The 115343-nt window shown below is 72.9% G+C and carries 102 protein-coding genes and 1 tRNA gene (2 of these 103 only partly in view); 60 read left to right on the forward strand and 43 right to left on the reverse strand.

Going from position 1 to position 115343, the window contains the following annotated elements; genetic code table 11:
* Window positions 1–190, forward strand: partial view of an SGNH/GDSL hydrolase family protein gene (locus tag ABT345_RS26110; RefSeq protein WP_345093265.1) — the final stretch only. 620 nt of this gene lie to the left of the window's left edge; 190 of the gene's 810 nt are visible here — the last part of the coding sequence; its start codon lies off the left edge, out of view; its stop codon occupies window positions 188–190.
* Window positions 191–442: 252 nt separating this feature from the next.
* The gene (locus ABT345_RS26115; protein ID WP_345093262.1) at window positions 443–706 is read left to right on the forward strand and encodes a hypothetical protein; all 264 of its coding nucleotides are present in this window, start codon (window positions 443–445) and stop codon (window positions 704–706) included.
* 154 nt (window positions 707–860) lie between these two features.
* On the opposite strand, the gene ABT345_RS26120 is transcribed toward ABT345_RS26115, so the two are convergent.
* The 3 genes from ABT345_RS26120 to hmgA form a co-directional block, all read right to left on the reverse strand.
* On the reverse strand, window positions 861–2099 hold the full coding sequence (locus ABT345_RS26120) for a type ISP restriction/modification enzyme (RefSeq protein ID WP_345093259.1): 1239 nt from the start codon (window positions 2097–2099) through the stop codon (window positions 861–863).
* Between the two features lie 303 nt (window positions 2100–2402).
* The gene (locus tag ABT345_RS26125; RefSeq protein WP_345093256.1) at window positions 2403–3152 is read right to left on the reverse strand and encodes a GntR family transcriptional regulator; all 750 of its coding nucleotides are present in this window, start codon (window positions 3150–3152) and stop codon (window positions 2403–2405) included.
* 16 nt (window positions 3153–3168) lie between these two features.
* Window positions 3169–4509 (reverse strand): homogentisate 1,2-dioxygenase, encoded by a 1341-nt coding sequence (gene hmgA, locus ABT345_RS26130; RefSeq protein ID WP_345093253.1) that lies wholly within the window; start codon window positions 4507–4509, stop codon window positions 3169–3171.
* A 201-nt stretch (window positions 4510–4710) separates the two neighbouring features.
* Between hmgA and ABT345_RS26135 the strand changes: the two genes are divergently transcribed.
* Together ABT345_RS26135 and ABT345_RS26140 are read left to right on the forward strand one after the other, a co-directional pair.
* Entirely contained in the window at window positions 4711–5322 is a 612-nt protein-coding gene (locus tag ABT345_RS26135; RefSeq protein ID WP_345093250.1) for a TetR/AcrR family transcriptional regulator, read from the forward strand.
* 208 nt (window positions 5323–5530) lie between these two features.
* Window positions 5531–6955, forward strand: a complete 1425-nt coding sequence (locus tag ABT345_RS26140; protein WP_345093247.1) for a CitMHS family transporter — start codon at window positions 5531–5533, stop codon at window positions 6953–6955.
* A gap of 160 nt (window positions 6956–7115) precedes the next feature.
* Here ABT345_RS26140 and ABT345_RS26145 read toward each other — a convergent pair whose 3' ends face one another.
* Window positions 7116–8159, reverse strand: a complete 1044-nt coding sequence (locus tag ABT345_RS26145; protein ID WP_345093244.1) for an urea transporter — start codon at window positions 8157–8159, stop codon at window positions 7116–7118.
* A gap of 105 nt (window positions 8160–8264) precedes the next feature.
* Window positions 8265–8906, reverse strand: a complete 642-nt coding sequence (locus ABT345_RS26150; protein ID WP_345093241.1) for a TetR/AcrR family transcriptional regulator — start codon at window positions 8904–8906, stop codon at window positions 8265–8267.
* A gap of 167 nt (window positions 8907–9073) precedes the next feature.
* On the opposite strand from ABT345_RS26150, the gene ABT345_RS26155 reads away from it, so the two are divergent.
* The gene (locus ABT345_RS26155; RefSeq protein ID WP_345093238.1) at window positions 9074–9703 is read left to right on the forward strand and encodes a TetR/AcrR family transcriptional regulator; all 630 of its coding nucleotides are present in this window, start codon (window positions 9074–9076) and stop codon (window positions 9701–9703) included.
* Between the two features lie 227 nt (window positions 9704–9930).
* On the opposite strand, the gene ABT345_RS26160 is transcribed toward ABT345_RS26155, so the two are convergent.
* Window positions 9931–10392, reverse strand: a complete 462-nt coding sequence (locus ABT345_RS26160) for a MaoC family dehydratase (protein WP_345093235.1) — start codon at window positions 10390–10392, stop codon at window positions 9931–9933.
* A gap of 386 nt (window positions 10393–10778) precedes the next feature.
* Between ABT345_RS26160 and soxR the strand changes: the two genes are divergently transcribed.
* Window positions 10779–11333 (forward strand): redox-sensitive transcriptional activator SoxR, encoded by a 555-nt coding sequence (gene soxR, locus ABT345_RS26165; RefSeq protein WP_345093232.1) that lies wholly within the window; start codon window positions 10779–10781, stop codon window positions 11331–11333.
* Window positions 11334–12021: 688 nt separating this feature from the next.
* Here soxR and ABT345_RS26170 read toward each other — a convergent pair.
* A complete protein-coding gene (locus ABT345_RS26170; protein ID WP_345093229.1) occupies window positions 12022–12849 on the reverse strand; it encodes a 3-keto-5-aminohexanoate cleavage protein in 828 nt (275 codons plus the stop codon).
* A gap of 70 nt (window positions 12850–12919) precedes the next feature.
* Window positions 12920–13588 carry a hypothetical protein gene (locus ABT345_RS26175; RefSeq protein ID WP_345093226.1) on the reverse strand — a complete coding sequence of 223 codons (669 nt, stop codon included), beginning with the start codon at window positions 13586–13588 and terminating at the stop codon, window positions 12920–12922.
* 226 nt (window positions 13589–13814) lie between these two features.
* On the opposite strand from ABT345_RS26175, the gene ABT345_RS26180 reads away from it, so the two are divergent.
* Complete coding sequence (locus ABT345_RS26180; RefSeq protein WP_345093223.1) at window positions 13815–16631, forward strand: penicillin acylase family protein; 2817 nt, start codon at window positions 13815–13817, stop codon at window positions 16629–16631.
* 65 nt (window positions 16632–16696) lie between these two features.
* Here ABT345_RS26180 and ABT345_RS26185 read toward each other — a convergent pair whose 3' ends face one another.
* Both ABT345_RS26185 and ABT345_RS26190 read right to left on the reverse strand, forming a co-directional pair.
* Window positions 16697–18040, reverse strand: coding sequence for an MFS transporter (locus ABT345_RS26185; RefSeq protein ID WP_386461246.1), 1344 nt, complete (start codon window positions 18038–18040; stop codon window positions 16697–16699).
* A gap of 87 nt (window positions 18041–18127) precedes the next feature.
* Complete coding sequence (locus tag ABT345_RS26190) at window positions 18128–19408, reverse strand: exo-beta-N-acetylmuramidase NamZ family protein (RefSeq protein WP_345093220.1); 1281 nt, start codon at window positions 19406–19408, stop codon at window positions 18128–18130.
* 169 nt (window positions 19409–19577) lie between these two features.
* Between ABT345_RS26190 and ABT345_RS26195 the strand changes: the two genes are divergently transcribed.
* The 3 genes from ABT345_RS26195 to ABT345_RS26205 all read left to right on the forward strand — a co-directional run bounded on the left by ABT345_RS26195 (window position 19578) and on the right by ABT345_RS26205 (window position 22861).
* Window positions 19578–20345 (forward strand): SDR family oxidoreductase, encoded by a 768-nt coding sequence (locus tag ABT345_RS26195; RefSeq protein WP_345093217.1) that lies wholly within the window; start codon window positions 19578–19580, stop codon window positions 20343–20345.
* Window positions 20346–20539: 194 nt separating this feature from the next.
* Window positions 20540–22210, forward strand: a complete 1671-nt coding sequence (locus tag ABT345_RS26200; RefSeq protein ID WP_345093213.1) for a class I adenylate-forming enzyme family protein — start codon at window positions 20540–20542, stop codon at window positions 22208–22210.
* 54 nt (window positions 22211–22264) lie between these two features.
* The gene (locus tag ABT345_RS26205; RefSeq protein WP_345093211.1) at window positions 22265–22861 is read left to right on the forward strand and encodes a TetR/AcrR family transcriptional regulator; all 597 of its coding nucleotides are present in this window, start codon (window positions 22265–22267) and stop codon (window positions 22859–22861) included.
* 180 nt (window positions 22862–23041) lie between these two features.
* Here the strand turns inward: ABT345_RS26205 and ABT345_RS26210 are convergent, their stop codons facing one another.
* From ABT345_RS26210 to ABT345_RS26240, 7 genes are all read right to left on the reverse strand, one after another.
* Window positions 23042–24265 carry an acyl-CoA dehydrogenase family protein gene (locus ABT345_RS26210; protein ID WP_345093209.1) on the reverse strand — a complete coding sequence of 408 codons (1224 nt, stop codon included), beginning with the start codon at window positions 24263–24265 and terminating at the stop codon, window positions 23042–23044.
* Between the two features lie 7 nt (window positions 24266–24272).
* On the reverse strand, window positions 24273–25325 hold the full coding sequence (locus tag ABT345_RS26215) for a phosphotransferase family protein (protein WP_345093206.1): 1053 nt from the start codon (window positions 25323–25325) through the stop codon (window positions 24273–24275).
* Window positions 25326–25566: 241 nt separating this feature from the next.
* Window positions 25567–26508 carry an MBL fold metallo-hydrolase gene (locus ABT345_RS26220; protein WP_345093203.1) on the reverse strand — a complete coding sequence of 314 codons (942 nt, stop codon included), beginning with the start codon at window positions 26506–26508 and terminating at the stop codon, window positions 25567–25569.
* A gap of 444 nt (window positions 26509–26952) precedes the next feature.
* Entirely contained in the window at window positions 26953–27249 is a 297-nt protein-coding gene (locus ABT345_RS26225; RefSeq protein ID WP_345093201.1) for a DUF202 domain-containing protein, read from the reverse strand.
* Between the two features lie 44 nt (window positions 27250–27293).
* Window positions 27294–27686 carry a YidH family protein gene (locus ABT345_RS26230; RefSeq protein ID WP_345093556.1) on the reverse strand — a complete coding sequence of 131 codons (393 nt, stop codon included), beginning with the start codon at window positions 27684–27686 and terminating at the stop codon, window positions 27294–27296.
* A 40-nt stretch (window positions 27687–27726) separates the two neighbouring features.
* Window positions 27727–28260, reverse strand: a complete 534-nt coding sequence (locus ABT345_RS26235; RefSeq protein ID WP_345093198.1) for an NUDIX hydrolase — start codon at window positions 28258–28260, stop codon at window positions 27727–27729.
* Window positions 28261–28319: 59 nt separating this feature from the next.
* On the reverse strand, window positions 28320–29213 hold the full coding sequence (locus ABT345_RS26240; protein WP_345093195.1) for a DMT family transporter: 894 nt from the start codon (window positions 29211–29213) through the stop codon (window positions 28320–28322).
* 240 nt (window positions 29214–29453) lie between these two features.
* On the opposite strand from ABT345_RS26240, the gene ABT345_RS26245 reads away from it, so the two are divergent.
* Entirely contained in the window at window positions 29454–31109 is a 1656-nt protein-coding gene (locus ABT345_RS26245; RefSeq protein ID WP_345093192.1) for an FAD-binding dehydrogenase, read from the forward strand.
* A 212-nt stretch (window positions 31110–31321) separates the two neighbouring features.
* Here ABT345_RS26245 and ABT345_RS26250 read toward each other — a convergent pair whose 3' ends face one another.
* The 3 genes from ABT345_RS26250 to ABT345_RS26260 form a co-directional block, all read right to left on the reverse strand.
* On the reverse strand, window positions 31322–31723 hold the full coding sequence (locus ABT345_RS26250) for a (2Fe-2S) ferredoxin domain-containing protein (RefSeq protein WP_345093191.1): 402 nt from the start codon (window positions 31721–31723) through the stop codon (window positions 31322–31324).
* Between the two features lie 156 nt (window positions 31724–31879).
* Window positions 31880–32554 (reverse strand): HAD family hydrolase, encoded by a 675-nt coding sequence (locus ABT345_RS26255; RefSeq protein ID WP_345093188.1) that lies wholly within the window; start codon window positions 32552–32554, stop codon window positions 31880–31882.
* Window positions 32555–32693: 139 nt separating this feature from the next.
* Window positions 32694–32781 (reverse strand) — tRNA-Leu (locus ABT345_RS26260).
* 228 nt (window positions 32782–33009) lie between these two features.
* On the opposite strand from ABT345_RS26260, the gene ABT345_RS26265 reads away from it, so the two are divergent.
* From ABT345_RS26265 to ABT345_RS26275, 3 genes are all read left to right on the forward strand, one after another.
* Window positions 33010–34335: a M20/M25/M40 family metallo-hydrolase gene (locus ABT345_RS26265; protein WP_345093186.1), complete on the forward strand. Its 1326-nt coding sequence runs from the start codon at window positions 33010–33012 to the stop codon at window positions 34333–34335.
* A 154-nt stretch (window positions 34336–34489) separates the two neighbouring features.
* Complete coding sequence (locus ABT345_RS26270) at window positions 34490–34723, forward strand: chaplin (RefSeq protein ID WP_345093183.1); 234 nt, start codon at window positions 34490–34492, stop codon at window positions 34721–34723.
* Between the two features lie 137 nt (window positions 34724–34860).
* Window positions 34861–35628 carry a chaplin gene (locus ABT345_RS26275; RefSeq protein ID WP_345093180.1) on the forward strand — a complete coding sequence of 256 codons (768 nt, stop codon included), beginning with the start codon at window positions 34861–34863 and terminating at the stop codon, window positions 35626–35628.
* Window positions 35629–35855: 227 nt separating this feature from the next.
* Here the strand turns inward: ABT345_RS26275 and ABT345_RS26280 are convergent, their stop codons facing one another.
* A complete protein-coding gene (locus ABT345_RS26280; RefSeq protein WP_018537156.1) occupies window positions 35856–36044 on the reverse strand; it encodes a DUF5703 family protein in 189 nt (62 codons plus the stop codon).
* A 47-nt stretch (window positions 36045–36091) separates the two neighbouring features.
* Here ABT345_RS26280 and ABT345_RS26285 point away from each other — a divergent pair, with 47 nt between their 5' ends.
* Window positions 36092–36772, forward strand: coding sequence for a hypothetical protein (locus tag ABT345_RS26285; protein WP_345093177.1), 681 nt, complete (start codon window positions 36092–36094; stop codon window positions 36770–36772).
* A 229-nt stretch (window positions 36773–37001) separates the two neighbouring features.
* Here ABT345_RS26285 and ABT345_RS26290 read toward each other — a convergent pair whose 3' ends face one another.
* Together ABT345_RS26290 and ABT345_RS26295 are read right to left on the reverse strand one after the other, a co-directional pair.
* Entirely contained in the window at window positions 37002–39686 is a 2685-nt protein-coding gene (locus ABT345_RS26290) for a helix-hairpin-helix domain-containing protein (RefSeq protein WP_345093174.1), read from the reverse strand.
* Entirely contained in the window at window positions 39683–40666 is a 984-nt protein-coding gene (locus ABT345_RS26295; RefSeq protein ID WP_345093171.1) for an aldo/keto reductase, read from the reverse strand. Before ABT345_RS26295 ends, ABT345_RS26290 begins: the two co-directional genes overlap by 4 nt.
* Before the next feature lie 125 nt (window positions 40667–40791).
* Between ABT345_RS26295 and ABT345_RS26300 the strand changes: the two genes are divergently transcribed.
* Entirely contained in the window at window positions 40792–41841 is a 1050-nt protein-coding gene (locus ABT345_RS26300; protein WP_345093168.1) for an LLM class F420-dependent oxidoreductase, read from the forward strand.
* Between the two features lie 226 nt (window positions 41842–42067).
* The gene (locus ABT345_RS26305; RefSeq protein ID WP_345093553.1) at window positions 42068–42847 is read left to right on the forward strand and encodes a ferritin-like domain-containing protein; all 780 of its coding nucleotides are present in this window, start codon (window positions 42068–42070) and stop codon (window positions 42845–42847) included.
* 22 nt (window positions 42848–42869) lie between these two features.
* Here ABT345_RS26305 and ABT345_RS26310 read toward each other — a convergent pair whose 3' ends face one another.
* Window positions 42870–43865 (reverse strand): magnesium and cobalt transport protein CorA, encoded by a 996-nt coding sequence (locus tag ABT345_RS26310; protein WP_345093165.1) that lies wholly within the window; start codon window positions 43863–43865, stop codon window positions 42870–42872.
* A gap of 84 nt (window positions 43866–43949) precedes the next feature.
* Between ABT345_RS26310 and ABT345_RS26315 the strand changes: the two genes are divergently transcribed.
* The 4 genes from ABT345_RS26315 (at window position 43950) to mshC (ending at window position 47742) form a co-directional block, all read left to right on the forward strand.
* The gene (locus ABT345_RS26315; RefSeq protein WP_345093162.1) at window positions 43950–44648 is read left to right on the forward strand and encodes a histidine phosphatase family protein; all 699 of its coding nucleotides are present in this window, start codon (window positions 43950–43952) and stop codon (window positions 44646–44648) included.
* Window positions 44649–44786: 138 nt separating this feature from the next.
* The gene (locus ABT345_RS26320; RefSeq protein WP_078654012.1) at window positions 44787–45377 is read left to right on the forward strand and encodes a DUF3090 domain-containing protein; all 591 of its coding nucleotides are present in this window, start codon (window positions 44787–44789) and stop codon (window positions 45375–45377) included.
* Between the two features lie 5 nt (window positions 45378–45382).
* Window positions 45383–46351: an SCO1664 family protein gene (locus tag ABT345_RS26325; protein ID WP_345093157.1), complete on the forward strand. Its 969-nt coding sequence runs from the start codon at window positions 45383–45385 to the stop codon at window positions 46349–46351.
* A 161-nt stretch (window positions 46352–46512) separates the two neighbouring features.
* Window positions 46513–47742, forward strand: a complete 1230-nt coding sequence (mshC, locus tag ABT345_RS26330; protein WP_345093155.1) for a cysteine--1-D-myo-inosityl 2-amino-2-deoxy-alpha-D-glucopyranoside ligase — start codon at window positions 46513–46515, stop codon at window positions 47740–47742.
* A 143-nt stretch (window positions 47743–47885) separates the two neighbouring features.
* Here the strand turns inward: mshC and ABT345_RS26335 are convergent, their stop codons facing one another.
* The 6 genes from ABT345_RS26335 to ABT345_RS26360 all read right to left on the reverse strand — a co-directional run bounded on the left by ABT345_RS26335 (window position 47886) and on the right by ABT345_RS26360 (window position 54848).
* Window positions 47886–48845 carry a PAC2 family protein gene (locus ABT345_RS26335; RefSeq protein ID WP_345093153.1) on the reverse strand — a complete coding sequence of 320 codons (960 nt, stop codon included), beginning with the start codon at window positions 48843–48845 and terminating at the stop codon, window positions 47886–47888.
* A 175-nt stretch (window positions 48846–49020) separates the two neighbouring features.
* A complete protein-coding gene (locus ABT345_RS26340) occupies window positions 49021–49686 on the reverse strand; it encodes a FadR/GntR family transcriptional regulator (RefSeq protein WP_345093150.1) in 666 nt (221 codons plus the stop codon).
* A 173-nt stretch (window positions 49687–49859) separates the two neighbouring features.
* Complete coding sequence (locus ABT345_RS26345; protein ID WP_345093147.1) at window positions 49860–51464, reverse strand: glycerol-3-phosphate dehydrogenase/oxidase; 1605 nt, start codon at window positions 51462–51464, stop codon at window positions 49860–49862.
* Window positions 51465–51467: 3 nt separating this feature from the next.
* A complete protein-coding gene (gene glpK, locus ABT345_RS26350; RefSeq protein ID WP_345093144.1) occupies window positions 51468–53018 on the reverse strand; it encodes a glycerol kinase GlpK in 1551 nt (516 codons plus the stop codon).
* A 49-nt stretch (window positions 53019–53067) separates the two neighbouring features.
* A complete protein-coding gene (locus tag ABT345_RS26355) occupies window positions 53068–53856 on the reverse strand; it encodes an MIP/aquaporin family protein (protein WP_345093141.1) in 789 nt (262 codons plus the stop codon).
* A gap of 227 nt (window positions 53857–54083) precedes the next feature.
* Window positions 54084–54848 carry an IclR family transcriptional regulator gene (locus tag ABT345_RS26360; protein ID WP_345093138.1) on the reverse strand — a complete coding sequence of 255 codons (765 nt, stop codon included), beginning with the start codon at window positions 54846–54848 and terminating at the stop codon, window positions 54084–54086.
* 236 nt (window positions 54849–55084) lie between these two features.
* On the opposite strand from ABT345_RS26360, the gene metH reads away from it, so the two are divergent.
* From metH to ABT345_RS26375, 3 genes are all read left to right on the forward strand, one after another.
* A complete protein-coding gene (metH, locus tag ABT345_RS26365) occupies window positions 55085–58603 on the forward strand; it encodes a methionine synthase (RefSeq protein ID WP_345093135.1) in 3519 nt (1172 codons plus the stop codon).
* 172 nt (window positions 58604–58775) lie between these two features.
* Window positions 58776–59477, forward strand: a complete 702-nt coding sequence (locus tag ABT345_RS26370; protein WP_345093132.1) for an HAD family hydrolase — start codon at window positions 58776–58778, stop codon at window positions 59475–59477.
* A 374-nt stretch (window positions 59478–59851) separates the two neighbouring features.
* On the forward strand, window positions 59852–61459 hold the full coding sequence (locus ABT345_RS26375; RefSeq protein WP_345093129.1) for an ABC transporter substrate-binding protein: 1608 nt from the start codon (window positions 59852–59854) through the stop codon (window positions 61457–61459).
* A 97-nt stretch (window positions 61460–61556) separates the two neighbouring features.
* On the opposite strand, the gene ABT345_RS26380 is transcribed toward ABT345_RS26375, so the two are convergent.
* Window positions 61557–62228 (reverse strand): response regulator, encoded by a 672-nt coding sequence (locus ABT345_RS26380; RefSeq protein ID WP_030284178.1) that lies wholly within the window; start codon window positions 62226–62228, stop codon window positions 61557–61559.
* Between the two features lie 43 nt (window positions 62229–62271).
* Window positions 62272–63345 (reverse strand): RecB family exonuclease, encoded by a 1074-nt coding sequence (locus tag ABT345_RS26385; protein WP_345093125.1) that lies wholly within the window; start codon window positions 63343–63345, stop codon window positions 62272–62274.
* Window positions 63346–63536: 191 nt separating this feature from the next.
* On the opposite strand from ABT345_RS26385, the gene ABT345_RS26390 reads away from it, so the two are divergent.
* The 3 genes from ABT345_RS26390 (at window position 63537) to ABT345_RS26400 (ending at window position 66628) form a co-directional block, all read left to right on the forward strand.
* Window positions 63537–64835 carry a site-2 protease family protein gene (locus tag ABT345_RS26390; RefSeq protein ID WP_345093122.1) on the forward strand — a complete coding sequence of 433 codons (1299 nt, stop codon included), beginning with the start codon at window positions 63537–63539 and terminating at the stop codon, window positions 64833–64835.
* An 87-nt stretch (window positions 64836–64922) separates the two neighbouring features.
* A complete protein-coding gene (locus ABT345_RS26395; protein WP_345093119.1) occupies window positions 64923–65858 on the forward strand; it encodes a tRNA (adenine-N1)-methyltransferase in 936 nt (311 codons plus the stop codon).
* Between the two features lie 191 nt (window positions 65859–66049).
* Window positions 66050–66628: a hypothetical protein gene (locus ABT345_RS26400; protein ID WP_345093116.1), complete on the forward strand. Its 579-nt coding sequence runs from the start codon at window positions 66050–66052 to the stop codon at window positions 66626–66628.
* Window positions 66629–66736: 108 nt separating this feature from the next.
* On the opposite strand, the gene ABT345_RS26405 is transcribed toward ABT345_RS26400, so the two are convergent.
* Entirely contained in the window at window positions 66737–67033 is a 297-nt protein-coding gene (locus tag ABT345_RS26405; RefSeq protein ID WP_345093114.1) for a ferredoxin, read from the reverse strand.
* Between the two features lie 252 nt (window positions 67034–67285).
* On the opposite strand from ABT345_RS26405, the gene arc reads away from it, so the two are divergent.
* From arc to prcA, 5 genes are all read left to right on the forward strand, one after another.
* Window positions 67286–69052 carry a proteasome ATPase gene (gene arc, locus ABT345_RS26410; protein ID WP_345093111.1) on the forward strand — a complete coding sequence of 589 codons (1767 nt, stop codon included), beginning with the start codon at window positions 67286–67288 and terminating at the stop codon, window positions 69050–69052.
* Between the two features lie 265 nt (window positions 69053–69317).
* The gene (gene dop / locus ABT345_RS26415; protein ID WP_345093107.1) at window positions 69318–70862 is read left to right on the forward strand and encodes a depupylase/deamidase Dop; all 1545 of its coding nucleotides are present in this window, start codon (window positions 69318–69320) and stop codon (window positions 70860–70862) included.
* A 135-nt stretch (window positions 70863–70997) separates the two neighbouring features.
* Window positions 70998–71216, forward strand: a complete 219-nt coding sequence (locus ABT345_RS26420; protein WP_345093104.1) for a ubiquitin-like protein Pup — start codon at window positions 70998–71000, stop codon at window positions 71214–71216.
* A gap of 294 nt (window positions 71217–71510) precedes the next feature.
* Complete coding sequence (prcB, locus tag ABT345_RS26425) at window positions 71511–72356, forward strand: proteasome subunit beta (RefSeq protein WP_345093101.1); 846 nt, start codon at window positions 71511–71513, stop codon at window positions 72354–72356.
* A gap of 66 nt (window positions 72357–72422) precedes the next feature.
* Window positions 72423–73235 carry a proteasome subunit alpha gene (prcA, locus tag ABT345_RS26430; protein ID WP_345093098.1) on the forward strand — a complete coding sequence of 271 codons (813 nt, stop codon included), beginning with the start codon at window positions 72423–72425 and terminating at the stop codon, window positions 73233–73235.
* A gap of 273 nt (window positions 73236–73508) precedes the next feature.
* Here prcA and ABT345_RS26435 read toward each other — a convergent pair whose 3' ends face one another.
* Window positions 73509–74564, reverse strand: coding sequence for a LacI family DNA-binding transcriptional regulator (locus ABT345_RS26435; protein WP_345093095.1), 1056 nt, complete (start codon window positions 74562–74564; stop codon window positions 73509–73511).
* A 122-nt stretch (window positions 74565–74686) separates the two neighbouring features.
* Between ABT345_RS26435 and ABT345_RS26440 the strand changes: the two genes are divergently transcribed.
* The 11 genes from ABT345_RS26440 to ABT345_RS26490 all read left to right on the forward strand — a co-directional run bounded on the left by ABT345_RS26440 (window position 74687) and on the right by ABT345_RS26490 (window position 86076).
* The gene (locus ABT345_RS26440) at window positions 74687–75946 is read left to right on the forward strand and encodes an MFS transporter (RefSeq protein ID WP_345093092.1); all 1260 of its coding nucleotides are present in this window, start codon (window positions 74687–74689) and stop codon (window positions 75944–75946) included.
* Window positions 75947–75955: 9 nt separating this feature from the next.
* Complete coding sequence (gene pafA / locus ABT345_RS26445) at window positions 75956–77317, forward strand: Pup--protein ligase (protein ID WP_345093089.1); 1362 nt, start codon at window positions 75956–75958, stop codon at window positions 77315–77317.
* A gap of 132 nt (window positions 77318–77449) precedes the next feature.
* On the forward strand, window positions 77450–78469 hold the full coding sequence (locus ABT345_RS26450) for an FKBP-type peptidyl-prolyl cis-trans isomerase (protein ID WP_345093086.1): 1020 nt from the start codon (window positions 77450–77452) through the stop codon (window positions 78467–78469).
* A gap of 57 nt (window positions 78470–78526) precedes the next feature.
* Window positions 78527–78901, forward strand: a complete 375-nt coding sequence (locus tag ABT345_RS26455) for an FKBP-type peptidyl-prolyl cis-trans isomerase (RefSeq protein WP_345093084.1) — start codon at window positions 78527–78529, stop codon at window positions 78899–78901.
* A gap of 114 nt (window positions 78902–79015) precedes the next feature.
* Complete coding sequence (locus ABT345_RS26460) at window positions 79016–79999, forward strand: helix-turn-helix transcriptional regulator (RefSeq protein ID WP_345093081.1); 984 nt, start codon at window positions 79016–79018, stop codon at window positions 79997–79999.
* A gap of 15 nt (window positions 80000–80014) precedes the next feature.
* Window positions 80015–80965, forward strand: coding sequence for a helix-turn-helix transcriptional regulator (locus ABT345_RS26465; protein ID WP_345093078.1), 951 nt, complete (start codon window positions 80015–80017; stop codon window positions 80963–80965).
* 36 nt (window positions 80966–81001) lie between these two features.
* Complete coding sequence (locus tag ABT345_RS26470) at window positions 81002–81259, forward strand: hypothetical protein (RefSeq protein ID WP_345093075.1); 258 nt, start codon at window positions 81002–81004, stop codon at window positions 81257–81259.
* A gap of 50 nt (window positions 81260–81309) precedes the next feature.
* On the forward strand, window positions 81310–81540 hold the full coding sequence (locus tag ABT345_RS26475) for a hypothetical protein (RefSeq protein WP_345093073.1): 231 nt from the start codon (window positions 81310–81312) through the stop codon (window positions 81538–81540).
* A 206-nt stretch (window positions 81541–81746) separates the two neighbouring features.
* Window positions 81747–82028 carry a Sec-independent protein translocase subunit TatA gene (gene tatA, locus ABT345_RS26480; protein ID WP_345093550.1) on the forward strand — a complete coding sequence of 94 codons (282 nt, stop codon included), beginning with the start codon at window positions 81747–81749 and terminating at the stop codon, window positions 82026–82028.
* Window positions 82029–82148: 120 nt separating this feature from the next.
* Window positions 82149–83063, forward strand: coding sequence for a twin-arginine translocase subunit TatC (tatC, locus tag ABT345_RS26485; RefSeq protein WP_345093547.1), 915 nt, complete (start codon window positions 82149–82151; stop codon window positions 83061–83063).
* A 196-nt stretch (window positions 83064–83259) separates the two neighbouring features.
* Window positions 83260–86076, forward strand: a complete 2817-nt coding sequence (locus ABT345_RS26490; RefSeq protein WP_345093544.1) for a DEAD/DEAH box helicase — start codon at window positions 83260–83262, stop codon at window positions 86074–86076.
* A 165-nt stretch (window positions 86077–86241) separates the two neighbouring features.
* Here the strand turns inward: ABT345_RS26490 and ABT345_RS26495 are convergent, their stop codons facing one another.
* The 3 genes from ABT345_RS26495 to ABT345_RS26505 all read right to left on the reverse strand — a co-directional run bounded on the left by ABT345_RS26495 (window position 86242) and on the right by ABT345_RS26505 (window position 88375).
* Window positions 86242–86391, reverse strand: coding sequence for a hypothetical protein (locus tag ABT345_RS26495; RefSeq protein WP_351323497.1), 150 nt, complete (start codon window positions 86389–86391; stop codon window positions 86242–86244).
* A 167-nt stretch (window positions 86392–86558) separates the two neighbouring features.
* The gene (locus ABT345_RS26500; protein WP_345093070.1) at window positions 86559–87410 is read right to left on the reverse strand and encodes a siderophore-interacting protein; all 852 of its coding nucleotides are present in this window, start codon (window positions 87408–87410) and stop codon (window positions 86559–86561) included.
* A 50-nt stretch (window positions 87411–87460) separates the two neighbouring features.
* Window positions 87461–88375 carry a 5'-3' exonuclease gene (locus tag ABT345_RS26505; RefSeq protein WP_345093542.1) on the reverse strand — a complete coding sequence of 305 codons (915 nt, stop codon included), beginning with the start codon at window positions 88373–88375 and terminating at the stop codon, window positions 87461–87463.
* Window positions 88376–88624: 249 nt separating this feature from the next.
* Here ABT345_RS26505 and ABT345_RS26510 point away from each other — a divergent pair, with 249 nt between their 5' ends.
* Together ABT345_RS26510 and ABT345_RS26515 are read left to right on the forward strand one after the other, a co-directional pair.
* Complete coding sequence (locus ABT345_RS26510) at window positions 88625–89833, forward strand: quaternary amine ABC transporter ATP-binding protein (RefSeq protein WP_345093067.1); 1209 nt, start codon at window positions 88625–88627, stop codon at window positions 89831–89833.
* Window positions 89826–92435, forward strand: coding sequence for an ABC transporter permease/substrate binding protein (locus tag ABT345_RS26515; RefSeq protein WP_345093064.1), 2610 nt, complete (start codon window positions 89826–89828; stop codon window positions 92433–92435). The genes ABT345_RS26510 and ABT345_RS26515 overlap by 8 nt, the downstream gene beginning before the upstream one ends.
* 108 nt (window positions 92436–92543) lie before the next feature.
* Here the strand turns inward: ABT345_RS26515 and ABT345_RS26520 are convergent, their stop codons facing one another.
* The 3 genes from ABT345_RS26520 to ABT345_RS26530 form a co-directional block, all read right to left on the reverse strand.
* Window positions 92544–93239, reverse strand: coding sequence for a gamma-glutamyl-gamma-aminobutyrate hydrolase family protein (locus tag ABT345_RS26520; protein ID WP_345093061.1), 696 nt, complete (start codon window positions 93237–93239; stop codon window positions 92544–92546).
* Window positions 93240–93286: 47 nt separating this feature from the next.
* The gene (gene eat, locus ABT345_RS26525; protein WP_345093058.1) at window positions 93287–94756 is read right to left on the reverse strand and encodes an ethanolamine permease; all 1470 of its coding nucleotides are present in this window, start codon (window positions 94754–94756) and stop codon (window positions 93287–93289) included.
* A 275-nt stretch (window positions 94757–95031) separates the two neighbouring features.
* A complete protein-coding gene (locus ABT345_RS26530; RefSeq protein WP_345093055.1) occupies window positions 95032–95769 on the reverse strand; it encodes a FadR/GntR family transcriptional regulator in 738 nt (245 codons plus the stop codon).
* 94 nt (window positions 95770–95863) lie between these two features.
* On the opposite strand from ABT345_RS26530, the gene ABT345_RS26535 reads away from it, so the two are divergent.
* The 4 genes from ABT345_RS26535 (at window position 95864) to ABT345_RS26550 (ending at window position 100792) form a co-directional block, all read left to right on the forward strand.
* Entirely contained in the window at window positions 95864–97231 is a 1368-nt protein-coding gene (locus tag ABT345_RS26535) for a glutamine synthetase family protein (RefSeq protein WP_345093052.1), read from the forward strand.
* Window positions 97232–97240: 9 nt separating this feature from the next.
* The gene (locus tag ABT345_RS26540; RefSeq protein WP_345093049.1) at window positions 97241–98605 is read left to right on the forward strand and encodes an aldehyde dehydrogenase family protein; all 1365 of its coding nucleotides are present in this window, start codon (window positions 97241–97243) and stop codon (window positions 98603–98605) included.
* A gap of 2 nt (window positions 98606–98607) precedes the next feature.
* Window positions 98608–99408 carry a 3-oxoacyl-ACP reductase gene (locus ABT345_RS26545; RefSeq protein WP_345093046.1) on the forward strand — a complete coding sequence of 267 codons (801 nt, stop codon included), beginning with the start codon at window positions 98608–98610 and terminating at the stop codon, window positions 99406–99408.
* 94 nt (window positions 99409–99502) lie between these two features.
* Window positions 99503–100792, forward strand: a complete 1290-nt coding sequence (locus tag ABT345_RS26550; protein ID WP_345093043.1) for an HAD family hydrolase — start codon at window positions 99503–99505, stop codon at window positions 100790–100792.
* Between the two features lie 144 nt (window positions 100793–100936).
* On the opposite strand, the gene ABT345_RS26555 is transcribed toward ABT345_RS26550, so the two are convergent.
* Window positions 100937–102154 carry an amino acid deaminase/aldolase gene (locus ABT345_RS26555; RefSeq protein WP_345093040.1) on the reverse strand — a complete coding sequence of 406 codons (1218 nt, stop codon included), beginning with the start codon at window positions 102152–102154 and terminating at the stop codon, window positions 100937–100939.
* A 202-nt stretch (window positions 102155–102356) separates the two neighbouring features.
* Between ABT345_RS26555 and ABT345_RS26560 the strand changes: the two genes are divergently transcribed.
* On the forward strand, window positions 102357–104936 hold the full coding sequence (locus tag ABT345_RS26560) for a hypothetical protein (RefSeq protein ID WP_345093037.1): 2580 nt from the start codon (window positions 102357–102359) through the stop codon (window positions 104934–104936).
* A complete protein-coding gene (mycP, locus tag ABT345_RS26565) occupies window positions 104933–106120 on the forward strand; it encodes a type VII secretion-associated serine protease mycosin (RefSeq protein WP_345093035.1) in 1188 nt (395 codons plus the stop codon). The genes ABT345_RS26560 and mycP overlap by 4 nt, the downstream gene beginning before the upstream one ends.
* 83 nt (window positions 106121–106203) lie before the next feature.
* Here the strand turns inward: mycP and ABT345_RS26570 are convergent, their stop codons facing one another.
* Window positions 106204–106644, reverse strand: coding sequence for a PPOX class F420-dependent oxidoreductase (locus ABT345_RS26570; RefSeq protein WP_345093033.1), 441 nt, complete (start codon window positions 106642–106644; stop codon window positions 106204–106206).
* 137 nt (window positions 106645–106781) lie between these two features.
* Here ABT345_RS26570 and ABT345_RS26575 point away from each other — a divergent pair, with 137 nt between their 5' ends.
* Together ABT345_RS26575 and ABT345_RS26580 are read left to right on the forward strand one after the other, a co-directional pair.
* Window positions 106782–107516: an SseB family protein gene (locus ABT345_RS26575; protein ID WP_345093029.1), complete on the forward strand. Its 735-nt coding sequence runs from the start codon at window positions 106782–106784 to the stop codon at window positions 107514–107516.
* A gap of 113 nt (window positions 107517–107629) precedes the next feature.
* Complete coding sequence (locus ABT345_RS26580; protein WP_345093026.1) at window positions 107630–108367, forward strand: MIP family channel protein; 738 nt, start codon at window positions 107630–107632, stop codon at window positions 108365–108367.
* Between the two features lie 74 nt (window positions 108368–108441).
* Here ABT345_RS26580 and ABT345_RS26585 read toward each other — a convergent pair whose 3' ends face one another.
* On the reverse strand, window positions 108442–108822 hold the full coding sequence (locus ABT345_RS26585) for a DUF1844 domain-containing protein (protein ID WP_345093022.1): 381 nt from the start codon (window positions 108820–108822) through the stop codon (window positions 108442–108444).
* Window positions 108823–109189: 367 nt separating this feature from the next.
* Here ABT345_RS26585 and infC point away from each other — a divergent pair, with 367 nt between their 5' ends.
* The 7 genes from infC to pheT form a co-directional block, all read left to right on the forward strand.
* Window positions 109190–109885: a translation initiation factor IF-3 gene (gene infC / locus ABT345_RS26590; protein WP_345093019.1), complete on the forward strand. Its 696-nt coding sequence runs from the start codon at window positions 109190–109192 to the stop codon at window positions 109883–109885.
* Between the two features lie 119 nt (window positions 109886–110004).
* The gene (gene rpmI, locus ABT345_RS26595) at window positions 110005–110199 is read left to right on the forward strand and encodes a 50S ribosomal protein L35 (RefSeq protein WP_030278317.1); all 195 of its coding nucleotides are present in this window, start codon (window positions 110005–110007) and stop codon (window positions 110197–110199) included.
* A 101-nt stretch (window positions 110200–110300) separates the two neighbouring features.
* The gene (rplT, locus tag ABT345_RS26600; protein ID WP_030278319.1) at window positions 110301–110684 is read left to right on the forward strand and encodes a 50S ribosomal protein L20; all 384 of its coding nucleotides are present in this window, start codon (window positions 110301–110303) and stop codon (window positions 110682–110684) included.
* Between the two features lie 117 nt (window positions 110685–110801).
* Window positions 110802–111656 (forward strand): TrmH family RNA methyltransferase, encoded by an 855-nt coding sequence (locus ABT345_RS26605; RefSeq protein WP_345093014.1) that lies wholly within the window; start codon window positions 110802–110804, stop codon window positions 111654–111656.
* Between the two features lie 86 nt (window positions 111657–111742).
* The gene (locus ABT345_RS26610; protein WP_345093010.1) at window positions 111743–112858 is read left to right on the forward strand and encodes a sensor histidine kinase; all 1116 of its coding nucleotides are present in this window, start codon (window positions 111743–111745) and stop codon (window positions 112856–112858) included.
* Between the two features lie 180 nt (window positions 112859–113038).
* Window positions 113039–114163 (forward strand): phenylalanine--tRNA ligase subunit alpha, encoded by a 1125-nt coding sequence (pheS, locus tag ABT345_RS26615; RefSeq protein ID WP_345093007.1) that lies wholly within the window; start codon window positions 113039–113041, stop codon window positions 114161–114163.
* A gap of 1 nt (window position 114164) precedes the next feature.
* Window positions 114165–115343 carry the start of a phenylalanine--tRNA ligase subunit beta gene (pheT, locus tag ABT345_RS26620; RefSeq protein ID WP_345093004.1) on the forward strand. Its footprint extends 1347 nt past the window's final position, so 1179 of the gene's 2526 nt are visible here — the first part of the coding sequence; the start codon lies at window positions 114165–114167; the stop codon falls past the right edge of the window.

The raw sequence follows: 115343 nt of genomic DNA on the forward strand, positions 1-115343 counted from the left end.
CGTCACCGCCAAGCGCGCCGCCAACCACGGCTTCGCCTTCGCCGACGTCAACACCACCTTCAGCGGCCACGAGCTCTGCTCCGGCAGTGCCTGGCTGCACAGCGTCACCGTGCCGGTCGACGAGTCGTACCACCCCACGGCCACCGGCCAGTCGAGCGGCTACCTGCCGGTCTTCCGCTCCGCCGCCTGATCGAAGGCCCACTCAGGTGTACGGGAGGGTTCCCCGATCGGGGGCCCTCCCGCGCCGCGCCGCCCGCCGGGACCCACGCCGCCGGGGGTTCAACTCGCCGTCCGCGCACCCCCGTACGTGATCTTCCGTAGGGTGGCGGACAACACCACGGCGAGGCAGGTGAAACCGATGGCCGGTCTGCACGTGTGTCCTCGGGGAGAGATAGGGTTACCCTGCCCGGGGCCGGGTGCCCTCGTACGGGTGGGGAGAGTCATGGAACAGATAACAGTGCGCAGCAGGGCGCGAGTCCCTGCCATCACCTGCAAAAGCGGCGCGTCCAGTGCGCGCCTCGACCGTCACCTCGCGGTGCTGGGCGGCCCTGCCATCCCGCAGCGTGAGGCGCAGGGCGCGACGTCACTGATGCAGGAACTGACGGCTCGTGATCACATGCGGACGCGGCGCAGCCGCGGCGCACGGGTGTCGTTGTTCGCGCCGCTGAGCAGGCTGCGGCGTTCGCTGTTCGGCGGCCACGGCTGACCCGCAGCTGACCTCGGCACCCCGGCGGCCACGCCGTCCCGGTGCGGCGCGGCGGCCCCCCGCCCGCCCGGTCCGGGACGGCGCCCCGTCACCTACCACCCGTTGCCCGTGACGGGTGGTTTTTGCGTATCCGCGCCCCGATGTCCCGGTGGGGTCACAGCAGGGCGAACTGCCCGCCCGGCCCCTCCTCCTGATGGCCGAGCACGGACGCCGGACGCCGGGCCCGCGCCGGAACCGGCAGCACCCCGGCCGCCCGCAGCTCCGCCGCCCCGATCCCCGGCGCCTGTGCCGCCTCCTCGCGCAGCGCGGCGCGCTCCGGCTCCGCCTCGGCCAGCAGCGCCAGCACGGTGATCAGCTCCAGCAGCTCCGTCGTCCACTCCGGCGGCCAGCCCTCCGGCCCGAGCGCCGCCAGCGGCTCCCCGTCGTCCGCCGCGGCCACCGCCGAGCGCGCCGCGCACCATGCCTCCAGCACCCGCACCCCGTCCGCGTGATGGGCCCAGGCACCCGCGGGTACGGGGGCGATCCGCCCGGCGCCGAGCAGCAGCGCCTCCTCGTCCGGGTCGTACGCGCAGCTCGCGGGCAGCCCGCGGGGCGGCAGCGGGGCGCGGACGTAGGGGCGGCGGCCGCCCGGCATCCGGGGGCGGGTACCCGCCGGGCCGCCGCGCTCGTGCGCCCCGCGGGTCTGCAGCCACACGAGCCGGTCGCCGAGCGCCACCCCGCGCTCCCACAGCCCGGCGTCCGCGGGCAGCGGGACCGCGCAGCCACCGGCGGCGGGCCGCGCCGCCGCCATCGCCCAGGCCAGGACGTCGGCGGGCGCCACCGGGCGGCCCAGCCGCTCCGCGAGCAGCGCGGTCAGGCCCGGCGCGAGGTTCGGTTCGCGGCCGCCGGGCCGTTTGTGGAGCGGGCGGATCCGTCCGCCGCGGCCGCCCGGTGACCGTCCGTCGGGCAGCACCGCGGTGCACAGCAGCGGCGGGTCGCTGGCGCGCGGCTGCGCGGTCCACTCCACGACGAAGAGCTGCCGGTCGTCGGCGACCCGCCACAGCTCCGGCCGGGCCACGTCGAGCAGCCGGTGGTCGGGCAGCAGCCACCGCAGGTCGTGCCCGCCGTGGGCGTACCGCACCGGCTCGGGGCAGCGGCCCGCCGCGCCCGCCAGCGAACCGGTCGCGGTGGCCTGGCCCGGCAGCTGGGCGACGGCGGTGTGCGGCGTACGGGCGCGCGACGGGCGGAACAGCCGGGCGCGTTCGGCCGCGTCGCCGGCGGCGGCCAGCGCGTCCCAGCGGCGGCGCAGCGCCGCCGGATCGGGGCCGGTGACCCATGCGCGGCCGGGCCGCAGCGGCGGCACCGACCAGGGCAGCAGATCGGACAGCAGTGGCGCGTCCTGCTTCGCCGTCACTCCACGTCCCTCCCGGACCGTTCGGCCGACCCCGGCATCGTAGGGCGTGGCGGCGGTCTCCCGCCCGCGCGGAGCACTCCGGGCAGAGTGCGGGGCGCCGCGGGCCGGGTGCCGACCGTTCCGCGGCCGGGGCGGGACCGGGCAGGTGACCGCGGGTTCCGCCCGCCGGGCGTCCTCGCCGAGCCGGTACCGGCGGGCGGGTTCACCGGCTCGGCGGCGCCGAGGGGGCTGTGCCGTCCGGACGCGGCCCCGCGGAGCGCCGGCCGCAGCCCGGAGCGCAGCTGGCGCGGCCCTGCGCCCGGCTCAGTCCGCGTCCAGCGTGACGGTGAAGGAGAACCGGTCGCCGCGGTAGTGGATGTGCGTGACGTCGACCGCCCGGCCGGTCTCGTCGTAGGTGATGCCGGTGTAGTGCAGGATCGGGCTGAGCAGCGGTACCCGCAGCAGCCGGGCGGTCTCCGGGTCGGCGAGGCGCGCCTCGACGGTGTCGGTGATCCGGCTGATGCGCACGCCGATGGTGTCCCGCAGCACCTTCGTCATCGGCCGGTGCGCCAGATCGGCCGGGTCGATCCGGGTGGCGACCTCGGGGTGGACGTAGTTGCGGGCGTGGTTGGTCGGCTCGCCGCTCTCCTCGTCGCTGCGCAGCCGGACGTACCCGGCGACCTCCCGCAACCCGGGGAAGAACTCCGTCAGTTCCGGCGGCACCGGAACCGGACCGTGCTCCAGCAGCCGGGAGGTCATCCCGGACTGCTGGGCCACGATCGCGTCCACCGAACCGAGCAGCCGCACCGGGGCGCCGCGCCGGGCGCTCGGCTCGATGAAGGTGCCGCGCCGCCGGTGCCGGCTGATCAGCCCCTCCGTCTCCAGCTCCTTCAGCGCCTGGCGCATGGTCAGCACGCTGACGCCGTAGTGCGCGGCGAGCGCGTCCTCGGTCGGCAGCCGCAGCGGCGCCTCGGGCGAGCGGCCCAGTATGGAGGCGCGCAGCGACTGCGAAACCTGATACCACAGGGGCAGTTTGCGGTTCAGCGCGAGGGAATCGGGTGCGAAGGTCGTCACAGGGCGTTCCCCGGTGTCACGGGCGGAAGTGGCGCTGGAGACCTTGCCATACGTCGTCGTAGCCGCGCTGCAGGTGGTCGGCGTCCTTGGCCTGATCGGTCAGCGTCAGCGGCCAGCGGGTCTCGAACATGAAGGCAAGACCGTCGTCGATCTTCTGCGGCGCCAGCTCCGCGGCGCTGGCCCGCTCGAACGTCTCCCGGTCCGGTCCGTGCGCCGACATCATGTTGTGCAGCGAGCCGCCACCGGGCACGAACCCGCCGCGCCCGCCGGTCTTCGCGTCGTACGCGCCCTCGATCAGGCCCATGTACTCCGTCATCACGTTGCGGTGGAAGTACGGCGGCCGGAAGGTGTCCTCGCCGACCAGCCAGCGCGGTGCGAAGACCACGAAGTCCACCCCGGCCAGCCCCGGGGTGTCGGACGGCGAGGTGAGGACGGTGAAGATCGACGGGTCCGGGTGGTCGTAGCTGATCGACCCGATGACGTTGAAGCGGCGCAGGTCGTAGACGTACGGGACGTGGTTGCCGTGCCAGGCGACGACATCGAGCGGCGAGTGGTCGTAGGTGGCGCTCCAGAGGTTGCCGCAGAACTTGTTGATCACCTCGACGGGCCGCTCGGTGTCCTCGTACGCGGCGACCGGGGCGCGGAAGTCCCGGGCGCCTGCCAGGCCGTTGGCGCCGATCGGGCCGAGGTCGGGGAGCTGGAAGGGGCGGCCGTAGTTCTCGCAGACGTAGCCGCGGGCGTGCGGGCCGGTCAGCACGGCGCGGAAGCGGACGCCGCGCGGGATCAGCGCCACCTCGCCCGGCGCGGCGCGCAGCACGCCGAACTCCGTGTGCAGCAGCAGCGCGCCGCTCTCCGGCACGATCAGCAGCTCGCCGTCGGCGTCGCCGAACACCCGGTCCGTCATGGAGGAGTTGGCGTGATACAGATGCACCGCCATACCGGTGCGCTGGGTGGCGTCGCCGTTGCCGCCGAGCGTCCACAGGCCGTCCACGAAGTCGGTCGGCTCCTGCGGCTCGGGCAGCGGGTCCCAGCGCAGCCGGTTGGGGTCCGGCACGGAGTCGGTGAACGGCGCGGAGCGCACCTGGCGCCGGGCGATCCGGGTGTACGGCGGATGGGCGGCCGAGGGGCGGATGCGGTAGAGCCACGAGCGGTGGTTGTGGTCGCGCGGCTCGGTGAACGCGGAGCCGCTGAGCTGCTCGGCGTAGAGGCCGAGCGGGGCGCGCTGGGGGGAGTTGCGGCCCTCGGGCAGTGCGCCGGGCACCGCCTCGGAGCTGTGTTCGTTCCCGAATCCGGTGAGGTACGCGAGGTCCGGCTCCCCGGCCGCCGCGCCCGTCCGCTCCGTGTCCGTACCTGTCATCGCGCGCTCCCGCCGCTCAGGAAAACCTGGAATCCTATGGAGAACCCTAGGATTGGCGGGGAGGGGCGTCAACGGACACTCCCGGCCGGGGTGGCCGGATCCGGTCCTCCCGCCGCATGCGGTGGCCCTCCGGTGCGCCGCCGCGTGCGGCCATCCGGGTGACTTCCGGTCACCTCGCGGATCCCCGGGCAGGATGGAGGGGTGCAGCAGCCCACCCCGCTCCGCCGCGTCCCCGTCCAGCGCCGCAGCGCCCAGCGCCTGGCCCGCATCCTCGACGCCTGCGCCGAGGAGTTGGAGGAGGGCGGTTACGAGAGCCTGAGCACCCGCGCCGTCGCCGGGCGCGCCGGGGTGCCGATCGGCTCCGTCTACCGCTTCTTCCCGCACAAGCGCGCCATGGCCGAGGCGCTCGCCGGACGCAACCTCGACGCCTACGCCGGCCGCATCACGGCCCGGCTCGCCGCCCCCGACGCCCCCGCCGGCTGGCGCGGTGCGATGGACGTGGTCGTCGACGAATACCTCGCCATGAAGCGGACGGTGCCGGGCTTCGCGCTCGTCGAGTTCACCGTCCCGGCGCCGCGCGACTCCCGCCAGGCCAACCACGCGGTCGCCGACCGCCTCCTGGGACTGCTCGCCGAACCCCTCGCGCTGGACGCCGCCGACGCACGGCTGCGCACCGCCTTCCTCGTCGGCGTCGAGGCGGCCGACTCCCTCCTCCAGCTCGCCTTCCGCGTCGCCCCCGAGGGCGATCCGGGCATCGTCACCGAGACGAAGGAGCTGCTGCGCAGCTATCTGGCCCGGTATCTGGACGGCTGAGCCGGGGCCGGTGCGGGTGCCGCGGGGGCGGGCCGGGGTCCGGCCGCGGTGGCCCACTCCGGCCCATATATCCGTTTCCCCTTCGTGACCTGGTGTTTTGCTCGTATTGCTCACACGTCAAGACCTTGTTAACGCGAGTTTCGGCCACCTAACGTCACCTCGACCGCCGTCCGGCGGGTGTTCAAGGGCGAACGTGAGGTATTCCCCCGTGCTGACAATCCTCGGATTTGTCATGATCGCGACCTTCCTGGTGCTGATCATGATGAAGAAGGTGTCGCCGATGGCGGCGCTCGTACTCATCCCCGCGCTGTTCTGCGTCCTCGTCGGGAAGGGCGCGCACCTGGGCGATTACGTGATCAAGGGCATCGGCGACCTGGCCCCCACGGCCGCGATGCTGATGTTCGCCATCGTCTTCTTCGGCGTGATGATCGACGTCGGGCTCTTCGACCCGATCGTCCGGGGCATCCTGCGCTTCTGCAAGGCCGATCCGCTGCGCATCGTCGTCGGGACGGCGGTGCTCGCCTCGATCGTCTCGCTGGACGGCGACGGCTCCACCACGTTCATGATCACGGTCTCCGCGATGTACCCGCTCTACCGGCGGCTCAAGATGAGCATGGTCGTCCTGACCGGCGTCGCCGCCACCGCCAACGGCGTGATGAACACCCTTCCCTGGGGCGGCCCGACCGCCCGCGCCGCCACCGCCCTCAAGCTGGACGCCGGCGACATCTTCGTCCCCATGATCCCGGCCCTCGCCTGCGGCCTCGCCGCCGTCCTCGTCCTCGCCTACGTCCTCGGGCGCCGCGAGCGCAAGCGGCTCGGCGGGCTCTCCTTCGAGGGCACGGACCGGACGGCCGAGGCCGTGGCGGCCGAGGAGTCCGAGCAGGTCCTTACCGGCGCCCGCGCCGGCGCCGGAACCGGCGGCGCCGCGGCGGCCTCCACGGCACCGGCCGCCGGCATGGCGGACGCCACCGCCGCCACCGCGGACGACGGCTTCCAGGGTCTGGACCCGCACCGCGCCACCCTGCGGCCCAAGCTCTACTGGTTCAACGCCGCGCTCACCGTCGCGCTGCTCACCCTGCTCATCCTGCAGACCCTGCCGATCCCGGTGCTCTTCCTGATCGGCGCGGCGCTCGCCCTCACCGTCAACTTCCCGCAGATGAACCTGCAGAAGGAGCGCATCGCGGCGCACGCCGAGAACGTCCTGAACGTCTCCGGCATGGTCTTCGCCGCCGCCGTCTTCACCGGCGTCCTGACCGGCACCGGCATGGTCGAGCACATGGCCCGCTGGCTGGTCGGCATCGTCCCGGACGCGATGGGCCCCCACATGGGCCTGGTCACCGGCGTGCTGAGCATCCCGCTGACGTATCTGATGTCCAACGACGGCTTCTACTTCGGCATCGTCCCGATCCTCGCCGAGGCGGGCGCCGCCCACGGCATCGACCCCGTCGAGATCGCCCGCGCCTCCCTCGTCGGACAGCCGCTGCACATGTCCAGCCCGCTGGTCCCCGCGGTCTTCGTCCTCATCGGCATGGCCCGCGTCGAATTCGGCGACCACACCCGCTTCACCATGAAGTGGGCCGCACTGACCTCCCTCGTGGTGCTGTGCGCGGGACTGCTGATCGGCATCATCTGAGGGCTGTCCCGCAGGGATGACGGGACAGCCCTTGGCCGGCGTCCCGCGGGTCCGGTACGCGCGTACCGGACCCGCCCCGTAACTCGCCCGTGCGCCCCGCCCGCGAACCGCCGGTGCCCCGGCGCCCGAACGCCGGGGCCGAGCGCGCGGGCCGCCGCCGTCAGGCCGCCGCGGCGACCGGCGTCTTCGCGGCGTCCGCGGCCTTCGCGGGCGCCGCCGCGTCCGGGCGGCGCAGCCGCGGGAAGGTGGGGGCGGCGACCAGGAAGACCAGCGAGACGAGGACGAACGGCCAGGTGAAGGTGTGGCCGCCGGACGGGGCGAAGAGCGCCGCCATCGCCGAGCTGAGGCAGGTCGCCGTGGCCGCCGCGACCACCGCGTACCCCAGGCTCCAGGCGTCCGCGACGAGGAACACCCCGCACAGCGCCATCGTCACCAGCACCGCGTTGTACCCCATGGTGCCCTCGGCGACGTCCGCGGCCGGTGCGCCCAGCGCCCAGGCGGTGAAGATGCCCACCACGCTGCCGACGCAGGCCATCAGACCGGCCCGGCGGCTGGCCACGAAGATGCCGACGAGGAAGATCAGGCCCACGTACCACTGCGGCATGAAGAAGATCTGCGCGAAGTCGGCGAAGAAGGCGTGCCACAGATCGGTCCAGCTGAGCGTGGTGGGGCCGCCCGCCGGGTGGGTGAGCGCGGCGAGCCCCTCGCCGTTGTGCCAGATCCGCTCGAAGCCGGGCGCCGCGATCGTCATGGAGCTGGCCATCAGGCAGTACGGCAGCGTGAACGTCGGCAGGTCCCAGGTGGAAAGGACGCGCGAGGCGGCGCCGGTGACGACGGTGACCACCGCGCTCCCGGCGAGCGCGAGCAGTGCGGTGGAGAGGTGCTCGGCGCCGAGGAAGACGGCGAAGCCGACCGCGACCAGGCAGGCGTTGAAGCCCTCCAGACCGGCGGTGATCCGGTCCCGGGCGACGCCCAGCAGCCGCGCGGTCGCGGTGCCCACCGCCGTACCGAGCAGACCGTAGACGCCGTACTGCCAGCCCGAGGCGAACAGCGCGACGGCGAAGATCGCACCGGTCAGGGCGTTGGGCAGGAAGTCGACCTGTGCCTGACCGCGCAGCACCGCCAGCACGAAGTTCCCCAGCTTGCCCAGGGGTGCCGCTTCCGGTTGCGGTGCGGCCCCCTCCTTCGTGTCCTGCTGGCCCACGATGCCCTCCATATGCCCGAAATGCCCCTGCCGGTCAGAGGCTGGTGCACTCTACATCTAAGAAATATGAGGACCGGGCCGAGGGTCACGTCCGGTGCGCAGGCGCTACCGGACGTCCCGGCCGACCTGCGGATGGTGCAGCGCCAGCCCGTCGACCAGCGCCAGCAGCCCGGCCTCAAATGCGCCCTCGTCCACCCGGCGTTGATGCTCCGCCAGCAGATGCGCCTGGCCGAGGTGCGGATAGGCGTCCGGGTCGTACGCGCCGGGGTCGTCGACGAAGCCGCGGGCGAACGAGCCGAGCGCGGAGCCCGCCACGAAATAGCGGACCATGGCGCAGACCCGGGTCGCCTGGGCCGGCGGCCACCCCGCGTCGACCAGCCCGCCGAACGCCGCGTCCGCCATCTTCAGCCCCGCCGGACGGCGGCCGGGCCCCTGCGCGAGGAACGGCACGATGTGCGGATGTGCGGCGAGCGCGGCGCGGTAGGAACGGGCCCAGCCCAGCAGCCCGCTTTGCCAGTCGCCGTCCGCGAACGCGGTGACGTCGACCTGCGCGATGACCGTGTCGGCGACCGCGTCCAGCAGCGCGTCCTTGGTCGGGAAGTGGTTGTAGAGGGACGGGCCGCTCACCCCCAGCTCGGCGGCGAGCCGCCGGGTGGAGAGCGCCGTCAGCCCTTCCGCGTCGATCAGCGCCAGCGCCGCGGCGACGATCCGGGCGCGGCTCAGCAGAGGCTTGCGGGGGCGGGCCATGTGTCACATGGTACGAGGCCGCCCCGCCGCTGATCAGCGGCGCGAACCGGGGGCGTGACCCGCCCCGCGGCGCCCCGTGGGCATGTGCTAAGCGTCCGCTCACCCGCGCGGTAAGGTGTGCGGTCCGTCCGTGGAGGGTCCGTGGCGGAGGAGAAGCGGGGTGTGCGATGGACGCGGAGGCACGGGAGGCGGCGGGCGCCGGCGACGAGTGGGCCGATGTGACCCCGGACGCCGCGCGGCGCCTGGTCCGCGCCGCCGTCGAGGCGTTCGCCGAACGCGGCTACCACGCGACCACCACCCGCGACATCGCGGGCCGCGCCGGAATGAGCCCCGCCGCGCTCTACATCCACTACCGCACGAAGGAGGAGCTGCTCTACCGCATCAGCGGCATCGGCCACGAGAAGGCGCTCGCCATCATGGGCGAGGCCGCCGCGGCCGACGGCAGCGCCGCCGAACGGCTCGCCGGAGCCGTCCGCACCTTCGTCCGCTGGCACGCCGAACACCACACCACCGCCCGGGTCATCCAGTACGAACTCCAGGCGCTCGGCCCCGAGCACTACGCCGAGATCACCGCGCTGCGCCGCCGCACCGACCGGCTGCTGCGCCAGATCATCCAGGACGGCGCGGACTCCGGCGAGTTCCGCGCCGACGACGTCCCCGGCACCACCCTCGCCGTGCTCTCGCTCTGCGTGGACGTCGCCCGCTGGTTCACCGCCGACGGCCGCCGCACCCCCGACGAGGTCGGCGTCCTCTACGCGGGACTGGTCCTGCGGATGGTGGGCGCGGGAGCGGAGTGACGGCCAGGCCCATCAGGCCGGGCCTGATGGGCCGGGCCTGATGGGTCCGGCGGTGCGGGCTCCGGACCTGCGGTTCCGGCTTCCGGGGCGTGGCCTGGGAGTGACGGTCCCGGAGTCACGCCGCGGGCTTACGGCTTGGGGGGAGACGGGCGGTGCGGCGGGCACAGGGGCGCCGTACGCTCCCCGGACCTGCCGCCTCCGGCTCCGTTCCCGTCCTCGTCCCCGCCTCAGAAGGTGAAGCGGCTGACCGACTCCGCCACGCACACCGGCTTGGTGCCGCCCTCGCGCTCGATCGTCACCGCCGTCGTCAGCTGCACCCCGCCGGGCACCTCCGCGACCTCCGCGATCCGCGTGGTGGCCCGCACCCGCGAGCCGACCGGCACGGGCGCGGGGAAACGGACCTTGTTGGTGCCGTAGTTGATGCCCATCGCGACGTTGTCGACGCGCATCAGCTGCGGGACGAGGGCGGGCAGCAGCGACAGCGTCAGATAGCCGTGCGCGATGGTGGTGCCGAACGGCCCGGCCGCCGCCTTCTCGGCATCGACATGGATCCACTGGTGGTCGCCGGTGGCCTCGGCGAACCGGTCGATCCGCTGCTGATCGATCTCCAGCCAGTCGCTGGGGCCCAGCTCCTCACCGACCGCGGCCCGCAGCTCGTCGAGCGATCCGAACACCCGGGGCTCTGCCATCCCGTCCGCCTCCTGAAGTTTCCGCGCCGCCCGCGCCCTGCCGGACGCCCGCCGCCGCTGACCGTGCACTGACCCTGCGCTAAGCGCTTGCTCAGCATGCGGAGTGCGCGTGCCGCTGTCAACGGAACGGCGGGTCGGGGTGGACGGCGGGCCGCGGCCGGACTGACGCCGATGGGTCCGGTCCGGCAGGTCTGGCGGATGGCCGGGCCGGTCGGACGCCCGCCGGGCCGGGTGCCGACGCCGGCGGGAGGCCCGGCTCGGCGGAGGGCCGTCCTGCGCCCGGTCCGCCTCCCGGTCCGCAGGAGGGGCTCCGCCTCGCGGGGCACGGCACCGGACGCCACGACCTGACCCGCGAAGGCCGAAATGGCGCCCCCTAGGCTGGGCCCGTGCCCCAGCTTCCCTTCAAGGTCCATGAACTCACCGTCGGCCAGCTCTCCGCGCGCAGCGGCGCCGCCGTCTCCGCGCTGCACTTCTACGAGACCAAGGGCCTGATCACCAGCACCCGCACGGCCGGTAACCAGCGCCGCTACACCCGTGACACCCTGCGTCGCGTCGCCTTCGTACGCGCCGCCCAGCGCGTCGGCATCCCCCTCGCGGTGATCCGCGACGCCCTCGCCGAGCTCCCCGACGAACGTACCCCCACCCGCGACGACTGGGCCCGCCTCTCCGAGGCCTGGCGCGCCGAACTCGACGAACGCATCGGCCAACTCGTCGATCTCCGCGACCGCTTGACCGACTGCATCGGCTGCGGCTGCCTCTCCCTGGAGCGCTGCGCCCTCTCCAACCCGTACGACAACCTCGGCCAACAGGGCCCGGGCGCCCAGCGGTTGCGGGTGGACCGCGGGAAGCCCGAGCGCGAGGCGCCACCCGCGGACGCTGCCGGTTGCTGCACGGACGAGACCCCGGAGCGGTGCGAGCCGGGGGCAGGGGAGATACGGTGAGGCAGCTCCCGGGCCCGCGGCCCGTCAGGCTTCGCTGACCTCCCAGGGTGAACGAAACCCTCTGAGCTGCCTGACGAAACCGCTGGTCAGGAAGCGTGTGCCCCGCAGGTGCGGGGATGGCCCCAGCGGCAAGCTGGCCTGCCCGCCCAACTCGCCGTGTGCCCCGCAGGTGCGGGGATGGCCCCAAACTCACAGGCGGGAAGAATGCCGGGAAAACGTGTGCCCCGCGGCTGCGGGGATGGCCCCGCGAAGGGGATTTTCGGTCTGATCTGCACCCAGTGCGCCCTGCGTGAGCAGGGATGCCCCCATGAGTGCTCCAGGCGGCGGATTGCGGTCGCGGTGCGCCCCGCGCGAGCGGGGGCCTACCTTGCCCCCGCGGTTGCGGGGATGGCCCCTCGTCGGGCTCCATGCCCAGCTGCCGCATGGTGTGTGCCCCGCGGTTGCGGGGATGACCCGACGTCGAAACCCTCGGGGATCGCATCGCCGTAGGGCTGTCAACCCGGCCTCCTCGCCGTACCGTCCCGCCGGTATCACGCCGATCGGTGGGTCCTCGGGGATCCGGTGGCGCGGGAGATCGACCGCCGGCCGCGTCGCGGGCCCGGGCGGCGTGGCGTCGGCGGACGGTGGTGCGGTCGTCCGTGAGCGGTGTGGCCGGCATCCGGCGACGCGGACGAGGTCGCGTCCCGCGTCACCCGCCGGGGGCGGCGCCGGCGGGGCCGCCGGGTGCGCCGCCGCCGGATATCGCCTCCCGGGCGCCCGGAGCGGAGCCCCCGGAGGCCCGCGGTGGGCCCGAGGAGGCCTCCGATTGTGCCAACGCCACGGCGGCGGCGACCAGTTCGGCGTTGTCCCGGGCGGGTGTGCCGTCCGGCAGGAGCAGGGTGTCCTCGATGCCGATACGGGTGGCCAGGCCCAGCCGGAGCGCCAGCCGCAGCACCGGCCAGGTGCCGCCCTCCTCGCCGTGCAGCAGCACCGGACGGCCGGTCCGGGCGGAGCCGAGCGCGGCCAGCAGCCGCCGGGCGGTGTCCGGAGCCGTCGCCGCGGCGGTGTCGGTGACCTCGGCCAGCACCCGCAGCACCCGCGGGCGCAGCGGCGAGCGGGCGAAGCGTGCGGCGCCGGAGGTGCCGGACCAGATCCCGGCCTCCACCGCCACGCCCCGGGCGAGCAGCGCGGCGGCCACCTGCTCGGCGCCGGGCTCGTGCCAGTTGACCGAGGCGTGGTCGGGCAGCAGCGTCCAGGACCGTATCCGCGCGACCCGCCGCGCCGGATCGGGCTCGGCCCAGGCGCCCGTCGTCACCCCGACCGGGACGGACACGGCCGCGCGCACCGCCTCCAGGGCAGGGGCGACCACCCGGGGCGAGAGGGAATCCTGCCCGCAGGGGGTCTTGGGGTGGACGTGGACGGAGGTGGCCCCGGCCGCCACCGCCTGCCGCGCGGCCTCGGCCAGCGCGGTCGGCGACAGCGGCACCGCGGCCGAATCCGCCGCGGTGCGGGCTCCGTTGAGAGCGACCTGAGTCATGCCCCGATGCTGGCACAGGGGTCTGACAACGCCCGCCGAGGGTCCGAACTCCGCGCGGGCGGACGGCCGTTCAGGCCGCCATCGACGCCCCGAAGCGCGCGCCGGAACCGGCCGCCGCCCCCGCCGGGGCCACCGTCCCCGCACCGGCGGGGGACGCCTCGCGCCGGGCCGCCGCCAGGGTCTCGCGGGTCAGCAGGGCGGCCGGGGTGATCACGCCGCAGTCCGCGCAGACCGGTCCGGCGGCGCGGCGGTCCGGGTCGGTGAGCGGCCGGAAGCGGGTGGAGCCGCACACCGGGCAGTCGTGCCGGAGCCGTCCGGACTCCATCGCCGCGATGACGGTGCGCAGCACCGCGGTGAGGGGCGCCGCCGGATGCCGGTGCGGCGCCGCGCACGGCACGATCTCGCAGCCGCCCCAGGTGCGCCGGTGCCAGGCGTCGAGCGCGCCGGGCTGCCGGATGCCGTCGCGCTTCTCCCGGCGCCGCCGCGCGACGCACTCCGCCTCGTACGCCAGCCACAGGGCGCGCGCCTCCTCCAGTTCGGCGAGGGCGGCCAGCAGGCGTGCCGGGTCGGGATCGCGGTCCTGCGGGGCGATACCGGCCCGGGTGCACAGGTGGTGCCAGGTCGCGCGGTGCCCGTAAGGGGCGAAGCGCTCCAGGCATTTGCGCAGGGCGGTGCGGCGCCGTGTGGCGAGGAGCCGCGGATCGCGGACCTGTGCGGCGAAAGCTCTGAAACCGGCCATGTTCATCCCACCTCCGTGGGGAGGACCCGAGTGGACACGGAAGGGACGCAGCCGGAGGCCGACCGGATCCCTCGAATTTTCTTGCGGTTCACCGGAGTGGGGCGCAAGGGGCGGTGGTCGTCCGGGGTGTCCGGTGAGGGTTGCGAAAAGGTGACTGTTGTTCATCTTCCCGCGGAGAGGTAACCAGCGGTAACGTCCGGCCCCACCCGCCTCCCGAGGAGCAGGAATGCGACGACGTACCGGAAGGCTCAGGACCGCCGCCGCGGCAGCCCTGTTCGCCTTGGGTGCCACGCTCTTGGCACCACCCCCTCTCGCGACCGCCGCCGGCGGCCCCGACGATGCCGACTACTGCCAGGGCCAGTGCGCCGACATCCTGCCGCCGGGCGCGACCGGCAACGCCACCCTCGCCGACATCCTGGCGAGCAAGGTGTTCGGTACCCACCCCGCGCACTCCGACGACCAACTCGCCCCGTACGGCGCGCTGGCGAGCGGCTACCGGTCGCTCACCGACGACACCCTGACCGACTTCTTCAACGACTCCTCCTTCGGCGTGCCCAAGGACCAGATCGACAAGGTCACCACGCCGCGCGACGACGTCACCATCACCCGGGACAAGAAGACCGGCACCCCGCACATCAAGGGCACCACCCGCTACGGCACCGAGTTCGGCGCCGGTTACGCCGCGGGGCAGGACCGGCTGTGGCTGATGGATCTCTTCCGGCACATCGGACGCGGCGAGCTGACCTCGTTCGCCGGCGGCGCCCTCGCCAACCAGGGCCTGGAGCAGGAGTTCTGGCCCCAGGCGCCGTACACCGAGGCCGATCTGCAGGCGCAGGTCGACCGGATACGCGACACCAACGGCGCCCGCGGCAAGCAGGCCATGGACGACGCCCAGGCGTACGTCGACGGCATCAACGCCTACCGCGAGCAGTCGAAGAACGGCCGCTACTTCCCCGGTGAGTACGTGCTCACCGGCCATGTCGACGCGATCACCAACGCCGGGGAGATCCAGCCCTTCAAGCTCACCGACCTGATCGCCCTCGCCTCCGTCGTCGGCGGGCTCTTCGGCAACGGCGGCGGCGGCGAGGTCCCGTCCGCCCTCGCACTGCTCTCCGCCCAGCAGAAGTACGGCGTGGAGAAGGGCACCGCGCTCTGGGAGTCCTTCCGCGAGCGCAACGACCCCGAGGCCACCAAGACCCTGCACGACGGCCAGAGCTTCCCGTACGCGGTCAAGCCCGCCAAGGCCGAGGGCACCGCGCTGCCCGACGCCGGGTCGGTCACCCCCGAACCGCTGGTCCACGACCGCACCGGCACGGCGGGCGCGAAGAAGCCCGCGCAGGAGCCGGTCCGGGCGCCCGCCAAGTACCGCAAGCTGGAAGGGCTGTTCAAGGACGGCGTGCTGCCCAAGGGCGCCTTCGACCCGACCCAGCACCGCGGGATGTCCAACGCGCTGCTGGTATCCGGCAAGCGCACCGCCAGTGGCCACCCCGTCGCCGTCTTCGGGCCGCAGACCGGCTACTTCGCCCCGCAGCTGCTGATGCTCCAGGAGATCCAGGGGCCGGGCATCAGCGCCCGCGGCGCCTCCTTCGCCGGCGTCGGCATGTACGTCCAGCTGGGCCGCGGCCAGGACTACGCCTGGAGCGCCACCTCCGCCGGGCAGGACATCACCGACACCTACGCCGTCGACCTGTGCAACACCGACGGCTCCCCGGCCACCAAGGACTCGGTCGCCTACCGCTACCACGGCGAGTGCGTCCCGATGGAGAAGCTGGAGCGGACCAACTCCTGGAAGCCCACCATCGCCGACCCGACGGCCGCCGGCTCGTACCGGATGCAGGTCTTCCGCACGAAGTACGGCACCGTCACCCACCGCGCCACCATCGGCGGCAAGCCCGTCGCCTACACGGCGCTGCGCTCCACCTACCGCCACGAGGCCGACTCCATCATCGGCTTCCAGATGCTCAACGACCCCTCGTACGTGCGCGACGCGCAGACCTTCCAGCAGGCCGCCCAGCACATCGGCTACGCCTTCAACTGGTTCTACGCCGACTCCCGTGACATCGCGTACTACAACAGCGGCCTCAACCCCGTCCGCAACCCGAAGGTCGACCCGGCGCTGCCGATCAAGGCGGCACCGGAGTACGAGTGGCGCGGCTACCGGCCGGAGAACAACCTCACCGACTACACCCCGCCCGCCGAGCACCCGCAGTCGGTCAACCAGGACTACTACGTCTCCTGGAACAACAAGCAGGCCGCCGACTACGACTCGGCGGGCTTCGGCAACGGCCCGGTGCACCGCGCCGACCTCCTCGACGACCGGGTCGCGGCCCTCGCCGCGGAGGGCGGCGTCACCCGTGCCTCGCTGACCCGGGCGATGTCCGAGGCGGCCGTCACCGATCTGCGCGGCGAGGACGTGCTGCCCGAGCTGCTGCGGGTGCTGCAGAGCGAGCCGGTCACCGATCCGCAGCTCAAGAAGGCGGTGCAGCAGCTCGACTCGTGGCGCCGGGACGGCTCCCAGCGCCGGGAGACCGCCGCCGGATCGCACACCTACACCCACCCCGACGCGGTCCGGCTGATGGACGCCTGGTGGCCGCTGCTGGTCAAGGGCGCCTTCGCACCGGAGCTGGGCGGCGATCTCTACCAGGCGCTGGGCGCCAACCTCGCGATCGACGAGTCGCCGTCCGCGGGCCACGGCCCGACCGGTGCGCACGCCGGATCGGCGTTCCAGTACGGCTGGTGGAGCTATGTCGACAAGGACCTGCGCTCGGTCCTCGGTGACAAGGTGCGGGCGCCGCTGGCCCGGCCGTTCTGCGGCAAGGGCGACCTCTCCGCCTGCCGCGACACCCTCCTCGACACGCTGCGCGAGGCGTCCGGCAAGACGGCCGAGCAGGTCTACCCGGGCGACGACAGCTGCAAGGCCGGCGACCAGTGGTGCTCCGACGCGATCATCCACCGCGCCGTGGGCGGCCTGACCCACACCGCGATCAGCTGGCAGAACCGCCCCACCTACCAGCAGGTGGTGGAGTTCCCCGCACACCGCTGACCCGCAAACGCACCGAGGACGAAGGCCGGTACGGGATCCCCGTACCGGCCTTCGCCGCGCACCGTTCAGCCCAGCTCGCGGGTCCGCGTCTCCGGCAGCGCCAGCACGCACACCAGGGAGACCACGGCCATCGCGCTGACGTACCAGCCCACCGACGCGGAGCCGAACACGGGCTGGAGGCGGGTGGCGATCAGCGGGGAGACCGCACCGCCCAGCACGCCGCCCAGGTTGTAGGCGAGCGAGGCGCCCGAGTAGCGCACGGTGGTGCCGAACAGCTCGGGCAGATACGCGCCCATCGGCCCGTACACCACGCCCATGCAGAACAGCGCGCCGCCGATGCCGAGGGCGATCAGCGCCGGCCGGCCGGTGTCCAGCAGCGGGAAGAGCACCAGCCCCCACACCACGGCAAGGCCGGTGCCGGCGAGGACCAGCTTGCGCCGCCCGGCCCCGTCCGAGCGGGTCGCGGCCAGCCACGTCCCCGCGGCGAGGAAGAGGCAGGCGACCAGCGACAGGCCCAGCATCGTGTTCCGGGAGACGCCGAGGGTGCCGGTGGTGTAGGCGAGGCAGTAGGTCGTCGCCGTGTAGAAGAGGCCGTACGCGATGATCATGCCGCCGGCGCCCAGCAGCAGCTCCTTGGGGTGGCGCCGGAAGACGTCGAGCGCCGGCACCCGCCCGGCCTCCTGCGCCGCCCGCACCTTCGCGAAGACCGGCGTCTCGCTGATCTTCAGCCGGACGAACAGTCCGACGCCGACCAGCAGGAACGACAACAGGAACGGCACCCGCCAGCCCCAGGAGCGGAACGCCGCGTCGTCCAAGGCGGCCGACAGCAGCCAGAACACGCCCGTCGCGGCGAAGAACCCGACGGACGGGCCCAGTTGCGGGAACGCCGCGTACAGCCCGCGGCGCCGCTTCGGCGCGTGCTCGACCGCGAGCAGCGCCGCACCGCCCCATTCGCCGCCCAGCCCGATGCCCTGCACGAAGCGGAGCAGCACCAGCAGCAGCGGCGCCCAGATGCCGAGCGTCGCGTAGCCGGGCAGCAGTCCGACGAACGCCGTCGACAGCCCCATCATCAGCAGCGACGCCACCAGGACGGACTTGCGGCCGACCCGGTCGCCGAAGTGCCCGAAGATCAGCGAGCCCAGCGGCCGGGCGGCGAACGCCACCGCGTAGGTGGAGAACGACGCGAGGGTGGCGTTCACCGGGTCGAGCCCCGGGAAGAACGCCTCGTTGAGGACGAGGGCGGCGGCGGTGCCGTAGATGTAGAAGTCGTAGAACTCGATGGCGGTGCCGATGAAGGACGCCACCGCCACCCGGCGCAGGCTCTCCCCGCCGCTCTCCGTGGTGGCCGCGGCGTCCGCCGCCTCGGGCCCGGTCTTCGCTGGTGTCGTGTCGGTTTCCACGAGCGGCATGCTCTTGGGCCGTGTGACGTGTAGTCAATAGATGGAATGGCGTGTCTCGAAGTGTGGGACGCGGGGGAGTGCTTCCCGGCCGCGCCCCTACGGATAGCGCAGGTAGCGGCGGCGCAGGGCCCGGAAGCGGGCCAGTTCCTGCTGCCAGGCGCCGACCACCTCGTCCGTCCCCGCACCCTTGTCGATCATCGTGCGGACGGTCGCGGAACCGGTCAGCCGGTCGATGCCGTGATCCGGCCGCCAGGCGAAGCCGTCCCACACCTGCTTCGCCGTCACCAGCAGCGCGATGCCGGTGCGCACCGGGTCGAACACCGCCCGGTCGCTCACGTGCAGCTGCACCCCGCCGACCGTCCGGCCCTCGAACTTCGAGAACGCGGGCGCGAAGTACGCCTCCCGGAAGTGCACACCGGGCAGGGTGAGTTCCCCGGCCGCCGCGGCCCAACGCCGGTCGATGCCCTCCGCGCCCAGCAGCTCGAACGGGCGGGTGGTGCCGCGCCCCTCGGAGAGGTTGGTGCCCTCGAACAGGCAGGTCCCGGCGTAGACCAGCGCGGTGTCCGGGGTCGGCATGTTCGGGCTCGGTGGCACCCACGGCAGCCCGGTCGCGTCGAAGAAGTCGCCGCGCCGCCACCCGGACATCGCCACCGTCTCCAGCCGCACCCGGCGCCCCGCGTCCGCGGCCACGAACTCCTCGTTGAACAGCCGCGCCAGCTCCGCCGCCGTCATCCCGTGCGCCTGCGCGATCGGCTTGCGGCCGACGAACGACGCGTACGCCGGATCCAGCACCGGCCCCGCCGCGTCCCGCCCGGTCACCGGATTGGGCCGGTCCAGCACCACGAAGCGCTTGCCCGCCAGCGCGGCGGCCACCATGCAGTCGTAGAGCGTCCAGATGTACGTGTAGAACCGCGCGCCGACGTCCTGGATGTCGAAGACGACGGTGTCCACCCCGGACGCGGTGAAGATCTCCGCCAGCTCCCGGCCGCTCCTGCCGTACGTGTCGTACACCGGCAGCCCGGTCGCCGGATCGTCGTACCGCCCCTCCGAACCGCCGGCCTGCGCGGTGCCGCGGAAGCCGTGCTCGGGGCCGAACACCGCGCGCAGCCGCACCCGGGCGTCGGCGTGCAGCACATCGACGATGTGGCGCAGGTCCGCGGTGACGCCGGTGGGGTTGGTGACGATGCCGACGGTGCGGCCGTCGAGGAGGCGGTAGCCGTCGGCGGCGAGCCGGTCGAAGCCGGTGCGCACCGGGCGGCGGGCCGGGGCGGCCGACGGTGCGGCGGCGGACGCGGTGGCGGGCGCGGCGGCGAGCGTCGCACCGGCCGCCCCGGTCGCGGCGAGAGAGCCGAGCAGCAGGCGTCGGGACAGGGTCATGTGCAGCCCTCCGGGAGCGGTGAGCGGACAGGGGCCGTGCCGAGCGCACCGTAACCCGCCGGTGCGCCCCGCGGAACGCGCCGGACATGGCGCGTCCGGCTCTTCCGCTGCCACATACCGACTGGTTAGTCTGCGTCCAGGGAAGTGCCGAACGACCTGGGGAGCCAGCGTGGAAGCCGTACGGGACAAGGCCGTCGTCGTGACCGGGGCGGGCGGAGGGATCGGCGCCGCACTGGCCCGCCGCTTCGCCGCCGAGGGCGCCCGCGTGGTCGTCAACGACCTCGACGCGGCCAAGGCGGAGCACACCGCCGGGGAGATCGGCGCACTCGCCGTCCCCGGGGACGCCTCGGCGGTCGTCCCCGCCGCCCGCGAGGCGCTCGGCGGCGACATCGACGTCTTCTGCGCCAACGCCGGCGTCGGCACCGGCGGCGGCCCCGGCGCACCCGAGGAGGACTGGGCGCTGGCCTGGGACGTCAACGTCATGGCACACGTCCGCGCCGCCCGGGAGCTGCTGCCCGGCTGGCTGGAACGCGGCACCGGCCGCTTCGTCTCCACCGTCTCCGCCGCCGGACTGCTCACCATGATCGAGGCGGCGCCCTACAGCGTCACCAAACACGGCGCGTACGCCTTCGCCGAATGGCTGTCGCTGACCTACCGTCACCGCGGCGTCGCGGTCCACGCCATCTGCCCGCAGGGCGTCCGCACCGACATGCTCGCCGCGACCGGCGCCGCCGGGGAACTGGTCCTCACCCCCACCGCCGTCGAGCCCGAGGCGGTCGCCGACGCCCTCTTCGACGCGATGGCCGCCGACCGCTTCCTGGTCCTGCCGCACCCGGAGGTCGCCGCGTACTACACCGCCCGCGCCACCGAACCGGACCGCTGGCTCGGCAGCATGAACCGCCTCCAGCAGAAGCTGGAGGAGACCGACGGCAGATAGCGCCCCGGGCGCGCGGGCCCGCGCCGCGCGCCCTCCGCCGCTCGGGCCGCGCCCCCCTGCGCGGCCCGCCCCGGGGTGACCGACCATCACCCCGCCCCTCCCCGCACGGCATCCGGCACCCGCCGGGTCCCCGTCCGCCGGCCCACGGGCCGCACCCGGCGGGCCCGGCACCCAGGACGAAAGGGCCGCACCCGATGACCTCCTACCAGGACAAGCCGTGGCTGGCGCAGCTCACCGAGGCGCAGCGCGTCCCCGTCGACCCGCCCGCCTCCCTGCTGCACACCTTCCGCGACGCGGTCCGCCACGCCCCCGACCGCACCGCCCTCGCCTACTTCGACGCCCGCCTCAGCTACGCCGAGACCGACGCGCTCTCCGACGGCGTCGCCGCCCACCTCGCCGCCCGCGGCTTCCGGCCCGGCGACCGCGCCGTGGTGATGCTGCAGAACACCCCGCACTTCGTCTTCGCCCTCCTCGGCGCCTGGAAGGCCGGCGGCATCGTCGTCCCCGTCAACCCCATGTACAAGGCCGGCGAGATGGCCCATGTGCTCTCCGACGCCGAGGTCACCGCCGTCATCTGCGCCGACCACACCTGGGACGCCTTCCTGCGCGAGACCGCCGCCCGGCAGCCGTCCGTCCGGATCGCGCTGACCGCCTGCGAGGCCGGACTCCAGACCCGCGACGACACCCGGGTGCTGCGCCCGGAACGCCTCGGCCCCCGAGGCGGCGCCGACGACCTGCTGGCCGCCGCCCGCACCACCGCCGGGCCGCTCCCCGCCGTCGCCGCCCCGGCCGCCACCGACACCGCGCTGATCAGCTACACCTCCGGCACCAGCGGCACCCCCAAGGGCGCCACCAACACCCACGGCAACCTCTCCTACAACGTCGAGCGGCAGCGCACCGGCCTGCAACTGCCCGCCGGATCCACCTACTACGCCCTCGCCCCGCTCTTCCACATCACCGGCCTGGTCTGCGAACTGGCCGGCGCCTTCGCCAACCGAGGCACCTGCGCGCTCACCTACCGCTTCGACGCGGGCGTCGTCCTGGACGCCTTCCTGGAGTACCGCCCGGCCTTCACCGTCGGCCCCTCGACCGCGTTCATGGCGCTGCTGGCCCACCCGGGCGTCACCCGCGACCACTTCGCCTCCTTCGCGATGATCGCCTCCGGTGGCGCCCCGGTGCCGCCCGCCCTGGTGGCGGCGTTCCGCGCCGGATCCGGCTGCTACCTCCACAACGGCTACGGCCTGACCGAGACCACCGCCACCCTCGCCACCGTCCCGCCCGGCCGCGAGGCGCCCGCCGACCCGGAGTCCGGCACCCTCGCCGTCGGCGTGCCGGGCCCCGACGCCGTCGTCCGGATCGTCGACGAGGCCGGCGCGGACGTGCCGTTCGGCACCCACGGCGAGATCGTGGCCCGCGGCCCGCAGGTCGTCCCCGGCTACTGGCGCCGCCCCGAGGCGAGCGCACAGGCGATACCCGGCGGCGAGCTGCGCACCGGCGACATCGGCTTCATGGACGCCGACGGCTGGCTCTACGTCGTCGACCGCAAGAAGGACATGATCAACGCCTCCGGCTTCAAGGTCTGGCCGCGGGAGGTCGAGGACGTCCTCTACACCCACCCGGCGGTGCGCGAGGCGGCCGTCGTCGGCATCCCGGACGCCTACCGCGGCGAGTCCGTCAAGGCGTACGTCAGCCTGCGGCCCGGCACCGCCCCCAACCCCGCCGAGCTGTCCGGGCACTGCCGTGAGCGGCTCGCCGCGTACAAATGTCCCCGGGAGGTCGAGATCCTGCCCGAGCTGCCGAAGACCACGAGTGGGAAGATCCTCCGGCGGGAGCTGCGTGACCGCGCGCGCCCCGGCGGCCGCTGACCGGCCCGGCTCCCGCGAACGAACCGCGCAACGACGAAGGAACAGGTGACGGCGATGGCCGCAACGAAGGACGGCGACGGCACGAAGCCGGTGGCGCAGCGGCTGCTGGCCACCGCCACCCGCCTCTTCGCGGAGCGCGGCTACGACCGCACCTCCGTCCAGGAGATCGTCGACGCGGCAGGCGTCACCAAGGGCGCCCTCTACCACTACTTCGGCTCCAAGGAGGACCTGCTCCACGAGGTCTACGGCCGGGTGCTCCGCCTCCAGCAGGAGCGCCTGGACCACTTCGCGGACGCCGACGCGCCGGTGGAGCAGCGGCTGCGCGACGCGGCCGCCGATGTCGTCGTCACCACCATCGAGAACCTCGACGACACCAAGATCTTCTTCCGGTCGATGCACCACCTCGGCCCGGAGAAGGACAAGCAGGTACGGGCCGAACGCCGCCGCTACCACGAGCGGTTCCGCGCCCTGATCGAGGAGGGCCAGCGCACCGGCGTCTTCGCCGCCGACGTCCCCGCCGACCTCGTCGTGGACTACCACTTCGGCTCGGTCCACCACCTCGGCACCTGGTACCGCGAGGACGGCCCGCTGACCCCGCAGGAGGTCGCCGATCATCTGGCGGGGCTGCTGCTGCGGGCGTTGCGGCCGTAGGGGGGCCGGCCCTCACCCGGCCCTCGCTCCCCCTCACCCCGGGAACACCGGCGCGCCGCCCCGCGTTGTGGCCCCGCAGGGGGCGCGCCCGACCCCTACGGGACGTGTTCGACCGCGCCCTACGGGCCGCCGCCCGCCCCCCCCGACGCGGTGCGAACGACGCCCCCGACCGGGCGGCCCCTACCGGTACCGCTTCAGCTCCCGCCGCGCCAGCGACCGCTGGTGCACCTCGTCCGGGCCGTCCGCCAGCCGCAGCGTGCGGGCCGCCGCCCACAGTTCGGCCAGCGGGAAGTCCTGGCTGACGCCGCCCGCGCCGTGCAGCTGTACCGCCTTGTCGAGGATGTCCACGACGGTGCGCGGGGTGGCGATCTTGATGGCCTGGATCTCGGTGTGCGCGCCCTTGTTGCCGACGGTGTCCATCAGCCAGGCGGTCTTCAGCACCAGCAGCCGCAGCTGTTCCACCGCGACCCGTGCGTCCGCGATCCACTCCTGCACCACGCCCTGCTGGGCCAGCGGCTTGCCGAACGCCTCCCGGGAGACCGCACGGCGGCACATCAGCTCGATGGCCCGCTCCGCCATCCCGATCAGCCGCATGCAGTGGTGGATCCGCCCGGGACCCAGCCGCGCCTGGGCGATGGCGAAGCCGCCGCCCTCCTCGCCGACGAGGTTCGCCGCCGGCACCCGGACGTTCTCGAACAGCACCTCGGCGTGGCCGCCGTGGTAGTGGTCCTCGTAGCCGTAGACCTGCATCGCGCGCCTGACGGTCAGGCCGGGGGTGTCGCGGGGGACGAGGATCATCGACTGCTGGCGGCGGATGTCCGCGCCGTCCGGGTCGGTCTTGCCCATCACGATGAAGATCCGGCAGTCCGGGTGCATCGCCCCGGAGATGTACCACTTGCGGCCGTTGACGACGTAGTCGCCGGAGCCGTCGGCGGCCTTCTCGATCCGGGTCTCGATGTTGGTCGCGTCCGACGACGCCACGTCCGGCTCGGTCATCGCGAACGCCGAACGGATCTCCCCGGCGAGCAGCGGCTCCAGCCACTCCTTGCGCTGCGCCGCGGTGCCGAACTGCGCGAGCACCTCCATGTTGCCGGTGTCCGGCGCCGCGCAGTTCAGCGCGGTCGGTGCCAGCTGCGGGCTGCGGCCGGTGATCTCGGCGAGCGGGGCGTACTGGAGGTTGGTCAGCCCGGCGCCCAGCTCCGCGTCGGGCAGGAAGAGGTTCCACAGCCCCTGCCGCCGCGCCTCGGCCTTCAGCTCCTCCACCACCGGCGGCGTTTGCCACGGCGAGTCCAGCGCGGCGCGCTGCTCGTCCGCCGTCGCCTCCGCGGGCAGGACGTGCGCGTCCATGAAGGCCAGCAGCCGCGCGCGCAGCTCCTCGGTACGGGCGTCGAATGCGAAGTCCATGGGTGCCTCAGCCTTCCTTGAGGGTGGTGAGTCCGTGATGGATGAAGACGGGCACGAGTTCGCCGATCCGGTCGAACCCGGCGCCGACGGTCTGCCCGAGCGTGTACCGGTAGTGGATGCCCTCCAGGATCACCGCGAGTTTGAACCACGCGAACGCGGTGTACCAGGCGATCGCCGAGGTGTCCCGCCCGGAGCGCTCCGCGTAACGGGCGATCAGCTCACCCGGCGCCGGATGGCCGGGCGCGCCGCTCGTGGTGGAGACCGGCGACTCGGCGAGCCCCAGGTCGGAGCTGTACATCGCCAGCAGCCCGAGGTCGGTCAGCGGGTCGCCGAGGGTGGACATCTCCCAGTCGAGGACGGCCGTGGGGGCGTCGTCCGCGCCGATCAGGACGTTGTCGAGACGGTAGTCGCCGTGGACGACGGACGGTGCGGGCGAGGCGGGCAGCGCCCGGCCGAGACCCTCGTGGAGCGCCTCGATCCCCGGCAGGTCGCGGCCCCGCGAGGCGGACAACTGCTTGCCCCAGCGCCGCAGTTGGCGCTCCAGGAAGCCGTCCGGACGGCCGAAGCCGGTCAGCCCGACGGCCTCCGGGTCGACGGCGTGCAGATCGACGAGCGTGTCGACGAGGGAGAGCACCACCGCCCGGGTCCGTTCGGCCCCCAGCGGCCGCAGCTGCTCCGCGGTCCGGTACGGCACGCCCTCGACCAGCTCCATCACGTAGAACGGCGCCCCGATGACGGACTCGTCCTCGCACAGCAGCAGCGTCTCGGGCACCGGCACCGGCGTGCGGTGCAGCGCGCTGATCACCCGGTGCTCGCGGCCCATGTCGTGCGCGGTGGCCAGGACGTGGCCGAGCGGCGGGCGGCGCACCACCCAGGAGGAGGCGCCGTCGGTGACGCGGTAGGTGAGGTTGGACCGTCCGCCCTCGATCAGCCGGGCGCGCAGCGGGCCCGCGGTCAGGCCCGGCCGTTCGCGCTCCAGATGGCGGCGGAGCGCCTCCGGGTCGAGTCCGGGCGGCGCCTGCGGGTCCGTGCCCGGTGGGGGAGGGGTGCCCTTGCTCATCGTGGTCCTCCATGCGGAGTGGACGGTCGGACGGCGCCGTGCGGGGACGGCGGCGCGGCGGGCGCCCGAGGTCGTCACCGGGCGCCCGCGTACGATCATGCCGACTAGTCGGTATGGAGTCCAGTGCCCCGGCGTGGGGGATGGGTCACGCGGCCCCGGACGCTCGCCCGCGGGGCGCGCGGCGGACCGGCGCGCGCCGGGAGCGCGGAAGGCCGCGCCACGCCCCCGGCGCCGCGTCCGCTCAGGCGTGGCAGGCCACCGGCACCCCGCCGTTCATCGTGGTCATGTCGGCGAACACGGCCCGCACGTCCAGCGGCGCACCGGGCTCGCCGCCCGCCAACTCCGCGTAGGCCCGGTGCAGATTGGCCACCAGCCGCTCACTCTCGGCCAGCTCCGCGAACGGCCCCAGATCGGCGCCGGTGGCCGCCTCCAGCGGGCTCAGCCCGGCCGCGTGACTGCGCCGCGCCAGCGCGTCGACGTAGCGCAGATATGCCTCGACGGTGTCGTACACCTCCGGCCCGGTCACCGGCCCGTGGCCCGGCACCACCGTCGTCGCCGCCAGCGACCGCAGCAGCTCCACCGCGCGCAGCGACCCGGCCAGCGAGCCCATGAGCAGGAACGGCGTCCCGCCGTTGAAGATCAGGTCCCCGGTGAAGACGGTGCGCCGCTCCGGCAGCCACACCACCGTGTCGCCCCGGGTGTGCGCGACGCCCGGGTGGATCAGCCGCGCCTCGATGTCGCCGACGTACAGCGTCAGCGCGTCCGTGTACGTCAGCGACGGCGGCGTCAGCACGATGTCACCGAAGTCGTTCTCCGGCCACATCGCCTCCAACTGGTGCCCCGCCGCGAGGAGTTCGCTGCGGCAGGCGGCGTGTCCGACGATCGTGGCCGCCGGGGCGAAGAGGGCGTTGCCGTAGGTGTGGTCGCCGTGGTGGTGGGTGTTGACGACGGTACGCGGCGCGGGCGCCCCGCTCTCCGCGATCCGCCGCGCCAGCAGCCGGGCCCGCCGCTCGGTCGCCGCGGTGTCCACCAGCAGCGTCGCCTCGCCGTCGGTCACCACCCCGGCGTTGTTCAGACACCAGCCGCCGTCCGGCTGGACGAACGCCGAGACACCAGGGCTCAGTTCGGTCAGCCCCGGCTCGTCGGGGACGGCGGGGGAGTCGGGCGCGGAGGTTCGGGGCACGGTGAGGCTCCTCGGGGTGGCGGTGATCCGTCGCCGCCCGGGGCGGGCCCGGCGCCTCGGGAGGGGGCGGGCCACGGCGTCTCCCGGCGCGGCGCCGCCACCGTATCGCCGGGACACGGGCCGGCGGCGCGGCGCCGACGCGTGGGGCGACGGACGGACGGCGCGCGGCGGAGCCGCACGTGCGGGCCGGGCCCTTGAGGCGGCCCGGACCTTGAGGAACACCCCGCGACCAGCCCGGATACCGGGCCGGCACCGGCTGGGCGGCCCCGGCCGATCCGGTCCCCGGAGGCGGGCCGACCGCACAGGCGCCCCGCGCTCCTACGAGGCGACCGAAGCCGCGCCGCCCCTGCGGGGGGGCCTGAGCCAAGCCGCCTTTCCGAGCAGCCCCCGAGCCGCCGCCCCCTGCGAGGCGACCGAAGCCGATCCGCCCTCCTGAGCGGCCCCTCACCCGCCACCCACCAGAAGCACCCCGCCCAACGCCGCCAACACCACCGTGCACAGCGCCGCGAGCCCCGCCCCGCGGACCCCCAGCACCGCCGGGCGGCCCGCCGCCATCGCCCGCATCCGGCGGTGCGCCACCAGCCCGAACACCAGCCACACCACCCCCGTCAGCGCCACCGCACCGGCGACCGCCGCGCCCGGTGCCGCGCACTGCGTCAGCCGCCGGACGGCCAGCGCCACCACGACCGTGCAGGAGAGCGTCGTCCGCCGCCAGGCCAGCCGGGTGCGCTCCGGCTGCAACCCGGGATCGCGCGCCCCGCACCCGTCCCGCGCCGCGCCCACGCTCAGCGCGTCCAGCCGACCGCGACGAGCACCACCATCGCGGCGGCCAGCACCCCCACGACCACCGCCAGCAGCGACGGGAACCGCGACACCGGCAGATCCTCACCGCGCCGCATCGCCCGCTCGCACCGCACCCAGTGGTTCACCGCCCGCACCGCACACAGCGCCCCCGCCACCAGCAGCGCCACCGTGAAGACCGTCCGCAGCCCCGGATGCAGCCGCGGCAGGAACTGATCCACCGCGAAACCGCCGCCGACCAGCGCAAGCCCCGTCCGCAGCCACGCCAGCAGGGTCCGCTCGTTCGCCAGCGAGAAGCGGTAGTCGGGCGTCCGCCCCTCCTCGCCGATCCGCGCGGGCGACCACCACAGCCGCACCGTCTCCCGCACCGACCGCAGATCGACGTTCACGGCCGCGCCCCGGCCCGCCGCGCCGCCATCAGCTGGCCCCGCCGGCGTGCCACTCCCGCAGCCGCCGGTACGCCGCCACCCCGTCCGGCGTCCACGGCCACTCCGTCAGCCGCCGCGCCAGCTCCTCCTCGGTGACGAAGGCGTGCCAGGCCACCTCCGACTCCTGCGGCGCCACCGGCAGCGTGCACCGCACCTCGTACACCGCCGACCACCACGAGCCGCCGCCCCCTTCGTAGAGGAACGAGAAGCGGTGCTCGGGCCGGTCGAGCCCGTGGACGCCCAGCTCCTCCTCGGCCTCCCGCAGCGCCGCGTCGTCGTAGCTCTCCCCGGCGCCCACCACCCCGCCGACGAACATGTCGTAACGCCCGGGGAAGACCAGCTTCCGGTCCGTTCTGCGGTGGATGAAGATCCGGTCCTCGGCGTCCCTGACCAGGATGAACGTGCAGCGGTGCCGGAGCCCTCGGGCATACGCCTCGCCGCGCGGCGCCTGGCCCACCACCCGGTCCCTCTCATCGACGATGTCGAGCACTTCGTCCGCGTCGAGCGGTTGCTGATCGGTCATGCCGCCATGCAACCACCGGTGCGCCCCCGCCGGAACGCCGGGCCCGGCCGGCGGCCGGCTCAGCGCGGCGCCGGCGCCCGCGCCCGGGGATGCGGCCCCGACCCCGGCGGCATCGCCGGATGGCGGCCGATCAGCACGATCCCCACCACGATCGCCACGATCCCCGCCGCCTGCCAGGCCAGCGCACCCGGCGTCATCCGCAGCCGGTCGCCCAGGAACCCGACCCCGCACGCGATCCCGGCCAGCGGCTGCGCCGCCGTCAGCGCCGGGAGCGACAGCCGCAGCGGCGCCGTCTCGAACGCGCTCTGCACCAGCACCAGCGCCGTCACCCCGAGCGCCACCACCGCGTACGGCTGCCAGCTCGTCGCCACCGCCGACCAGCCGCCGGCGGTGAACCTGTCCCCGCTCATCCGCGTCAGCGCGTCCTGCAACCCGTACAGCAGCCCCGCCGCGGTGCCCAGCAGCGCCGCCTCCAGCGCCATCCACATCCGCTTCGCGACCGCCGTCAGCAGCAGCGCCGTGCCCAGGACCACGCCGATGATCAGCCACTGCCGCAGCGGGTCGGCGGTCGCCTGCCCGCCGTGCGGTTGCCCCGCCACGATGAACGCCGTCACCCCGCCCGCCAGCAGCCACAGCCCGGCCCATCCGCTGCGCCCCAGCCGCTGCTTGGTCAGCCACCGCGACAGCGCCATCGCGAACAGCAAATTGGTCGCCAGCAACGGCTCGACCAGCGTGATGTCCCCCATCCCCAGCGCGAACGCCCCCAGCGCCATCCCGCACACCATCAGCCCGATCCCGGCGAGCCAGCGCGGCATCCGCGCCAGATCGAGCAGCAGCCGCAGCGAGAGGAAGTCCTTCATCGGCGCGTGCTGCGCGGCCGCCTGCTGGAGGACGAAACCCAGGCCCAGGCAACAGGCCGCACCGAGGGCCAGCAGAATCACGGTCACGGACATACACCTCGTATCGGGCGGTATGGAGGTGAGGCCGAGGATAGCCACCCGGCCCGCCCGTCGAGGTGGCCGCCGCCACCTCGGCCTGCCGCGCCGCGCGCCCTCCCACCGTCCCGCGGCGCCCGCCGCCACCCCATGCCTACCGGTCGGTACAACCTGTTGACGCCCGCACCGAGCTGCGCGGAGGATCGGATCACCACGGCATCCGGGACCTCCAAGGCGCCCCGGTGAGGAGAGCTGACGATGGCGTACGACGCTGATGTGATCGTGATCGGAGCGGGCCTGGCCGGCCTCGCGGCCACCGCGGAACTGGCCGACGCGGGGCGGAAGGTGATCCTCCTCGACCAGGAACCCGAACAGTCCCTCGGCGGCCAGGCCCACTGGTCCTTCGGCGGCCTCTTCCTCGTCGACTCACCCGAGCAGCGCCGCCTGCGCATCCGCGACAGCCACGACCTGGCCTGGCAGGACTGGCTCGGCACCGCCGGATTCGACCGCCCCGAGGACCACTGGCCCCGCAAATGGGCCGAGGCGTACGTCGACTTCGCCGCCGGCGAGAAGCGCCCCTGGCTGCACCGCCAGGGCGTCCGCTTCTTCCCCGTCGTCGGCTGGGCCGAACGCGGCGGCTACGACGCGACCGGCCACGGCAACTCCGTCCCGCGCTTCCACATCACCTGGGGCACCGGCCCCGGCCTCGTCGCCCCCTTCGCCCGCCGGGTGCGCGCCGGCGCCGCGCGCGGCCTGGTGGACCTCCGCTTCCGCCACCGCGTCACCGGCCTGACCGGCACCGCCGGCGCCGTCGACACCGTCAGCGGCGACCTCCTCGTCCCCTCCGACGCCGAACGCGGCACCCCCAGCAGCCGCGAGACGTCCGGCGCCTTCACGCTCCGCGCCCAGGCCGTGATCGTCACCTCCGGCGGCATCGGCGGCAACCACGACCTGGTCCGCGCCAACTGGCCGGAACGGCTCGGCACCCCGCCGCGCCACATGCTCTCCGGCGTCCCCGCCCACGTCGACGGCGCGATGCTCGGCATCGCCGAGAAGGCCGGCGCCCACCTCATCAACCGCGACCGGATGTGGCACTACACCGAGGGCATCGACAACTGGAACCCGATCTGGCCGCAGCACGGCATCCGGATCCTCTCCGGCCCCTCCCCGCTCTGGCTGGACGCGACCGGCAAGCGCCTGCCGGTGCCGCTCTTCCCCGGCTTCGACACCCTCGGCACCCTCGACCACATCATGCGCACCGGCCACGACCACACCTGGTTCGTGCTCACCCGGAAGATCATCGAGAAGGAGTTCACCCTCTCCGGCTCCGAACAGAACCCGGACCTGACCGGCAAATCCGTCCGCGACGTCCTCGGCCGCGCCCGCGGCGGCGCCCCCGGCCCCGTCCAGGCCTTCCTCGACCACGGCACCGACTTCCTCACCGCCCGCACCCTGCCCGCACTCGTCCGCCAGATGAACGACCTGACCGGCGAACCACTGATCGACGAGAGGGCGCTGCACCGCGAAATCGCCGCCCGCGACCGCGAGATCGCCCACCCCTTCACCAAGGACCTCCAGGTCACGGCCCTGCACGGCGCCCGCAAATACCTCGGCGACCGCCTCATCCGCACCGCCGCCCCGCACCGCCTCCTCGACCCGAAGGCGGGCCCGCTCATCGCCGTACGCCTCCACATCCTCACCCGCAAAACCCTCGGCGGCCTGGAGACCGACCTCTCCTCCCGCGTCCTGACCGCCGACGGCACCCCCCTCCCCGGCGTCTACGCGGCAGGCGAAGCCGCCGGCTTCGGCGGCGGCGGCGTCCACGGCTACCGCTCCCTGGAAGGCACCTTCCTCGGCGGCTGCCTCTTCTCGGGCCGAACGGCGGGACGGGCGGCGGCCCGCGCGGTCGCCTGATCGCCGCGACGCTGTGCCGCTGCGCCGCCGGGACGGGCGTACGTGACGGGGCGAGGGCGGGCGGACGCCTCCGGGACCGGCGCTACGGAGCCGGCCCGAGCGCCATGACCGGGGGGACGAGGACGTGACGGCCGGGGCCGAGCCGGGCACCGGGCCGCGCGGCGGGCGCTACGGCCACAGGCCGCGCGCACCACGGGCCAAGGCCGCCGCCCTCACCCCTCCAGCGCCTCCCGCACCCGCCGCGACACCGTGAACGCGTACAGATCCAGCACCCCGGGCGGCTCGGCGATCCCCGGCCCGCCGGCCCGTATCCACTCCGCGATGTCCGCCAGCGCGTCGTCGTCGTTGACCAGTCCCAGCCACACCGGACGCCCGCCCGCGGCCCGCCCGGCGGCCGACGGCTGCACCACCACGACGTTCGCCTGATCGCAGACGTCCAGGCACTCCGAGGCGCGCACCGGCGCGGCGCCGCCCAGCGCCGCCCGCAGCCGCGGAATCTGCCCGGCATGATCGACACCGGGAATCTTCGCCCCGTCACCACAGCAGCAACCACGGCAGACGGTGACCCGGCACGGAGCTGCGGCGGCCGCCCGCCCGGAACGCTTGGTACTCATCCGGCCCATGCTACGTGCGCCGCTGACGCCCCCTCCGCCCGCCCGAAACGCTCCACGCCCTCGCCTGCGCACACCACGACGGCAGCGGCCGAACCTCCGGGAGAACAAGAGCGGGACCACGCCCCGCAAGCCGACCGCCACCCCCGCGGCGCGCGCTCAGAAGTGCCGCACCAACTCGCCGAACGCCCCGAGCCGCAGCACCTTCCCGTCCGCCGGATCCAGCTCCGCGTGTTCCAGCACCCACGTCCGGTCGTGCGGGATGAACACGGCGTTCAGCCCAGCCGACCGGGCCGGAAGGATGTCCGACCGCGGCGAGTTGCCGATCATCCACGCCTCCGCGGGAGCCACCCCGTACTCCCGCACCAGCTCCTCGTACGTGGTGACGTCCTTCTCCGGCACGATGTGCACGCCCCGGAAATGCTTGCTCAGCCCGGACGCGGCCACCTTGCGCCGCTGCTCCTCCGCCTCGCCCTTGGTGAGCATCAGCAGCTCATGACGGGCCGCCAGCTCCGCCAGAGTCTGCGGCACCCCGTCGATCAGCTCCACCGTCCCGCCGTCGAACGCCGCCGCCCACCCCTCGATCCGCGCCGCCTCCCGCGCATTCGCCGCCCGCCCCCGCAGCCGCGCCAGACACTCCCCGAGACTGCGCAGAAAGACCTTGCTGCCGTACCCGTACGTCACCGCGTTCGCCGCCTCGATCCCGTCGAGCACGGCCCGCACCTCGTCCCGCCCGAGCCCGGGACGCTCCATCCAGTCCACGAACTCCTCGATGACCCGCTCGAAGATCACGTTGTTCTCCCACAACGTGTCATCCGCATCAAAGATCAGCACCCGCACACCCTTCCCATCCCACACCGTCCACCCAACGGCGCGCAGGCTACGGCCCCGGCCCTGCGGGCGCACCGGAATTACCCGCCCCCGCACCCGCAAGACAACGCAAAAAGACCCCAGATCAACTGGGGTCTTTCGCTGGTGTCCGAGGGGGGACTTGAACCCCCACGCCCGATAAAGGGCACTAGCACCTCAAGCTAGCGCGTCTGCCATTCCGCCACCCGGACAAGGTGTCTGCCGTTCCGGCCTGGGCCGTTCCGACAGAGAAAACAATAGCAAACCTTTCGGGGTGCTCGATCACCCGCACGCCGGGGCCGGTGCGCGCCTGTGACCAGGGCATGTCGGCCGTATTGCGGCCTTGGGCGGAGCCCGCCCCGGGGGGAGGATGGCGGTGGACCCCGCCGCGGCCGGTCCCTGGGTGGGCGTGCCGCGGCCGTGAACCCCAAGGAGGCAGCGTGAGTGAGTCACAGCCGGCCCGTACGGTCACCGGCGAGGACGAGGTCGTCGACCTGTGCCGGGACCTGATCCGGATCGACACCAGCAACTACGGCGACCACTCCGGACCCGGCGAGCGGGCCGCCGCGGAGTACGTGGCGGAGAAGCTCGCGGAGGTCGGGCTGGAGCCGCAGATCTTCGAATCCCACAAGGGCCGGGCCTCGACGGTCGCCCGTATCGAGGGCGAGGACAGCTCCCGTCCGGCCCTGCTCATCCACGGCCACACCGACGTCGTCCCGGCCAACGCCGACGACTGGACCCATCACCCGTTCTCCGGCGAGATCGCCGACGGGTGCGTCTGGGGCCGCGGCGCCGTGGACATGAAGGACATGGACGCGATGACGCTGGCGGTCGTCCGCGACCGGATGCGCTCCGGCCGCAAGCCGCCCCGCGACATCGTCCTGGCCTTCCTCGCCGACGAGGAGGCCGGCGGCACCTACGGCGCCCGCCACCTCGTCGACAACCACCCCGGTCTCTTCGAGGGCGTCACCGAGGCGATCAGCGAGGTCGGCGGCTTCTCGTTCACCGTCAACGAGAACCTGCGGCTCTACCTCGTCGAGACGGCGCAGAAGGGCATGCACTGGATGAAGCTCACCGTGGACGGCACCGCCGGACACGGTTCGATGATCCACCGCGACAACGCCATCACCGAACTCTCCGAGGCCGTCGGCCGGCTGGGCCGTCACGAGTTCCCCGTGCGCGTGACCAAGACGCTCCGCCACTTCCTGGACGAACTGGGCGACGCCCTGGGCACCGAACTCGACCCGGAGGACATGGAGGAGACGCTGGCGAAGCTCGGCGGCATCGCCAAGCTGATCGGCGCCTCCCTCAAGAACACCGCCAACCCCACCCAGCTCGGCTCCGGTTACAAGGTCAACGTCATTCCCGGCCAGGCCACCGCCCATGTCGACGGCCGCTTCCTGCCCGGCTACGAAGAGGAGTTCCTGGCCGATCTCGACCGTCTCCTCGGCCCGCGCGTCAAGCGCGAGGACGTCCATGCCGACAAGGCGCTGGAGACCAGCTTCGACGGCGCCCTGGTCGAGGCGATGCAGTCGTCGCTGCTGGCCGAGGACCCGATCGCGAAGGCCGTGCCGTACATGCTCTCGGCCGGTACCGATGCCAAGTCGTTCGACCGGCTGGGCATTCGCGGCTTCGGGTTCGCGCCGCTGAAGCTGCCGCCGGAGCTGGACTTCGCGGGCATGTTCCACGGCGTGGACGAGCGGGTGCCGGTGGACGGGCTGAAGTTCGGCGTCCGTGTGCTGGACCGTTTCATCGACGCGAGCTGACCGCCCCGACTAGGGGTGAACTGCCCAATACTGAGGGGTTTTTCGCTGGAAAGAGTGAATACTGAGCCATCTTCGTAGCCTGAAAGTTCTCTGCATCGTTGCAGGCTGTGCGGTCCGCGGCTGGGATCGCACTGCCAAACGTAGGAGGATTTACATGATCAAGAAGGTCGTCGCTGCCGCGGCGCTCACCGGTGGATTCGTGCTCGCCGGCGCGGGCCTGGCCGTTGCCGACTCGGGAGCCCAGGGTGCCTCTGTCGGCTCCCCGGGCGTGGTCTCCGGCAACGTGATTCAGATCCCGCTGCACGTCCCGGTGAACGTCTGCGGTAACACGGTCAACCTGATCGGGCTGCTGAACCCCGCCTTCGGCAACACCTGCATCAACGACTGAGGCTGCATCTGCACCCGCAAGGGTCCGATCCGGTCGGCTCCGGAACGCCTCGCGTTCCGGAGCCGCTGGGGATTTCGGCGGGCGGCAGGCTTTCGCTTCCGTCCGCATTCGCAAGGTACGAGGCAGGGGAACAACCTATGAGACAGGTCGCACGCAAGGGCCTGATCACCGTGGCGGCTGCAGGCGGCATCCTCGCCGCCACGGTCGGCTACGCACACGCCGACGCGGGCGCCCAGGGTGGCGCGGCGAACTCGCCCGGCGTCGCATCCGGCAACAACGTGCAGGTCCCGGTCCATGTACCGGTCAACGCCTGCGGCAACACCGTCGACGTCGTGGGGCTGCTCAATCCCGCGTTCGGCAACACGTGCGTCAACGACTCCGGTGGGCACCGGACTTCGCCGGGTGACGGCCACCACGACCAGGGCGGCAAGTCCGCAGGTCAGGGCGGCGGGCATGGCGGGCACGGCGCGACCGCGGAGGGCGGCGCCGTCGGTTCGCCGGGCGTCGCGTCCGGCAACGACGTCCAGGTGCCGGTCGACATTCCGGTCAACGCCTGCGGCAACAGCGCCGACGTCGTGGGGCTGCTCAACCCCACGTTCGGCAACGAGTGCGGCAACGGCGCCGTGCCGACCCGTCCGGTCGAGCCGGGGCACCCGGCGGAGCCCGGAAACCCGGAGCAGCCGCAGCGCCCCGGTGAGCCGGTGAAGGAGCACCCCTCGACACCGTCCACGCCGGGACCGCGGCCGCAGACGGCGTCGCACGTCAAGATCGCCGACACTCCGGAGCCGACGCGCGAGCTCGCGCACACCGGCGCCGGGCCGATCGGGTACGCGGCGTCGGCAAGCGCCGGTCTGATGCTCGGCGGCGCGCTGCTCTACCGCAGGGCCCGCACCGCACGCAGGTGAGGTAGCGCCGGCACGGCAATGCAGCACGAAGCGGGCCCCGCACACCGGCGGGGCCCGCTTTGCGTTGCCGTGAAAGACCGCGCGTAGTCGCTTCCCGTAGTCGCTTCCCGTAGTCGCTCCCCGTGGTCGCCGCGCGGCGGTGGGTGCGCACCCTCGGGGGCGGTACGTCGTACCCCGCCGGGCACGGCGTACCGCTCGCCCGCGCCGTCAGCGGGCGGCGGGAACCGTCACCACGTGGCGCGGAGCTGGCGGATGATCCGGCGGCGCAGTCGCACCCGGCGGCTGCCGTCGGGATTCAGGCGCAGGCGGTCCAACTCCCAGTGTCCGTACTCGGCGTGGTCGGTCAGCAGGCGTGTGGCGGCCTTACGGGAGACCCCCCGCGGCACGTACACATCGCAGAATTCGTATTCCGGCATCGCATCTATTGTGCGGGACCGGCCCCGGTACGGATAGCGTCTGCACCATGTCTGATGCTGCGCAGCCTTCCGCTGCCGAGGTACGTGCCGCCGCCGAGGCGGTCAAAGCCGCACTGGACCGTCACCTCGACGCGGTGGAACGCCGCTCGGGGCAGGACGATCCCGCCGTCTACGCCGCGTTCGACGAACTCGCCGCCGCGGCGGAGGTCTACGACGAGCTGCTCTACGACACCTACGACGAAGTCACCCCCTTCGAGATCCCCGGAAGCGACCATCTCCCCGCCTACCAGGGGCCGGAGGAACCCAGCGCGCTGAGCGTGCTGATCCGCCGGGACTACGCGGTCGCCGATCCGCAACGACTGCTCCATCAGGCACAACGCGTCGCCGACCTCGACCCGGACACCGCGGACGACGTGGCCCGCGCCCCCGGGGAGAGCGGCGCCGCGGTGGTGGGCTCCAGCGTGTACGCGGCGCTCGGCGTGCTCTTCGGCGAGTTCGAGCCGGACGAAATCGCCTCCCGGCACAAGGAGTTCGGCCTGGAGGAGGGCGACTCCACGCTCTGGGTCGCGGCCGCCGACGACGCGCCGGAGCCGGGGGAGTGGCTGTCGGAGCCGTTCGAGGACATCGATCCGCAGCAGGTCGTCTGCCGGTTCGACGTCAGCTCGGTCTTCGACGAGGAGCTGGACGAGGAGGAGGACGCCCGGGGAGGGGGCGCGCGGGGACGCTGAGCCGTTCTGCCCGCGCCCTGCCCGCCCGGCGGTGGACCCGACGGGGCCGACGGGTTCGAGGCCGACTGCCCCGGGGAGCCGGGAGCGCCTGTGCGTTCCGGCTTCCCGGGGCAGCGGGCTGCCGGGGCCCGTCCCGGCGGGTGCGGCGGGACGGCCCTGCCGCCTGCCCGGCCGTCCGCCTGCCCGGCCGTCCGGCGGCGCGGGCCGGGGCGCCCCGCCGCCTCCCGCCTCAGTCCATCTGCGTGGCCTCCGTCGAGGCCTGGACGATCTGCTGCTGGAGCAGGGTGCGCAGGCGGGTGGTGCGCTCCTTGGCCGGGATGTCGGCGACGGCGCGGGGGAGGGCCTGGTCCACGCCCTGGACCACCGACAGATGGCGTTCGCCGCGGCTGAAGGCGGTGTAGACCCAGGCGCGGTTCAGCCCCTGGGCGGCGTCGCCGGGCAGCACGACGACGGCCGCGGGCCAGCGCATCCCGGCCGCCTGGTGGGCGGTGAGCGCCCAGCCGTGCCGGACCGCGCCGCCCTCGACGCGGGCGCGGTCGACCACGAGCGCCGTGCCGTCGCAGTCCAGCCGCAGGCCGTCGGCGTCCGCGCCGGTCACCGTGGCGGGCACGGTGCGCCCCGGGGCGGGGGAGTAGGCGACGCGGTCCCCGGGGTCGAAGCCGCCGAACCGGCCCGGGCCCGGATTGAGCCGTTCCTTGAGCGCGGCGTTGAGCGCGCGGGTGCCGGCCGAGCCGCCGTGGCCGACGGTGATGACCTGCGTCTCCCGCGGCGGCACGCCCAGCGCCCTGGGCACCGAGTCGGCCACCAGCTGAACCGTGCGGTGCACCGCCTCCCGGGCGTCCCGTACGGGGACGATCACCACCTCCTTGCCGGGCGCCTCGACCGGGCTCAGCTCCCCGATGCCGATGCCGGAGACCAGCTCCCCGATCGGGCCGAAGTCCGGGGTGCGCGAGGCGATCTGCGGGCAGCAGCGGGCGGCCAGCAGATCGGCGAAGAGGCGGCCGGGCCCCGCGGACCAGAGGACCCCCGGGTCACCGCTGAGCACCAGCCGGACCCCGTCGGCCAGCGACTCGATGAGCACCGCCGCGGTCTCCAGGTCCAGCTGCGGTGCGTCGAGGACGACGAGGAGATCGAGGGCGAGCGCCCCGTCCGCGTCCCGGCCCGGACCCTCCCGGCCCGACAGCAGCCCGGCGACGGTGACGGCCGCCGCACCGGCGTCCGCCGCCGCTCCCGCGGAGTCCGCAGCGGCGAGCTGGGCGGCGAGCCGGGCGCGGCCGTTGCCGGTGTGGGCGGCGGCGTAGGCGCGCAGGCCCAGGGCGCGGGCGGCGGCGACCAGTGCGGCGGGCTCGGCGCGGGCCGCCTCGGCGCCGGTGTGCGCCACCAGGCCGCTGTGCGCCACGGCCCGGATCAGCTCGGCCGCGGAGGCGGAGGGAGCCGCCGCTGCCGCGGCCTCCCACTGCGCCGCGGAGGGCCGTGCCCGCTCCCCGGCCGACGCGCCCTCACCGGCGGGCTCACCAGGGGCGTTCTCCTCGGCGGGCTCACCAGGGACGCGCTTCTCGGCGGGCCGGCCAGGGGCGTTCTCGCCGACGGCACCGCTTCCGTCCTCGGGGACCGCGGCCTCGTCGCCGGGGCCCGCGGTCCGCTCGGTCGCCTCGCCGCCCTCTGCGCCGGCGCCGTCCCCGGCCTCCTCGCCCTCTGTGCCGCCGCCTTCCCCGGCCTCCTCCACGGCTTCCGGCCCGGCCTCTCCGGCTTCCGGTTCCGCTGCCTCGACGGCCTCCGGCCCGGTGTGCGGCCCGGCCTCTTCGGACTCGGCCTCCGCGCCGTCCGGCTCCGCTTCCGCCGCGTCGAACGTGCTGAGCAGGCGGGCCAGTCCGTCGGCGACGCTCTCCTCGGCCATCGCGTAGCGGTCGAGGCCCAGCAGCTCGCGGACCGGGACCTCCTCCTCGTCCTCCTGGGCGGGCCGGTTCGCGTCCGGGGTGTCGAGGGCGTCCTGGAAGCCGAGGGCGACGCCCTCGGCGAGGGCGATCTGCAGGGCCTCGACCGGATCCGGCACCGCCCGCTGGGCGAGCGCCTTCTGCAGCGCCGAGGCCTCCAGCGCGGAGTGTCCGGCCAGCGCGGCCTGCTCCAGCAGCCAGCCGACGAGCGCCACCGCGCGCCGCTCGTCGCCGGGCCCGCAGGCGGAGCCCAGCAGCGCCCGTGCGAAGGTGTCGGCCTGCTCGGGCCGTACGCCGGGCACCGCGAGGAGCTGCCACGGGTCCTCGCGCAGCGCCTCTCCGGCCCGCTCGCCGAGCACCTCGGCCGCCTTGCCCGCCAGCGCCTCCGGGGCGCCGCCCGCCGCCAGCACCTGGCGTACGCCGTCGATCCCCTCGGCGGTGGGCGGCAGCGGACGCGGCGGCGCGGCCGGCTCCGGCGGCCGGACCCCGGCGGACGGAGCCGCGGCCCGCGCCGGAGCGCCGCCGGGCGCGGCCGGAGCGCCCTGCGCAGGCCGTGCGCCGCCCGCCGGACCTGCCGCGGGAGGCGTCGCTGCGGGCCGGGCTGCCGGGGGCCGCGGCGCGTCGTTGAAGAAGGAAGCGGCGGAGCGCTCGCCGCTCTCCACCGCCCGCACGGCGGCCGCCAGCGCCGCCGCCGTGGCCTTGCCGCCCGAAGCCGGGGCGCCGGATGCCGCACCACCGGAGGCCCGCGCCGCCCCGGCCGCACCCGGCTCCGCCTCGCCCGCGGCTTGCTCGGCCCCGGCCCGGCCCGCCGGCGCGTCACCCGAAGGAGCGGCCGCCCGGTCGCCCGGGGAAGCCGTCCCCGCCGGGCCCTCCGAAGCCGTCGGCTCCTCCGGAGCGCTCGCCTCCGCGGCGGCGGGCGGGCTGCCCGGCGCGGCCTCCTGCTCGGGCGCGGTCTCGCCGGCGGGGCGGTCGGTGCTCACAGCGTGCTCCAGTGGTGATCGGGATAGTGGTGGTCCGGGGCCGAGACGTCGTCCAGCGCCCGGGTGATCTCGTCAGGAAGCGTAAGCGCCTCCACTGACAATGCCGCCGCGAGCTGCGCCGATGTGCGGGCGCCGACGATCGGGGCGACGACGCCGGGGCGGTCGCGCACCCATGCGAGCGCGACGTGGAGCGGGGTGACGGCGAGCCCGTCGGCCGCCGTGGTGACCGCGTCGACGATGCCGTCGCTCCGCTTGTCCAGATACGGCGCGACGAACCCGGCCAGCCGCTCCGACGCGCCCCGCGAACCGTCCGGGACGGCGCGGCGGTACTTGCCGGTGAGCACCCCGCGGCCCAGCGGTGAGGCGGGCAGCAGGCCGAGGCCCAGATCGCGGGCGGCGGGCAGCGCCTCCCGCTCCACGCCGCGCTGCAGCAGCGAGTACTCCAGCTGGGCACTGGCCAGCCGGGTGCGCACCGCGGGCTCGGCCAGCTGCCAGGTGGCGGCCTTGGCCAGCTGCCAGCCGGAGAAGCCGGTGAGCCCGGCGTAGCGCGCCCGGCCGCTGCTGACGGCGGTGTCCAGCGCCTGCAGCGTCTCCTCCAGCGGGGTGTACGGGTCGAAGGCGTGCAGTTGCCAGAGGTCGACGTGGTCGGTGCCCAGGCGGCGCAGCGAGGCGTCCAGCGCGGTCAGCAGATGGCGGCGCGAGCCGTCCACCCGGCGGTCCGGTGCCAGGACGCTGCCCGCCTTCGTGGCGATCACCAGGTCGGCGCGCGGGACGAGGCCCGTCAGCAGCCGTCCGAGCAACAGCTCGGCGCCGCCGTCGGCGTATATGTCCGCGGTGTCGACGAGGCTGCCGCCCGCCTCCCAGAACGTTCTGAGCTGTTCGGCCGCACCCCGCTCGTCGGTGTCGCGCGCCCAGGTGAGTGTGCCGAGCCCGATACGGGACACGCGCAGACCCGTACGGCCGAGATGCCGTTGCTCCATGCGGACCGAGGTTAGTGGCCGCCCACCGCGCGCAGGAGACCTGTGGACAACCGCCGATGACGCCGGGCGCCGGTGCGCGCTAGAGTCCCCGCAACGTGACGTTACTGATCGGTAAGGGGAGCGGCATGAGGCTTGGCATCAACCTCGGTTACTGGGGCGCCGGGATGGACGGCGACAACCTCGCCGTGGCGCAGGAGGCGGACCGGCTCGGCTACGCGGTCTGCTGGGCCGCCGAGGCGTACGGATCCGACGCCCCCACGGTCCTGTCCTGGGTCGCCTCCCGCACCGAGCGGATCGACGTCGGCTCGGCGATCTTCCAGATCCCGGCCCGCACCCCCGCCATGACCGCGATGACCGCGGCCACCCTCGACTCGCTCTCCGGCGGCCGCTTCCGCCTCGGCCTCGGCGTCTCCGGCCCGCAGGTCTCCGAGGGCTGGTACGGCGTGAAGTTCGACAAGCCGCTCGCCCGCACCCGCGAGTACGTCGACATCGTCCGCAAGGCGCTCTCCCGCGAGCGCCTGTCGTACGAGGGCGCGCACTGGACGCTGCCGCTGCCCGACGGCCCCGGCAAGCCGCTCAAGCTCACCGTCCACCCCACCCGCGAGCGCATCCCGCTCTACATCGCGGCGATCGGCCCCAAGAACCTGGAGCAGACCGGCGAGATCGCCGACGGCGCGCTGCTGATCTTCCCCTCGGCCGAGCACCTTGAGGAGACCGCCCTCGCGCCGCTGCGGGCGGGCCGCGCCAAGGCCGGGCTGACGATGGACGGCTTCGACGTCTGCCCGACGCTGCCGCTCGCCGTCGGCGAGGACGTCGACGCGCTCGCCGACATGTTCCGCCCGTACACCGCGCTGTACGTCGGCGGCATGGGCAGCCGCAAGCAGAACTTCTACAACAAGCTCGCCACCCGCATGGGATACGGCAAGGAGGCCGCCGAGATCCAGGACCGGTACCTGACCGGCGACAAGGACGGCGCGGCCGCCGCCGTCCCGCGGCAGCTGATCGACCAGACCTCGCTGCTCGGCCCCGTCGAGCGGATCGCGGAGCGGATGCAGGCCTACGCCGCCGCGGGCGTCACCACCCTGACGCTGGCCCCCGCCGGATTCACCCTGGACGAGCGGCTCGCCGCCCTGCGCGCGGGCACCGAGGCGCTGGAGAAGGCCGGGCTCGCCTGATACGGGAAGCCGCCCGGTGCACGGGCACCGGGCGGCTCGCGGACCGCGGCCGTGGTGGGGGCTCGGGGTTCTCCCCGCCACGGCCGGCACCGTGGAAAACGTTCCGCCGACCACCCGGTTACGCCCCCGCTCGTTCGTACGGAGGAACGATCCTCCACCTCCGGTTGCCGCCCTTGCCGACCCGCTCTTGACTTTTCCTCCAGGCGTGTCTTCGGAGGTGGTGCTGATGCTCTCGGCCCGGAGCCTGTTCCAGGAAATCCTCGGCAACGACGAGGCGTACCGACTCTTCTGCTCCATCGCCGCGGGCGGCGAGTCCCAGGGCGGCTGGGAGAACGGGCGGATCGCCGCCCTCATCCCCGAGGGCCGGCGCGATCTGGCGCCGAAGGCCGCCCGGCACGGCGCCGACGAGGACAAGCACGGCCGGATCTTCCGCGCCCTGCTGCACAAACGCGGCCTGGCGGCGGCCACCGTCCCCGCCGCCACCGACTACACGATGCTCCTGGAACGCCGCGGCATCGGCCTCGCCCACGACCGGCTGCGCGCCGCGGAGCCGCTGACCGAGGAGGACGTCATCACCTACCTCGCGCACAGCCGGGTCACCGAACAGCGCGCCTCCGAGCAGATGCGGCTGCTGCGCAAGCACTTTGGCGACCATCCCGAGCTGGGCCGCGCGGTCCGGATGATCTCCCAGGACGAGGACAACCACCTCGCCTACTGCCACGAGGAACTGCTCCGCCTCGCCCGCGACGGCCACGGCCGCACCATCCAGCGGATCCTGCGCGACTGCGCGCTCGCCGAGATCGCCGTCTACCGGGACGTCAGCCTCGCCGTCATGGACCACATGGGCCGCATCCTCGGCTGGCCCGCCCCCAAGGCGGCCCTGCTCGCCGCCGGCATCCACCTGCTGTACGGCTACGAACGCCTCGTCGGCTGGCGCCGGATGGTAAGCCTCCGGATGCCCGCGCGGCGCGACGCCCTGGGCGGGCCGGTCACCGAGTACGCCTGAGCCGGATGCGTGCCGGGGCCGCTCACAGCCAGCCGCGCCGCTTGAACAGCCGGTACAGCGAGAACTCGATGACCACCATCGCCAGCAGCACCCCGGCGTAGCCGAAGCGCAGCCCCAGCTCCGGCATGTGGCGGAAGTTCATGCCGTAGATCCCGGCGATCAGCGTGGGCACCGCGGCCAGCGCCGCCCACGCGGAGATCTTGCGCATGTCGTCGTTCTGCCGCACGCCCATCTGCGCCAGATGGGCGGAGAGGATGTCGGACAGCAGCCGGTCCAGGCCGTCCACCGAGTCGTTGGCGCGCGCCAGATGGTCGCCGACGTCGCGGAAGAAGGGCCGCGAACCGTCGTGCACGAACGGCACGCCGTTCTCCTGGAGGCGCGACAGCGGCTCGGTCAACGGTCCCGTGGCGCGCCGGAACTCCATCACCTGGCGCTTGAACGCGTAGATCTCGGCGGCGGTGTTCCGGCTCTCCGAACGGTCCGGGGAGAAGACCTCGGCCTCCAGGTCCTCCAGATCCGCCTGCAGCTCCCCGGCCACCTCGATGTAGTGGTCGACCACCGCGTCGCTGACCGCGTAGAGCACCGAGGTCGGGCCGTGCCGGAGGGTTCCCGGCTGATGCTCCAGACGCCGCCGGACGGCCGCCAGCGGGCCGGTCTCGCCGTGCCGGACGGTGACGACGAAGGCGTCGCCGACGAAGACCATCAGCTCCGTCGCGGTCACGGTGGCGGTGTCGTCGTCGTAGGCGATGGGCTTGAGCACCATGAACAGCGAGTCGTCGTAGACCTCCAGCTTCGGCCGCTGGTGGGCCTTGAGGGCGTCCTCGACGGCCAGTGGGTGCAGCCCGAACTCGCCGCTGATCCGCTCGAACTCCGCCGGGGTCGGCTCGTGGACGCCCAGCCACAGGAAGGCGTGGCCGGGCCGGCGGCGTGCCTCCCGGAGCGCGCTCGGGAAGTCCTCGGGCCGCTCCGCGCGGCGCCCGTCCCGGTAGATGGCGCAGTCCACGATCACACCAGGCATTCTCACCCCGCCCCCGCGCTCCTGCCAGGGAAGGGTTCCGGTACTCCTGCCGGGGAGCGGCCCGGGGAACGTAGGGTGGCCGCCATGCCCACGCTGATCCTGGTGCGGCACGGCCGCTCCACCGCCAACACCTCCGGCGTCCTCGCGGGCCGGACACCCAACATCGCCCTCGACGAGCGCGGCACGGCGCAGGCCGCGGCGCTCCCCGCGCGGCTGGCGCAGGTGCCGCTCGCCGCCGCCGTCACCAGCCCGTTGCAGCGCTGCCGCCAGACGCTCCGCCCGCTGCTCGACGCCCGCCCGGGGCTGCCGCTGCACATCGACGACCGGATCAACGAGTGCGACTACGGCGACTGGTCGGGCCGCAAGCTCGCCGAGCTGAGCGGCGAGCCGCTGATGGAGGTCGTCCAGCGCCACCCCTCGGCCGCCGCCTTCCCCGGGGGCGAGTCGATGCGCGCCATGCAGGCGCGCGCGGCCGACGCCGTCCACGACTGGAACGCCCGGATCGAGGCGGCGCACGGCCCGGACGCCACCTATCTGATGTGCTCGCACGGCGACGTGATCAAGGCGCTGGTCGCCGAGGCGCTCGGCCTCCACCTCGATCTCTTCCAGCGGATCTCCGTCGAGCCCTGCTCGGTCACCGCGATCCGCTGGACCCGGCTGCGGCCCTTCCTCGTACGCCTCGGGGACACCGGGGACTTCGGCGGACTGGTGCCCTCGCCGGACGCGACGGGCGCTGGGGACGGCGGTGAGGCGGCCGTGGGCGGTGGTGCGGGAGCACCGTGATCAGCGGGCGCAGTAGGGTGGTGCGACGGCGCTGCCCGTGACACCTCTGCGAACCGTGCCGTGAGCGCACTGACCGCACTGAACACAGGGGCCGCAGCGACCGCTCAGCCCCCGCAGTCGAGCAATCGGAGCAGGACGTTGTCCCGTCAGGTGTTCTTCTACGACGCGCCGGACCGCTTCGTGGCCGGTACGGTCGGGCTGCCTGGCCGCCGGAGCTTTTTCCTCCAGGCCACCGCGGCCGGCCGGACCACCAGCGTCGCCCTGGAGAAGACGCAGGTCGCCGCGCTCGCCGAGCGGATCGACGAGCTGCTGGACGAGGTGGTGCGGCGCAGCGGCGGCAACGCCCCGGTGCCCGCCGTCGCGCCCGCGGAGCTGGCCGACACCGCGCCGCTGGAGACGCCGGTGGAGGAGGAGTTCCGCGTCGGCACCATGGCGCTCGCCTGGGACGGCGAGGACGAGCGCATGATCATCGAGGCGCAGGCGCTGGTCGAGCTGGACGCCGACAGCGAGGAGGACCTCGCCGAGGCCGAGGAGCGGCTGCTCCAGGACGACGAGAACGGCCCGCCGATGCTGCGGGTGCGGATGACCGGCACCATGGCGCGCGCCTTCGCCAAGCGCGCCCTGGAGGTGGTGAACGCCGGGCGCCCGCCGTGCCCGCTGTGCAGCCTGCCGCTCGACCCCGAGGGCCATGTCTGCCCGCGCCAGAACGGCTACCGGCGGGACGCCTGACCGCCATGGAACCCACCGCAGAACCGGCACTCCCGGGCCCCGCGACACCGCCGGAACGACGGCCCGGGGCCGAGGCGGGCCAGGACGCGCAGGCGGCCTCCCCGAGCCCGGAGAACGCTCCGGCAGCCGCCCTGGACGACCTCGGTTTCCAGGAAGCCTTCCGGAACGACGAGAACCTTCAGGCAGCCTTCCTGAACGCCGGCGAGCTGACCGTGCGCGGCCGTATCGAGGAGGCGTCCAACGCGGTCCTCTTCTGCACCGTGACCCATGAGGGCCGCACCGCCGACGCGGTCTACAAGCCCGTCGCGGGCGAGCGGCCGCTGTGGGACTTCCCCGACGGCAACCTCGCCCAGCGGGAGGTCGCCGCGTACGAGATCTCCCGGGCGACGGGCTGGGGGCTGATCCCGGCCACCGTGCTGCGCGAGGGACCGTACGGACCGGGCATGGTGCAGCGGTGGGTCGAGGTGCCGGGGGCGGACGGCGAGGAGATACCGCCGCTGCTGGCGCTGGTCGAGGGGGACGAGCCGGGGCCGGGCTGGAAGGCGGTCGGGTTCGCGGAGACCGGGCAGGGGCGCCCGGCGCTGCTGGTGCACGCCGACGACGCGCGGCTGCGGCGGCTGGCGGTGCTCGACGCGGTCATCAACAACGGGGACCGCAAGGGCGGCCATCTGCTGCCGGGGCCCGGCGGACGGCTCTTCGCCATCGACCACGGCGTGACCTTCCACACCGACGACAAGCTCCGCACCCTGCTGTGGGGGTGGGCCGGGGAGCCGCTGCCCGACGAGGCGGTCGCGGTGCTGGAGCGGCTCCGCACCGAGCTGGCGGAGAACCGCCCGCTCGCCGCTCGACTGGCCGAACTCCTCACCGCCGCCGAGACCACCGCGCTGCGCGCCCGGGTCGACGCCCTGCTGGCCTCCGGCCGCCATCCCGAGCCCGGCGGCGACTGGCCGCCGATCCCCTGGCCACCGGTCTGACGCGGCGCCGGATCCCGGCGTACGGGGCGCGGGCGGGCGGCGCGCGAGGGGCGCGGACCACGGCCCGATGCACGTTCCGGCTTCGAACGCAAGAACGCCTTTCCGGTCGTTACCGGCCCTCCGGTTCGTATGCGGAACCAGCATCCGGTTAGTCTCAAGACATGCATGCATGGCCCGCTTCTGAGGTCCCCGCCCTGCCCGGTCAGGGCCGCGACCTGAGGATCCACGACACCGCGACCGGCGGACGGGTGACCCTCGACCCCGGTCCCGTCGCCCGTATCTACGTCTGCGGCATCACGCCGTACGACGCCACCCACATGGGGCACGCGGCGACCTACAACGCGTTCGACCTGGTTCAGCGCGTGTGGCTCGACACGAAGCGCCAGGTTCACTACGTGCAGAACGTCACGGATGTCGACGATCCGCTGCTGGAGCGGGCCGTCGCCACCGGGGACGACTGGACGGCGCTCGCCGAACGCGAGACCGCGCTGTTCCGCGAGGACATGACGGCCCTGCGGATGCTCCCGCCCCGCCACTACATCGGAGCCGTCGAGGCGATACCCGGCATCGTCCCGCTCGTCGAACGGCTCCGTGACAGCGGCGCCGCCTACGAGCTGGACGGCGACATCTACTTCTCCGTCTCCTCCGACCCGCACTTCGGCGAGGTCTCCGGACTCGACGCCGAGGCGATGCGGCTGCTCTCCGCCGAACGCGGCGGCGACCCGGAGCGGGAGGGCAAGAAGAACCCCCTCGACCCGATGCTGTGGATGGCCGCCCGCGACGGCGAGCCGAGCTGGGACGGCGGCTCGCTGGGCCGCGGCCGGCCCGGCTGGCACATCGAGTGCGTCGCCATCGCCCTGGAACACCTCGGCATGGGCTTCGACGTCCAGGGCGGCGGCTCCGATCTGGCGTTCCCGCACCACGAGATGGGCGCCTCGCACGCTCAGGCGCTGACCGGCGAGCACCCGTTCGCCAAGGCGTACGTCCACGCCGGGATGGTGGCGCTGGACGGCGAGAAGATGTCGAAGTCCAAGGGCAACCTGGTCTTCGTCTCGGCGGTGCGCCGCGACGGCGTCGACCCGGCGGCGATCCGGCTGGCGCTCCTGTCCCACCACTACCGCAGCGACTGGGAGTGGACCGACGCGGTGCTGGCCGAGGCCGTGGACCGGCTGGCGCGCTGGCGCGCCGCCGTCTCCCGCCCCGACGGCCCGCCCGCCGAGGCGCTGCTGGAGGAGGTCCGTACGGCGCTCGCCGACGACCTGGACTCGCCCGCGGCGCTCGCCGCGGTCGACCGCTGGGCCGCCGCGCAGGAGTCCGCCGGCGGCAGCGACGAGGGCGCGCCCGGTCTGGTCTCGCGCACGGTGGACGCCCTGCTGGGCGTCGCGCTCTAACCGCCCACCTGCTAGAGGGGCGCCTCCGCAGCGGCGGGGGCGCCCCTTTCGCGTACGGCCCGCGTGCGGGGGAGGCCCGGGCAGACGACGGGCGGGGCCGGACCGCCTCGGTCCCGCCCCGCCCGTCCGCGGTGCTCTGTGGGCTACCGCCCGCCGTCGGCCTCCGGCCCGTCCGACGGGTCGGCTCCGGCGTCCTTCGGGTCCCGGGACTCCTTGGGGAGCCGGGGCCAGGTGCGGCCGGAGTCGGTCTGCGGGTCCCGGCGGCGCAGATAGCGCTCGAATTCCCGGGCGATGGCGTCGCCGGACGCCTCCGGCAGATCCGCGGTGTCCCGCGCCTCCTCCAGCGTCTGGACGTACTCGGCGACCTCGCTGTCCTCGGCCGCCAGCTGGTCCACGCCCAGCTGCCAGGCGCGGGCGTCCTCGGTCAGCTCGCCCTGCGGGATGCGGATGCCGAGCAGGTCCTCCAGGCGGTTGAGCAGCGCCAGGCTGGCCTTCGGGTTGGGCGGCTGGGAGACGTAGTGCGGCACCGCGGCCCAGAGGCTGACGGCGGGCACCCCGGCGTGGGTGCACGCCTCCTGGAGGATGCCGACGATGCCGGTGGGGCCCTCGTAGCGGGACTCCTCCAGATCCATGCGGGTGGCGAGGTCGGTGTCCGAGGTGACGCCGCTGACCGGCACCGGCCGGGTGTGCGGGGTGTCGCCGAGCAGCGCGCCGAGCACCACCAGCATCTCCACGCCCAGCTCATGGGCGAAGCCCAGGATCTCGTTGCAGAACGAGCGCCAGCGCATGCTCGGCTCGATGCCGCGGACCAGCACCAGATCGCGGCGGCGGCCCTTGCCGTCGGCGTCGTCGATGCGGACGACGGAGAGCCGCGTGGTGGGCCAGGTGACCTTGCGGACGCCGTCCTCCAGGAAGACGGTCGGGCGGTTGACCTGGAAGTCGTAGTAGTCCTCGGCGTCGAGCGCGGCGAAGACCTTGCCCTGCCATTCCCGGTGCAGATGAGCGACCGCGGCGGAGGCGGCGTCGCCGGCGTCGTTCCAGCCTTCGAACGCGGCCACCATCACCGGGTCGATCAGCTCGGGAACACCCTCCAGCTCGATCACCCAGCGCCTCCTTCCGGCCGGTGTTCCGCCACCGGCACCCCGTTTCCTTGCGTGCGCTCCCAGCCTACGGGGTCCCCACCGCCCGGCCGCAGCCCCTGTGCACGAATGAGTGTCCATTCATCCGAGGTGTTCGGAAGAGCCTTCGAGCGCACGGCCACCCCTGGCGCGCCCGCCGTCACACCGCCGCCCGCACCCACTGCTCCACGCCCGCGAGGTGGACCGTCGCCCACGCCCGGGCCGCCTCCGCGTCGCCGTCGCGCAGGGCGGCGAGGATCGCGCGGTGCTCGGCGAGCGTCCGGGCCACCACGTCCCGCTGCGCCGGCCCGCTCCGGGCCCGGGGGGCCGGCCCCGACAGGCCCTCCAGCAGCGCGCAGAGCACGGAGTTGCCGGACGCCGCCGCGATCCGCCGGTGGAACTCCAGGTCACCGGCGGCCAGCTCCGCCTCCGACGGCTCGGGACCCAGCGCGTCCAACCCGGCGGCCAGCGCGTCGAGTTCGGCCGCGCCGATCCGTCCGGCGGCCAGCGCGGTGGCGGCGGGCTCCAGGATCCGGCGGACGGCGAGGAACTCCAGCACGGTGTCGTCGCGGTGGAGGTCCACCACGAAGCTCAGCGCCTCCAGCAGCAGCCGGGGGGCGAGGCTGGTGACGTAGGTGCCGTCGCCCTGCCGTACGTCGAGGACGCGGATCAGCGACAGCGCCCGCACCGCCTCGCGCAGCGAATTGCGGGACAGGCCCAGCTCCGCGGCGAGTTCGCTCTCCCTGGGCAGCCGGTCGCCCGGCCGCAGCGCCCCCGAGACGATCATCCCCTTGATCTTCTCGATGGCCTCGTCAGTGACTCCCACGGCCGACCTCCCCGTTCGGAACCGCCGGACATCCTTCCCCAGACATCCGATGTCTGGTTCATTATGGCCCGGCCTCCGACGGCCGTCGTACCGTGCGCCCGCACACGCCGGAGGGGCGGCCCCTTGCGGGAGCCGCCCCTCTGCCGGGCCTCGCGCGGGCGCGGGCCCCGGGCTCAGCCTTCGAGCATGCCCTTCACCTTGGCGCGGACGTCCTCCGTGTCCAGGCCGCGGATGGTCAGCGTGGTGCGGCGGCGCAGCACGTCGTCCACGGTCTCGGCCCACTCGTGGTCCCGGGCGTAGGCGACCTGCGCCCAGATCTCCGGGGCGTCCGGGTGGATGCGCTCGGCGAGCGCCGGGTTCTCGTTCGCCAGGCGCGCGATGTCGAACGACAGCGAGCCGTAGTGCGTGGCGAGGTGCCGCGCGGTCTCCGGGGCCATCTGCGGGCCGTCGGCGGTGCCGTCGACCAGCAGGCGGTGCGCGACCGCGTTCGGGTTGGCGATACCGGGCAGCGGGAGCTTCTTCGGCAGGCGCGCGATCGGCTCCATGTCGCCGGCCAGCGGGTGGCCGGGCAGCGCGGCGAGCTTGTTCATGACCGTACGGCCGATGTGGCGGAAGGTCGTCCACTTGCCGCCCGCGACGGACAGCATGCCGCCGCTGCCCTCGGTCACGACCGTCTCGCGCTTGGCCTTGGAGGTGTCGCCGGGGCCGCCGGGCAGCACCCGCAGACCGGCGAACGAGTAGGTGATCAGGTCGCGGGAGAGCTGCTGGTCACGGACGGAGAAGGCGGCCTCGTCCAGGATCTGGGCGGTGTCCTTCTCGGTGACCGCGACGTCCGCCGGGTCGCCCTCGTACTCCTCGTCGGTGGTACCGAGCAGCAGCATGTCCTCCCAGGGGAGGGCGAAGGCGATGCGGTACTTGTCGATCGGGGTGGCCAGCGCCGCCTTCCAGGGGGAGGTGCGCTTGAGGACCAGGTGCGCGCCCTTGGAGAGGCGGATGGAGGGGGCCGCGTTCGGGTCCTCCATCTTGCGCAGGTGGTCCACCCACGGGCCGGTCGCGTTGAGGACCAGGCGGCCGCTGACGCCGAACTCCGCGCCGTCCGTGCGGTCCTTCAGCTCGGCACCGGTGACCCGGCCCTGGGTGAAGCGCAGCCCGGTGACCTCGGCGTGGTTGAGGACCGTGGCGCCGGCCGCGACGGCGGCGCGGACGGTCATCAGCGCCATGCGCGCGTCGTTCATCTGGTCGTCGCCGTAGACCGCGACGGCCTTGAGGTTGTCGGTCCGCAGCTCCGGCACGTCGCGCTGGGCCTTGGCCGGGGATATGACGTGGCCGACGCCGTCGCCGAACGCGGAGAGCGCGGAGTAGGCGAAGACACCGGCGCCGAGCTTGGCCGCGCCGTGCGGGCCGCCCTTGTAGACGGGCAGGTAGAAGGTGAGGGGGTTGGCGAGGTGCGGCGCCACCTCACGGGAGACCGCACGCCGCTCGAAGTGGTTCTCCGCCACCAGCTTCACCGCGCCGGTCTGCAGGTAGCGCAGTCCGCCGTGGAGCAGCTTGGAGGAGGCGGAGGAGGTGGCGCCGGCGAAGTCGCCGGCGTCCACCAGGGCCACCCGCAGTCCGGCCTGCGCGGCGTGCCAGGCAGTGGAGATGCCCAGGATGCCGCCACCGATCACCAGGAGGTCGTACGTCGCCTTGGACAGCTGTTCCCGGGTTTCGGCGCGGCTCGGGGTCGAACCGTCGGCCGGGTGCGTCCCGAGTGCCGGGACGCTCTGCAGGGTGCTCATCAATTACTCCTCGACAGTGTCGTCGTCGAGCCAGCCCATGGAGCGTTCCACTGCCTTGAGCCAGCTCTTGTACTCGCGGTCACGGGTGGCCGCATCCATCCGGGGGGTCCATTCGGCGGCCCGGCGCCAGTTGGCGCGCAGCTCGTCGGTGCTGGACCAGAAGCCGACGGCCAGACCGGCCGCGTAGGCAGCGCCGAGGCAGGTCGTCTCGGCGACCATCGGGCGCACCACCGGCGCGTCCAGGAAGTCCGAGATGGTCTGCATCAGCAGGTTGTTGGAGGTCATGCCGCCGTCGACCTTGAGTGCGGTCAGCTCGACGCCGGAGTCCTTCGTCATGGCGTCGGTGATCTCGCGGGTCTGCCAGGCGGTGGCCTCGAGCACGGCGCGGGCGATGTGCGCCTTGGTGACGTAGCGGGTCAGACCCGCGATCACGCCGCGCGCGTCGGAGCGCCAGTAGGGGGCGAACAGGCCGGAGAAGGCCGGGACGAAGTAGGCGCCGCCGTTGTCCTCGACGGTGGAGGCCAGCGTCTCGATCTCCGCGGCGGAGTTGATCAGGCCCATCTGGTCGCGCATCCACTGCACCAGCGAACCGGTGACGGCGATGGAGCCTTCCAGCGCGTAGACCGCGTCCTGGTCGCCGATGCGGTAGCCGACGGTGGTCAGCAGACCGTTGTACGAGTTCACCGGCTGGTTGCCGGTGTTCATCAGCATGAAGGTGCCGGTGCCGTACGTGGACTTGGCCTCGCCCTGCGAGAAGCAGGTCTGGCCGAAGAGCGCGGCCTGCTGGTCGCCGAGGGCGGAGGCGACGGGGACGCCCGCCAGGGTGCCGGCGGCGGTGGTGCCGTAGACCTCGGCGGAGGACTTGATCTCCGGGAGGACGGCGGCGGGGATGCCGATCGACTGGAGGATCTTCTCGTCCCACTCCAGCGTGTGGAGGTTCATCAGCAGGGTGCGCGAGGCGTTGGTGACGTCCGTGACGTGCACACCGCCGTTCACGCCACCGGTGAGGTTCCAGATGACCCAGGAGTCCATGGTGCCGAAGAGGATGTCGCCGCGCTCGGCGCGCTCGCGCAGCCCCTCGACGTTGTCCAGCAGCCAGCGGATCTTCGGGCCCGCGAAGTACGAGGCCAGCGGCAGGCCGGTCTCGCGGCGGAAGCGGTCCTGGCCGACGTTGCGGCCCAGCTCCTTGCAGAGCGCGTCGGTGCGGGTGTCCTGCCAGACGATGGCGTTGTGGACCGGCTCACCGGTGTGCTTGTCCCACAGCAGCGTGGTCTCGCGCTGGTTGGTGATGCCGATCGCCTTGACGTCGTCGGCGGTGACGCCGGCCTTCGCGACGGCGCCGGCCACGACCTGCTGGACGTTCGCCCAGATCTCGGCGGCATCGTGTTCGACCCAGCCGGGCTTGGGGAAGATCTGTTCGTGCTCCTTCTGGTCGACCGACACGATGCGGCCGTCCTTGTCGAACACGATGCAGCGGCTGGAGGTCGTGCCCTGGTCGATGGCCGCGATGAACGGGCCGTGACCGTGGGAGGAGGTGGAGGGGGTGTCGCTCATGGTGTGCTCCAGTGATTCTGTGCGGGCGGAGTCGGTACGGGGACGCGGCTCAGGCGAATGCCACCTGATAGATGCCACCGGCGATGGCTCCGCCAATCAGCGGGCCGACGACCGGGATCCATGCGTAGCCCCAGTCGGAGCCGCCCTTGTTCGGCAGCGGCAGCAGCGCGTGCACGATACGCGGGCCGAGGTCGCGGACCGGGTTGATCGCGTAGCCGGTCGGACCGCCGAGGGACAGACCGATGCCGACGACGACGAGCGCCACCAGCAGCGAGCCGATCGGGCCGACGCCCTTGCCGTTGTCGCTCAGGCCCAGGTTGAGGATCGCCAGCACGAGCACGATGGTGGCGATGATCTCGGTCACGAGGTTCTGAACGGCGTTCCGGATCTCCGGGCCGGTGGAGAAGATGCCGAGGACGGGGCCCGCCTTGGGAGCGGTGGCCTTGTCGACCATGCCTTCCTGGCCATTGTGGGCGGCCAGCACCTCCGGGTCGGACAGATGCGCCCGGAACTGCCCGTAGTAGGTCAGCCAGACCAGTACCGCGCCGATCATGGCGCCGAGCAGCTGGCCGGCGAAGTACACCGGCACCTGGCTCCACTCGGTGCCGCCCTTGATCGCGAGGGCGAGGGTCACCGCGGGGTTGAGGTGCGCACCGGACTGTACGGCGATGTACGCGCCCGTGAGTACGGCGAAGCCCCAACCGAAGGCGATGGCGACCCAGCCGGCCGCATACGCCTTGGAGCGCTTGAAGGTGACGGCGGCGCAGACGCCACCGCCGAGCAGTATCAGAACAGCGGTACCTATGGTCTCGCTGAGGAAGATGTCGGAGCTGGACACCCGCGACTCCTTTGTCCTTCGTCCAGGGGAAGGCGAACCCCGGGTCTCCGGTGGTCCGCGCCCTCCGAGAGGGCTGTGGTCGGCCCCGCGGCATTGCCCACCATAACGAATATTGCCGAGTGGTGTTCGACAATGCCGACCGACGAACGGCAGTTTTGTCCACCTGTTGAACGGCGTCAAGGGTTCTGTGGCGAAAAATTAACCTGGACAAGCAGTGGCAATACGGATCAGAACCGGCCCGCGCCCAGGTCCCTGGACACGGCCCGTGCGCAATCCCTGACAGCAGCGACGATTTCCGGCCGCACGACGCCGTCCTGGCACACCCGCTCGACGGCCCCGGTGATGCCCACCGAACCCACCGGCATCCGCCGCCGGTCGTGCACCGGGGCGGCCACCGATGCCACGCCCTCCCAGGTCTCCTCGACGTCCGCGGCCCACCCGCGCGCCCGGGTCAGCTCCAGCGCCGCCTCGAAGGCGTCCGCCCCGGTCACCGTGTGCGGGGTGAGCGCCTCCCGCGCCACCTCCGCCACCTCGCTGTGCGCCACCGGGTCGTACGCGCACAGCACCTTGCCCAGCGCGGTGCTGTACAGCGGGTGCATCGCGCCCACCTCCAGGACCTGACGGCTGTCGTCCGGCCGGAAGACGTGGTGCACGATCAGCACGCCCTGCTGGTGCAGCACGCCGAGGTAGACGCTCTCGCCGCTGGAGCGCGCCAGGTCGTCGGTCCACACCAGGGCGCGGGCGCGCAGTTCGTGGACGTCGAGATAGCTGTTGCCCAGGCGCAGCAGTTCGGCGCCGAGCTGGTAGCGGCCGGACGCCGGGTCCTGCTCGACGAACCCCTCCTGCTGGAGGGTGCGCAGGATGCCGTGGGTGGTGCCCTTGGCCAGGCCGATCGCGGAGGAGATGTCGGACAGTCCCAGCCGCCGTTCCCCGCCGGCCAGCAGCCGCAGCACCGCGGCGGCTCGCTCCAGCGACTGGATGGTGCGTGCCATCGGACAACCTCCAAGATGCGCGGTTCGACAATGCTGAACGATATCGGTCGATGCCGAACCGCGGGAGGGTCGGAGTCCACTCGCGATCATGGCCGGTCTACGCCGCTCCGGTCCATTCGGAGTCCAGGCGCTGGAACAGAGCGACATCTGTACGGCCCCGCCAGCTAGGCTGGCGGCGTGCGCCGTCCACCGGGGGGCGCAAAGCCGACAGCCGTCGCAACCAGGGGAGCACCTCCATGGCCTCGTACACGTCCACGCCCGACAGCGCGTCCCGCGTCGATTCCTTCCGCGAGGCGCTGGCCTCGCGGGTGGTGGTCGCCGACGGGGCGATGGGCACGATGCTGCAGGCGCAGGATCCGTCGATGGAGGACTTCCAGCAGCTGGAAGGCTGCAACGAGGTCCTCAACATCACCCGGCCGGACATCGTCCGCTCGGTGCACGAGGAGTACTTCGCCGTCGGCGTCGACTGCGTGGAGACCAACACCTTCGGCGCCAACTTCGCCGCACTGGCGGAATACGACATTCCCGAGCGCGTCTTCGAACTCTCCGAGGCGGGCGCCCGCATCGCCCGCGAGGTCGCCGACGAGTTCACCGCCTCGACGGGACAGCAGCGCTGGGTCCTCGGCTCGATGGGCCCCGGCACCAAGCTGCCCACCCTCGGCCACGCCCCGTACACCACCCTCCGCGACGCCTACCAGCGCAATGCCGAGGGCATGATCGCCGGCGGCGCCGATGCGCTGCTGGTCGAGACCACCCAGGACCTGCTCCAGACGAAGGCGGCCGTCCTCGGCGCCCGCCGCGCCCTGGCCGCCACCGGCGCGAAGCTGCCGGTCATCTGCTCCGTCACCGTCGAGACCACCGGCACCATGCTGCTCGGCTCCGAGATCGGTGCCGCGCTCACCGCGCTGGAGCCGCTGGGCATCGACATGATCGGCCTCAACTGCGCCACCGGCCCCGCCGAGATGAGCGAGCACCTGCGCTATCTCGCCCGCCACTCCCGCGTCCCGCTCGCCTGCATGCCCAACGCCGGTCTGCCGGTCCTGGGCAAGGACGGCGCCCACTACCCGCTGACCGCGGGGGAACTCGCCGACGCCCAGGAGACGTTCGTCGGCGAGTACGGACTCTCCCTCGTCGGCGGCTGCTGCGGCACCACGCCCGAGCATCTGCGTCAGGTCGTCGAGCGGGTCCGCGGCCTGGCCCCGGCGCCCCGCGAGCCGCGCCCCGAGCCCGGCGCCGCCTCCCTCTACCAGACCGTGCCCTTCCGGCAGGACACCTCGTACCTCGCGATCGGCGAGCGGACCAACGCCAACGGTTCGAAGAAGTTCCGCGAGGCGATGCTGGAGGGCCGCTGGGACGACTGCGTGGAGATGGCCCGCGACCAGATCCGCGAGGGCGCCCACATGCTCGACCTCTGCGTCGACTACGTCGGACGGGACGGCGTCGCCGACATGGAGGAGCTGGCCGGCCGCTTCGCCACCGCCTCCACCCTCCCCATCGTCCTCGACTCCACCGAACTGCCCGTCCTGCGCGCCGGACTGGAGAAGCTGGGCGGCCGCGCCGTCATCAACTCCGTCAACTACGAGGACGGCGACGGCCCCGAGTCCCGCTTCGCCAAGGTCACCGCCCTCGCCGCCGAGCACGGCGCGGCGCTCATCGCGCTGACCATCGACGAGGAGGGCCAGGCCCGCACCGCCGAGAACAAGGTCGCCATCGCCGAGCGCCTCATCGCCGACCTGACCGGCAACTGGGGCATCCACGAGTCCGACATCCTCATCGACACCCTGACCTTCACCATCTGCACCGGCCAGGAGGAGTCCCGCAAGGACGGCATCGCCACCATCGAGGCGATCCGCGAGCTGAAGCGCCGTCACCCGGACGTCCAGACCACCCTCGGCCTGTCCAACATCTCCTTCGGCCTCAACCCGGCCGCCCGCATCCTGCTCAACTCCGTCTTCCTCGACGAGTGCGTCAAGGCCGGCCTGGACTCGGCGATCGTGCACGCCAGCAAGATCCTGCCGATCGCCCGCTTCAGCGAGGAGGAGGTGCAGACGGCCCTCGACCTGATCCACGACCGCCGCGCCGAGGGCTACGACCCGCTGCAGAAGCTCATGGCGCTGTTCGAGGGCGCCACCGCCAAGTCCCTGAAGGCGGGCAAGGCCGAGGAACTGGCCGCCCTGCCGCTGGAGGAGCGCCTGGCCCGCCGCATCATCGACGGCGAGAAGAACGGCCTGGAGGCCGACCTCGACGAGGCGCTGCGCTCCACCCCCGCCCTCGACATCGTCAACAACACCCTCCTGGAGGGCATGAAGGTCGTCGGCGAACTCTTCGGCTCCGGCCAGATGCAGCTGCCGTTCGTCCTGCAGTCCGCCGAGGTCATGAAGACCGCGGTGGCCCATCTCGAACCGCACATGGAGAAGGTCGACGACGGCGACGGCGCGGGCAAGGGCACCATCGTGCTCGCGACCGTCCGCGGCGACGTCCACGACATCGGCAAGAACCTCGTCGACATCATCCTCTCCAACAACGGCTACAACGTCGTCAACCTCGGCATCAAGCAGCCGGTCGCCGCGATCCTGGAAGCCGCCGAGGAGCACCGCGCCGACGTCATCGGCATGTCGGGGCTGCTGGTCAAGTCCACGGTGATCATGAAGGAGAACCTGGAGGAGCTGAACCAGCGCAAGATGGCCGCCGACTACCCGGTCATCCTCGGCGGCGCCGCCCTCACCCGCGCCTACGTCGAACAGGACCTCCACGAGATCTACGACGGCGAGGTCCGCTACGCCCGCGACGCGTTCGAGGGGCTGCGCCTGATGGACGCGCTGATCGCCGTCAAGCGCGGCGTGCCCGGCGCCACCCTGCCCGAGCTGAAGCAGCGCCGCGTGCCCAAGCGCGAGACGGCCGCCCTGGAGGTCGAGGAGCCCGAGGGCTCGGTCCGCTCCGACGTCGCGACCGACAACCCGGTCCCCGCCCCGCCGTTCTGGGGCACCCGCGTCGTCAAGGGCATCCAGCTCGCCGACTACGCCTCCTGGCTGGACGAGGGCGCCCTCTTCAAGGGCCAGTGGGGCCTCAAGCAGGCACGCACCGGCGACGGCCCCAGCTACGAGGAGCTGGTGGAGACCGAGGGACGGCCGCGGCTGCGCGGCTGGCTCGACCGGCTCCAGACGGAGAACCTGCTGGAGGCCGCCGTCGTCCACGGCTACTTCCCGTGCGTCTCCAAGGGCGACGACCTCATCCTGCTCCACGAGGACGGCACCGAGCGCACCCGCTTCACCTTCCCGCGCCAGCGCCGCGGCCGCCGGCTGTGCCTGGCGGACTTCTTCCGCCCGGAGGAGACCGGCGAGAGGGATGTCGTCGGCCTCCAGGTCGTCACCGTCGGCTCCCGCATCGGCGAGGAGACCGCCAAGCTCTTCGCCGCCAACTCCTACCGCGACTACCTGGAGCTGCACGGCCTCTCCGTCCAGCTCGCGGAGGCGCTGGCCGAGTACTGGCACGCCCGGGTCCGTGCCGAGCTGGGCTTCGGCGGCGAGGACCCGTCCGAGGTCGAGGACATGTTCGCCCTCAAGTACCGCGGCGCCCGCTTCTCCCTGGGCTACGGCGCCTGCCCCGACCTGGAGGACCGCGCGAAGATCGCCGACCTCCTCCAGCCGGAGCGCATCGGCGTCCAGCTCTCCGAGGAGTTCCAGCTCCACCCCGAGCAGTCCACCGACGCGATCGTGATCCACCACCCCGAGGCGAAGTACTTCAACGCCCGGTGAGCACCCGGGCCGTCCGTCGCCCGAACGGCGGACGGCCCGCTTCCGCGTCACCCCCCGGACCGGCACGCACCGTCGTACACTGGTCGGTCCGGTAGCGGCCGGTCAGCACCCCACTCCGGGGCGGTGGCCGGCCCTTTTGTCCCCCAGGGGACGTCCTCACGGAGGTGGACGGATGACCAGCAGCATCCCCGCGGCCGACTCCCGGGCGGCGAAGGACACCGCCCTCCAGGCAGTCTTCCTCGACCTGGACGGCACGCTCGTCGACACCGAGGGCTTCTGGTGGGAGGCGGAGTCCGAGGTCTTCGCCGAACTGGGCCACGTCCTCGACGACACCCACCGCGAGGCCGTCGTCGGTGGGCCGATGACCCGCAGCGCCGGATATCTGATTCAGGCCACCGGTGCCCAGATCGGCCTGCCGGAGCTGAGCGGACTGCTCAACGCCCGCTTCGCCGCCCGGATCGGCCGCGGCGTGCCGCTGATGCCCGGCGCCCGCCGGCTGCTGGCCGAACTGGCCGCCCACGGCGTCCCCACGGCGCTGGTCTCCGCCTCGCACCGCACCATCATCGACCGCATGCTGCACTCGCTGGGCCCCGCCCACTTCCATCTGACCCTCGCCGGTGACGAACTGGAACGCACCAAGCCGCATCCGGACCCGTACCTCACCGCGGCGGCACGGCTGGGTGTCGACCCGGCGCGGTGCGCGGTGGTGGAGGACACCCTCACGGGGGTGCGCGCGGGCGAGGCGGCCGGGTGCCGGGTCGTCGCCGTGCCGTCGGTGGTGCCGGTGCCGCCCGCCGCGGGCCGGACCGTCGTCCGGTCACTCGAAGAAGTTGATCTTTCTTTTCTCCGGGCCCTCATCACGGAAAGCAATTGACGCGTGCACTGAGCGTTCCTCCGGGAAAGCGGCGGGAACTCAGGGCAGTGGTCCGCTCATTTTCCGTGACGTATACCCTGGCTGAATTCCCGCATTGTCGCTGCCCCCGGGGCGCGTGACGTTTCTCACGCGCCCCGGCGTCGACAGGTGCCCCGATGGGTGTTCCAGAGGGGTTCGGGGGCCTGATGTGCGGGGGTAAGTGTCCGGATTCATGGGGTGACGTGTAGTTCGTTCCGGCGTCCGGTAATCGGAGATCGATGTACTGATATCCGGTGTCCCTATAACGGCAACTCCGTTGCGGCCCGGACGCGATGGCTGTTCCTACTAATGTCGACGCGAGCAACACCTCTGCGCTGATAAGGAACCTGCCGACGATGAATCGCAAGACCTTGGTGCTGCCGGCTCTGGCCGGTCTGCTCGCCCCCGTACTCGCGGCCTGTGGCGGGCCGGACGGCGCGGGCGGGAGCGGCGATCCCATCGTCGTCGGGGTCGCCACGCAGATGGAGGCCACCAAGGATGCCCCCGCTCCGTTCGACCCGGCGCAGGCGTACGACGTCGACGCGATGAACGTGCTGCGCGGCACCCTCCAGACGCTGCTGCGGCTGCCCAGAACCGGCACCACGCCGGTGCCCGAGGCGGCCAAGACCTGCGGCTTCCGCGACACGCGGAACGAGCAGTACCGGTGCACCCTGCGCAGCGACCTGAAGTTCTCCAACGGTCATCAGCTGACCGCGCAGGACGTGAAGTTCTCCATCGACCGCGTGCAGAAGATCAACTACGCCAACGGTCCGGGCACGCTGGTCAACGACATCGACAAGATCGAGACGCCCAGCGACACCGAGGTGGTCTTCCACCTCAAGAAGCCGGACGCCACCTTCCCGCAGAAGCTCACCACCCCGGCCGCGGGCATCGTCGACCACCAGGTGTACCCCGCCGGCCGCCTCTACAGCGGCTTCGACCTCGTCGGCTCCGGCCCGTACACGCTCAAGGCCGAGCACAGCGGCGAGCGCATCACCAAGATCGTCTTCAGCCGGAACCCCGGCTACAAGGGCGCGGTGAAGCCGCTGAACGACAAGGTCGAGATGCGGTTCTTCCCCAGCTCCTCCGCGATGGAGAAGGCGCTGCGCAAGGGCCAGATCGACCTGATGAACCGTGGTCTGTCGCCCGCTCAGGTCAAGGGCCTGCAGAACTCCCGGAACGAGCACATCACCCTCCAGGAGATGCCCGGCCAGGAGATCCGCTACCTCGCCTTCAACACCAAGGACCCGTCGGTCTCCAACCCGGCCGTCCGCCAGGCGATGGCGCAGCTCGTCAACCGCTCGCAGATCCTGCGCGACGTCTACTCCTACGTCGGCGACCCGCTGTACTCCCTGGTGCCGACCGGCCTCACCGGCCACATCAACTCCTTCTTCACCAAGTACGGGAACCCCAGCGTCCCGGCCGCCCGCCAGATCCTGGAGCAGGCGAACGTCCACACCCCGGTGAAGGTGACCCTGACGTACACCGAGAACCACTACGGCGCCAGCACCGCCAAGGAGTTCGCGGCCCTCAAGCAGCAGCTCAACGACAGCAAGCTGTTCGACGTCGACATCAAGGCCGTCAACAACTGGCAGCAGTTCCGCACCGACTCCTCCAACGGCAAGTACGCCGTCTACGGCATGGGCTGGTTCCCGGACATCCCGGACGCCGACAACTACATCGGTCCGTTCCTCGGCAAGGGCAACTTCCTCAACTCGCCCTACCGCAACGCGAAGATCGAGTCGCAGCTGATCCCCGCCACCCGCCAGGAGAGCGACCGCAACGCCGCGGGCGCCGGCTTCAAGGAGATCCAGAACATCCTCGCCGACGACGTGCCGATCCTCCCGCTGTGGCAGGGCAAGCAGTACGTCGCCGCCCGGGACGACATCACCGGCGTGGAGTGGGCACTCAACTCCTCCTCCGCACTGCAGATCTGGGAGCTGGGCCGCGGCGTCTCCGAGTGACCGCACGGCACACGGTCGGAGGGGCCGGTCCGGGAAAACCATCCCGGACCGGCCCCTCCGGCCGTTCCGCATCGCCCCGCGCCGGGGCCCGCGCCGCCTACTGGGCGCCGGGGCGCACCAGCCCGCTCTCGTACGCGTAGACGGCGGCCTGCACGCGGTCGCGCAGGCCCAGCTTCGTCAGCACATGGCCCACATGGGTCTTGACGGTCGTCTCGCTCACGAAGAGGTCCGCCGCGATCTCGGCGTTCGACAGACCGCGCGCGACCAGCTTGAGCACCTCCACCTCGCGGTCGGTGAGGGTGTCCAGGGTGTCCGGCACCGGCTCCTCGCCGGACGGCAGGTGCCCGGCGTACTTGTCGAGCAGTCGGCGGGTGATGCTCGGCGCCAGCATCGCCTCGCCCGCGGCCACCACCCGGATCGCCTGCACCAGCTCGTGCGCCGGGGCGTCCTTGAGCAGAAAGCCGCTGGCTCCCGCGCGCAGCGCCTCGACGACGTACTCGTCCAGATCGAAGGTGGTCAGCACCAGCACCTTGGCCGGGCCGTCCTTCGCCGGGCCGGTGATCTGCCGGGTCGCCTCCACGCCGTCCATCCGCGGCATGCGGATGTCCATCAGCACCACATCGGGCTGGAGCGCCCGGACCTGCTCCAGTGCCTGGAGGCCGTCACCGGCCTCGCCGACGACCGCCAGATCCTGCTCGGCCTCCAGGATCATCCGGAAGCCCGTACGCAGCAGCGGCTGGTCATCGACCAGCAGGACGCGGATTGCCACCACTTCTCCTTTGTTGGACCGGCTCCATTCTGCCCTGCGCCGGCTACGCGCCGTCCGCCGGGCGGATCTCCAGCGGATACACCGGGGGCGTGCCGCCGAACTCCGGGCAGTGCGCCTGGTGGTCGCACCAGCCGCACAGCTTCGTCGGCCGCGGCCGCCAGTCGCCCGTCGCCGTGGCCGTCTGGATCGCCTCCCACAGCGCCAGCAGCTTCCGCTCCACGGCCAGCAGTTCGCTCTCGCCCGGGTCGTACGTGATGATGTCGCCGCTGCCCAGATAGACGAGCTGGAGCCGCCGCGGCACCACCCCGCGCAGCCGCCACACCACCAGTGCGTAGAACTTCATCTGGAACAGCGCGCCCTCGGCGAACTGCGGCCGCGGCGCCTTGCCGGTCTTGTAGTCGACGATCCGGACCTCGCCGGTCGGCGCGACGTCCACCCGGTCGATGAAGCCGCGCAGCTGCAGCCCCGACTCCAGCACCGTCTCGACGTACAGCTCCCGCTCGGCCGGCTCCAGACGGGTCGGATCCTCCAGCGTGAACCACCGCTCCACCAGGGCCTCGGCGTCCGACAGCCAGCCGGCCAGCCGCTCGCCCGCCGGGTCGTCGGCGAACAGCTCCGCCAGCTCCGGCCGCTTGGCCAGCAGCTTCTCCCACTCACCGGCCACCATCGCCCGCGCACCGCCCGCCGTGCGCTCCGCCGCCGGTGCGTCGAACAGCCGCTCCAGCACCGCATGGACCACGGTGCCCCGCGTCGCCGCCGGGCTGGGCTTCTCCGGCAGCTTGTCGATCACCCGGAAGCGGTAGAGCAGCGGGCACTGCATGAAATCGCCCGCCCGCGACGGCGACAGCGCCACCGGCGGCCCGGGCCGCCCCGACCGCACGGCGGCCCCTTCCGCTTGCGGACCAGCGGCTTCCGCCTGCGGACCGGCGGCCGCGGCCGGTGCATCGACGGGCCCGGGCTGCGGCCCGATCGCCGCCGCCCGCGGCCCCTCCGGCGCGGCGCCGTGCCCGGCCGTCGCCGCCCCGTCGGCCGACGGCGACGCCGGTCCGTCCGCCGCTCCCTGCGCATGCGGTCCGTGCGCCGCGTCCGGCCCGGCATTCTCGGTGCTCGTTCCCATGACACCCGACCCTACGGCCCGCCACTGACAACGCCTCCCGCCGCAGGCCACCGCGACGGCCCCGGCGACGGCCCCGCAACGGATCCGCGGCGGCGGCTCGGCATACCATCGACGGCAGAACCCCTTTGCCCTGCAGATCGAACGATCGGACCGAGCAGACGCGAAGGCCGCAATTCCGACGAGGGGACGCCGTGGACGACAGCGGGAAGCCGCAGGACCCCAAGGAGCCGCAGGGCCCCGAGGAGCCTCGGCCGAACCGGCCGGCCGAGCCGCGACGGGACCCCGGGACCGGACCGCACGGCCCGGGCGGCAAGGCGCCGAAGCCCGTCCGCCGCAAGGGCACCGGCGGCGGCATCCTGATGGGCCGCCCCTTCGGCGTGCCCGTCTACGTGGCCCCCAGCTGGTTCCTCGTCGCCGCCCTGATCACCTGGGTCTTCGGCGGTCAGCTCGAACAGGTCCTGCCGGAGCTGGGCGCCGCCCGCTACCTCGTCTCGCTCTTCTTCGCGGTCGCCTTCTACGCCTCGGTCCTCGTCCACGAACTGGCGCACACCGTCGCCGCCCTCCGCTTCAAACTGCCGGTGCGCCGCATCCAGCTGCAGTTCTTCGGCGGCGTCTCGGAGATCGAGAAGGAGACCGAGACCCCCGGCCGGGAGTTCGTCCTCGCCTTCGTGGGCCCGCTGCTCTCCCTCGTCCTGGCCGGCGTCTTCTACGGCGGCATGCGCCTGGTCGAGCCGCGCACCGTCCCCGGCGTCCTGATGGCCGGCCTGATGATCTCCAACCTGATCGTGGCGGTCTTCAACCTCCTGCCCGGCCTGCCCCTCGACGGCGGCCGGATGCTGCGCGCCGTCGTCTGGAAGCTCACCGGCCGCCCCATGACCGGCACCGTCGCCGCCGCCTGGGTGGGCCGCGCGCTCGCCGTCACCGTCCTGATCGGCCTGCCGCTGCTGACCCACTCCGGCGCGCTCGGCCGCCCGCCCGCCGACATCACCGGCACGGACTCCCTCACCGACGCCCTGCTCGCCGCCGTCCTCGCCGCCATCATCTGGACCGGCGCGGGCAACAGCCTGCGCATGGCCCGCCTGCGCGAACGCCTCCCCGACCTCGGCGCCCGGGCCCTGACCCGCCGCGCCGCGCCCACCCCGCCCGACACCTCCCTCGCCGAGGCGCTGCGCCGCGCCAACGACGCCGGGGCTCGCGCCCTCGTCGTCGTCGACCCCGAGGGCGGGCCCACCGGCATCGTCCGCGAGGCCGCCATCGTGGGCGTACCGGAGCACCGCCGCCCCTGGGTGGCGGTCGGCACGCTCGCCCAGGACCTCAAGGACGGCATGCGGGTCCCGGCCGACCTCTCCGGCGAGGAGCTGCTGGAGCACCTGCGCACCACCCCGGCCAGCGAGTACCTCGTGGTCGAGGAGACCGGGGAGATCTACGGCGTCCTCTCCGCCGCCGACGTCGAGCGCGCCTTCGTCACCGCCATGGCCCGCCACTCCTGACCGCCGCGCGCCCGCCCGGAGCTCCCCGGCACCGCCGCCGGCCGCCCGCTGGTCCGGGGCACGTCCCGGGGCCGGTAGGCTGGTCACATGTCCGAACCGACCGGTGCCGCCCGCCGTCGCGGGCCCTTCAAGGTCGGGGACCAGGTCCAGCTCACCGACCCCAAGGGACGCCACTACACCTTCACGCTCGAAGAGGGCAAGAGCTTCCACACCCACAAGGGAGCCTTCCCCCACGACGAGCTGATCGGTGCTCCCGAGGGCAGTGTTGTCCGTACCACCGGGAACGTCGCCTACCTCGCGCTGCGCCCGCTGCTCCCCGACTACGTCCTGTCCATGCCCCGCGGCGCCGCCGTGGTCTACCCCAAGGACGCGGGGCAGATCCTGGCGATGGCCGACATCTTCCCCGGCGCCCGCGTCGTCGAGGCGGGGGTGGGATCCGGCTCGCTGAGCAGCTTCCTGCTCCGCGCCATCGGCGACCAGGGAATGCTGCACTCCTACGAGCGCCGTGCCGACTTCGCCGAGATCGCCACGCAGAACGTCGAGCGGTACTTCGGCGGTCCGCACCCCGCGTGGACGCTCACCGTCGGCGACCTCCAGGACAACCTCTCCGACACCGACGTCGACCGCGTCATCCTGGACATGCTCGCCCCCTGGGAGTGCCTGGAGGCCGTCTCCAAGGCGCTCGTCCCCGGCGGCATCCTCTGCGCGTACGTCGCCACGACCACGCAGCTGGCCCGCACCGTCGAGGCGATCCGCGAGCACGGCACCTTCAACGAGCCGTCGGCCTGGGAGACCATGGTCCGCACCTGGCACGTGGAGGGCCTGGCCGTCCGCCCGGACCACCGCATGATCGGCCACACCGGCTTCCTGCTCACCGCCCGCCGCCTCGCCGACGGCGTCGAGCCCCCGCTGCGCCGCCGCCGCCCCGCCAAGGGCGCGTACGGCGACGACTACACCGGCCCCGGCTCCGCCTCGGGCGGCGCCGCCAAGGACGCCTCCGGCCCCGCCGCCGAGCGCGGCTGACGGCCGGCTTCCGGCCACCGAACAACCGGGCGCCGCCGATGAGTTCCTCATGGGGAACCGTCGGCGGCGCTCAGTCGTTTCCGGGGTGTTCCCGGCGTGAAACTCGGGTCCCGCTGGTTCCTCGGCACCCCGTCCTGTGGAACGATGCTGGGCACTCCCACCGCCACAGCACTTCACAGGAGTTACCCCGCGTGCAGCCCTTGGCAGGCCAGGACCTTTCGCACACCCAGCCCCGCCCCATGCACTGGCTCACCACGGCCACCGCCGTCGCCGCGGTCGTCGCCGCCGCGTCCTTCGTCCAGCCGCCCGACGCGACCGCCAACGCCGCCTCCGCGAAGCCGGGCCGCACCGCGCCCGCTCCCGACGCGCGCGCCGTGACCTTCCCCCTCGACTGCGGACCCAACCGCCTCGATGTGGTGAAACAGGTCTCCGGCGATCTCGACGGCGACGGCACCACCGAAACCGTCGCCACCGTCCGCTGCCACAGCGAGGCCGGCACCCCGCCCGGCGGCGTCTACGTCCTCGCCCGCACCTCCGACGCCAAGGCCGCGCCCCGCATCGTGGCGACCCTCCTGGACCCGTCCCAGAAGCTGAGCGTCCAGGGCCTCGCCCTGCACGACGGCACGGTCTCCGCGACGCTCCTGGGCTACTCCACCACCGACGTGCCGCGCTGCTGCCCCGACGTCCGCACCGACACCAAGTGGCGCTGGCAGGGCGGCAAGTTCCTCCGCACCGACGACCGGGCCGCCCTGGGCACCGCCCGCGTCTGACCGCCCCGGCCCGGCGTCCTGCGGGAGCCGGGCCCGGCGCGGGCCCGTTTGGACAGCGGAAGGCGGCGGTCGCCGAGCGCGCCGCCGCCACTGCCGGTCCGCCTGCGGCTACTCCGCGTCGGGACCGTAGACCTCCACCTGATCGGCGACCCGCCGCACATGGATGCAGTCCCCGGGGCACTCCTTCGCGGAGTCCCGTACGTCGTCGAGGAGCGGCAGCGGGACGGGCGTGGTCGCGCCCTTGTCCTGCAGCAGCTCGTCGTCCGCGCTCTTGACGTACGCGAGTCCGTCGATGTCCAGCTCGAAGACCTCCGGCGCATACTGCGCACAGATCCCGTCCCCCGTGCACAGGTCCTGGTCGATCCAGACTTCAAGCTCTGGACGGGCTTCTTCCTGCACGGTCATCTCGCCTGCCGTTTCCTGCGTACGTGAAGCAATTTTGTCTAAGTGGCGCCAGCCCTGACGGGTGTTGACCGTCCCGACGATACAACCGGTCGCTTTCCGATGTTGTTCGGTGGGTATTCCCTTGGTGAGCGGACGTGCGCAAGGGTGAAGATCGGACACGCCCCGACCGTCTTTTCGATCTAGGGGTTTCAACCCGCACCCGCCCAGGTAGGGTCAGGAAGCGTCCAGCTCCCCTTGGAGGAGGTGAGGACCGTGGCAGCCCACGACGACGACATCAACCGCGGCATCCGGCCGGGGCGGGGGTCCGAGGATCCCGCCGGTCAGGTTGCCTATCTTGAGCAGGAGATCGCCGTCCTGCGACGTAAGCTCGCCGACTCTCCGCGGCACACGAGGATTCTCGAAGAGCGGATCGTCGAGCTGCAGACCAATCTGGCCGGCGTTTCCGCGCAGAACGAACGCCTCGCGAATACGCTGCGCGAGGCGCGCGACCAGATCGTCGCCCTCAAGGAGGAGGTCGACCGGCTCGCCCAGCCGCCGGCCGGGTTCGGCGTCTTCCTGCAGGCCAATGAGGACGACACGGTCGATATTTTCACCGGCGGCCGCAAGCTCCGGGTGAATGTCAGCCCGAGCGTGGAGACGGAAGGTCTCCGGCGCGGCCAGGAGGTCATGCTCAACGAAGCGCTCAACGTGGTCGACGCCATGGAGTTCGAGAGCGCCGGCGACATCGTCACCCTCAAGGAGATCCTGGAGGACGGCGAGCGCGCCCTGGTCGTCGGACACACCGACGAGGAGCGGGTGGTGCGGCTCGCCGAGCCGCTGCTGGAGACGACCATCCGCCCCGGCGACGCCCTCCTCCTCGAACCCCGCTCCGGCTACGTCTACGAAGTCATTCCCAAGAGCGAGGTCGAGGAGCTGGTCCTCGAAGAGGTCCCGGACATCGACTACGACAAGATCGGCGGTCTGGGCGGCCAGATCGAGCTGATCCGCGACGCGGTCGAGCTGCCCTACCTCTACCCCGACCTCTTCAAGGAGCACGAACTCCGTCCGCCCAAGGGCGTCTTGCTCTACGGCCCGCCCGGCTGCGGCAAGACGCTGATCGCCAAGGCGGTCGCCAACTCCCTCGCCAAGAAGGTCGCCGAGGTGACCGGGCAGCCCGCGGGGAAGAGCTTCTTCCTCAACATCAAGGGCCCCGAGCTGCTCAACAAGTACGTCGGCGAGACGGAGCGCCACATCCGGCTGGTCTTCCAGCGGGCCCGGGAGAAGGCCGGCGAGGGCACACCCGTCATCGTCTTCTTCGACGAGATGGACTCCCTCTTCCGCACCCGCGGCTCCGGGGTCAGCTCGGACGTGGAGAACACCATCGTCCCGCAGCTGCTCTCCGAGATCGACGGCGTGGAGGGCCTGGAGAACGTCATCGTCATCGGCGCCTCGAACCGCGAGGACATGATCGACCCGGCGATCCTCCGCCCGGGCCGGCTCGACGTGAAGATCAAGATCGAGCGCCCGGACGCCGAGGCGGCCAAGGACATCTTCTCCAAGTACCTCACCGAGCGCCTGCCGCTGCACACCGACGACCTCGCCGAGCACGGCGGCTCCCGGAAGGCCGCGGTCAGCGGCATGATCCAGTCGGTCGTCGAGCAGATGTACGCGGAATCCGAGGAGAACCGCTTCCTGGAGGTCACCTACGCCAACGGTGACAAGGAAGTCCTCTACTTCAAGGATTTCAACTCCGGCGCGATGATCGAGAACATCGTCGGCCGGGCGAAGAAGATGGCCATCAAGGCTTTCCTCGAACACGATCAGAAGGGCCTTCGGGTCTCCCATCTCCTCCAGGCGTGCGTGGACGAGTTCAAGGAGAACGAAGACCTGCCCAACACCACCAACCCGGACGACTGGGCCCGTATCTCCGGAAAGAAGGGCGAGCGGATCGTCTACATCCGCACGCTGGTCACCGGAAAGCAGGGCGCGGACACCGGCCGCTCCATCGACACGGTCGCCAATACCGGCCAATACCTGTAAACCGCGCTCCGGCTGCGGATGTCCTGCACGGGGCGTCCGCAGCCGGATGCTTTTCCGGGGCCGGAAACGGTCCCGGAAAGCCGTGCGGCGGGAATCCGAATGGAGCAATGACTGTCATGATCTCCCCAGTACCGCAAAGGCGCTCTAGGCTCGGGGGTACCGCCGCGTCACTCGGTACGGATGCGGGAAGCACACGCGGATCGGAAGCGCAGCGGTACTTGAGCGCCGTCCCCGTCCGGGGGCGCCGCCGGGCAAGGAGGGCCGCATGACCGTACGGCGAGTAATGGGAATCGAGACGGAGTACGGAATTTCCGTCCCCGGTCACCCCAATGCCAATGCCATGCTCACCTCGTCCCAGGTCGTCAATGCCTATGCGGCGGCGATGCACCGGGCACGCCGTGCCCGCTGGGATTTCGAGGAGGAGAATCCGCTGCGGGACGCCCGCGGCTTCGACCTCGCCCGTGAGGCCGCGGATTCCAGTCAGCTCACCGACGAGGACATCGGCCTCGCCAACGTGATCCTCACCAACGGCGCGCGCCTCTACGTCGACCACGCGCACCCCGAGTACAGCTCGCCCGAGGTCACCAACCCGCGGGACGCGGTGCTCTGGGACAAGGCCGGCGAGCGGATCATGGCCGAGGCGGCGGAGCGGGCCGCACAGGTCCCCGGCGCCCAGCCGATCCACCTCTACAAGAACAACACCGACAACAAGGGCGCCTCCTACGGCACGCACGAGAACTACCTGATGAAGCGGGAGACGCCGTTCTCGGACATCGTGCGGCACCTGACCCCGTTCTTCGTCTCGCGGCAGGTCGTCACCGGCGCGGGCCGGGTCGGCATCGGCCAGGACGGCCGGGACCACGGCTTCCAGATCAGTCAGCGCGCCGACTACTTCGAGGTCGAGGTCGGCCTGGAGACGACACTCAAGCGCCCGATCATCAACACCCGGGACGAACCCCATTCGGACGCGGAGAAGTACCGCCGCCTGCACGTCATCATCGGCGACGCCAACCTCTCCGAGATCTCGACCTACCTCAAGCTGGGCACCACCGCGCTGGTCCTGTCCATGATCGAGGACGGCTTCATCGCCGTCGATCTCGCCGTCGACCAGCCGGTCCGCACCCTCCACCAGGTCTCGCACGACCCCGGTCTGCAACACCTGGTCACCCTCCGCAGCGGCCGCACGCTCACCGCCGTACAGCTCCAGATGGAGTACTACGAGCTGGCGCGCAAGTACGTCGAGGACCGCTACGGCGCGGACGCGGACGACCAGACCAAGGACGTGCTCGGGCGCTGGGAGGACGTCCTGGGGCGGCTGGAGAACGACCCGATGAGCCTCGCCGGCGAGCTGGACTGGGTCGCCAAGCGCGAGCTGATGGAGGGCTACCGCCGCCGCGACGGCCTGGGCTGGGACGCCGCCCGCCTCCACCTCGTCGACCTCCAGTACGCCGACGTCCGACCCGAGAAGGGGCTCTACAACCGCCTCGCCGCCCGCGGGAAGATGACGCGGCTGCTGGACGAGGCGGAGGTCGTACGGGCCGGCCTCGAACCGCCCGAGGACACCCGGGCGTACTTCCGCGGCCGCTGCCTGGAGCAGTACGCCGACGACGTCGCGGCCGCCTCCTGGGACTCGGTGATCTTCGACTTGCCGGGGCGTGACTCCCTGCAGCGGGTGCCGACGCTGGAGCCGCTGCGCGGTACCCGTGAGCACGTCAAGGGCCTGCTGGATCGCTGCCGCACGGCGGAGGACCTGGTGAGGGCGCTTTCCGGCCGCGCAGCCGCCACGGATTCACCGCCGAATCGCGGCTGAAAGGTCCGCGTGGCGGGAATGATCGGGGTGTCCCCCGGACGTTGCACCAAGAGCAGGGCCGATGTCAGAGGGGCCTTGTAGGGTCGGATCTTGAAAGTCACATCGAGCGGGGCCGAACCGAGCGGGGTGAGGGTAATGGCGACCAAGGACAGCGGCGGCGGTCAGCAGAAGGCCACGCGTTCCACCGAAGAGGTCGAGGAGCAGACGCAGAACGCGGAGGCCTCCGACGACCTCAAGGAACGCCAGGAGAAGCTGTCGGACGACGTCGATTCGGTGCTGGACGAGATCGACGACGTCCTGGAGGAGAACGCCGAGGACTTCGTGCGGAGCTTCGTCCAGAAGGGCGGGGAGTAACCGCAGCGCGGGTCCGGGCACGGCGCCGGTGGTGTCCCGCGCGGCACCACCGGCCACGTCCGCACACCTCCGGTTCCGGAGGGCGGTGTGCCGTGGCGGGCGTGGCGGTCCGTCAGCCTTGGGCGGCCGCGCGGGCCGTGCGGCCGGGAGCCCGGCCCCACCACCCATGTGGATCACACCCGCGGGGCGGGTAGGGTCCCGGTCGTACAGTGCTTCAGCTGCACCGCAGCCTGGGACAGTCAAGCAGCGGCCCGCCGCCCCGAGGCGGCCGGCCGAGTATCCGGAAGGAAACGTGTGGAAGCCAACACCCGTAACACCGGGCGTCTACCAGCTGCCTTCCTGACGCCTGGATCCTCGTCGTTCATGGACTTCCTCGGGGACCACGCCCCCGATCTGCTGCCGGGCAGCCGCCCGCTGCCGCAGGTCCAGGGCGCCGTCGAGGCGCCGCACGGCACGACCATCGTCGCCGCGTCGTTCCCGGGCGGCGTGGTGCTCGCCGGCGACCGGCGGGCGACGATGGGCAACGTCATCGCCCAGCGCGACATCGAGAAGGTCTTCCCGGCCGACGAGTACTCCGCGGTCGGCATCGCCGGCACCGCCGGGCTGGCCGTCGAGATGGTCAAGCTGTTCCAGCTGGAGCTGGAGCACTTCGAGAAGGTGGAGGGCGCGCAGCTCTCCCTGGAGGGCAAGGCGAACCGCCTCTCCACGATGATCCGGGGCAATCTCGGCATGGCCATGCAGGGCCTCGCCGTGGTGCCGCTCTTCGCCGGCTGGGACGTCGACCGCGCCAAGGGCCGCATCTTCTCCTACGACGTGACCGGCGGCCGCTCCGAGGAGCACGGCTACGCCTCCACGGGCTCCGGCTCCGTCTTCGCCCGCGGTGCCCTCAAGAAGCTGTACCGCGACGACTTCACGGAGCATCAGGCCGCCACCGCCGTCGTCCAGGCGCTTTACGACGCGGCGGACGACGACTCGGCGACCGGCGGGCCCGACATGGGCCGGCGGATCTACCCGATCGTCACGGTGATCACCGACGAGGGCTTCAAGAAGTTCACCGACGCCGAGGTCGCGGAGATCGCCCGTGCCGTCTACGAGCGCCGGCTCGCGGAGCCCGACGGTCCCCGTGCCGCGCTGCTCTGAGGGAAGGACGGCCGGCGGATGCGCGTGCCAGTGAGAGAGCCATTGACAGAAAGGGACGGATAACCGGTGTCGACGCCGTTTTATGTCTCACCCCAGCAGGCCATGGCCGACCGTGCCGAGTACGCCCGCAAGGGCATCGCCCGCGGTCGCAGCGTCGTGGTGCTGCAGTACACCGACGGCGTGGTCTTCGTCGCCGAGAATCCCTCCCGGGCCCTGCACAAGGTCAGCGAGATCTATGACCGCATCGCGTTCGCGGCGGTCGGCAAGTACAACGAGTTCGAGAATCTGCGGATCGGCGGGGTGCGCTACGCCGACCTGCGCGGCTACACCTACGACCGCGCGGACGTGACCGCGCGCGGTCTGGCGAACGTCTACGCCCAGACGCTGGGCACGATCTTCTCCAGCGCCGCCGAGAAGCCCTACGAGGTCGAGCTGATCGTCGCCGAGGTCGGGGAGGCTCCCGAGGACGACCAGATCTACCGGCTTCCGCACGACGGCTCGATCGTCGACGAGCACGGTTCGGTCGCGGTGGGCGGCAACGCCGACCAGATCAGCAGCTACCTCGATCAGCACCACCGCGACGGCATGACGCTGGGCGAGGCGCTGAAGCTGGCCGTGGACTCGCTGTCGCGGGACAACAACGGCGGCGAGCGCACCCTCACCGCCGAGCAGCTGGAGGTCGCCACGCTCGACCGCACCCGGCCCCAGCAGCGCAAGTTCAAGCGGATCCTCGGCAGCCAGCTCTCCCGGCTGCTGGACGAGTCCGCGCCGGACGCCTCCGGGGACGCGGACGGCACGGCGGACTCCGCGGCGCCGGACGCCGGGGAGGAAGCGTCCGGCGGTGCGGACAAGGAGCAGAAGCCGAAGGGCGACGCGTAGCCGCGTCCTTCGGTATCCGGGCCGGGCCCGGTCGGTGCGCCCCGGTGGGAACATCCCGCCGGGGCGCACCGCGTTCGCGCCGGGGCCCGGCGGCGTTCCTGCCCGGCTGCCCGGCTGCCCGGCTGCCCGGCTGCCCGGCTGCCCGGTGTGTGCCCGCACGGCGTGCCGTCCCCGGCCCGCCGCGAGCCCTCCCGCGCCCGGCCCGCCCGTGACGCCGTCTCGCCCGTGACGCCGTCTCGCGGAACCGCCCGGACCGTTTCGCCCGCCGGAGTTCTACGCGGGCGCCGGACCCGTCGAGCCGCGGGTGACGAGGTCGACCGGCAGGGTGCGGGCGGCCGGTCGGTGGCCGTCCAGGGCGTCCAGCAGGGCCCGCATCCCGGCGGCGCCGAACTCCTCGGCCGGCAGCCGTACGGTCGTCAGCTCCGGTTCGACGGCCGTGGCCAGCGCCAGGTCGTCGAAGCCGGTGACCGAGACGTCCTCCGGTACCCGCAGGCCCAGCCGCCGTACCGCCTTGCAGGCGCCGGCGGCCACCACGTCGTCATCGCAGATCAGTGCGGTCGGGCGGGGCTCCGGGCCGGTCAGCGCCGTCGTCGCGGCGGCCAGGCCCGCCGCGACGGAGAGGGCGGTCGGCACCCGGCGCAGCGTGGTGCCCGGCGCCGCGGCGAACGCGTCGGCGAGGGCGCGGCCGCGTTCCGCGAAGGTCCAGGAGTCGACGTCGGCGGCGAGATGGCCGATGCGGCGGTGGCCGAGGGCGAGGAGATGCGCGGCCACCTGACGGGCGCCGCCGGCGATGTCGAGGTTGACGGTCGCGGCGGCGCGGTCGTCGTCCGGGTCGTTGTCCAGCATGACGAGGGGGAGCCCGGCGCCGTGCAGTGCGGCGAGCGCGTCCACGGCCATCGAGGAGGCGATCACCCCGTCGAGGCTGGTGCGCGCCGAGCCGAACGGGTCGGGCGCCGGGCCGATGCCCTCGGGGGAGGGGTAGAGCACCACGCCGAAGCCCGCGTCCGCGGCGGTGCGGGTGGCGCCCGTGTGCACCCGGGCGAAGAACTCGGTGGTGAGCGCGGGGACGACGAGCAGCGCGGTGCGGGTGCGGCCGGTGCGCAGGCTGCGGGCGGCGAGGTTGGGGCGGTAGCCGAGGTCGCGGGCGGCGGCGCGTACCGATTCGGCCTTGGCCGCCGAGACCCGGCCGCGCCATTTGTCGCCCAGCACGAGCGAGACCGCCGCCTGCGAGACCCCGGCGGCCCGGGCCACGTCCCGGCTGGTGACGCGGGCGGCGCCGGCCCGGGCCGGCTCGCCGGTCGCCGGTCGTGGTGCGTCGTTGCTGCTCACCGGCGGTTTCCTCCTGGCGGTCGGGCGGGCGGTCTGGACCCGTGGGTGCCGACATGATACGTATGACGCCGGAAGTTATACGTATCATGTCCGGCCCTCGGCGCCGGGCGGGAAGGGGCGGCATGGCCGCGGGATATGCGGAGCTGCTGCGGACCAGGCATGCGGCCCGGTTGCTGACCGGCACCCTGGTCGGACGGCTGCCGAACGCCACCGCCGCCCTGGCCGTGGTGCTCTTCGTCCGCGCCGAGGGCGGCAGCTACGCCCTGGCCGGCGCGCTCTCCGCCGTCTACGGCGTCTGCACCGCCATCGGTCAGCCGCTGCTGGGGCGCGCCGTCGATCTCTGCGGACAGCCGCGCGTGATGCTGCCCGCCGCCGTGGTCTCCGCGCTGGGCATGGCGCTGCCGGCCGTCGTCGGGCTGCATCCGCTGCCGCTCACGTACGCCGCGCTCGCGGTCGCCGGGCTCTTCACGCCGCCGCTGGAGGGCGGGCTGCGGGCGCTGTGGCCCACGGTGCTCAAGGGGCCCGAGCGGGTGCACACCGCGTACGCGCTGGACGCGGTGGCGCAGGAGGTGCTGTTCGCGGTCGGCCCGCTGCTGGTGACGGTGTGCGTGGCCACCTGGTCGGAGCGGGTCGCGCTGCTGGTCATCAACGTCATCGGGGTGCTCGGCGCGCTCTGGGTCGTCGTGTCGCCGCCGTCGCGGCGCTGGCGCAGCGAGCCGCGGGAGGCCCACTGGCTGGGCGCGCTGCGCTCGTCCGGGATGCTGGTGCTGATCGGCGCGTTCTTCTTCGTCGGGCTGGCGCTCGGCTCGATCGCGGTCGCGGCGGTGGCGTACGCCGACGAGCACGGCGGCGGCATGGTCTCCAGCTACCTCCTCTCGGCGCTCGGCGCCGGGGCGCTGGCGGGCGGCGCCGTCTACGGCGCGCGTGAGTGGCCCGGACGGCCCGAGGGGCGGCTGCGGCTACTCGTCGCCCTGCTGGCGCTGGGGTACCTGCCGCTGGTGCTCGTCCCCGGTGTGGTCGGGATGACGGCGTTGACGGGCGTCGCCGGGGTGTTTCTGGCGCCCGCGCTGGCCTGCGCGTTCGTCGTCGTGGACCGGCATGCGCCCAAGGGCACGGTCACCGAGGCGTTCTCGTGGCTGGTGACGACCTTCGGCGTCGGCTCGGCGGTCGGTGCCTCGGTGGTGGGGCCCGCGGTGGAGCGCGGGGGAGCGGCTGCCGGATTCGCCGTCGCCGGGGTCGCGGGCGTCGCCGCGCTGCTGGTCCTGGTGGTCACGAAGCGCTTCCTGGGAGATCCCGTACGGCCGAAGGAGGTCGTGCTCCCGGCGGAAATTGATCGCAACGGGGCTGTCGAACCCGGTTTCAGAGCACGCCGTCAGGCGTAATGTTCAGTCATGGACCGCCGCATTTTCGGGCTGGAGAACGAGTACGGCGTCACGTGCACGTTCAGGGGACAGCGCCGACTGTCGCCTGACGAAGTGGCGCGGTACCTCTTCCGCCGTGTCGTGTCATGGGGCCGCAGCAGCAATGTCTTCCTGCGGAACGGCGCCCGCCTGTACCTCGACGTGGGATCGCACCCGGAATACGCAACCCCCGAGTGCGACAACGTGACGGAACTCGTCACCCACGACAAAGCAGGCGAGCGCATTCTCGAAGGTCTTCTCGTCGACGCCGAACGCCGCCTGCACGAGGAGGGAATCGCGGGCGACGTCTATCTCTTCAAGAACAACACCGATTCGGCGGGCAACTCCTACGGCTGCCACGAGAACTATCTCGTCGCCCGCCACGGGGAGTTCTCCCGGCTCGCGGACATCCTCATTCCCTTCCTCGTCACCCGGCAGCTGCTGTGCGGCGCGGGAAAGGTGCTGCAGACCCCGCGCGGCGCCGTCTACTGCGTCAGCCAGCGCGCGGAGCACATCTGGGAGGGCGTCTCGTCCGCGACGACCCGCTCGCGCCCGATCATCAACACCCGCGACGAACCGCACGCCGACGCCGAGCGCTACCGCCGGCTGCACGTCATCGTCGGCGACTCCAACATGTCCGAGACGACGATGCTGCTCAAGGTCGGCGCCACCGATCTCGTGCTGCGGATGATCGAAGCGGGCACCGTCATGCGGGATCTGACGCTGGAGAACCCGATCCGGGCGATCCGGGAGGTCAGCCACGACATCACCGGTCAGCGCAAGGTCCGCCTCGCCAGCGGGCGGGAGGCGTCGGCGCTGGAGGTCCAGCAGGAGTATTACGAAAAGGCGGTGGATTTCTGCGACCGCCGCGGAATCCGCACCGGCACCGTCGAACGCGTTCTGGAGTTGTGGGGCCGCACCCTCGGCGCAATCCGCGAGCAGGAACTCGACCGCGTCGCGACCGAGATCGACTGGGTGATGAAACATCAGCTCATCGAGCGGTACCGCACCAAGAACAACATCACCATGTCGCATCCCCGGATCGCGCAGATAGACCTCGCGTATCACGACATCCACCGCCGCCGGGGGCTCTACTACCTCCTGGAGCGGAAGGGACAGGCGGCGCGGATCTGCGACGATCTGAAGATCTTCGAAGGCAAATCGGTGCCGCCGCAGACCACCCGCGCGCGATTGCGCGGCGATTTCATCCGCCGGGCCCAGGAACAGCGCCGCGATTTCACGGTGGACTGGGTGCATCTCAAGCTGAACGACCAGGCGCAGCGCACGGTGCTGTGCAAGGACCCGTTCCGTTCGGTGGACGACCGGGTGGAGAAGCTGATCGCCGGAATGTGAGCGCGTCCGGCGGCACAGTGCCGGGAGCCCACGGGCTCCCGGCACTGTGCCGTGTGCGGACGGGAACCGCGCCGGACCTCAGGTCGTAGAGTGGCGGGAATGGCCACCACCCCCCGATCCCGAGTGGGACTGATGAACCTCACGAAAAACACCCGTCGCGCTGCCGCCGTCGCGCTGACCGTGCCCCTTCTGCTGTTCACCGCCGCCTGCGGGTCCGACGACAAGGACGCGGGCAAGACGGTCGCCGACGTCCAGGGCAAGGTGGGCGACGAACCCGCGATCAAGGTCTCCAAGGACGCCAAGGTCGCGCCCGACCTCGTCACCAAGACCCTGGTCGAGGGCGACGGCGAGAAGGTCGGCGACGGCACCACCGTGCGCGTCGACTACGAGGGCAAGATGGTGAAGGGACAGAGCCTCGGCAGCAGCTGGGAGATCCCGCCCGGTCCCGGTAAGGACGCCAAGGGCGGCAAGGTCCCCAAGGGCGAGGCGCGGCACCAGATCGTCGTCGAGATGAACGACCAGCTGCCGCAGATGCAGCAGCAGCTGCCGGTCCCGGTCAAGGTGCTGGAGGCGCTCAAGGGCAAGAAGGCGGGCAGCCGCGTCCAGGTCGAGGGCACCGTCAAGGCGTTCATCGGCCAGGTGCCGCCGGGCTCCCAGCTCAAGGCCGACGACGGCATGGTCTACGTCGTCGACGTCGCCGGGGCCAAGAAGATCGACAAGAAGGCCAAGGTCGAGGGCGCGCAGGCCGAGCCCGAGGACGGCATGCCCGAGGTGAAGGCCGAGGGCGAGAAGGCCGCCAAGATCACCGTGCCCAAGGGGAAGAAGGCCCCCACCGAGCTGAAGCAGCAGGTGCTGGTCAAGGGCAAGGGCAAGGAGGTCAAGAAGGGCGATGCGCTCGTCGCCCAGTACACCGGCGTGAAGTGGGAGGACGGCGAGAAGTTCGACTCCTCCTGGGACCACGGCGGTGCCACGGCCTTCCAGATCGGCGCCGGTTCGGTCATCAAGGGCTGGGACGACGCGCTGGTCGGCAAGCACGTCGGCGACCGCGTCGAAATCGTGATTCCGCCGAAGCTGGGTTACGGTTCCCAACCGCAATCCGATCTCGCCAAGAACACCCTGGTCTTCTCCGTCGACATCGTCGACGCGTTCTGATCACGGTCTGCGAGACTGACGCGGCCATCGCAAGGAAACACACGTAGGAGCACATCCGTGAGCATCGACAAGCCCGAGATCGACTTCCCCGAGGGCCCGGCTCCCACCGATCTGGAGATCGTGGACCTGTGGGAGGGTGACGGGCCGGTCGCCAAGGCTGGGGACAACGTCAAGGTCCACTACGTGGGTGTCTCCTTCAGCACCGGCGAGGAGTTCGACGCCAGCTGGAACCGCGGCACCCCGCTGCAGTTCCAGCTCGGCGCCGGCCAGGTCATCGCCGGCTGGGACAAGGGCGTGCAGGGCATGAAGGTCGGCGGTCGCCGCCGGCTGACCATCCCCGCGCACCTCGCGTACGGCGAGCGCGGCGCCGGCGGCGGCCGTATCGCCCCCGGTGAGACGCTGATCTTCGTCTGCGACCTGGTCTCCGTCTGAGACCGCGCCGCACCCTGCCAGGGCCCGTGCCGCAGCGCACGGGCCCTCGGCTTTTGCCCCGGGCGCCCGTGGCGGTACGGTCACGGATCGGGAGTTCCACGAGAAAGGGCGCCGATGGCGATTGCCAAGGCCGAGCGGTTGATGAACCTGGCGCTGTGCCTGCTGGGTACCCGTCGCCCGCTGACCAAGCGCGAACTGCGGTCGTCGATCGAGGCGTACGTCGAGTCGTTCGGCAAGGGTGACGACGGCGGCCACGACGAGTCGTTCAACCGCATGTTCGAGCGGGACAAGGACGACCTGCGCGAGCTGGGCCTGGTGATCGAGACCGTCGAGGGCCTGGAGGGCGACATCGGCTACCTCGCCCGCCGCGACAGCAACCGCCTGCCGCCCATCACCCTGGACGCCGAGGAGGCCGCGGCCCTCGGGCTCGCCGCCAAGATCTGGCAGCAGGCCAGGCTGGCCGGAGCGGCCAGCGGTGCCCTGCAGAAGCTGCGCGCCGCCGGGATGCCGCTGGCCTCCGGCGACGACGCCGTCGACGCCCCGCACAGCGCGCTGGAGCCGCGCATCCCGGCCCACGAGGCCGCCTTCGAACCGCTGATGCTGGCCTGCCGCGACCGCCGCCCGGTCGTCTTCGACTACCGCAAGTCCAACGCCGCCCACCCCGAGCGCCGCCAGGTCGAGCCGTGGATCCTGGAGTGCTGGCGCGGCCACTGGTACCTCGCCGGCTGGGACCGCGACCGCAGCGCCGAACGCGTCTTCCGGCTCTCCCGGATCACCGGCAAGGTCCGCTCCCGGCAGGGCGCGTTCACCGCGCCGGTGCCCGATCACGTCACCGTCCGCGAGACCGTCGAGGTCTGGGCGGGGGAGACCGCGACCGGCACCGCCCGGATCAGGCTGCGCGCCGGCCACGGCTACCCGCTGCGGGCCCGTGCGCTGATCGTCCGTGAGCTGGGCGACGGCTGGGACGAGTTGGAGATCCCGAACGGACGCGGGCTCGACGCCTGGCTCGTGGAGTTCGGGCCCGACGTGGTGGTGCTGGAGCCGGCCGAACTGCGCGCCGACGTCATCGACCGGCTGCGCGCCGTGGCCAAGGGCTGAGGGGGAGACGACACCGTGGCGACCAACGCGATCGACCAGACCCGCCGGATGCTGTCCCTCGTGACGTATCTGCGCGAACGCCCCGGCGCCCGCGTCAGCGACGTGGCCCGCGCCTTCGGCATCACCGAGGACGAGCTGATCGCCGACCTCGACGTCCTGCCCATGTGCGGGACGAGCTTCCGCGGCGGCGACCTCCTCGACATCGACACCGACGGCGACCGCATCTGGTGGCACAACCCGGACGACGTCGCCGCCCCGCTGCGGCTCGCCGCCGACGAGGCCACCGCGCTGCTGGTCGCGGCGCGCGCCGTGGCGACCCTGCCGGGCCTGCGCGAGGGCGACCGGCAGGCGCTGCTGCGGGCCACCGCGAAGCTGGAGGCCGCGGCGGGCGAGGCGGCCGGGGCCAGCTCCCGGGTGTCGGTGACCTTCGAGTCCGAGGGCGGCGTCTTCGCCGACGTCGACCGGGCCATCGCCGAGCGCCGCCGCCTGTGGCTGCGCTACTACTCCCCGGCCCGCGACGAGCTGACCGAGCGCGAGGTGGACCCGATCCGCCTCTTCGCCGTCGGCCACACCTACATGGAGGCGTGGTGCCGCCTCTCCGAGGCCCGGCGGACCTTCCGCCTCGACCGGGTCGCGGAGATCCGGCTGCTGGACGCGCCCGCCGACCCGCCCCCCGTCGAACTGCGCGACCTCTCCGAGGGGCTGGTCCAGCCCGCGGCCGAGGATCCCGAGGTGTGCATCGAGGTCGGGCCCGGCGGCCGCTGGGTCGCCGAGTACTACCCGCACGACAGCGCCGAGGAGCTGCCGGACGGCGGGCTGCGGATCACCCTGCGCACCCCCGACCCGGCGTCGCTGCGCCGCCTGGGCCTGCGGCTCGGCCGCGACGGGCGGATCACCGCGCCCCGGGAGCTGGCCGACAGCGCGCGGCGCGCCGCCACCGAGGCGCTCGCCGCGTACGGCGAGTGAGCGCGCCCCTGTCACCGTGAGGAGAGGCAGCGAAGGATGACGACGACGGCGACCGGCACCCTGGCGGCAGCGCCCGCCCCGGTGGTCTTCAAGGCGGCGTGCCCCGACTGCCGGGGCCGGTTCGAGCTGGCGTCGGACGCCTTCCGGCTGGCCATAGGGGGCAGCCGGCGCACCACGTTCTACTCCTTCACCTGCCCCGACTGCGGGCGCGCGGTGCGCCGCCCGGCCGGGGAGCGGATCGTGGAGCTGCTCACCGGCGGCGGGGTGCGCACCCTGCGGCTGCACACCGGCTGACCGCGGCGCCCGCAGGCGGTGCCGTTCCGCGTCACCGTTAGGCTCGTCCCATGCTCTGGCCCATGATCGCTGTCGTCCTCGGCTTCCTCGGCATCGCCGTGCTCGGGGTGCTCGCCCTTCGCGTCTTCATCGAGGTGCGGCGGCTGGCCGGGCAGGTGGGGGCCGCGTCGGAGCGGATCCAGCGGGCCGCCCGGGACCTGGAGCGGGCGGCCACACCGCTGGCGGCCCGGGCCGGACGGTCCGCCGCCGGGGAGGCGGGATCAGGGGATTCCCGGGGTTGACGGGACGCCGGTGCCGGGTGCCGGGGCGGTACGCTGGAGCGCAGGTCCGACGGGCGTGGCGCGCGCGTGTCCGGGAGTGCGCACGGGGGTTGCCCGGCGTTCACCGGTGAGCGTTACGATCGCTCAAGCACGGCGGACGGACGGATGTCCGGCCAAGTCAGGTAGTCCCATCCCCAGCCGCCTCGGTGAGAAGGTATTCGCTTATGTTGTTCGGAAAGATCGGTGTTCCCGAGCTCATCCTGATCCTCGGCATCGTGGTGCTGCTGTTCGGCGCCAAGAAGCTTCCCGACATGGCCCGCTCCCTCGGCAAGTCCGCCCGCATCCTCAAGAGCGAGGCGAAGGCGATGAAGTCGGAGAGCGCGCAGAAGGACGCCGCTCCCGCCGACCCGCCGCAGGACGGTACCCAGGCCGCGCCCCGGACGATCAAGGCCGCACCCGGCGATGTGAACAGCGCGCGTCCGGTCACCGAGACCGACCGCACCGCGTAGCGCAGACCGAGGCCCTGACCGGGTGGCGGATCCTGCCGCCCCCACCGGATGAGATGAGGACGAGGGGTGCGCAAGTCCGTCCCCAAGAAGCAGAAGCGGGAGAAGGATCCCGAGGGGCGCATGCCGCTCGTGGAGCACCTGCGGGAGCTGCGTAACCGCCTTGCCAAGGGCGTGCTGGCGATCATCGTGATGATGGTCGTCGCTGCGTTCTTCTACGAGTCGATCATCAACTTCTTCACCAAACCGATCCTCCAGACGGTCGGCTGCGATTCGCTCTTCACCGACCTGGCCAAGCAGCACTCGGGCCGCTGCGCGAACATCGTGATGATGGACCTCCTCGGTCCCTTCACCCTCGCGCTGAAGGTCTCGCTGGTCTCGGGCGTCATCCTCGCCGCACCGGTCTGGCTGTACCAGCTGTGGGCCTTCCTGGCGCCCGGGCTGCACAGCAAGGAGAAGAAGTACGCGCTGAGCTTCGTCGGCGTAGGCTTCCCGCTCTTCGTCGCCGGTGCGTACTTCGCGTACGAGGTGCTGCCGACCACCGCGCGGGTGCTGATCGAGTTCACCCCGGCAGGCGTGGACAACCTGCTGACGCTGGACAAGCTCCTCGATCTGATCACCCGCATGGTGATCGTCTTCGGCCTCTCCTTCGAGCTGCCGCTGCTGCTGGTCATGCTGAACTTCGCCGGCATCCTCTCGGGCAAGCGGATGCTCGGCTGGTGGCGCGGCATGATCATGGGCGTCACGATCTTCTCCGCCATCGCGACGCCCAGCACCGACCCGATCACCATGCTGCTGCTGGCCGCGCCGATCTGCCTGCTGTACTTCGGAGCCGTGCTGATCGCGCTCTCCCGGGACGCGCGGCGGCGGCGCCGGGACGAGTCCGGGCCGTCCGACGACGAGGCGTCCGACCTGGACCTGACGCCGCAGCCGATCGGGGAGATGGAGCCGGTGGGCGGCCCCGCGGCGCTGCCCGAGCAGGCGACCGGATCCGGTGACGACCGCCGCCACCGCGGTGAGCTGGACGATGTGACCTGACATCTGCCGGGGCGCCGCGGGAGGTGATCCCGTGCGCGCCCGGGAGAAGGCGGGGGGCCGGTGGCTCCCCGCCTTCGTCGTCTCCGCGTGTCCGCCGCCCGCGGCCGTGCCGTACGGGGCGGGCGGCAGGCGGAAGGACCGGTGCCGGATAAAGCCGGGTCGAGTGTCAGAGGTGGCCGGTAGGCTCGTGAGCACGATGACCGAGGACATGTCTCCTGCTGAGCGCTATGCCGCCGCCAAGCTCCGTGCGGCCGAGCAGGCCACCGCACTCGCCCCTTTCCGTGAGATGTACGACTTCCCCCTGGATCCCTTCCAGCTCGATGCCTGCCGTGCCCTGGAGGCGGGCAAGGGCGTGCTGGTCGCGGCTCCGACGGGCTCCGGCAAGACGATCGTCGGCGAATTCGCCGTCCACCTGGCCCTCACCCAGGGCCGCAAATGCTTCTACACCACCCCCATCAAGGCGCTGTCCAACCAGAAGTACCAGGACCTGGTGCGGCGGTACGGCCCGGAGAAGGTCGGCCTGCTGACCGGCGACAACAGTGTCAACTCCGAGGCGCCGGTGATCGTGATGACCACCGAGGTGCTGCGCAACATGCTCTATGCGGGCTCGCAGTCGCTGATAGGGCTCAGCTATGTGGTGATGGACGAGGTCCACTACCTCTCCGACCGCTTCCGGGGCGCCGTCTGGGAAGAGGTGATCATCCATCTCCCCGAGTCGGTGACGCTGGTCTCGCTGTCGGCGACGGTCTCCAACGCCGAGGAGTTCGGCGACTGGCTGGACACCGTCCGCGGTGACACCGAGGTGATCGTCTCCGAGCACCGGCCGGTGCCGCTGTGGCAGCACGTCCTCGCGGGCCGCCGGATGTACGACCTGTTCGAGGAGCGGGAGGGGCGCGGCGGCGGCCGGCGGGAGGTCAATCCGGATCTGGAGCGGCTGGCCCGGCTGGAGAACAGCCGCCCGACCTTCGGCCGCGACAAGCGCCGCGGCCGCAATCTGCGCGAGGCGGACCGCGAGCGCGAGCGGCGCCAGCGCAGCCGCATCTGGACGCCCAGCCGCCCCGAGGTGATCGACCGGCTGGACAACGAGGGCCTGCTGCCCGCGATCACCTTCATCTTCAGCCGCGCGGGCTGCGAGGCGGCCGTCCAGCAGTGCCTGCACGCGGGGCTGCGCCTCAACGACCAGGAGGGCCGGGAGAAGGTCCGGCGGATAGTCGAGGCGCGGACCGCCGGCATCCCCGACGACGACCTCCATGTGCTGGGGTACTTCGAGTGGCTGGAGGGTCTGGAGCGCGGTATCGCCGCCCACCACGCCGGGATGCTGCCGACGTTCAAGGAGGTCGTCGAGGAGCTGTTCGTGAAGGGGCTGGTCAAGGCCGTCTTCGCGACCGAGACGCTGGCGCTGGGCATCAACATGCCGGCCCGCTCCGTGGTGCTGGAGAAGCTGGTCAAGTGGAACGGCGAGCAGCACGCCGACATCACCCCGGGCGAGTTCACGCAGCTCACCGGGCGGGCCGGGCGCCGCGGCATCGACGTCGAGGGCCATGCGGTGGTGCTGTGGCAGCGCGGGATGAACCCGGGGGCGCTGGCCGGTCTCGCCGGGACGCGGACCTATCCGCTGCGCTCGTCGTTCAAGCCGTCGTACAACATGGCGGTCAACCTCGTCTCGCAGTTCGGGCGGCATCGCTCGCGCGAGCTGCTGGAGATGTCGTTCGCGCAGTTCCAGGCCGACAGGTCGGTCGTCGGGATCTCCCGTCAGGTGCACAAGAACGAGGAGGGCCTGGAGGGCTACCGCGCCTCCATGACCTGTCATCTCGGCGATTTCGAGGAGTACTCCCGGCTGCGGCGGCAGCTGAAGGACCGGGAGACGGAGCTGGCCAAGCAGGGCGCGGCGCACCGCCGGGTGGCGGCGGCCGCGGCGCTGGAGAAGCTGCGGCCGGGCGACATCATCCATGTCCCGGCCGGGAAGTACGCGGGGCTCGCGCTGGTGCTGGATCCGGGGATGTCCTCGGGCCGCACCGACCGGCAGCGGGGGTATGAGCTGCAGGACGGCCCGCGGCCGCTGGTGCTCACGGCGGAGCGGCAGGTCAAGCGGTTGGCGGCGATGGACTTCCCGGTGCCGGTCGAGGCGCTGGACCGGATGCGGATCCCGAAGTCGTTCAACGCCCGCAGCCCGCAGTCCCGCCGCGATCTGGCGTCCTCGCTGCGGACGAAGGCGGGGCACCTCGTCCCCTCGCGCCACCGCAAGCCGCGGTCGGAGGCGGCCGACGACCGTGAGATCGCGCGGCTGCGCAAGGACATCCGGGCGCACCCCTGCCACGGCTGCGACGAGCGCGAGGACCACGCCCGGTGGGCGGAGCGCTACCACCGGCTGCTGCGGGACACCCGGCAGCTGGAGCGCCGTATCGAGGGGCGGACGAACACCATCGCCCGTACCTTCGACCGGATCTGCGCCCTGCTGACCGAGCTGGACTACCTGGAGGCCGACACCGTCACGGACGAGGGGCGCCGACTGGCCCGGCTCTACGGTGAGTTGGACCTGCTGGCCAGTGAGTGTCTGCGCGAGGGCGTCTGGGAGGGGCTCGGTCCCGCGGAGCTGGCGGCCTGTGCGTCGGCGCTGGTCTTCGAGGCGCGGCAGGCGGATGACGCGGTGGCGCCGAAGCTGCCGTCCGGTCAGGCGCGGGACGCGCTCGCGGAGATGGTGCGGATCTGGGGCCGGCTGGACGCCCTGGAGGAGGACCACAAGATCAATCAGGCGGAGGGGGTCGGCCAGCGGGAGCCCGATCTGGGCTTCGCCTGGGCGGCCTACCGCTGGGCGTCCGGCTTCGGTCTCGACGAGGTGCTGTCGGAGGCGGAGATGCCGGCCGGTGACTTCGTCCGCTGGTGCAAGCAGCTGATCGACGTCCTCGGTCAGATCGCGGTCGCCGCCCCGCCCGGCGGCACCGTCGCCCGCACGGCCCGCAAGGCCGTGGACGGCGTGCTGCGCGGCGTGGTGGCGTACTCGTCGGTGGGGTGAGCGCCGGGGCGCCGGGCCGAGGGGCCCACGGCGGCCCCTGCCTGCGATGCGGCGCCCGTCCCCGGGGAGGGGGCGGGCGCCGCCGCGGGTGAGGGGCGCCTGCCTCGGGCGGTGGGCCGCCCCTTCGAAACGCGACGGCATCGCCGGCACGTGTCGCTCCCCAGGTCAGGCGGCTGCGGGTGCCGCGTCGCCCGGAGCCGGGACACCGCGTGGGGGCGTCGGGCGGCGCCCGGGCCGGTGGGCGGCGCGCAGGGCGAGGAAGAGCAGCAGCCCGAACGGCGAGAGCAGCACGGGGGCGTCCTGACGGGGCACCATCCGGCAGGTGCTCATGTGGGGTGGCGGGGAGACCGCCGGGGTGCGGGGCGGGCCGCGCGCTGCCGCCGGGGCGGTCGGCCGCGCGGAAGCGGTCCACGGAACGGGGCGGCGCCGTCCGGTGCGGGGATCACCCGCACCGGACGGCGCCGCTTCGGCATCGGTGCCGGTCAGACGGCCGGCGCGGGCTCCTGTTCCGCCTCGACCTGCTGGTTCCAGTCGCGCTTGGAGGCCTGCCAGCCGTCCTCGTCGTGGCCGTTGCGCCAGTAGCCGGAGATCGACAGGGCCTCGCGCGGTACGTCCCGCTCGACGCGGAGGATGCGGCGCAGCTCCTTGACGAAGCCCGCCTCGCCGTGGACGAACGCCTGGATCCGCCCGGTGGGGAAGGCCAGCGCGTCGACGGCGGCGACGAGTCGGCGGCCGACCGGTGCGTCGCCGCGGTGCAGCCAGGTGATCTCGGCGCCCGCCGGCGCCGTCAGCGGCTGCTCCTCCTCGGGCCCGGCCACCTCGATGAAGGCGTGCACCGGCACGCCCTCCGGCATCCGGGCCAGCGACGCCGCGATGGCCGGCAGCGCGCTCTCGTCCCCCGCGAGCAGATGCCAGTCCGCCGTGGTCTCGGGGGCGTACGCGCCGCCGGGGCCGAGGAAGCGGATCTCGTCGCCCGGCTTCGCCGCGGCCGCCCACGGGCCCGCGATGCCCTCGTCGCCGTGGACCACGAAATCGACGGTCAGCTCGCGCAGCTCCGGGTCCCAGGCGCGCACCGTGTACGTACGCGTCCGGGGCCACCGGTCGCGCGGCAGCTCGGCGCGGATCTGCGCGATGTCGAACGGCTCGGGGTAGTCGACGCCGGGCAGCGGGAAGACGAGCTTGATGTAGTGATCGCTGTAGGTGCCGGCGGCGAAGGCGGCGAGGCCCTCGCCGCCGAGGACCAGCCGGACCATGTGCGGGGTGAGCTGCTCGGTGCGCCGGACCTCGGCGCGGTGCAGCGTCTGCTTCTTACGGGCGGGTCGCTCTGCTGCCACGGCGGTCTCCCCTGACGCGCTAATTGGTTAGGTTTACCTAACCTAGCAGCTCATCCCTGAAGGGTGTCGAGCAAGCGCTGCAGCGATCCGCCCAGGCCCCACCGCGCGGCGAGCGATTCCAGCCGTTCGGGGTCCGCGGGCTTGCGGGGGAGCGCAAAGCCGCCCTGCGGCACCGGTACGTCGGTGGCCACCCGCACCACCTTCGGGGCGACCGCCAGATACGGGGCGGCGTCGGTCAGCCGCCGGCGCTGCGTGGGGGTGAGCTTCGAGGCCGGATCGGCGGCCGCCGCGATGATGCCGTCCAGGTCGCCGTAGGTGTCGAGCAGCTTGGCCGCGGTCTTCTCGCCGATGCCCGGCACGCCCGGCAGGCCGTCGCTCGGATCGCCGCGCAGCAGCGCCAGGTCCGCGTACCCGCGCCCGTCGACCCCGTACTTCTCGCGCAGCAGCGCCTCGTCGGTGAGCTGGAGGGTGCCGACGCCCTTGAGGGGATAGAGGATGCGGACGCCGCGGGCGTCGTCGACCAGCTGGTAGAGGTCGCGGTCGCCGGTGACGACGTCGACCGGGCCGCTCGCGCGGGCGGTCAGGGTGCCGATGACGTCGTCCGCCTCGTAGCCCGCCGCGCCGACGCGGGCGATGCCCAGCGCGTCCAGGACCTCCTCGATCACCGGGACCTGCGGGGAGAGGGTGTCCGGGATCTCCTCCTCGTCCGGCCCGGCGGAGCCCGCCGGGGCCTCGGCCGCGACCCGGTGGGCCTTGTAGGAGGGGATCAGATCGACCCGCCACTGGGGCCGCCAGTCGGCGTCCATGCAGGCCACCAGGTCATCGGGGTGATGGTCCTGGACGAGCCGGGCGATGAAGTCCAGCAGGCCGCGCACCGCGTTCACCGGGGTGCCGTCCGGGGCCCGGACCGAGTCCGGGACGCCGAAGTACGCGCGGAAGTAGAGGGAGGCGGTGTCGAGGAGCATCAGGCGTCGAGTCACCCCCGCATGATGCCGTACGCCGGAAACCTCCCGGGAGCACGGCTCAAACGTGCCCTGGATGTGAGGTGGGTCACCGGACGGTTTGAGCCAGATAAAGGAGGGCAGGCGCGCACCCGGAGAGGACCCGATGAACGTTTCACCATTTTTATCGGCGCAGGCGGGCGGATCCCGTGCCTCTCCACGACCTGTCTACGGGGGTGGCAGGTCGTTTCTCGTGCGACAAGAGAGGTGTATGTGTCCAGGCTTCAAGCCGAGCACCTGTACATGGTGTTCGGCAGACGACCGAAGGACGCGGTGCGCAAGCTCCAGGAGGGAGCCGACCGCGACGAACTGCGCGCCGAGGGCACGACCGCCGCGGTGATCGACGCATCGATCGAGGTGGACGAGGGCCAGATCTTCGTCGTCATGGGTCTGTCCGGGTCCGGTAAGTCCACGCTGCTGCGGACTCTGAACGGACTGCTGGAGCCGACCGCCGGAACCGTCCGGTTCGACGGCCAGGACCTGACCTCGCTCAGCCCCAAGGAACTGCGCAAGGTCCGCTCCGAGAAGATCTCCATGGTCTTCCAGCACTTCGCGCTCTTCCCGCACCGCAGCGTGCTGGAGAACGCCGCCTACGGCCTGGAGGTCCAGGGCGTCCCGCGCGCCGAGCGCGAGAAGCGCGCCCTGGAGGCGCTGGAGCTGACCGGCCTCAAGGGCTGGGAGAAGTCCTGGCCGGACGAGCTGTCCGGCGGTATGCAGCAGCGCGTCGGTCTGGCCCGCGCGCTCGCCACCGACGCCGACCTGCTGCTGATGGACGAGTCCTTCAGCGCGCTGGACCCGCTGATCCGCCGCGACATGCAGGATCAGCTGCTGGAACTCCAGAAGACGCTGAAGAAGACCATCGTCTTCATCACCCACGACCTCAACGAGGCGATGCGCCTCGGCGACAAGATCGCCGTCATGCGCGACGGCCGCATCGTGCAGATCGGCAGCGCCGAGGACATCCTCGTCCGCCCGGCCAACGACTACGTCGCCTCCTTCACCCAGGACGTCGACCGCACCCGGGTGCTGACCGCCGGCGCGATCATGACCGGCACCGACGAGGTGCTGGGCACCACCGCCCCGGACGGCAACGAGATCGCCACCCTCGACGACTTCCTCGCCGCCGCGCCCGCCGTGGTCGGCCAGGACACCCCGATCGTCGACCTCTTCACGTCCTGCTCGGTCAGCACCGTGCCGGTCGCCGTGGCCGACAAGGCGGGCAAGGCCGTCGGCGCCGTCCGCGCCGACCGGCTGCTCGCCGCGCTCGGCGAGGACGGCGACCAGCCCGCGGCTCCCGCGCCGCGCCCGGCCGCGGATCAGGCCCCGGCGGGCAAGCTCGTGAAGCCCGCCGCCGGGAAGGACGCGGCCACGGACGCGTCCGCGGACAACGACCCCGAGGGCAAGGTGAGCGCCGGTGCCTAGGATTCAGATAGGCAGCTGGGCCAGCGACGCCGTCGACTGGCTCACCAACCACGCCGCCTGGCTCTTCGACTTCGTCACGCACGTACTCAACGGCTTCTACACCGGCATCCACGCGGTTCTCGCCGGTCCCGAACCGCTGATCCTCGCCGGCATCTTCGCGATCATCGCCTGGTGGCTGCGCGGTCTGCCCGCCGCAGTCCTGACCTTCCTCGGCTTCGCGCTGATCGACTCCATCGAGCAGTGGGACGAGACGATCTCGTCGCTCTCGCTGGTCCTGGTCGCCTGCATCATCACCATCGTGGTCGCCGTGCCGCTCGGCATCTGGGCCGCCCGCAGCCGCGCCGTCGGCGGTGTGCTGCGCCCGGTCCTCGACCTGATGCAGACGATGCCCGCGATGGTCTACCTGATCCCGGGCATCCTCTTCTTCGGCCTCGGTGTCGTCCCCGGCATCGTCTCCACCATCGTCTTCTCCATGCCGCCCGCCGTCCGCATGACGGAGCTGGGCATCCGGCAGGTCGACGGGGAACTGGTCGAGGCGGCCGAGGCGTTCGGCACCCACCCGCGGCGCACCCTACTGCGGGTGCAGCTGCCGCTGGCGCTGCCGACGATCATGGCCGGCATCAACCAGGTCATCATGCTGGCGCTGTCCATGGTCGTCATCGCCGGTACCGCCGGTGGCGGCGGTCTGGGCGGTTCGGTCTACCAGTCGCTCAGCTCCGTCGACGTGAAGCTGGGCGCCGAGGCCGGTCTCTCCGTCGTCATCCTCGCCGTCTACCTCGACCGCATGACCGGCGCCCTCAACCAGCGGGTCTCGCCGCTGGGCCGCCGTGCCCTCGCCAAGGCGCAGGCCTCGCTCGGCGGGATGAAGTTCCTGCGCTGGAAGCCGGCCACCTCGCTGGCGACCGTCGGCATCGTCGTCCTCGCGCTGGTCGCGGGCGGCATGGGCTACTTCGGCAAGAACTCCGGCCCCGCCGCCGCGAGCAACGACGGCCACGGCCGTTCGGTCACCCTCGGCTACGTCAACTGGGACGAGGGCCGCGCCACCACCTTCCTGTGGAAGGAGATCCTGGAGCAGCGCGGCTTCAAGCCGAAGGTCCAGGCACTGGAGGCGGGTCCGCTCTTCGCCGGTCAGGCCCGCGGCGACATCGACGTCCAGTCCAACGCCTGGCTGCCGACCACGCACGAGGCGTACTGGAAGCAGTACAAGGACAAGCTGGAGGACCTCGGCACCTGGTACGACAAGACGTCGCTGGAGATCGCCGTCCCCTCGTACATGAAGGACCTCAAGTCCCTCGACGACCTCAAGGGCAAGAGCGGAACCTTCGGCGGCAAGATCATCGGCATCGAGCCGGGCGCCGGCGAGATGAAGATCCTCAAGGACAAGGTCCTGAAGGCCTACGACCTGTCCGGCGAGTACAAGGTCCAGGACTCCACGACCGCCTCGATGCTGGCCGAGCTGGACCGCTCGATCCGCGCGAAGAAGCCGATCGCCGTCACGCTGTGGTCGCCGCACTGGGCGTACGACAAGTACGACCTGACCAAGCTGAAGGACCCCAAGGGCGCCTTCGGCTCCGGTGACAGCCTGCACATGCTGGGCCGCAAGGGCTTCTCCGAGGACGAGCCGCTGGTCGCCGGGTGGATGAAGAACTTCCACCTGGACGAGGGGCAGCTCACCAGCCTGGAGAACGCGATGAAGGACGCCGGCAACGGACACGAGCAGGAGGGTGTCCGCGCCTGGCTGAAGAAGAACCCGGGCCTGGTCGACAAGCTCGCGCCGTCCGGCAACACCTCGTACGCCAAGGGCAAGGACGCCGGCAAGGCGCCCGACATCGGCTACCCGGCGTGGGACGAGGGCATCGCCACCACGTACCTGTGGAAGAACGTCCTGGAGAAGCGCGGCTACCGGCCGAAGCTGCACAACCTCGACGTCGGCCCGATGTGGACCGGCCTGTCGACCGGTCAGATCGATGTGGAGACCGACGGCTGGCTCCCGGTCATGCAGAAGCAGTACTGGGAGAAGTACCAGAAGGACCTCGTCGACATCGGTCCCTGGTACGACAAGACGTCGGTGGAGATCGCGGTGCCGTCCTACGTCAAGGACGTCAAGACCCTTGACGACCTGCGCAAGCACAAGGACGAGTTCGGCGGCAAGATCATCGGCATCGAGCCGGGCACCGGTGCGATGAAGCGTCTCAAGAGCACCGTCGCCCCGGCGTACGGTCTGGACGGCTTCCAGGTCACCTCCGCCGGTACCAGCGGGATGCTCGCCGAGCTCCAGCGGGCGTACGGCAAGAAGGAGCCCATCGCGGTCGTCCTGTGGTCGCCGCACTGGGCGTACAGCAAGTACGACCTGACCAAGCTGAAGGACCCCAAGGGCACCTGGGGCGCCGAGAACCACATCACCTCGGTCGGCAACAAGAGCTTCCCGAAGGAATTCCCCGAGTTCCACGGCTGGCTGAAGAACTGGAAGATGACCCCCGACGAGCTGAACGGCCTGGAGAAGGACATTCAGGACGCCGGCAAGGGCAACGAGGACAAGGGCGTCCAGAAGTGGATCGACGCCCACCCGGGCATCGTCGACAAGATGGCACCCGTGAAGTGACGGTCCCCGGACCGTAGAACGCACGGCGCTCTTGTCGCACGAAACGGGCCCCGACTCCGGCACGACGCCGGGGCGGGGCCCGTTTCCGTGTGTGCGGGGCCGTGCCGCTCAGCCCGTCCCGCCGCCCGCCGCGGCCACCAGCGCCGCCACCACCCGCGGGTCGTCGCCGGCCTCCGGATGCCACTGCACGGCCAGCGTGAACGCCCGGGCGCCCGGGTCCTCCAGCGCCTCGACCGTGCCGTCCGCCGCGTACGCCGAGACCGCGAGGTCCCGCCCGAGGCGGTCGACGGCCTGGTGGTGGTAGGTGGGGACACTGACCTCCTCGGGGAGGACGGCCGCGAGCGCGGTGCCGGCGACCGGGGTGACGGTGTGCCGGGCGAAGGTGCCGGGCGGGCCGTTGTGCCCGTCGAGGTGCTGGACGAGCGTGCCGCCGCGGGCGACGTTCAGCAGCTGCAGCCCCCGGCAGATGCCGAGCAGCGGCACACCCGCGGCCGACGCCGCCTCGATCAGGGCGAGTTCCCAGGCGTCCCGGGCGGGCGCGGGCGGCCCGGTCCGCGGGTCCGCGGCCGCGCCGTAGCGGTCCGGGGCGACGTCCGCGCCGCCCGCGATGATCAGCCCGTCCAGCCGGGCGACGGTGGCGGCGGCGGCCTCGGGCGCGTCCGGGGGAAGCAGCGCGGCGATCCCGCCCGCCCGCTGGACGTGCCGGTGGTATCCGGCGGGCAGCACGGCGGCGGGCTGCGTCCACACGCCCCACCGCGCCGCGTCCTCCAGATAGGTGCTGATGCCGATGAGCGGCCGGTGCATCGGGTCCTCCGTACGGTTCGGGTGCGGGGTCGGGTGCGGCGGGGTCGTCAGCCGCGGTCCAGTTCGGCCTCGGCGGCGGCGAGCGCGGCGAACTCCTCCTCGGGCGCCGCGGCCACCAGCCGGTGCCGCGACCAGCACGCGAAGTACGCCAGCGCCACGCCGTACACACCGAGCGCGATCAGCGCCGCGTCCTTGTCCACCAGGAACGTCGCCACCAGCGCCGCACAGGCGAGGACGAAGGCGACGGCCGAGGTGAGCATCCCGCCGGGCGTGCGGTACGGCCGGTGCAGCCCCGGCTCGCGGCGCCGCAGCACCAGATGCGAGAGGGCCATCAGGGCGTACGAGATGGTGGCGCCGAAGACCGCGACGTTCAGCATCCGGGCGCCGTCGCCGGTGGCCGCCGCGAGGGCGAAGCCGAGGGCGCCGGGCACCAGCAGGCCCAGGTAGGGGGCTTTGCGGCGGCTCGTCAGGGAGAGGAAGCGCGGCAGATAGCCGGCCCGCGAGAGGGCGAAGAGCTGCCGGGAGCCGGCGAAGATCAGCGAGAAGAACGACGCCACCAGACCGGCGAGCCCCGCGTAGTTGACGATCCGGCCGGCCACCGTCGGCGCGCCGTGCGGCTGGAGCGCCTGCACCAGCGGATCGCCGACCGACTGGATCGCCGCGCTGCCGCGGGCGCCGGTCGCGGCGGTGAAGGTGACCAGCGCGAGCAGCAGCAGCACGCCCATCGCCGAGGCCATCGCCCGCGGCAGCACCCGCGCCGGGTCCCGGGTCTCCTCCGCCGCCAGCGGGACGCCTTCCACGCCGAGGAAGAACCACATCCCGAACGGGAACGCCGCCCAGATCCCGAGCAGCCCGAACGGCAGCCAGGACGAGGCGCCGAACGCGTCCGCGCGCACCGGGATGTCGTCGAGCGCGTCCACATGGAAGTCGCTGAGCGCGGCGACGGCGAAGACCAGCAGCGCGGCCACCGCGACGGCGGTGACCACCAGGCTGAAGCGCAGCGCCTCGCCCACGCCCCACAGGTGGATGCCGAGGAAGACGACGAAGCAGGCGAGGTAGACCGGCCAGCCGGAGTGCAGGCCGAACAGGCCGAGCGATTCGACGTAGTCGCCGATGAAGATCGAGATGGCGGCGGGCGCGAGGACGTACTCGATGAGGATGGCGGTGCCGGTCAGGAAGCCGCCCCAGGTGCCCAGCGCGCGCCGGGCGAAGCCGTAGCCGCCGCCCGCGGTGGGCAGCACCGACGCCAGCTCCGCCAGCGCGAAGACCAGACAGGTGTACATCAGGCCCATCAGCACGGCGGCGACGGCCAGGCCGCCGAATCCGCCGTGCGCCAGGCCGTTGTTCCAGCCGGAGAAGTCGCCGGAGACGACATAGGCGACGCCGAGACCGGTCAGCAGCAGCGGGCCCGCGCTGCCGCGCCGCAGCGACCGCCGCTCCAGATAGGCGTCCTCGGCGGAGGGCTCCCCGGTGCCGGTCCGGGGCGGTGCGCTCTGCGATTCCGTACGGTCGGCCATCAGCCGCTCCTGCCTCCGGTGGTCCGGGGCGCCCGGGACGGACGGCCCGAATAAAGGTTCAGCGGCATACCTTTGCCCGGCCGGCGGGCCGGGCGCAAGACCCGTGCGGGAAAAGGCGGGGGAGCGGGCCCGGGGCGCCGCTCCGTATCCGGCGCGCGGCACCGGCCGCTCCGTACGGGCGCCATGACTGCCACGCCCGCCGCTCCGCACGGGGCGACGCGCCCGCCGTTCCGTACGGGGCGACGCGCCCGCCGTTCCCTGCCGCCCGCGCCCCGTCAGCCTCGCCCCTCGGGCCGGGTGAGAAACCCGCGCAGCAGCGCCGCCGTGCCGCCGCAGTGTTCGCGCGCCACCTCGCGGGCGCCGTCCGCGTCGCCCTCCAGGACCGCCTCCACCAGCGCGTCGTGCTGGGTCTGGGAGTGCTCCAGGTTGCGGACCAGCAGCGGGATGCAGTCCAGCAGATCGTTCAGATGGGCGCGCACCGCCGCGTACTGCGCCGCGAGCGAGGGGGAGCCGGACAGCTCCGCGAGGGTGAGGTGGAGCAGGGTGTCGCAGCGGCGGTAGTCGGCCAGCGGCGCGTCGTGGGTGGCGGCCAGGCAGCCGCGCAGCCGGGCGGCGTCCGCGTCCGGCAGCCCGTGCGCCGCGCACAGCCCCGCGGCGCCGGTCTCCAGCACCTCGCGGAAGCGCAGCGTGTCCTCCAGATCGATCCGGTCGGTCCGGCGGCGCAGCTCCGCCTCGCCCGGATGCACGTCGCGCGCCCGGACGAACGTGCCGCCGTACCGCCCGCGCCGGCTCTCCACCAGGCCCTCGTCCGCCAGGACCTTCAGCACCTCGCGCAGCGTCACCCGGCTGATGTGCAGCCGGTCGGCCAACTCCCGCTCCGCGGGCAGCCGTTCGCCCTGTGCCACCAGGCCCAGCCGGACGATCTGGAGTATCTGCTCCAGCGCCTCCTCGAAGCCGTTCCCCGCCCGCACCGGCCGCAGCACGGGTGCCAGCCCATCCGCCGCACCGTCCATCCCGACCCCTTCCCAACCAATGGTTCGTGTGCATACCTTATTCCGGCCGGAGCGCCTGACCGCGCCCCGGACCGCAGCGACAGGAGGCAACACCGTGGCCCACCGCACGCCCCCGCTCTCCGTCGAGGAGCTGAGCGCACTCGTCGCCGCAGGGGAGATCGACACCGTCGTTCTCGCCTTCACCGACATGCAGGGACGGCTCCAGGGCAAGCGGTTCGCCGCCCGCCACTTCCTCGACTCCGTCCTCGACCACGGCACCGAGGGCTGCAACTACCTCCTCGCCGTGGACGTCGACCTCAACACCGTCGACGGCTACGCCATGGCGTCCTGGGAGCGCGGCTACGGCGACTTCGCGATGCACGGCGACCGGGCCACCCTGCGCCGCACCCCCTGGAACCCGGGCACCGCCCTGATCACCGCCGACCTGGCCTGGCACGACGGCACCCCCGTCACCGCCTCGCCCCGGCAGATACTCCGCCGCCAGCTCGACCGCCTCACCGCGCGCGGACTGCACGCCTTCGCCGGTACCGAGCTGGAGTTCCAGCTCTTCCAGGACACCTACGAGGAGGCCTGGTCACGCGGCTACCGCGAGATGACCCCGGCCAACCGGTACAACGGCGACTACTCCGTCCTCGGCACCGGCCGCGTCGAGCCCGTACTGCGCCGCATCCGCAACGAGATGGGCGCCGCCGGGATGACCGTCGAGTCCGCCAAGGGCGAGTGCAATCTGGGCCAGCACGAGATCGTCTTCGTCTACGACGACGCCCTCACCACCTGCGACCAGCACGCCGTCTACAAGACCGGCGCCAAGGAGATCGCCGCTCAGGAGGGCATGGCGCTCACCTTCATGGCCAAGTACGACGAGCGCGAGGGCAACTCCTGCCACATCCACCTCTCGCTCCGCGACGACGACGGCGCGCCCGTCCTCGCCGACCCCGACGGCCCGCACGGCATGTCCGCGCTGATGCGCCACTTCCTCGCCGGACAACTCGCCGCGCTGCGCGACTTCACCCTCCTGTACGCCCCCAACATCAACTCCTACAAGCGCTACCGCCCCGGCTCCTTCGCCCCCACCGCCGTCGCCTGGGGCCCCGACAACCGCACCTGCGCGCTGCGCGTCGTCGGCCACGGCGCCGCCCTGCGCCTGGAGAACCGGCTGCCCGGCGGCGACGTCAACCCCTACCTCGCCGTCGCCGGCATGATCGCCGCCGGACTCCACGGCATCGACCGCAAGCTGGAGCTGCCCGCCGCCTGCACCGGCAACGCCTACGACGGCGACGCCGCTCACGTCCCCGCCACCCTCCGCGAGGCCGCCGAGCTGTGGGAGCGCAGCACCCTCGCCCGCGAGGCCTTCGGCGACGACGTCGTCGACCACTACCGCCACATGGCCCGCGTCGAACAGGACGCCTACGACGCGGCCGTCACGGACTGGGAGCGCTTCCGCTCCTTCGAGCGCATGTAAGGACTGCCCGTGCCGCACGAGCTGGACATCATCAACCCGGCGACCGAGGAGACGGTGGCGACCGTCCCCGTCACCTCCCCCGAGGAGGTCGACGCGGCGGTCCGGCGGGCCGCCGCCGCCCAGGAGAAATGGGCCGCCCTCGCCCCCGCCGACCGCGCCCGACTGCTGCGCCGCTTCGCCGACACCGTCGACGCCCACCTCGACTCCCTCGCCCACCTCGAACTCCTGGAGGCCGGCCACCCGTTGGCGAACGCCACCTGGGAGGCGGGCAACGTCCGCGATCTGCTCCACTACGCCGCCGGGGGAGCGGAACGGCTGACCGGCAGCCAGATCCCGGTCGCCGGCGGCCTCGACGTCACCTTCCGCGAACCGCTCGGCGTCGTCGCCGTCATCGCGCCCTGGAACTTCCCGATGCCGATCGCCGCGTGGGGCACCGCCCCCGCCCTCGCCGCCGGCAACGCCGTCCTCCTCAAACCCGCCGAGACCACCCCGCTCACCGCCCTCCGCCTGGCCCGCCACGCCCTCGACGCCGGGCTGCCCGAGGGGCTCTTCCAGGTGCTGCCCGGCGAGGGCAAGGTCACTGGCGCCGCCCTCGTCGACCACCCCGGCGTCGCCAAGGTCGTCTTCACCGGCTCCACCGCCACCGGCCGCCACATCGCCGCCCGCTGCGCCGCGCAGACCAAACGCCTCACCCTCGAACTCGGCGGCAAGAGCCCCAACATCGTCTTCGCCGACGCCGACCTCGAAGCCGCCGCCGCGGCGGCCCCCGGCTCCTTCCTCGACAACACCGGCCAGGACTGCTGCGCCCGCAGCCGCATCCTCGTCCAACGCTCCGTCCACGACCGCTTCCTGGAGCTGCTGGAGCCCGCCGTCAAGGCGTTCACCGCGGGCGACCCGGCCGACCCGGACACCCGCATGGGCCCGCTCATCTCCGCCGCCCAGCGCGAGCGCGTACGGTCCTACGTCCCCGAGGGCGCGCCCGTCGCCATCCGCGGCGAGGCCCCCGAGGGCAAGGGCTTCTGGTACCCGGCGACCGTCCTGACCGGCCACCCCGACGACCGCGCCGCCGTCGAGGAGATCTTCGGCCCGGTCGCCGTCGTCCTCCCCTTCGACGACGAGGCCGACGCCGTCCGCCTCGCCAACGCCACCGAGTACGGCCTGTCCGGCTCGCTGTGGACGGGCGACATCGGCCGCGCCCTGCGCGTCTCGCGCGCCGTCGCCGCCGGCAACCTCTCCGTCAACTCCCATGCCAGCGTGCGCTACCAGACCCCGTTCGGCGGCTTCAAACAGTCCGGCATCGGCCGCGAACTGGGCCCCGACGCCCTCACCGCCTTCACCGAGACCAAGAACGTCTTCATCAGCACCGAGGAGTGACCGTGACCGACCAGACCCCCGTCTGCCGCCGCCTGGTGGACCGCACCGCCGTCGTCACCGGAGCGGGCAGCGGCATCGGCCTGGCCACCGCCCGCCGCCTGGCCTCCGAAGGCGCCCGCGTCGTCTGCGCCGACATCGACGAGGTGGCCGGCAAGGCCGCCGCCGAGGAGACCGGCGGCCTCTTCGTCCAGGTCGACGTCACCGATTCCGACCAGGTCGAGGCGCTCTACCGCACCGCCTTCGAGACCTACGGCTCCGTCGACATCGCGTTCAACAACGCCGGGATCTCCCCGCCCGAGGACGACTCCATCCTCACCACCGGACTCGACGCCTGGAAGCGCGTCCAGGAGGTCAACCTCACCTCCGTCTACCTCTGCTGCAAGCACGCCCTGCCCTACATGCGCGACCAGTTCGAGCGGACCGGGCGCGGCGGCTCCATCGTCAACACCGCCTCCTTCGTCGCGGTCCTGGGCGCCGCCACCTCCCAGATCAGCTACACCGCCTCCAAGGGCGGCGTCCTCGCGATGTCCCGCGAACTGGGCGTGCAGTTCGCCCGCGAGGGCATCCGCGTCAACGCCCTGTGCCCCGGGCCGGTCAACACCCCGCTGCTGAAGGAGCTGTTCGCCAAGGACCCCGAGCGGGCCGCGCGCCGCCTGGTCCACGTGCCCGTCGGCCGCTTCGCCGAACCGGAGGAGATCGCCGCCGCCGTCGCCTTCCTCGCCAGCGACGACTCCTCGTTCGTCAACGCCGCCGAGTTCCTGGTCGACGGCGGTATTGCCGGGGCCTATGTCACCCCGGTGTGAAGGCTGGGTAAAGTCGCACGTCACAGCAGGGGCCGGCGCCATCTGGTGCCGGTCCCGGCACGTTTCCCATCCGCACCGGACACCGGAGTCCCCCATGCGCAGATCCGCCTTGGCCCTGGGCCTGGCCACCGCCGCGCTCCTCGTCGGCAGCGTCCCGGCGACCGCCGCGGCCCCCGCCCGCACCGAGCAGTCGCACGCCGACCGCTGCCCGCAGCTCTCCCGCGACCTGCCCTGGTACGGCCACAACCGCGCCAAGCTCCAGCGCACCATCGACGAGCGCGGCACCTGCGAGAACCCGGGCCTCGCCCACGGCCGCGCCCCCGTCGCCGCGTTCGACTGGGACAACACCATGACCAAGAACGACGTCACCGACGCGACGCTCAACTGGTCCCTGCTCAACGACAAGATCCTGCGGCCCGCCCACTGGCGCGACACCAGCAAGTGGATGACGCCCGCCGCCGACCGCGCGCTGACCGCCGCCTGCGGCACCTCCGTCCCCGTCGGCGCCCCGCTGCCCACCTCCACCGACGCCGACTGCGCCGACGAGATCCTCCAGATCCGCGCCGAGGCGAAGACGATGAGCGGGCAGGAAGCTTTCTCCGGCACCTGGAACCACCGCCGCACCGTCCCCGAGTACGCCTGGGTGCCGCAGCTGTTCGCCGGCCACACCGAGGACGAGGTCCGCGCGTACGCCGCCGCCGGCCGCAAGGCCGCCCTCGCCGCGCCCGTCGGCGCCACCGTGAAGGTCGGCACCCACACGCTCCCCGCCTACGTGCGCTACTACGACCAGCAGAAGGACCTGGTCCGTACGCTGCGCAAGGCCGGGTTCGACGTCTACATCGTCTCGGCGGGCTCCAAGCCGGTCGCCGAGGTGTGGTCCCGCGCCATCGGCTTCGACCGCGCCCACACCATCGCCATCCGCAGCATCCTCGACGACGAGCAGAAGCTGACGTACCGGACGCAGGGCTGCGGCGACATGCCCGACTCCCAGGGCGACGCCATCCCCTACATCGACGGCAAGCGCTGCTGGATCAACCAGGAGATCTTCCACATCAAGGGCGCCGAGGCGTGGCGCAAGCAGGACCCCGCGCACCGCATCGCCCTCGGCGGCGGCGACGCCGACACCGACTCCACCTTCGTCGCCGACGCCACCGGCGCCCACCTGGTGATCAACCGCAACAAGACCGAGGTCATGTGCCGCGGCTACGACAACGCCGACGGCCGCTGGGTGATCAACCCGATGTTCATCGACCCGCTGCCCCGCAAGTCCGGCAGCTACCCCTGCGCCACCCAGGGCTACATCAACACCGACGGCGTCCTCGGCCCGCTGCGCCGCCCCGACACCACCGTCGTCCCGGACCAGACCGACCGCATCCACGGCTGAACCACCGGCCGGACCGCGCGGGGTTGTGCGCGCGGTCCGGCCACCGGGCCCTACGGGGTCCGGCACCGAGGGAACCCCGGGCCCGCAACGGCGCCCGGGGTTCCCGGCTCTGCGGACCTCACGGGAGCGTCCGCTTCCCGGACCTCACAGGAACGTCCGCCCCTCGCCCCGGTACGTCGGCACCGTCGCCACCACCCGGTCGCCCTCCACCAGCCGCAGCGCGTCGAAGCGTTCGCACAGCTCACCGGCCTTGGCATGGCGGAACCACACCTTGTCGCCGAGCGCCAGCCGGTCGGCGGCCGCCCCCAGCAGCGGCGTCTGCACCTCGCCCGGCCCCTCCTGCGGGTCGTAGCGCAGCCCGGCCGGAAGATACGGCTCCGGCAGCCGGTCGGCGCCCGCCGCCCCCGACGCCGGATAGCCGCCGCCCAGCACCGTCACCACCCCGGGTCCGGGACGGCGCACCACCGGCTGCGCGAACAGCGCCGCCGGACGCCCCCGGAACGACCGGAAGTTGTCGAACAGCCGCGGGACGAACAGCCCGGAACCGGCCGCGATCTCGGTGATCGCCGCCTCCGCCGCGGTGTGCTGGACGCTGCCGGTGCCGCCGCCGTTGACGAACTCCAGCCGCGGCGCCACCGCCCGCACCGCCCGCACCGCCTCCCAGCGCCGCGCCGCCAGCTCCTTGCGCGCCGCCGCCTGCATCATCCGCACCGTCCGCGAGAACACCGGCCGCCCCGCGACCTCGTCGCCCACCCCCGCCACATGCCCCTCGTACGCCATCAGCCCGACCAGCCGGAATCCGGGGCGGCGCACCACCTCACCGGCCAGTTCGGCCAGTTGGGACGGGCGGCGCAGCGGCGACCGCCGGGCGCCGACCCGCAGCGCGCCGCCGCCGGTGCGGTACGAGGTGTCCAGCTCCAGGCAGACGCGTATCTCCGCGCCGCGCCCGGCGGGCCGGCAGGTGTCGATCAGGTCCAGGTGCGCCGGGTCGTCGACCATCACCGTCACCGCGGCGGCCGCCCGCGCGTCCTTCGCCAGCTCGGTGAGCGCGGCGCGGTCCGCCGTCGGATACGCCAGCAGCACGTCCTCGAAGCCCGAACGCGCCAGCCACAGCGACTCGTCGAGCGTGAAACTCATGATCCCGGCGAAGCCGTCCCGGGCCAGCACCCGCTCCAGCAGCGCCCGGCAGCGCACCGACTTGCTCGCGACCCGGATCGGCTTGCCCTGCGCGCGGCGCACCAGATCGTCGGCGTTCGCGTCGAAGGCGGCCAGATCGACGACGGCCAGCGGCGCGTCGAGTCCGGCGGTCGCACGGTCGTAACGGGCTTTGTCGCCATACGCGACGGCGGGATCCTGGGACATGGCGGCAGCCTGCCAGACCCCGCTACCGCTGGGTAGGGGCCCAGAGCCCGGCGGACTTGCCACGGGGGTACGGGCCGGACCACCGGAGACCGTAGAGTGTCCGGACGCCGCCACCAGCAGGTCAGCGGCGCTTTACCGAGATATGGACCACCTTGCCCCGATTGCCGTGCGGGGGCGGGTGCGTGGCGCGAGGGGGGCGCGGGTGAGCACCGAGGCGGACCGTGCCGGAAAGCGGAAACTCCCCCCGATACCTCCGCCCCCGTCCTACCCCCCGGCCAACCTGGAACGCGACACCGCGAGCCTGCCGGTGATCCGCCTCGACGCCCCGCCCCCGTCCGCCGCGCCGCCCCGTCCCCTGACGGACCCGGTGGCCGCCACCGGAGCCGAGCCGGCCGCACCGCCCGCGACGGGCCGCACGCCGAAGCCGAAGGCGCGCGGCGGCAAGGTCCGCGCCGTCAAGGGACGGCTGCTGAAGGGCCGTTCGGCGGGCGCCCGCCGCCGTGGGGGAGAGGCCGCCGCCGACTCCCCGGGCCGCACCTCCGGCCCGCGCGGCCGCGGCGGCGAGCCGTCCCCCGAGAGCCAGGTCCGTGCCCCGGGCACCCGCCGCCCCGGCGGGGACGCGGCGAAGGGCGGCCTGGCGGGCGTCTCCCGGATACCGGCGGGCACCTCACCGGCCCCGGCCGCGCCCCGCCGCATGCCCGCCCCGCCCGCCGCGGCACTGGACGGCCCCGCCTCCGCCGCCCGGCCGCTGCCGCAGCAGCCCACCGGACGCCCCGTCGCCGTCCCGCCCCGCCCCGCCGCCGAACTGGACGGCCCCGCGCCGTCCGCGTCCTCGCGATCCCTTCCGGAGGTACCCGTGGAGCGGGAGTCCATGGCGGGACGCCCCGCGGACGGGGAAGGCCCTGACGACGGCCCCACCCCGCCCGGCCCGGGCCACCCCGTGACGCCTGCGGCGACGACGGAGCCGGGGGCGGTTGTCCCGCCTGGGACGGGACCGTCTGCTCCGTCTGGCCCGGGGGCGGGGGCATCCGAGGCGTCTGGCTCGGAGGCGGGAGAGTCCGGGGCGTCCGGCTCGGAGGCGGGAGAGTCCGGGGTGTCCGGCTCGGCTACGGGCACGCCGTCCACGTCGGCCCCGTCCGCGGCGTCCGGCTCGGGAGCAGGCACGCCACCCACGTCAGGCCCGCCCGCGTCCTCCAACCGTTCCACGCCGCCCGCCCCGGCGTCGTCACCCGCCGCCCCGCCGTCGACCGGCCAGGCGCCGGCGCCCGCGCCCGCCGGACCGTCCGACGCCTCCGGCGTACCCACCGACCGCATCCCGACGCAGCCGCGGCCCCGGCCCGCCGTACCGGACACCGCCACCACGCCCCCCGAGGAGGACGCGACAACGGCCGTGCTGCGCCGGGTGCCCGCCGGTGGCGAGGGCGGTTCCCCGGGTGCGGACGCCCCGGCATCCGCCCCGGTGGCGACCTCCGCCTCGGCCTTCGCGCGCGCCCCGGAAACGGCCCCGGAGCAGGACAACCCCGCCCCGCCGCAGGTGCCGTCCGCCGCACCCGTACGGACCTCGGCCTCGGCGACCCCGGCGCCGGACCCCGCCATCCCCGTCCGCGGGCCGGACGGCACCCTCCCGGCACCCCCGCGCCCGGCCGGCCCGCCCCTCGCACCCCCGGTGGACACCGTCCCGCGCCCGGGGCGTGCGGGCCCCGCCGCGCGCTCCGCGAGCGCGCCCGCCGCACCGGCGCGCCCCACGACGCCGCCCGCCCCGGCCGCACCCCCGCGCCCGGCGGCCGCGCCCGCCGCCGCACCGGGCTTCCGGGACACCGCCGCCTACCATCTGGCCCGCAGCCAGGGCCTCTGGGCGCCCGGTGACGCCGCCGCGCCCCGCGCCCGCGCCGCCACCCCCGCTCCGGGCACCGTCCCGCCCCCGGGGCGCTCCGGCGGGCCGTTCCGTCCGCGCGCCTCGCTGCCGCCGCAGGCCGCCGGGCCGCTGGGCCCGCCCCGTCCGCTGTCCGCGCCCCGCCGCCCGATGTCCCGGGCGTTCGCCGCCGCGGCCTGCCTCGTGCTCGGCACCGGACTTCTCTGCGGCGCGGTGGCCGGAAGCTGGCTCACCGAGGGCGCCGACGCCCGTACCGCCGCCCAGATCGCGTACGACAACGGACGCGACGCCTGGCACAACGCCCCCGTCGACGCGCTCTTCCCCCCGGTCGTCGACGGGCTCGGCGCCGGGCCGGGCGGCTCCGACCGCCGCTGGACCCGCGTCGCCGTCGCCCCGGACCGCTCCTGCCGGGGCGCCGAGAACCCGGAACTCACCAAGGCCCTCGCCCCGGCCGGATGCGTCCGCCAGCTGCGCGCCACCTACCTCGACGCGACCCGCACCGACCTCGTCACCATCGGCGTCCGGACCGCCAAGGCCGATCAGGACACCATGAAGGCGCTACGCCTCCGCTTCGCCGCCAAGGGCCTCGGCGGCGACGCGGACCTCATGCCCCGCACCTACGCACCCGAGGGCACCCCGGCCGCCTCCTTCGGCCCCGACCAGCGCGCCACCTGGACCGTGCGGGTGCTCACCGACATCCCGGTCGTCGTCTCCGCCGTCGCCGGCTTCGCCGACGGCCGCACCGTCCCCACGCCGCAGCCCGCCGCGGACGCCGTCCGGCCCGGCGCCACCACCGTGGCCGCCGAAGCCGGGCTCGGCCACGACGCCAAGGGCCTCGCCGACCGCATCGAGGCCACCTTCCGCGCCGCGGCCGGCAGCACCACCCGCACCACGGAGGCCTCCCCGTGACCCGAGCCCCGCTGCGCGCCGCCGCCGCGCTGACCACGGCCCTGACCGCCGCCCTGGCACCCCTGCTGACCGCCGCCCCGGCCCGCGCCGACGGCATCCGCGCCCAGGAGTGGGCCCTGGAGGCCATCCACGCCCAGGACGCCTGGAAGACCACCAAGGGCAAGGGCGTCACCGTCGCCGTCCTCGACACCGGCGTCGACGCCGACCACCCCGATCTGCGCGGCTCGGTCGCCCCCGCGGAGGACCTCATCGGCTTCGGCGCAGGTCCCAGCGACCCCCAGTGGGCCGTCCACGGCACCGGAATGGCCGGGATCATCGCAGGTCACGGCCATGGCCCGGAGAAGAGCGACGGGGTGCTCGGCATCGCCCCGCAGGCCCGGATACTCCCGGTCCGGGTGATCCTGGAGGACGACGACCCGGCCCGTAAACGCGCCCGCGCCGAACGCGCCGGGGCCCTCGCCGACGGCATCCGCTACGCCGCCGACCACGGCGCCGACGTCATCAACCTCTCCCTGGGCGACGACAGCGCCTCCGCCCACCCCGAACCCCGCGAGGACGCCGCCGTCCAGTACGCGCTCGGCAAGGGCATACCCGTCGTCGCCTCCGCGGGCAACGGCGGCGAGGAGGGCAACCGCGCCTCGTACCCGGCCGCCTACCCGGGCGTCATCGCCGTCACCGCCGTCGACCGCTACGGCAACCGCGCGGACTTCTCCACCCGCCACTGGTACGCCACCGTCGCCGCCCCGGGCGACGAGGTCGCGACCGCCAACCCCGACCGCACCTACTACGAGGGCTGGGGCACCAGCCCGGCCGCCGCCTTCGTCTCCGGCTCCGTCGCCCTCATCCGCGCCGCGCACCCCCGGCTGAGCCCCGCCCAGATCCGCCAGCTCCTCATGGACACCGCGCAGGACCGCCCCGACGGCGGCCGGGACGACGACCGCGGAGCCGGCACCGTCGACCCCGCCGCGGCCCTCAAGGCCGCCGCCGACCTCGAACCCATCGCCCAGAAACCGGCCCCCGCCGCCCACACCGCCCGCCACTTCGGCCCCGGCCACACCGCCGAGGCACACGGCTCCGCGCCCGCCGGCTGGTTCCCCTGGACCGCCGCGGCCGCCGGCACCGCCCTCCTCGCCGCCGCCGCGGCCCTCTGGCGCGACCGCCACCCCACCCGCCTCTTCCGCTGAGGGCCGCCCCGGCGGAACGCAAAGGGCCCGGACCCGTCGCCGACGACAGGCCCGGGCCCGTACGGGCACCTCGGATCCTTCCCCTACGACGCGGCCCCCGGCGCCCCCGCGGGCAGCGGTTCGACGCCCGTGACGCGGCGCGCCCGGTCCGGCTCGATGAGCACCATCACCCGCCGCTCACCGGGGAGCAGCCACTCGTACCCCTCGGAGCCGCGGTAGACGCGCGCCAGCTCGTCCATGTTCCGGTCCGCCTCCGGCCCCTCGACGAAACGCACGGCGCGGCCGTGGATCTGCACCCGGTCGTACGGGTCGTCCGGGTCCGCGTGCGAGAGGCACACCCGGGGATCGTGGCGCAGATTGCGCTCCTTGATCCGGCCGACGGAGGTGTTGAAGAGCAGCAGATCCCCCTGGAGCCCCACCCACATCGGGCTCACGTGCGGCGATCCGTCGGGGTTGACGGTGGCGACGTACCAGAAGGTCGGCGCCTCGATCCGACGGCGGATGTCATTCGGCAATTCGATCATGAAAACGATCTTGCCCGAACCGTGGCGGCCACACCTCACCGGGGGAACACGTGGTGAGGACCACGGCGCACCAGGCGCCGTTCCCGCACGCCGCACCCGCCCCCGGCCGCACACCCCCCTGCCGCTAGGCTCGCCCCGTGGCGCAGAAGAACATCCCGGACCCCGGTTTCTCCGACGACGACGGCTCCGCCGACCCGGCCCTCGCGGCCGCGCTGGCCGCCTACGACCGCGACCGGAGCGCCGAACCGCAGCTCCTGGCGGCCCTCTCCGGTGCCCGGATGCTGGTGCCCGTCGTCGCCGTGCTCGGCGAGAGCGAGACGGGGCCCGACGGCCTGCGCCGCGAGAAGACCAGCGACATGGCCGTCCCCACCCTCCAGGCCCCCGACGGCCGCCGCGCGCTGCCCGCCTTCACCTCGATGGACACCCTCAAGCGCTGGCGCGCCGACGCCCGCCCGGTCGCGGTCCCGCTCCGCCAGGCGCTGCTGGCCGCCTCCCACGAGCAGGCCGACACCGTCGTCGTCGACCTCGCCGGACCCGTCACCTACCAGCTCACCGGCCCCGCCCTGCGCGCCCTCGCCGAGGGCCGCCAGGACGCCGACCCGCGCACCGACCCGGCCGTCCTCGACGCGCTGCGCACCCTCCTCGCCGCCGAGCCCGCTGTCCGCCTCGCCCATCTGGCCCCCTCGGCCGAGACCGATGCGACCCTCGCCCTCGGCCTCGCCCCCGACGCCTCCGCCTCCGACGTCGCCCACCGACTGGCCCAGTCCCTCGCCGCCGACGAGGACCTGCGCGCCCGGCTGGTCCGCGGCCTCGACCTGGCCCTGCTGCCGCCCGGCACGGAGCCGCCCGAGGAGCCCTTCTACCGCCGCTGACCCCGGCGCCCGGGACCGCCGCCCGGCCCCGGGCCGCGCCCGTCCGACGGGCGCGCCGCTCTCCCCGGTCGCAGAATGCGAGGACAGCTCGGGATCACGCGAGGAGAGCCCCTATGGAGACCACCGAGACCCGTACGCTCCTGTCCGAATTCCTCGGCACGCTGCTCCTGGTGTTCTTCGGTGTCGGCGCCGTGGTGCTGGCCGGTGAGTACATCGGGACCTTCGGCATCGCGCTGAGCTTCGGCTTCGTCATGCTGGCCATGGCCTATGCGATCGGCCCGATCTCCGGCAGCCACATCAACCCGGCGGTCACCATGGGCATGCTGCTGGCCCGCCGCATCACCCTCCGTACGGCCGTGGAGTACTGGATCGCGCAGGTGGTCGGCGCCATCGTCGGCGCGGCGGTGCTGTTCCTGATCGCGAAGCAGATCCCGGGCCTGCGGACGAGCGAGTCCTTCGGCTCCAACGGCTGGGGCGACCGCTCCGCCGTGCACCTCAACACCGGCGGCGCCTTCGTCGCGGAGATCGTGCTGACCTTCGCCTTCGTCTTCGTGGTGCTGGCCGTCACGCACAAGGTCGCGTTCACCGGCTTCGGCGGTCTGCCCATCGGCCTGGCGCTGGGCATGGTCCACCTCGTCGGCATCCCGCTCACCGGGACGTCGGTCAACCCCGCCCGCAGCATCGGCCCGGCGCTCTTCGCCGGCGGCGCCGCCATCACCCAGCTGTGGCTGTTCATCGTCGCCCCGCTGATCGGCGGCGCCCTCGCCGCGATCGTGCACCGCTACACCCACCCGCCGTACGCCCCGGCAGCCGTCGCCGCCGAGACCGCCCCGGAGCCGGAGAAGCACTGACGGCGCCCCGTACGCACGACGGAGCCCCGGACCGCGCGAGGCGGCCCGGGGCTCCGTACGTGGCGTCCGGCGGATCAGCCGTAGACCGGTCCGGTGAACTTCTCGCCCGGTCCCTGGCCCGGCTCGTCCGGGACGACCGACGCCTCGCGGAAGGCCAGCTGGAGCGACTTGAGGCCGTCGCGCAGCGGCGCCGCGTGGTACGAGCCGATCTCGGTGGCGCTGGCCGTCACCAGGCCCGCCAGTGCGTGGATCAGCTTCCGCGCCTCGTCGAGGTCCTTGTGGGCGTCGCCCTCCTCGGCGAGCCCGAGGTTGACCGCGGCGGAACTCATCAGGTGCACGGCGACGGTGGTGATCACCTCGACCGCCGGGACGTCCGCGATGTCGCGGGTCATCGCGTCGAAGTCCGTCTCCGACGCGTTGGGGGCGTCGGGCTGCTGCGGGGTCTGGTCACTCATGTCGGGGCGCTTCGCTTCCTGCTGGAGGGGGATCGCGTCCAGCCTAAGACCCGCCCGCGCGCCTCCCGCCCCCGGCCGGACCTCCCGCGCCCGCGGACGGTCCGCGGGCCGTATCCCCTGGCTGCGGCCGTCGTCCGCACGGATGTCCGTATCCGCCTGGGGCTCACCTCTTGACTCGTGTATTCTGGTGTTCCGACCGGCCGGACACCCAGGTGACCGGCCCACAAGTGGAGGCTCCGATCTCCCACCCGACCGACCTCAGGGTTGGCGGGTCAACGGTCCGGCTGCGCCCCGCGGAGACCTTCGCGGCGGTGTTCCTGAACCTTTCACGGAGCCCCGCCTTGTGTCCCGTCCGGGGCGTTTTTTGATGTACCGGCGCGGTTGGTCACACCGAAACAGAACTGACGCGGCAGTCCGCCAGGCCGTCGCGTGGTGCTACCGAGGAGGATCCATCAGCGCCGAGCCCCGCATCAACGACCGGATTCGCGTCCCCGAGGTGCGACTCGTCGGTCCCAGCGGCGAGCAGGTCGGCATCGTGCCGCTTGCCAAGGCCCTGGAGCTTGCGCAGGAGTACGACCTCGACCTGGTCGAGGTGGCCGCGAACGCACGTCCGCCGGTCTGCAAGCTCATGGACTACGGAAAGTTCAAGTACGAGTCGGCCATGAAGGCCCGTGAGGCGCGCAAGAACCAGGCGCACACGGTCATCAAGGAGATGAAGCTCCGGCCGAAGATCGACCCGCACGACTACGACACCAAAAAGGGTCACGTCGTTCGGTTCCTCAAGCAGGGTGACAAGGTCAAGATCACGATCATGTTCCGTGGTCGCGAGCAGTCCCGCCCCGAGCTGGGCTTCCGGCTGCTGCAGCGGCTCGCGGCCGATGTGGAGGACCTCGGCTTCATCGAGTCGAACCCGAAGCAGGACGGCCGAAACATGATCATGGTCCTCGGTCCGCACAAGAAGAAGACCGAGGCGATGGCCGAGGCCCGTGAGGCGCAGGCCGCCCGCAAGGCGGAGCGCCAGGGTGGGGCCACGGAGTCCCACGAGGAGCCCGCCGAGGCGTGATTCCCGGGCGAGCCCCGGACGTCGCGCCGGGGCACCCGCCCCGGACACAACCGATACATCTGACGCTCCCGTGCGGCTCGGGCCGGTGGGGAGCGCCACTGACGAGGAGAGAACGGCGCATGCCGAAGAACAAGACGCACAGCGGGACCAGCAAGCGCTTCAAGGTCACCGGCTCCGGCAAGGTGCTGCGCGAGCGCGCCGGCAAGCGCCACCTGCTCGAGCACAAGTCGTCCCGCGTGACGCGTCGCCTCACCGGCAACGCCGAGATGGCCCCGGGCGACGCCAAGAAGATCAAGAAGCTTCTCGGCAAGTGAGCCGCCGCGCCCCGCTCCGTACGGGGTGCGCGATCAGGACCGGGACTAATCGAATCGGGCCGTGTGACGACCACCACGGCCCCGCTACAAGGAGTTAAGAAGTGGCACGCGTCAAGCGGGCGGTCAACGCCCACAAGAAGCGCCGGGCGATCCTGGAGCAGGCCAGCGGTTACCGCGGTCAGCGCTCGCGTCTGTACCGCAAGGCCAAGGAGCAGGTGACCCACTCCTTCGTCTACAACTACAACGACCGCAAGAAGCGCAAGGGCGACTTCCGTCAGCTGTGGATCCAGCGCATCAACGCCGCTGCCCGCGCCAACGGCATGACCTACAACCGCTTCATCCAGGGTCTGAAGGCCGCCTCCATCGAGGTCGACCGCAAGATCCTCGCGGACCTGGCCGTCAACGACGAGAACGCGTTCGCCGCGCTCGTCGAGGTCGCCCAGAAGGCGCTCCCGAGCGACGTCAACGCCCCGAAGGCCGCCTGAACACCGGCCTGACGACGTGACGAGCGGACCCGCAGGCACCGGCCTGCGGGTCCGCCGCCTTTTCACCGGACGCACCCGCCTCTCCCCGCACCGAACCACAGAAGCGAGCCGCCGCCCATGGCCACCCCCGAGCTGATCTCCCCGCGGTCCCCGCGCGTCTCCGCCGCCCGGCGGCTGGCCCGCCGCGCCTTCCGGGCCAGGGAGCGCCGGTTCATCGCCGAGGGCCCGCAGGCCGTACGCGAGGCCATCGCGCACCGCACCGGCGGCGAGCCCACCCTCGTCGAGCTGTTCGCGACCGTCGAGGCGGCCGAGCGGCACGCCGAGATCGTCGCCGCCGCGCACGCCGCGGGCATCCGCGTCCACCACGCCGACGACCGCACCGTCGCCGACATCTCCCAGACGGTCACCCCGCAGGGCCTGGTCGGCGTCTGCCGCTTCCTCGACACGCCGTTCGAGGAGGTCCTCGCCGCCCGCCCGAAGCTGATCGCCGTCCTCGCGCACGTCCGCGACCCCGGCAACGCCGGTACGGTCCTGCGCTGCGCCGACGCCGCCGGGGCCGATGCGGTGGTCCTCACCGACGCCTCCGTCGACCTCTACAATCCCAAGTCCGTGCGCGCCTCGGTCGGCTCGCTCTTCCATCTGCCGGTCGCCGTCGGCGTCCCCGTCGAGCAGGTGATGGCCGGGCTGCGCGGCGCCGGGGCGCGGCTGCTGGCCGCCGACGGCGCCGGGGACCGCGACCTCGACGCCGAGCTGGACGCCGGTTCCATGGGCGGCCCCACCGCCTGGGTCTTCGGCAACGAGGCGTGGGGCCTGCCGGAGGAGACCCGCGCCCTGGCCGACGCCGTCGTCCGGGTGCCCATCCACGGCAAGGCCGAGAGCCTCAACCTCGCCACCGCCGCCGCCGTCTGCCTCTACGCCTCGGCCCGCGCCCAGCGCACCGCGGGCGGCTGCCGCGCCGTCCCGTCCGCCTGACCGCGCCCGGCCCGTCGCAACCCCCGGCCGCCCGCGGCCGTTGTGAGTAGGGTGACGGGCCGGGGCCGGAGGGGGCTGGGGTGGGGATGGACGCGAGGACACCGGACGAAGCGGGGGGCGGGCCGCCGGCAGGCGGGAGCGAGAGGGCGGCGGACGGGCCGGTCGTGACGCCGGACGAGCTGCCCGACGGGCTGGTCGTCGCCGACGCCGACGCCACCGTCATCTGCTTCAACGCCGCCGCCGCGCAGATCACCGGCATCCCCGCGGCCGACGCCCTCGGCCGCCCGCTGGACGAGGCGCTGCCGCTCCAGGACATGGAGGGCCGCCGCTGGTGGCGGCTGACCGACCCGTACGGCGGGCTCGCCATCCGGCGCGGGCAGCCCGAGCGCAATCTGCTGCTCGGCGGCCGTGAGGTGCTGGTCTCCGCCCGCTACCTCCGCGACGGCCGCGGCGGGCCGCTGCGCCGGCTGGTCGTCTCGCTGCGCGGCACCGAGGCCCGGCGGCGCACGGAGGTCAGCCACGCCGAGTTGATCGCGACCGTCGCCCATGAGCTGCGCTCGCCGCTGACCTCCGTCAAGGGGTTCACCGCCACCCTGCTGCGGAAGTGGGAGCGGTTCACCGACGACCAGAAGCGGCTGATGCTGGAGACCGTCGACGCCGACGCGCACCGGGTCACCCGGCTGATCGCCGAGCTGCTGGACATCTCCCGTATCGACTCCGGGCGGCTGGAGGTGCGCCGCCAGCGGATCGACATGGTCGCGGCGGTGCGGCGGCACGTCCAGGCGCAGATCACCGCGGGGCGTGCGCCGGGCCGCTTCATGATCCGGGTGTGCGGGGCGCTGCCCGATCTGTGGGCCGATCCGGACAAGGTCGACCAGGTGCTGAGCAACCTGCTGGAAAATGCGGTGCGCCACGGCGAGGGAACGGTCACCATCGAGGTCACGGCGGCCACGGTGACCAGCGGAGAGGGGACGGCGGTGACGGTCAGCGACGAGGGGGCGGGGATCCCCGAGGAGTCCATGGGCCGGGTCTTCACCCGCTTCTGGCGCGGCAGCAAACGCGGCGGCACCGGCCTCGGCCTCTACATCGTCAAGGGCATCGTCGAGGCGCACGGCGGCGCCATCACCGTCGGCCGGGCCCCCGCGGGCGGCGCCGAGTTCCGCTTCGTGCTGCCCGCCGCCACCCCGGCCTTCATGGCCTGACCACCCGGCGGCGGGCGCCCCCGCCCGGGGCACGGACCGGCGCTGTCGGCCCGTCCCCTTAGACTTGCCCTTTGGCACCTTTGGCGCACAAGCATCGCGGGCACAGCGCGGGCTCGGCATCCGAAGTTTGTGATCGAAGAGGCGTGAAGCCAAGCCAGACCACCGGAAGCACGGGAAGAGATGTCCGCACCCAATAAGTCGTACGACCCTGTCGAGGTCGAAGCCCTGAAACCGGAAGAGATCGCCGCCCGGACGGACGAGGCGCTGGCCGCCATCGCCGCCGCGGGCGACCTCGAAGCGCTCGCCCAGGCGAAGATCGCGCACACCGGTGGCACCTCGCCGCTCGCCCTCGCCAACCGCGAGATCGGCGCCCTGCCCCCGCAGGCCAAGGCGGAGGCCGGCAAGCGCGTCGGCCAGGCCCGCGGCCGGGTGAACCAGGCGCTCAAGGCCCGCCAGGAGGAGCTGGAGGCGGAGCGCGATGCCCGCGTGCTGGTCGAGGAGGCGGTGGACGTCACCCTGCCGTACGACCGCACGCCCGCCGGCGCCCGTCATCCGCTGACCACCTTCATGGAGCGGGTCGCCGACGTCTTCGTCGCGATGGGCTACGAGGTCGCCGAGGGCCCCGAGGTCGAGGCCGAGTGGTTCAACTTCGACGCACTCAACTTCGTGCCGGACCACCCCGCGCGCCAGATGCAGGACACCTTCTTCGTCCAGGGCGAGGGCACCAAGGGCGATGAGTCCGGCGTCGTGCTGCGCACCCACACCTCGCCGGTCCAGGCCCGTACGCTGGTCGACCGCGAGCCGCCGGTCTACGTCGTCTGCCCCGGGCGGGTCTACCGCACCGACGAGCTGGACGCCACGCACTCCCCGGTCTTCCACCAGATCGAGCTGCTCGCCGTCGACGAGGGCCTGACCATGGCGGACCTCAAGGGCACCCTCGACCACATGGTCCAGGCGCTCTTCGGCCCGGACATGACCACCCGCCTGCGGCCGAACTACTTCCCGTTCACCGAGCCGTCCGCCGAGATGGACATGGTCTGCTACGTCTGCCGTGGCGCCTCCGTCGGCAACCCCGACCGCCCCTGCCGCACCTGCTCCAGCGAGGGCTGGATCGAGCTGGGCGGCTGCGGCATGGTCAACCCCCGGGTGCTGGTCGCCTGCGGTGTGGACCCGGAGAAGTACAGCGGGTTCGCATTCGGCTTCGGCATCGACCGGATGCTGATGTTCCGGCACAACGTGGAAGACATGCGCGACATGTTCGAGGGCGACGTCCGGTTCACCCGGCCGTTCGGGATGGAGATCTGAGATGCGTGTCCCGCTTTCCTGGCTGCGGGAGTACGTCGACCTGCCGGCGACCGAGACCGGCCGTGACGTACAGACCAAGCTCGTCGCCGTCGGCCTGGAGGTCGAGACGGTCGAGAAGCTCGGCGAGGGCCTGACCGGCCCGCTGGTGGTCGGCCAGGTGCTGACCATCGAGGAGCTGGAGGGCTTCAAGAAGCCCATCCGCTTCTGCACCGTCGACGTCGGCGACGCCAACGGCACCGGCGAGCCGCAGGAGATCGTCTGCGGCGCCCGCAACTTCGCCGTCGGCGACAAGGTCGTCGTGGTCCTGCCCGGCGCCGTCCTGCCCGGCGACTTCAAGATCGCCGCCCGTAAGACGTACGGCAAGAAGTCCCACGGCATGATCTGCTCCGGCGACGAGCTGGGCATGGGCGACGACGGCAGCGGCGGCATCATCGTGCTGCCCCCGGAGACCGAGGTCGGCGCCGACGCCATCGAGCTGCTCCAGCTCGTCGACGAGGTGCTGGACATCGCGGTCACCCCCGACCGCGGCTACTGCCTCTCGCTGCGCGGCGTCGCCCGCGAGACCGCCACCGCCTACGGCCTGCCGCTGCGCGACCCGGCGCTGCTGGACGTCCCGCCGCCGAACTCCGGCGGCTACGCCGTGAAGGTCTCCGACCCGATCGGCTGCGGCCGCTTCACCGCCCGTACGGTCAGCGGTCTCGACCCCGAGGCGCGCTCGCCGATCTGGCTCCAGCGCCGGCTGCAGAAGGCCGGGATGCGCCCGGTCTCGCTCGCCGTGGACATCACCAACTACGTGATGCTGGAGCTGGGCCAGCCGCTGCACGCCTACGACCGGGCCACCCTCCAGGGCCCGATCGGCGTCCGCCGCGCCACCGGCGGCGAGGAGATCACCACCCTCGACGGCGTCAAGCGCGTGCTGGACACCGAGGACCTCGTCATCACCGACGACCGCGGCCCGATCGGCCTGGCCGGTGTCATGGGCGGCGCCAACACCGAGATCGCCCGGGGCGTCAGCGACCCGGAGACCGGCGAGGTGCGCGGCACCACCGACGTGGTGATCGAGGCGGCGCACTTCGACGCGCTCTCCATCGCCCGTACGGCCCGCCGCCACAAGCTGTCGTCGGAGGCCTCGCGCCGCTTCGAGCGCGGCGTGGACCCGCAGGCGTCGTCCGCCGCCGCG

Source organism: Streptomyces sp. NPDC000404 (genome assembly GCF_040300365.1).
In the GTDB taxonomy this organism is placed as follows: domain Bacteria; phylum Actinomycetota; class Actinomycetes; order Streptomycetales; family Streptomycetaceae; genus Streptomyces; species Streptomyces ramulosus.

Coding starts and splice junctions, on each gene's coding strand:
- ABT345_RS26115 (WP_345093262.1), top strand. CDS start 443: ATGGAACAGATAACAGTGCGCAGCAGGGCGCGAGTCCCTGCCATCACC.
- hmgA (WP_345093253.1), bottom strand. CDS start 4,509: ATGACAGGTACGGACACGGAGCGGACGGGCGCGGCGGCCGGGGAGCCG.
- ABT345_RS26150 (WP_345093241.1), bottom strand. CDS start 8,906: ATGGCCCGCCCCCGCAAGCCTCTGCTGAGCCGCGCCCGGATCGTCGCC.
- ABT345_RS26155 (WP_345093238.1), top strand. CDS start 9,074: ATGGACGCGGAGGCACGGGAGGCGGCGGGCGCCGGCGACGAGTGGGCC.
- ABT345_RS26160 (WP_345093235.1), bottom strand. CDS start 10,392: ATGGCAGAGCCCCGGGTGTTCGGATCGCTCGACGAGCTGCGGGCCGCG.
- ABT345_RS26170 (WP_345093229.1), bottom strand. CDS start 12,849: ATGACTCAGGTCGCTCTCAACGGAGCCCGCACCGCGGCGGATTCGGCC.
- ABT345_RS26175 (WP_345093226.1), bottom strand. CDS start 13,588: ATGGCCGGTTTCAGAGCTTTCGCCGCACAGGTCCGCGATCCGCGGCTC.
- ABT345_RS26180 (WP_345093223.1), top strand. CDS start 13,815: ATGCGACGACGTACCGGAAGGCTCAGGACCGCCGCCGCGGCAGCCCTG.
- ABT345_RS26185 (WP_386461246.1), bottom strand. CDS start 18,040: ATGCCGCTCGTGGAAACCGACACGACACCAGCGAAGACCGGGCCCGAG.
- ABT345_RS26190 (WP_345093220.1), bottom strand. CDS start 19,408: ATGACCCTGTCCCGACGCCTGCTGCTCGGCTCTCTCGCCGCGACCGGG.
- ABT345_RS26200 (WP_345093213.1), top strand. CDS start 20,540: ATGACCTCCTACCAGGACAAGCCGTGGCTGGCGCAGCTCACCGAGGCG.
- ABT345_RS26205 (WP_345093211.1), top strand. CDS start 22,265: ATGGCCGCAACGAAGGACGGCGACGGCACGAAGCCGGTGGCGCAGCGG.
- ABT345_RS26210 (WP_345093209.1), bottom strand. CDS start 24,265: ATGGACTTCGCATTCGACGCCCGTACCGAGGAGCTGCGCGCGCGGCTG.
- ABT345_RS26215 (WP_345093206.1), bottom strand. CDS start 25,325: ATGAGCAAGGGCACCCCTCCCCCACCGGGCACGGACCCGCAGGCGCCG.
- ABT345_RS26235 (WP_345093198.1), bottom strand. CDS start 28,260: ATGACCGATCAGCAACCGCTCGACGCGGACGAAGTGCTCGACATCGTC.
- ABT345_RS26240 (WP_345093195.1), bottom strand. CDS start 29,213: ATGTCCGTGACCGTGATTCTGCTGGCCCTCGGTGCGGCCTGTTGCCTG.
- ABT345_RS26245 (WP_345093192.1), top strand. CDS start 29,454: ATGGCGTACGACGCTGATGTGATCGTGATCGGAGCGGGCCTGGCCGGC.
- ABT345_RS26250 (WP_345093191.1), bottom strand. CDS start 31,723: ATGAGTACCAAGCGTTCCGGGCGGGCGGCCGCCGCAGCTCCGTGCCGG.
- ABT345_RS26270 (WP_345093183.1), top strand. CDS start 34,490: ATGATCAAGAAGGTCGTCGCTGCCGCGGCGCTCACCGGTGGATTCGTG.
- ABT345_RS26275 (WP_345093180.1), top strand. CDS start 34,861: ATGAGACAGGTCGCACGCAAGGGCCTGATCACCGTGGCGGCTGCAGGC.
- ABT345_RS26280 (WP_018537156.1), bottom strand. CDS start 36,044: ATGCCGGAATACGAATTCTGCGATGTGTACGTGCCGCGGGGGGTCTCC.
- ABT345_RS26285 (WP_345093177.1), top strand. CDS start 36,092: ATGTCTGATGCTGCGCAGCCTTCCGCTGCCGAGGTACGTGCCGCCGCC.
- ABT345_RS26295 (WP_345093171.1), bottom strand. CDS start 40,666: ATGGAGCAACGGCATCTCGGCCGTACGGGTCTGCGCGTGTCCCGTATC.
- ABT345_RS26300 (WP_345093168.1), top strand. CDS start 40,792: ATGAGGCTTGGCATCAACCTCGGTTACTGGGGCGCCGGGATGGACGGC.
- ABT345_RS26305 (WP_345093553.1), top strand. CDS start 42,068: ATGCTCTCGGCCCGGAGCCTGTTCCAGGAAATCCTCGGCAACGACGAG.
- ABT345_RS26310 (WP_345093165.1), bottom strand. CDS start 43,865: ATGCCTGGTGTGATCGTGGACTGCGCCATCTACCGGGACGGGCGCCGC.
- ABT345_RS26315 (WP_345093162.1), top strand. CDS start 43,950: ATGCCCACGCTGATCCTGGTGCGGCACGGCCGCTCCACCGCCAACACC.
- ABT345_RS26325 (WP_345093157.1), top strand. CDS start 45,383: ATGGAACCCACCGCAGAACCGGCACTCCCGGGCCCCGCGACACCGCCG.
- mshC (WP_345093155.1), top strand. CDS start 46,513: ATGCATGCATGGCCCGCTTCTGAGGTCCCCGCCCTGCCCGGTCAGGGC.
- ABT345_RS26345 (WP_345093147.1), bottom strand. CDS start 51,464: ATGAGCACCCTGCAGAGCGTCCCGGCACTCGGGACGCACCCGGCCGAC.
- glpK (WP_345093144.1), bottom strand. CDS start 53,018: ATGAGCGACACCCCCTCCACCTCCTCCCACGGTCACGGCCCGTTCATC.
- ABT345_RS26360 (WP_345093138.1), bottom strand. CDS start 54,848: ATGGCACGCACCATCCAGTCGCTGGAGCGAGCCGCCGCGGTGCTGCGG.
- metH (WP_345093135.1), top strand. CDS start 55,085: ATGGCCTCGTACACGTCCACGCCCGACAGCGCGTCCCGCGTCGATTCC.
- ABT345_RS26370 (WP_345093132.1), top strand. CDS start 58,776: ATGACCAGCAGCATCCCCGCGGCCGACTCCCGGGCGGCGAAGGACACC.
- ABT345_RS26375 (WP_345093129.1), top strand. CDS start 59,852: ATGAATCGCAAGACCTTGGTGCTGCCGGCTCTGGCCGGTCTGCTCGCC.
- ABT345_RS26385 (WP_345093125.1), bottom strand. CDS start 63,345: ATGGGAACGAGCACCGAGAATGCCGGGCCGGACGCGGCGCACGGACCG.
- ABT345_RS26395 (WP_345093119.1), top strand. CDS start 64,923: ATGTCCGAACCGACCGGTGCCGCCCGCCGTCGCGGGCCCTTCAAGGTC.
- ABT345_RS26405 (WP_345093114.1), bottom strand. CDS start 67,033: ATGACCGTGCAGGAAGAAGCCCGTCCAGAGCTTGAAGTCTGGATCGAC.
- dop (WP_345093107.1), top strand. CDS start 69,318: ATGACCGTACGGCGAGTAATGGGAATCGAGACGGAGTACGGAATTTCC.
- ABT345_RS26420 (WP_345093104.1), top strand. CDS start 70,998: ATGGCGACCAAGGACAGCGGCGGCGGTCAGCAGAAGGCCACGCGTTCC.
- ABT345_RS26440 (WP_345093092.1), top strand. CDS start 74,687: ATGGCCGCGGGATATGCGGAGCTGCTGCGGACCAGGCATGCGGCCCGG.
- pafA (WP_345093089.1), top strand. CDS start 75,956: ATGGACCGCCGCATTTTCGGGCTGGAGAACGAGTACGGCGTCACGTGC.
- ABT345_RS26450 (WP_345093086.1), top strand. CDS start 77,450: ATGAACCTCACGAAAAACACCCGTCGCGCTGCCGCCGTCGCGCTGACC.
- ABT345_RS26460 (WP_345093081.1), top strand. CDS start 79,016: ATGGCGATTGCCAAGGCCGAGCGGTTGATGAACCTGGCGCTGTGCCTG.
- ABT345_RS26470 (WP_345093075.1), top strand. CDS start 81,002: ATGACGACGACGGCGACCGGCACCCTGGCGGCAGCGCCCGCCCCGGTG.
- ABT345_RS26475 (WP_345093073.1), top strand. CDS start 81,310: ATGCTCTGGCCCATGATCGCTGTCGTCCTCGGCTTCCTCGGCATCGCC.
- tatC (WP_345093547.1), top strand. CDS start 82,149: ATGCCGCTCGTGGAGCACCTGCGGGAGCTGCGTAACCGCCTTGCCAAG.
- ABT345_RS26490 (WP_345093544.1), top strand. CDS start 83,260: ATGACCGAGGACATGTCTCCTGCTGAGCGCTATGCCGCCGCCAAGCTC.
- ABT345_RS26495 (WP_351323497.1), bottom strand. CDS start 86,391: ATGGTGCCCCGTCAGGACGCCCCCGTGCTGCTCTCGCCGTTCGGGCTG.
- ABT345_RS26505 (WP_345093542.1), bottom strand. CDS start 88,375: ATGCTCCTCGACACCGCCTCCCTCTACTTCCGCGCGTACTTCGGCGTC.
- ABT345_RS26520 (WP_345093061.1), bottom strand. CDS start 93,239: ATGCACCGGCCGCTCATCGGCATCAGCACCTATCTGGAGGACGCGGCG.
- eat (WP_345093058.1), bottom strand. CDS start 94,756: ATGGCCGACCGTACGGAATCGCAGAGCGCACCGCCCCGGACCGGCACC.
- ABT345_RS26530 (WP_345093055.1), bottom strand. CDS start 95,769: ATGGACGGTGCGGCGGATGGGCTGGCACCCGTGCTGCGGCCGGTGCGG.
- ABT345_RS26550 (WP_345093043.1), top strand. CDS start 99,503: ATGCGCAGATCCGCCTTGGCCCTGGGCCTGGCCACCGCCGCGCTCCTC.
- ABT345_RS26555 (WP_345093040.1), bottom strand. CDS start 102,154: ATGTCCCAGGATCCCGCCGTCGCGTATGGCGACAAAGCCCGTTACGAC.
- ABT345_RS26570 (WP_345093033.1), bottom strand. CDS start 106,644: ATGATCGAATTGCCGAATGACATCCGCCGTCGGATCGAGGCGCCGACC.
- ABT345_RS26580 (WP_345093026.1), top strand. CDS start 107,630: ATGGAGACCACCGAGACCCGTACGCTCCTGTCCGAATTCCTCGGCACG.
- ABT345_RS26585 (WP_345093022.1), bottom strand. CDS start 108,822: ATGAGTGACCAGACCCCGCAGCAGCCCGACGCCCCCAACGCGTCGGAG.
- infC (WP_345093019.1), top strand. CDS start 109,190: ATGTACCGGCGCGGTTGGTCACACCGAAACAGAACTGACGCGGCAGTC.
- rpmI (WP_030278317.1), top strand. CDS start 110,005: ATGCCGAAGAACAAGACGCACAGCGGGACCAGCAAGCGCTTCAAGGTC.
- ABT345_RS26605 (WP_345093014.1), top strand. CDS start 110,802: ATGGCCACCCCCGAGCTGATCTCCCCGCGGTCCCCGCGCGTCTCCGCC.
- ABT345_RS26610 (WP_345093010.1), top strand. CDS start 111,743: ATGGACGCGAGGACACCGGACGAAGCGGGGGGCGGGCCGCCGGCAGGC.
- pheS (WP_345093007.1), top strand. CDS start 113,039: ATGTCCGCACCCAATAAGTCGTACGACCCTGTCGAGGTCGAAGCCCTG.